The organism is Pedobacter sp., from assembly GCF_965249885.1.
Classification (GTDB): Bacteria; Bacteroidota; Bacteroidia; order Sphingobacteriales; family Sphingobacteriaceae; genus Pedobacter.
Genome location: NZ_OZ252254.1, coordinates 1,095,757 through 1,211,099, shown reverse-complemented (window position 1 = coordinate 1,211,099; position 115,343 = coordinate 1,095,757). Strand labels below are relative to the sequence as shown.

Below are 115,343 nucleotides of genomic sequence, written 5' to 3'. Positions count from 1 at the left end.
TTCCAATATCTTCGCCATTATGGGATTGCGTTCCATGTTCTTTTTGTTAGTGAATATCATCCATAAATTCCACTATCTAAAAACTGGATTAGCTGTATTGCTAACTTTCATCGGCGTGAAAATGTTAGCACATGGCTACCTTAAAGCCTGGGGATTCACTACGGAACATTCACTGATTGTAATTGTAGCTATTTTAGCTTTGAGCATCATCGCATCGTTAGTTTTTCCGAAGAAAGCTTTACATAAAAATTAAGCTACTTCACCCTTTTTTTATTGTCGCTTACAAAGGCTTCCCAACCTGTATATGTTTTGCTTCTGCCACCACTGGTTGGAATTTTTTGGAACGAATGGCAAACTGCTACGGCTAAACCATCAGTAGCATCCAAAAATTCGGGAGTTTCATTAAAGTTTAATAAACGTTGCAACATAGCTGCCACCTGTTCCTTACTTGCCGTTCCCTTGCCCGTAATCGATTGCTTTATTTTGCGGGGAGCATACTCAGTTACTGGGATATTGCGTGATAGTGCTGCGGCCATTGCAATGCCTTGGGCCCTACCTAACTTCAGCATCACCTGAATGTTTTTGCCATAAAAGGGAGCTTCAATAGCGAGGGCATCAGGTTTATAGCTATCAATTAGGCCAATCGTTTTTTCGAAAATTCGCTGTAGCTTAAGGAAGTGATCATCTAAATAATCCATGCGAACCACACCCATACTTAACAGTTCCATTTTGTTTCCCTTCTCTAAAATCACTCCATAGCCCATAATGGCAGTTCCAGGGTCAACGCCTAATATTATACGTTCCTTTTTTTCAGTCAGCATAACACAAAAGTAGAACTTATTTGCGCAATTGTTGTTAATGTAAATTTACACCGCGTTTTTTATGCCTAACTCAACTAGATTAACCATATTTGCACACACCAAAAGCAGCGTTGTGAGTCCAAATTATAAGAAGATACTTACCAATATTATTAAAATTGCCGTAGTTGCTTTTGCCTTTTGGTTCATTTATAAAAAATTAACACAGCGTGGCAATCTTCAGGATTTCATCAATCTGATTCATAACATTCCGGCCAAAGAAATTTTCCTCGTACTAGGAAGCGCCTTTTTACTAATGTTACTTAATTGGGGACTAGAAGCCGGCAAATGGCAAAAGTTAATTGAACGGGTTGAGAAAATTAGCCTGTGGAGAGCTGTTGAATCAGTTTTTTGTGGATTGACATGGGCTGTTTTTACACCGAATAGATTGGGAGAATTTGGAGGGCGTGTTTTTTTTCTTTCGCCTAAGCGGAGAGTTGTAGGTGTAGTAGCCATGGCCGTAGGTAATATCGGTCAGTTAGTGCTAACCAACGTATTTGGGGCCATAGCGGTATGTGTTTTTGTGTACCGTTTCATTCCTATTTCTATTTCGTTATTTGCGTTGCTATGTGTCGCTTCCGCGGCATTTGTCGTTTTCTTTGTCATATTTTATTTCAACATTAAGTGGCTAAATAATCTTTTACTCTCTTTCAAATTTACTCGCAAGTACCATAAATTTTATTCAGTTTTAGCAAGATACAGCAAAGAGGAATTGTCTTCAATTCTGTTGTTTTGTTTAGCCAGATACGCAGTATTTACATCGCAGTATGTTTTGATGTTTTTATGGCTTATTCCCAGTTTACAGGTGATGGACATCTTGTTGTTTGTGCCTATTTTGTTTTTTGTGCAATCAATTTTGCCGTCATTAGATTTGTTGGACTGGGGAGTTAGAAGTTTTACCGCCCTGTTTTTTTTCAATTACATCACCACTGAAAAAACTGCCGTTGTGGCCTGCATTACCAGCATTTGGCTACTCAATATCATAATTCCTGCTATCTTAGGCTCATATTTTGTATTTAAACTTAACTTCTTTGGAAATAATCAGCGCAATTAGCTACTTCTCTGTTTTCCTTACGTTCATCTACATTTTTGTGGTAATTACATTTATCGCTGGATGGGCCAAAATAAAGTATTATAGCGTCACGCCAAGCAAACTTAAAACCCGTGTTTCCATCATTATTGCTGCTCGTAATGAAGAAGATAAAATTGCTAAAACAATAGACGATGTATTAGCTCAAAATTATCCTAAAGAACTTTTCGAGTTGATTATCATTGATGATCATTCTATAGACCGCACTGCAGAGATAGTTAATAGTTATCCTGGCGTTAAGCTTATCCAGTTAAATGAACCTCAGGCGCTTAATTCGTATAAAAAAATGGCGATACAAAGGGCCATAGGCGAGGCTGTGGGGAGTTTAATTGTTACTACAGATGCAGATTGTAGGATGGGTCGTAACTGGTTGGAAACTGTAGTGGGGTACTATGAAGAGCATGGTTATAAGATGATTTCTTCGCCAGTGGCTTACGATGAAGAGAAGGATATTTTCGAAAGACTTCAGTCGTTGGAGTTTGCCTACCTCATTGGTTTAGGGGCTTCCACAATTGGTAATAAAAATCCGAGTACTTGCAACGGCGCTAATTTGGCCTATGAAAAGAAGGCTTTTTTTGATGTAGGAGGATTCACAGGTATAGATGATCTGGCTTCTGGAGATGATGAGCTGCTTCTTCATAAAATGGCTGCAGTTTATGGTGATAAGATAGGGTTTTTAAAAAGCAAAGATGCTGTTGTTTACACACACGCCAAGCCTACCTTAAAGGAATTTATACAACAGCGTAAGCGATGGGCATCAAAAAGTACGAGGTATAAAGATAAGTCAGTAATTATACTTGGTGTAAGCATTTGGCTATTTAACGTAAGTATCGTATCAAATGCTATTCTTTGTGTTTTTTTTGATGGATTTTTGCCATTCTTATTGTTTCAAATTATTTCTAAATTATTGGTAGAATTTGTTTTTCTTTACAAGATGATGGGCTTTTTCAAGCGTAAGTCGCTATTGTTATTGCTGCCATTATTAAATGTTCTGCATGTCATCTACTTTATTTATATTGGCATTGCAGGAAATTCAGGAAAATACAATTGGAAAGGCCGAATGGTAAAATAAAATGGCAAATCATACACAGTCTGCAAAAGTTTGGAAAAAATTTAAACGCAATACATTCGCATTAATAGGTTTAATTTTCATCGTTTTTTTAGTGGTTGTTGGCATATTAGGCTATTTAATTACGCCCGACCAAACACCCTATGCCAATACCATGAACCTGCAGTTAAGCAATAAAAAACCTGGTCGCACCTTTCAGTTCTTAATAATTAGCAGAAACGATAAGATTAGGCAAGTTAACTTTTTTGAAAAGATGCTTTACGGACAAGGGGCTAATTTCAAAAGCATTCCTATCACCTCTTATCGTATAGTGGGTAAGAAAGTTTTTGCTAAAGAATATATTGGCGACGACGAACAGTCGGAAGAGCAGGTTTATCCATTAATTGCTGGCGAAAATGTATACAAACAAACCTTTTGGCTAGGTACCGATATGTATGGTAGAGATATGTTGAGCAGACTTATCTTGGGAGTACGGGTATCGCTGTCGGTAGGTTTAATGGCTGTTATAATTTCGATGCTTATTGGCGTAGGGTTGGGAGCTGTTGCAGGTTATTTTGGAGGAAAAATTGATGCCGTTGTAAGTTGGTTTATGAATGTAATATGGTCTTTGCCTTCGTTGCTACTCGTAATAGCTATTTCATTTGCTTTGGGTAAAGGTTTTTGGCAGATATTTATTGCCGTTGGTTTATCCACATGGGTAGATGTTGCCCGTTTGGTACGTGGCCAAGTGATGGCATTAAAGCAGGTAGAATTTGTAGAAGCGGCTAAAGCATTGGGATTTTCTAACAGTAGAACGATTATCCGACACATTTTACCTAACATCGCCGGACCAATTCTGGTGGTTGCATCGGCTAATTTTGCCTCGGCTATTTTATTAGAAACTGGTCTAAGCTTCCTAGGATTTGGTGCCCAGCCGCCAATGCCTAGTTGGGGTACAATGATTAAAGAACACTACGGTTACATCATTATGGATGCTGCTTATTTAGCGGTATTGCCAGGCTTGGCCATTATGTTAACGGTGTATGCTTTCAACCTAATCGCTATTGGCTTACGCGATGCTTTCGATGTGAAAAACCAAAATGCCAGCGTTTAGTTCTAGTGCTCTCTTTGATCAGTCGCTAACTCTTCTTCTTCTTCTTCTTCCATTTCTCTTCTAGCTTTGGATGCCATCAAATTATTAACTAGCAGCAGGCCGATGCCGGTCATAATAGAAACATCAGCTAAGTTGAATATACCAGTCCTAAAAAGTATAAAATCCATGTGCATAAAATCAGTTACCGATCCATGTACAATTCTGTCGTAGATATTGCCAATACCTCCACCAATTAGAAAACAAATACCTACTTGCATCAGCCTCGGCAAGTTTCGGTGGCTATATATAAACCAAAAACCGTAGCCTAAAACCAATACAGGTAAAATGGTAAGTGTCAAGGTTCTGATGAAGTTAGGCAGGTTGCTTCCGGCACTTAAAAAAGCGCCAGTATTCTCCACTTTTGTTAAAATGAAATGATCTTTAATGACGGTAATTTGTTCGTATGGAACTAGATTTTTTCGAACTATAATTTTTGATACCTGGTCGCAGCCTAGGTTTAGCGCAACAATTACCAACAGGAAAAAGAAATTTAACGAACCTCTATTTTTAATCATCATTTTATTTTTTGTCTTTGAACCAACAAAAGTATCATTTTACTGCTCCAATTATTTTAAAATCCATTTTTTCAAGAGAAGAAATGCAGCCGCCAATAAAGCTAAACCTACACATATCTTTGCGATATAATCGCCGTTTTTAACGTAAAAGGTTATTTCATCATTGAGGTTGATATCTGCCTTTAGCGCAGTTCTAGTCCACCACTTAGATTGCTGAACTATATCACCACGCTGATTGATAAAACCAGAAATGCCAGTATTAGCAGATCGAACCACATATCTTCTCGTCTCGATAGAACGTAGCTTTGCGTATAAAAAGTGCTGGTCTTTTCCCGAGGTGTTTCCCCACCAGCCGTCATTTGTAATCACGGCGATGAATTGCGCACCTTGTTTTATCGAGCCAGCTACCCAATCGCCCCAGATGGACTCGTAGCAAATTACCGGTGCTACACCTATTCCGCTGTAAGCATAAAAAACCCCTGGTTCTTCTTGCCAGCCCCAACCAGAAACACTGCCGCCTAGTTTTGCAAAAACAGGCCCTAAAAATGAAAACACTTTAGGAAATGGCATCTTTTCAACTCCTGGAACCAATTTAGATTTATGATAAAATGCAACGTTAGCAGAGTTTTCAATTTGTACTGCCGCGTTGTAATTGTCGTAGTATCCACCATCAGGATTTACTTTAGCTGATAAAGTACGTTTGTCGTTATAATACCGTACGCTTTCGATCCCTGTAATTAAAGTTCCGTTTTTATATTTTGATAAGAACTGCTGAGCTGCAATAAAATCGCTGTTCCCTCTAATTCGTTCTTCATCTGCATAATTTGGAATAGCAGTTTCAGGCCAAATAAAATATTCTGTATTAGTTTGCCCAACAGAATCTGAGAGATGGGTAAGGATTTGTAACTGTTCGTAGGCAGAGGTAGATCCGTATTTTTCGTAAGGATCAATATTTGGCTGTACCGCTACCACATTTACGGGTACATTTTTCTCCGTATAATTTTGATAGCGATAAATGGAATAGCTAATTGGTAACGCTAACAAAAGCACCCAAATTCCAGTTAACAGATATTTTTTTTGTGTTTTGAGCTGCAGGTAAGCTTCAAAAGCAATGATGTTGCTCAGCAAAATCCATAAAGAGCCACCGTAAACTCCGGTAAACTCGTACCATTGAACGGCTTGATGAAGGCCTGCAAAACCATTTCCTAATGTCATCCATGGGAAAGCTAAATCCCAAGTTTGGTGCAAGTACTCCAAGCTAATGTAAAAAGCAATGAGTGCAACATAGGCAATAATTTTATTGTTGGTGTAGGTGCTAAATCGGTAATAAAGCCAAAAGGCTGATGTCATTAAAAAGGCACCCAATCCGTAGGGAATCAAAGAAACCAGCAAGGAAATGATTGCTCCAATAAAGCCACTGTTTACTGCATTTATGGAGTTAAAAACCCAGTAAATTGAGGCGGTATTCCATACTAAAAAAGTAAGACCTGCGGTAAGAAATACCTTCTTCCCAGTTTTTGTGTCGGAAGTGGTTATCACCTGCTTAAGTGCTATGAGTAACGGCACCAAACCAATAAATAGTAGTGGTGCCAACCAAGTATGTGGTGGCCAAGCCAACCACATTAGTAGTGCACTCGAAAGTGCTAAAAAAGTCGTTTTTTTTGTCATTATTAGTGTCTTTTCGACATCGTTATGCTGAATTTATTTCAGCATCCGTTAGCAAAACCGACCCTGACCTATAGCGAAGCGGAAAGCTACGCAGTAAAATAAATTCAGGGTGACGGATAAGCTGATTACATGCTATCTAAAATTGCGGCTTTTTTGTGTTCATACTCTTCTCTGGTAATCAACTGCTTGTCATATAAACCTTTAAGCTTAATTAGTTTCTGCTCAACTTCATCTTCCTTACTTATTTCAGGTTGAATTACTTCCGGAATTAAAACAGCTTCCTCAATTGGCAAGTCAATTACAGGTGCAGGAACAGTGAATGACGACGCAGAAGCACGATTTTCTTCTAACTTCTGTTGACGTAACATTTCTTTGTACTCTTCGAGCTGCTGGTTTGCCGCCTGATGTAATTTTCTTACTTGTACTTTCGGAATAAAATCGGTAACAATATTTTCTCCCGATTGTGGTACACAAATGAACTTTGATCCCAATAGACCTTCTTTAAAAGAAACCTCTTTAATGTTCTTCCAAGAGATGTCCTTAAAGTTCATGGTTAAGCCCAAATTGCTTGGTGAGCAGTAAAAAATTCTTTTATTGCTGATGGCAATGCAATCGGGCAATAAGTTTACCGCTGGTTTTTTTTGTACTGCTAAGTATAAAATCTCTTCGCCGCTGGTAAGTAGGTCATTTAATTTACCAGCTACTTTTTCTACGGCTTTCGGGTCTTGCTCGTCTGCCAAAAATCTATCGATGTTAATCATGGTTTAATATTATTCAGTATTGTCCTTATATATTTTGCTTAATTAGGAGTTTCGTCATGCTGAATTTATTTCAGCATCAGTTTTACAAGAGTTTAAATATAGCCGATGCTGAAATAAATTCAGCATGACGGGGTGTCTAGTTTTGTTCATCTAATTTGTAAAATAAATCTTCCCAATCGGGATTAAAATTATGGATTAGATTTATTTTCCATTGTCTTTTCCAGTTTTTGAGCTGTTTTTCCTTAATTATGGCTTCTTCAATACTAATGAAATGCTCATAATAAACCAATTTATAACAATTGTATTTTGATGTAAATGAGCTTGGATAATATTTCTCTTTATGCTCAACAATCCTTGCAAGTAAATCAGATGTTACGCCAATATAAAGTACCTCATTGTCATAGTTTGTTAAAATGTAAACGCTTCCACCACGTACCATTTTTATTTTTTTTTCTTCATGCTAAATTTATTTCAGCATCAGTTTATAATAACTATTGTCTTACTAGCGGATGCTGAAATAAATTCAGCATGACCACAGCTATCCCTAACTATCAACTTTTCCATACTTATCTTTATTCTTCATTCTTCTGTCCTTTTTCTCATTTCCACCAACACAAATTACGAATTCTCCTTTTAAAATATTGTTTTCAAAGTGTGATTTTACTTCCATAACTGTGCCACGAACATTTTCTTCGTACATTTTACTCAATTCTCTACTTACGCAAACTTGTCTATCTTCCCCAAAAAACTCCGCAAATTCGGCCAAGGTTTTCAGCAACCGGTGCGGACTTTCATAAAAAATCATGGTCCTTTCTTCCTCGGCAAGTATTTTTAATCGTGTTTGGCGACCTTTTTTTACAGGTAAAAATCCTTCAAAAATAAATTGATCATTAGGTAAGCCCGAGTTCACCAATGCTGGAACAAAAGCAGTAGCGCCAGGCAAGCAGCAAACTTCAAACTGCTCCTTTATCGCTTCGCGAACTAAGAAAAAGCCAGGATCGGAAATGGCAGGAGTGCCTGCATCAGAAATTAAAGCAATATTTTTTCCGTCCTTCAAAAACTTGATGATCTCTGCTGTAGCTTTATGTTCATTATGCTGGTGATGAGCAAAAACTCGCTTGTCAATGCCAAAGTGCTTCAACAAAGGAGCGCTCGTACGAGTATCTTCTGCCAAAATCAAATCCACCTCTTTCAAAATCCTGATGGCCCTAAAAGTCATATCTTCCAAGTTGCCGATAGGTGTAGGTACGATATAAAGCTTTCCCTGCATAGTATTGAGTATTGAGTATTGAGATAAGCCGATTTAAAACTGCCAACTGAAAACTGAAAACTCTTATTATCTTTGTCAAAAATTATAAATAATGCTGCAAGTTAACTATATCCGTGAAAATAGAGAGAAAGTTTTAGAGCGTTTGAGCGTTCGTAACTTTAAACAGGTAGAATTGGTAGATCAAATCATCGCTGTTGATGAAGAACGCCGATCTACACAGTCCTCTTTGGATAGTTTACAAGCTGAAGCAAATACTGCTGCCAAACAAATTGGTGAGCTAATGCGTAATGGCAAGAAAGATGAAGCCGAGGCTGTAAAAGCAAATACTGCATCTCATAAGGAGAAAATTAAGCAGTTGAACGAGCAGCTTACTGCTTTGGAAGAGCAACAGCAATCACTTATTGTGCAATTGCCTAACTTACCATATCATTTGGTAAAAGCTGGTAGCACAGCTGATGATAACGAAGTAGTTTATACCCACGGTGATCCATCGGCTTTGCCTGAAAATGCTTTGCCACACTGGGAGTTAGCTGCCAAATATGAAATCATCGATTTTGAATTAGGAACAAAAATTACTGGAGCCGGCTTTCCTGTTTACAAAGGTAAAGGGGCGAGATTGCAACGTGCTTTGATCAATTTCTTTTTAGATCATGCTACTGCTGCTGGATATAAAGAAATGCAAGTTCCTCATTTAGTTAATGCTGCTTCTGGTTTTGGTACAGGGCAATTGCCTGATAAAGAAGGACAGATGTACCACGTTGGTGTAGACGATCTTTATTTGATCCCAACTGCTGAGGTTCCTGTAACCAATTTGTACCGTGATGTAATTTTGAAGGAAGAAGATTTGCCAGTTAAAAATACCGGATATACACCTTGTTTCCGTAGGGAAGCAGGTTCTTATGGTGCGCATGTACGTGGTTTAAACCGTTTACATCAATTCGACAAGGTTGAAGTAGTTCAAATTACACATCCTGACAAGTCTTACGAAACTTTGGAAGACATGAGCCAGTACGTACAATCGTTGTTAAAAGAGCTTGGTTTGCATTACCGTGTACTACGCTTGTGCGGCGGTGATATGGGCTTCACTAGTGCTATGACTTATGATATGGAAGTGTGGAGTGCCGCTCAGCAGCGTTGGTTGGAAGTTTCGTCGGTGTCGAACTTTGAAACTTACCAGAGTAACCGCTTGAAATTAAGATTCAAGGGCAAAGAAGGCAAAACGCAATTGGCACATACGCTTAATGGCAGTGCTTTGGCGCTACCTCGTATTGTTGCCTCAATTTTAGAAAATTACCAAACTGAAAACGGAATTAAAATTCCGGAGGCTTTAGTGAAATATACCGGATTTGATATGATCGACTAAGGTCGATAAAAACAAAAAAACCCAGAATGTTCTGGGTTTTTTTGTTTCCTAAAGGATCAAAATCAATAATAAGATAATGATGATGATTGCGCCAACAGATAAATAAACGCCGCCACTCATTGAGTTCGCTTTTTTCTTCATCTCTTTAAGCTCTTTGCGAAGTTCCTTTTTCTCTTCTCTGCTTAGTTTTGATTTGTCCATGGCTTTAATTTCTTCAACCCTGGAAATAATTCTGTTTAACTCTGCACGTTGCTCGGTGGTAAGTTCTTTAGCTTTCGACTTATCATCATTTGCATAGGCGAAATTGAAATTAAACATTAGTGTACACACTAATAATAGCGGATAAATAATCTTTTTCATCAGTATAATTTTAAGTTTTACGTAGCTATAACAACCATTGTTAAAAAATTGTTCTGCGTACCACTATCTGATGAGAAAAAATTAAAGGATCAAGATCAACAACAATAGAATAATAATGATAGCACCAAGTGATAGCGTAACGTTTTGACTTAAGAAATCAGATCTCCTTTTAAGCTCTTTCACCTCTTTTTTAAGCGCTTTTCTTTCCGATTTACTCAAAGTTGATTTGTCCATCGACTTGATTTCTTCCACGCGTTTAGTAATATAGTCTAACTCGGCTTTTTGCTCGGCAGTTAACTCGGTCTTTGGTTTTTCTGCAGCCGTTGCGTAGCTAGTTGCACTTGTAGTGAGCGTAAAAAATAAAGCTAAACTGTAAAGTAATTTTTTCATGGTTTTAAATCATTAAGGTGAGTTCTTGGTAGCGGCTAGCGCTGCTTTTAAATAAAAAAACCTATCATCATGTACGATGATAGGTTCACAAAATTATCAAAAAAAATTATTTTATCTCAAAAACGGTGTTAACGGTAAAGCTTAATTTAATCTTTTTAAAGTCAATTTCAGGAGCTGATGCGGCATCCATGGCCGTTTCAGCTTTCATGGCGTAGTTTCTGTACTGAGGAACCATCATTCCGCCATTGTCGCCTACATCTTGTATATCAAGCACGCTACCTAATTTATCACCTAAGGCTTCCACCATATAGGCAGCTTTTTCTTTAGCGGCCAATAATGCTTTAATTTTCAGTTCTTTTTTTAAGGATTCAATTTTGCTGTAATCGTATCCATCAATGTTAGTACTTGCAATACCTTTAGCATCAATACTCTCTAAAATCAGATTGAATTTGTTTAAATCAGCAACCTTTAAGCGGTATTGTTTGCTTGCCAAAAAATCTGGATCCTTTTTCTTTTTATCGGTTACATAGTTCCAGCTGCTTAAGTTGTTGATGGTTAAGTTTTCTTTTGGAATACCTGCTTTTTGTACCGCATTAAATAGTTGGGTTTCCAAAGTAGTAATGTCCACTTTTTTCTTGCTGTTACCGTCCTTTAAATATTCCTTTAAAGAAATGTTGATATAAATAATATCTGGAGTAACTTCAGTTTCAGCAGTGCCGCTAACCGAAATTTTCTTTCTCAAATCAACTTGTTGAGCGTGTAAGCTAATAGTAGCTGTTGTTAGCGCTAAAAGCGCAATTGCAAATAAACGTTTCATAATATTTCAATTTTGTGTGTTTACAATTTAGATGTTGTGATTCATTTAAATCCATAAACAATTTTGTTGGTGTAAGCCAAAACTGAGCCAAATGCCATTAAATGAGCAGATTATTTTCGTTTTTTATGGATCACTATACGCTAATGTTGACAACCAACGGGTTAGTTACTTAGTTTCTTAATTGGTGTTAATTGCAACTTCCTAAATTCAACTTCGCTACCTTCAGCTTGCAGCGCAATTTGTCCCTTTTCCGCAGTACAATTGTAGCCATCGTTAACTAATATGCCATTAACCCAAACCCGCACTTTATCCTTTAAGCACTCAATTCGCATGGTATTCCATTCGCCCAAGGGTTTCTCTGAATCATCCGTTAGGTTTTTAATTCGCCTGCCTTTTTTTTGGTCAATGCTCCATTCCGTTTTTGGTCCCCGTCGCTCTTCCATATTCGGTACAGTAATATCTTCACCGATGCACCAAAAGTCACCAGCGTCAAGATGTTGCATTTGCACTTCTAATGATTTTGGGAACATTTTGTATAGCACACGTGGTGTAGAAACATGCACCAATACACCACAGTTTCCAGGTTTTCCCGCAAAGCGATACTCTACTTCTAAGCGGTAGTCACCATAGCTGGCGTCAGTGATTAAATGCCCACGAGGGTCACCCATGCTTACCAATTTCCCATCTCTTACAACAAAAGATGCAGCTGTATCTGGGTTTTTGTCTTTTCCGGGAACATCAGCATGCCAGCCAGTTAAATCTTTTCCGTTAAATAAGCTGATACTTTTTTGAGCGAAGTTTGAAAGGCTTAAAGTGACTAATACTAAAATAATGGGTGTGAATTTTTGCATGGCAAAGTTCCTAACTTTTAAGGTTATTCGTTGTAGCCTTAGAAGCTCATCTACAATGTTGTCTGCTATCCTAAAATCTGTTAACAATAATTTACTAACTAAGGGCTTTACTTTTTCAATAAGCTGCATTTGCTTTATGTATTATTCCAAGAGCTCCAGTAATTTTAAAGTTTAGTTGGGTAGCTAACTTGCGAGCTTTTAAGTCATCAAGTAATAATAAAACATCTTCAAATTCAGACGCTAATGCGATTGCGCTTGCCTCACCGCAGTCAATTTGCGTTTCCAGGAAAATCTGATATTTTTTGTCAGATACACTCTGGATTTTACTCCATTCAGGTAACTGTTCTCCGAATTCATTCGCAACTTCAGGTGTAGTGATTAATTCTCCGTATACATTCTGCAATAAATTAAACTCATCAATTTTGTGAAAGAGTATTAATGTACTAGTATCTGAGATAATAACCTTAGGCATTTTCTATATCTGAATGTAAATCAGAAATCTTTTCACCGAAGACTGAAACACCATATTTACCCAACATTTCAATAAAAGCTCTTTTTGATAAACCAACTATTTTAGCTGCTTGACCTGCTGAAAGTTTTGCGTCTTCATAAAGTTTAGCTGCTATTATCATTGAAAAATCGTAATCTTTCAAATCTAAGCCGTCAGGTATATTTAGTTGAATCGTTCTCATAATGTGGTGTTTCAATCAAAAATACAAATTCAAAATCATAAAAAGGCAATTAATCTATACGTCATTGCGAGGCAAGAAGCAATCTTAATAGAATAGTCGTAGGATTGTTTCTCCGAACTATCGGAGCAGGCGGGGCTTCGCAATGACGTGGCGCCAGAAACGTAGCGCAAACAAAAAACCTCACAACTAATGCTGTGAGGTTTGATATCAATCTACAATCTAATTAGTCTTCTACGCTTTCGTTATTGATGCCTATTTCATCCTTAACTTCTTCCTTAAAGTAAGTTTTTTGGAAGATGAAAATAGCGATAACGCCTACCGATATTGCAGCATCTGCTAAGTTGAAAACAGGCCTGAAAAATTCGAAAGGTTCGCCTGCCCAAATAGGAAACCATTTAGGGAAAGTTCCTTTTAAAATTGGAAAGTAAAACATGTCTACTACACGGCCATGGAACAATCCAGCATATTTGTAAATTATGCCGTAAAATACAGAATCAATGATATTACCTAATGCGCCGGCAAAAATTAACGCCACATTTAAAATTAAACCACGATGGTATTTGTGCTTAATTAGGTAATGTAAGCCGTAACCAATACCGCCAACTGCAATAATTCTAAATAATGATAAAGCCAGTTTTCCGAATTCTCCGCCAAATTCCAAGCCAAAGGCCATTCCATTATTTTCGGTGAAGTGGATGATAAACCATTCACCAATAATTTTATACTCTTGCCCTATGTACATATTGGTTTTGATCCAGGTTTTTAACACCTGATCCGCCAATAGCACTAAGAAAATTAAGAGTAAAGGTTTAGTATATCCCTTCATTAACCTTGTTTCAATTTAGCTTCCATACTTAAAGTGGCGTGAGGTACTGCACGTAAACGTTCTTTTTGGATTAGTTTACCAGTCTCCCTGCAAATACCGTAAGTTTTGTTTTCGATACGTACCAAGGCAGCTTCAAGGTTGTCGATAAATTTTTTCTGGCGTGCAGCTAATTGGTTAGTTTGCTCTTTTTCCAAAGTCGCTGAACCATCTTCCAATGTCTTGTAGGCTCCAGAGGTGTCTTCTGTACCGTTAGAATTTGGATTGCTCAACGATGCTGTAAGTGCTTGAAGTTCTTCCCTCGAGCTTTTCAACTTTTCTAAAATAAGCTCTTTGAATTCCTGTAATTCGCTGTCTGAGTAACGTGTTTTTTCAGTCTTTTCCATCTCTTTATTAATTTAGTGGTGATGGAGCCTAACGTCGCTTACTATTTAATTGAGCTTCGATAGGATCCCATATAGTTTATAATTTGGCAATCAAAATTTCCAATTCAACATCTTCAATCACTATTTTGTTTCCGTTTAGCACTTTTTCTGATAAAATAATATCATCCGCTAAAATTTCGGTGCAAATGTACAGTTTGTTGTTCAATACAGCAGGTGCTACGAGGTTATCCTCTTGTAAAGTTACCGTTATTCTATCAGTCACTTCAAAGCCAAGTTCCTTACGCAGGTTTTGCACTCTGTTCACCAACTCTCTCGATAAACCCTCTTTTTTCAACTCAGGCGTAATATTTATATCCAAAGCTACAGTTAAGCTGCCCATGTTGGTCACTTGCCATCCTGGGATATCTTCCGCAATAATCTCTACATCGCTCAGAAGTATTGAGTATTGCGTATTAAGTATTGAGAAAGTACCTTCTTTTTCAAATTGCGCTAGTTCTTCCTGTGTCATTTTATTGATCACTTCGGTAACTAACTTCATATCCTTGCCAACTTTTGCTCCTAAAGCTTTGAAGTTTGGTTTTACCTTTTTCTTGATAAAACCCGCGGTATCGGTAATGTAGGATATTTCTTTAATGTTGGTTTCCGAAAGGATCAAGTCCTTTACTAGCTCAACCTTATCTTTGAAGTTATCATCTAAGATAGGGATCAACACTTTTGCCAAAGGCTGGCGCACATTGATGCCCATTTTTTTACGAAGCGAAAGCACCATTGAAGAGATGTTTTGCGCTAGTTCCATTCGCTCATTCAATGCGTTATCTACCACGCTTAAATCAGCTTCTGGCCACATGGTTAAATGAACCGATTCCGCTTTTGCATCAGCTGGCAAAATCTCCGTTAGGTTTTGGTATAACCAATCTGAGAAAAACGGTGCTACTGGCGACATCAGCTGTGCGATATTCACCAAGCAAGTGTACAGTGTTTCGTAAGCTGCTTTTTTATCGGCAGTCATTTCACCTTTCCAAAAACGACGACGAGACAAGCGGATGTACCAGTTACTTAAATGCTCATCAACAAAGTTTTGGATTGCCCTTGCTGCTTTGGTTGGCTCGTAAGTATTATAAGCTTCATCAACTTCAGCAATTAAGTTTTGCAATAACGATAAAATCCAACGGTCTAATTCGCTGCGTTGCGCAATAGGGGTTTGATTGTTCAAGTCTATCTCAAACTTATCGATATTAGCATATAAAGCGAAGAAAGAATAAGTGTTGTACAGCGTTCCAAAGAATTTACGGCGTACTTCATCCAATCCTTCTAGGTTAAATTTCAAATTATCCCAAGGTGATGCGTTGGAAATCATGTACCAACGAGTAGCATCAGCACTGTAGGTGTCTATAGTTTTGAAAGGATCAACCGCGTTGCCTAAACGTTTAGACATTTTAGCACCGTTTTTATCCAAAACTAAACCGTTTGATACTACATTCTTAAAAGCAATGCCAGGATTGTTTACTCGTTCGTTGATCGCTTTGATTTCTTCGCTGCTTTCGCTTAACATTACCGCAATGGCATGTAAAGTAAAGAACCAACCACGAGTTTGGTCAACACCCTCTGCAATAAAATCTGCAGGATAAGCATTTTCAAATTCTTCCTTGTTTTCAAAAGGGAAATGCCATTGTGCGTAAGGCATGGCGCCGCTGTCAAACCACACATCAATTAAGTCGGTTTCGCGGGTCATTTTTTCGCCTTTGGATGATACTAAAAATACATCATCTACATAAGGGCGGTGCATATCTTTTAGTTCGAAACCAGCTGGCATCAAACCTGCTTCGATCGCTTTTGCAATTTCTGCATTCAACTCTGCAATCGATCCTATACATTTTTCTTCCAAACCATCGGCGGTACGCCAAATAGGCAATGGGGTACCCCAATAGCGAGAACGCGAAAGGTTCCAATCTACCAAGTTTTCTAACCAGTTACCAAAACGGCCAGTACCCGTTGCTTCAGGTTTCCAGTTGATAGTTTTGTTCAAATCAGCCATTTTTTCTTTAACGGCCGTAGTTTTGATGAACCAACTATCTAGTGGATAATAAAGTACTGGTTTATCAGTTCTCCAACAGTGCGGATAACTGTGTACATATTTCTCAACCTTAAAGGCTTTGTTTTCTTCTTTTAAACGGATTGCAAGCTCTACATCAACAGATTTTTCAGGAGCTGTGCCTTCTGCATAATATTCGTTCTTAACGTATTTGCCACCAAACTCACCTAGTGAAGCTACAAATTTACCTTGCAAATCAACCAAAGGAACAGCATTGCCTTTATCATCCAAAATTAGCATTGGCGGAATTTCAGGGCTAGCCAATTTAGCTACTCGAGCATCATCAGCACCAAAAGTAGGGGCAGTGTGAACAATACCAGTACCATCTTCAGTAGTTACAAAATCACCGCTAATTACACGGAAAGCATGCTCCGCATTTTGGTAAGGCGTAGCTAAAGGCAACAATTGTTCGTATCTGATGCCTACTAAATCTTCGCCTTTACATTCGGCTAAAATTTGGTAAGGAATTTTCTTGTCTTCCGCTTTGTAATTAGCAAAGGCTGCTTCATCTTCCGCTAGGAAAAACTTACCGCCGAACTGCTTACCTACTAAAGCTTTTGCCAAAACTACATTGATAGGCTCAAAGGTGTATTGGTTAAAAGTCTTCACTAAAACATAGTCGATTTTTGGACCAACTGTTAAAGCGGTATTACTTGGCAAAGTCCAAGGTGTAGTGGTCCAGGCTAAAATGTCAATAGCGCCAAAACCTTGCAAAAACGAAGGTAAAGTTTCTGCTTTTGCCTTGAACTGGGCTACAATAGTGGTGTCACTTACATCACGGTAAGTGCCTGGTTGGTTCAATTCGTGTGAGCTTAAACCTGTACCAGCAGCTGGTGAGTAAGGTTGAATGGTGTAACCTTTGTACAGTAAACCTTTATTGTACAATTGTTGTAAAATCCACCAAAGAGTTTCAATGTATTCGTTTTCGTAAGTTACGTAAGGATTTTTCAGATCAACCCAATAACCCATTTTCTCGGTAAGGTCGTTCCAAACATCGGTATAACGCATTACCTCTTCTTTACAAGCGGCGTTGTATTCATCTACCGAGATTTTCTTGCCGATATCTTCCTTAACGATACCTAACTTTTTCTCTACCGCCAATTCGATAGGTAAGCCATGAGTGTCCCATCCGCCTTTGCGTTTAACTTGATAGCCTTTTAGAGTTTTATAACGACAGAAAATATCTTTAATAGCACGAGCCATTACGTGATGAATACCAGGCATTCCATTAGCCGACGGTGGTCCCTCGTAAAAAGTAAAAGGTTTTGATTTCGGACGGCTATTAATACTTTTGTCAAAGATATTTTGCTCCTTCCAAAATGCTAGTATTTCTTCTCCTATTTTAGCTAGTTCTAGTTGTTTAAATTCCCTATACATCAATAAAGTATCTCAAAAATTAAAGGCTGCAAAGTTACGGTTTTAGAATTAAAAAATGCTAGTGTTAAGCGAGTGATATTAAAAAGTGATGAAATATTTTTTTGCACTTTTTATTACTGTTTATCGATTTTAGCGATGTGCGTTTGAGAAAGAAGTTGCTATACTTTGCTTTACAACTTATTGGTTTGATTTTAACATTATCTTTGGTGATAATACAATTGACAAACCTACCAAATGAAAAAGTCAACTAAAACCGCTTTTCAACCTCAATTAAAGTATAATACTGAAAAACTTACAAGTTCGTCCAGTGCCGATTCAAAGATCATATTGATCTTAATTGCTTATTTGTTGATAGATTTTTTGCCCTATTTTAAGAGTATCGAAATCATCTCGCCTCAATTTTTTTATTTGTCCGCATTAAATTTGCTGGTCATTAGCTATGTCTATTTAAATCCTACTTATTTTAGCGTCTCCGTACTTTCCTTTATAAAAAAAAGCTATGTTTTTTGGGCCTATCTCGTGTTTATGGCCTTGTGTTTCCTGTCTATATTTGGTGCTAAAAACGTTTCATTATTTGCAGTTAGTTTTGTGCAAATACTGGTTGTGTTTGGTGTTTTTATAAATCTTGCTGTATTACTTTATAATCGGGTACACCTATTCTATACTTTATTTTTTTTAGTTGGCGTAAGTGCTTTTTTTCAAACCCTGCAAGCATTAATCGGTTTAAAGGAGGCCGCAGAAACCCAGTCATTGGTAGCGGCGTTGGAATCTACTTATTTAAGGGGTAACACTGGAAACATCAATATATTTGCGGCCAGCGTGCTCATTAAAATTCCGTTCATTTTAGTAGGTATAGCTCATTTTTCTGGTTGGAAACGATCATTTTTAGCAGCTACATTAGCACTTGCAAGCATGCCTATTTTTTTAATTAGCGCTAGGGCTGCATTGCTTTCATTGTCGGTCATCTTTATTGGTTTTGTCATCTTTTATTTTAGAAATTACGGCTCAAACAAGGCTACCATTTTTCGTGTCATTTTATTTTTTTTGCTGCCAATGGCAACTGCCTTTTTTGCATCAAATTTAATTTTGAAGAGGAATAATAAAGGCGGACGTTACACCTCAACTGCTGAGCGTTTAAAACAAATAGATGTCAACAGCAATGATAGTTCGATTAAATTAAGGTTGTTGTTTTGGAAGAATGCTGTCAACTTTGCTAAGGAAAAACCAGTTTCGGGCATAGGGTTGGGGAATTGGAGGGTAGAGTCAATTCCTTATGAACCTAAAGGTGGTTTGGATATTTCCCTGCATGTGCATAATGATTTTTTGGAAATTGCTGCTGAAACTGGTGTTGTAAATGGGTTGGTTTATTTGTCCCTGTTTTTTGCTGTACTATTATTAAATATTAGAACACTTCTAAAATCAGCTGATCACCAAGCGAAGCTTTTTGCTTTTCTGGCCTTAACGCTGCTTGTCGTTTACGGTGCGGATTCGCTTTTTAATTTTCCCATGTACCGGCCAACAATGAAAATCGGTTTCTGTATAATGTTGATCATTACAGTTTTCAACAGACATGAGATCGAAAAACCAATTATCCATCATGGCAATAAGATTTTTTTAGGAATGGCATTACTTGCAATTGTGCCAATATATTTTACCTATCACGGGTTTAAAACGTCCCAACTTGAAAAATCGATCTTACTAGATAATGCAAACATTGAACAACACTTGCCTACCACATTAAGTGGCGACTCTGTTATCAAATTTCAGCCAAAATATCCGAATGTACTAGTTACGTCGGAATCGTTTGTAGAGCATGCTGCAGTGTATTATACTTATGAGAAGAGATATGAAATTGCAAAAAAATATTTAGATAGCGCCGATAAAATCAACCCTTATTTGGCCACTACAGATTTTTTAAGGTATTACATCGCCATAGAAAATGGTAAAGTGGATAGCGCCTATTCTTTCATGAAAAGGAGTTTCTATAAGCGTCCGAGTGTTGAACGGAATTTTAGGAAAGCTGTGGAAGTAGCTTCTTTTAAAAAAGACACTTTAGAATTGTTTAAAATCTATCATGCAATTGACATAGTAAACAGAAAAAATGCAAATTGGGATTTGATTTATAGTGGTTTGCAAAGTGCAGGTTTAAGCGGAAGCGGTCTTCAGAAATTTATATCTGCTGGATTAGTTCATTATTCTAACGATAGTTTAATTGTGCGAAGGCAGAGAGATTTCAAAATATTTAATTTTTTGGTAGAAGGGCAACGGTTGTTTGCGGTAGGTAAGCATGCGGAAGCATTACGAGAGTACAAGAAAGGACTGGGTTTAGACTCCGTAAATGTATTTGTAATGCAAAATATTGGCTATTATTATTATAATCTTGGCCAAACAGATCGTGCTATCGAGTATCTATTAAAATCTTTACGCTATCCCGGTTTGGTAGACGGGCAAACTGAATTTTACCTTGCGCAATGCTATCTTAAACAAAACAATCTTGATAAAGCTTGTCACTATATGCAAATCGCGAAAAGCATTGGCTTTTCTGGAGCTGCTGAGGCGTTTGGTAAGTTTTGTAAATAACCTTAAACATTTTTAGCTAATGAATGTATTATCATAGGATTTTTAAATGAAAAGCCATGGTAAGAAAATTAAAATTAAAAAAAGCGGTAATAGCCATAGTGTTGGGCGTACTAGCACTTGTTGCCGCTAAGATAATGGAGGCTTACAGGGTTACTGGCCATCATTTTGTACTCACGGTTTCCGGAGTGCTCTTAATTTTAGGTTCGTTGATACTCCTGTATCCAATTCTTTTTGCTAAAAAAGCTGATAAGGATGGTAAGCATGTGGAGCTACAACCGGCTGCAAAAGAACCTGTAGATCGCATTGAAGCTGAGGGTGTTGCTTAGTTAATAAGCGAAAATTAGTAGGCGAAATCGATTAAAATACTTTAAACTTATATTTAACTATAAGCCTCCAACTCTTAAAGGATCTTGGAGGCTTATAGTTTACAATTAATGATCATCCAAATTTTCTAGATTTTTAGCAACTTCAGCATCAGAGATATGTTTTCTTTTCTTGTTTTTATCTAGCCACAACATCAAAGCAGGTAGCAAGGTTAGGTTGAAAATCAATGCTACTATTAAAGTTATCGATAAAAGGAAACCTAAAATAACTGTTCCGCCAAATGTGGAAGCTGTAAAAATCCCAAATCCAAAAAACAAGATTAACGCAATGTGCGTCATACTCACTCCAGTTTCGGTAATAGTATCACTAATTACTTTACTCACGCTGTAGTTGGTTAAGTTCAGCTCTTGTTGATATCTCGTTAAGAAATAAATAGTTTGATCCGAGGCCAACCCAAATGCAATAGTGAAAATCAAAATGGTTGACGGTTTTAAGGCTATGCCGAAAAATCCCATCAGCCCTGCGGTGATGATTAAAGGCACAATATTTGGCAAAAGCGATATGAACATAATGCCTATGCTTCTGAACTGTGCTAACCGTAGCAATGAAATCAGCACGATAGCTAACCCAATACTTTCAAATAAATGTTTTAGCAGGTAATCGGTGCCTTTAGAGAAAATGATGCTCGACCCGGTTAAAGTGACATTAAATCTTTTTGGTGACAATATGGAATCAATTCTCGGCTTCAATTCTTCCAAGACTTGATCTAGTTTTTTAGAGCCAATATCTGCCATTTGAAAGCTAATGCGGGCTGTTTGTTTATCCTTATCTACGAAATTGGTAAGCATATTGCCATTGCCTTTGCCAGAATTTGCAGCATAAATTAAAATAAAGTTCTTCTCAAAATCAGTCGGCAGTCTGTAAAAGTTAGTGTCACTGTTATAGAATACCTGTGTGGCATATTTTAACCCCGTATTTAAAGAAATAGAACGAGAAAACTCAGGGTATGCTGAGATCATCTGTTCCATCTTATCTATTTTATTCAGTGTAGAAACGCTTAAAACACCATTCTTTCGCTTGGTGTCAACGCTGATTTCCAAAGGCAAAATTCCTTCAAAATTCTTCTCGAAAAACTTCAAGTCGGTTAAAATTTTAGAGCTTTTCGGAAGATCATCAACTACATAACCATTTACATTAATACGGTAAACGCCAACCAGTGAAATTATCGTTAATAATATGGTGATGATATAGATAGTAGCACTTTTTTGCTGTACTAGTGTATCTGTTTTAACTAAAATGCGATCCAGTAAATTTGCTTTATGAACGCCGCTAACTTTACTTTTTGGTGCAGGTAAATAACTGAAGATCGCAGGAATGAGACATAGGCTCATCAACCAAGTAAACATCACGTTGATTGCAGCAACACTGCCAAACTGCATTAACAACTCGCTGCCAGTGAAGTACAGCACCCCAAAACCAATAGCTGCGGTTATATTAGCTATTAAGGTGGTAACAGAAATCCGTTCTACGGTAATCTGCCAAGCTTTGTCTTTATCTCCGTGTTTTTTGAGTTCGTTGTGGTATTTGTTGAGCAATAAAATGCTATTTGGGATACCGATGATCACAATAAGTGGAGGAATTAAGCCAGTTAAAATCGTAATCTCGTAACCGAACAATACCAAGGTGCCAACACTCCAGATAACACCCATAATCACCACTAAAATAGGGAAGAAAACAGCGGAGAAGCTTCGGAAAAATATTACTAATATCAAAGCTGACACGAGGATTGATAATCCCAGAAACAACACAAACTCATTGGAAACCAGCTTGCTCGTCGCAGTTCTAATGTATGGTAGTCCAGAGAGATGAATTTCTATGCCTTCGCTTTTACTAAAAGCAATTGCTTTTTCTTCGATTTGCTTTAGAATGGGGTTTCTAGCAGCAGAGTTCAGTATTTTTTGATCGAAAGTAACGGCCATTAAAGTGGCATTGGTTTCGTTATTATAAAGCAAACCTTTGTAAAAAGGAAGCTGATTCAACTTGCTTTTAAGCGAATCCATTTCCGCTTGCGTAGTAAAAGTATTACCTGGCAGCGCCTGAACGGTGAATTTCTGATTAACTGTGTCTTTTTGCAGCTCAAAAAACTTTCCAATTGAAAGTACACCTTTAATGCCTTTGATTTGCTGTAGTTCGTTAGATAGTTGCGCCCATTTATTGTAGGTGTCTTTTTGAAATATTTTTTCGCTTTTTACTCCAATCACCACAATGCTACCATCTTCGCCAAACTGTTTTTTAAAAGCGTTATATTTTACAAATACCGAGTCTGTTAACGGTAATATTTTAGCGCCCGCATAAGAGAGTTTAATGTTTTTGGCCTGCCACCCCATAAATATGGTAGCAGCAACAAATAAAATGATAATGAGAACGCGGTTTTTTAATATTGCATTAGATAGTTTAGACCACATATAAATCTTTAAAAAAATGTAAAGAACGCATAAAAATGACGGAATCCAAAATAGCGTAAGTTAAATGAGTGTTAATTTAGCTTTATAAACAATGGTTTAGCTGAATTTGTTGTTGCTAATTTGTGGGTTGTTTAATTACACTATTTAGCGTTTTGGAAGGATGATTATATAAATTAGGTTTTGCGTATTTTTGTCGTGATTTTTTGAAATGCTACATAAAACTCGAGGGATTGTTTTAAGGACTACTACCTACAGCGAAAGCAGTGTGGTGGTTCAGGTATTCACCGAAAAATTCGGAATCCAATCTTACCTCATCAATGGGGTTAAAAAGCCGAAAGCTAAAATTCCGATGAATATGTTGCAGCCGCTGCATTTGTTAGAAATGGTGGTTTATCATAAACAGAACATTCAAATACAGCGTATTTCGGAAGCGAGATTGATGCCAATGTTTAAAACTATTCCTTACGATGTGATCAAGAATACCGTCATCCAGTTTTTGAACGAAGTGTTGTACAAAAGTATTAGACAGCAACATGTAGATGAGCATTTGTTCGAATATCTCTATAACGCTATTAGTTGGTTCGACGAAACAGAAGAGTTGAGCGTGAATTTTCATTTGTCTTTTTTAATGAAGTTGACGAGGTTTTTAGGTTTTGCTCCTAGGCCCCAACTGCGGCTGGATCAGAAATATTTTGATCTACAGGATGGTAATTTCACTTCGCTTGCGCCGGTGCACCCTTATTACACTAGCGACGAGGAAGGTAAATCCTTGATGTTGTTGCTCAGTACAGCTTTTCAAAAAAATAATGAAATTAAATTTTCAAATGCTTACCGCCGATTGCTTCTAGATAAAATATTGATTTACTATCAGTTGCATACAGCGTCTTTCGGACAAGTAAAGTCGCATCAAATATTAGAAGAGGTGCTTTCTTAAAAAAATGAAAAAAAGAATTGTAAAGAAATAATATAACGCTATATTTGCATTCCCAAACGAAATCGGACGATTCGTTTTAATTGAAAAAATAATGGAAGCTTAGCTCAGCTGGTTCAGAGCACCTCGTTTACACCGAGGGGGTCGGGGGTTCGAATCCCTCAGCTTCCACATAAAATTCACAGGATAGTGAATCGATAACAATAAAATAATGGAAGCTTAGCTCAGCTGGTTCAGAGCACCTCGTTTACACCGAGGGGGTCGGGGGTTCGAATCCCTCAGCTTCCACACAAGCCTTGTTAGTTCTACTAGCGAGGCTTTTTTGTTATATGGGCTTTCCGCAGAGCTTAGCCCGGCTGTTTCGGCGCATTCCGATTTGACATCGGAAGGGTCGGGGGTTCGAATCCCTCAGCTTCCACACAAGCCTTGATAGTTTTACTAGCGAGGCTTTTTTGTTTTATGGGCTTTCCGCAGAGCTTAGCCCGGCTGTTTCGGCGCATTCCGATTTGACATCGGAAGGGTCGGGGGTTCGAATCCCTCAGCTTCCACATTGAACTTAGGTGGCTAGCGAGGTATTTATTTTTCTAATAAAGTGGAACATTTAGTTATGTATTTTACCTATGTACTTTATTCTTCGGAAATCGATGCTTATTACGTTGGATATACATCTGATTTAGAAAAGCGTTTATCGAAGCATAACACCAACCACTTAGGCTTCACTGGGCGAGCCAAAGATTGGGGCATTGTTTATGTAGAGGAGTTTTCCGATAAAGAAAGTGCTATGGATAGAGAAAGAAAAATAAAAGGCTGGAAAAGTAGAAAGATGATCGAAAAGTTAATAAGCCCAAATGCTTAGGCGCATTCCGATTTGACATCAGAAGGGTCGGGGGTTCGAATTCCTCAGCTTCCACATAAGCCTTGTTGGTTTACTGGCAAGGTTATTTTATTTAACGCTATCACATTCTGGTTAATACGCTTGTAGGTTGGTCTTCGCTACGTGATTATACTTAGTTTAAATCCGTGTTAAACGGTATGTGGATACTCAGGTTCACTGTGCAATTTAGCTGAGGAAAATTGAAGCTTTCCGATTCTAAATCCTTTAAAATGAAGAAAATTTTATTAATGTCGTTGCTTGCAGCATTTGCAATCAATGCTAAAGCACAAACGCTGGGCGAATTTAAGCCCGATGAAACCAAATACGGCTTGGGAAAAGCCAAAGATGCCAAGCGAATTTATATCTCCAACTTCGCCATCAACTATCAAATTTACAATGAAAAGCAAAAGTTTAAGCAAGGCGGACGTATGTTGGGCGGGGGTTATAAAGGCGATGCAAAAGCTGAGGCATCTGTGGGTTTGGTTGGTTTAACTGAAGCAGACGTGCAACAAATCACCGATAGGCTTTACCAAGATTTTGTGTCGCAAATTAAAGCAAAAGGTTTGGAGATCGTGACTGCAGACGAAGCTGGTAGAGCAGGCACTTACAGCGATTATGTGAAAATGCAAGGCGGGAAGGTAAGCTTAGCACAATTCCCAGGCACCATGACTACCGCACCAACAGGCTACGAATGGTATGTAAAGAAGGTGAAAGACGATGGCAAAACTAAAAGCGGTGGGTTTTTAGGCAACGCATCTTTCTTATATCCAAAACTTTCAAAAGATTTAAATGATGCTATTATTGCAGATGTAAATATATATGTAATGTTTGTTGAAGATAAGAACGCTTTCCAAGGTGGTGGAGCTTCAATTAAAATCAAAACAAACTTGCGCATTGCAGATAATGAAGCGATCGTAATGTCCGATAATGATTCCTTTATACGACTTAAGGGGCAAAATAGCGTCACAGCAATAAATAGTACCGTCAACTTTGCCCACGGCAAAATGGGACTAGGCGCTACTACAAGTTATACTGGGAAGCTCTCGAAGCCTTTAGAAATTGAGGATGTAATTGAGGACACCAAGGTAACTAGCTTTGCTAGGGGCGGCACCGACTATGTTGGCGTTAGCAATATGTATGTAACTTATTTTAATCCGGAAGATAGAACTTCGGAAACCAACAAAGTCATAAAGGTCGACAATAAAAAATACATCGATGGCGTGTACGCAGGCGCTAAGAAATTCATCGACTATCACACCGAAGCATTTTTAAGTGCGCTGAAGTAGTCTGGGTTTTTTGTAAGCACTGGTCAAATGCCAGTGCTTTTTTATCAATTTTATTTGGCCTTCCTCGTAGTGCTGATATTTGGCAAAAATGCAGTGATTAATCCAATTAATGGTAGATAAGCGCAGACTTTAAAAACGTAGTTGATGCTAGTTTTATCTGCCAAGTTGCCAATAAGTGCGGATCCTAAACCGCCCATTCCGAACGCAAACCCAAAGAACAAGCCTGCTACTAAGCCTACTTTTCCTGGAATCAGCTCCTGTGCATAAACTAAGATTGCTGAAAAGGCAGAAGCCAAAATCATCCCGATGGGAACAATTAAAACGCCGGTCCAAAATAAATTGGCATGAGGCAACAATAGTGCAAAAGGAGCAGCACCCAATATCGAAACCCAAATCACATATTTACGGCCAATCTTATCCCCAATTGGTCCGCCAAGTAAGGTGCCAGCAGCTACCGAAAATAGAAATACAAATAAATAAATCTGTGAAGTTTGTACCGAGACATGAAATTTATCAATTAGGTAAAAGGTGAAATAGCTGGTTAAACTGGCCATGTAAAAGTATTTCGAAAAGATCAACACCAATAAAATAGCGATGGCTGTAATAACTCTAGCTCTTGAGAGCTGATGTTTTTCTGTGCCGGCAGCAGTTTTTTTCGAATCGCGATTCAGGATATAACCTTTGTACCATCTTCCGACATAACTTAACACCATAATGGCCAACAACGCTATCACCGAAAACCAAATAACACTAAACTGTCCTTTAGGTACAATAATCCAAGCGGCAAGCAACGGTCCAATTGAACTGCCAAAGTTGCCCCCAAGCTGAAACACAGATTGTGCTAATCCCCTTCTTCCGCCAGATGCGGCATGAGCCATTCTGGAAGCCTCTGGGTGGAATATGGAAGATCCCGTTCCGACTAAGGCTACCGAAAATAAGATCAAATAAAAGCTATTGGATAATGAAAGCGTGATGAGTCCTATCAAAGTAAAGCCCATGCCAATCGCTAAGGAAAAGGGCTGTGGCTTTTTATCAGTATATAAACCTACAAATGGCTGAAATAAAGACGCTGCCATTTGGAAAGTTAAGGTGATTAACCCAATTTGAGAAAAACTCAAATGGTAGGATGTTTTTACCAGCGGATAAATTGCCGGTATTAATGATTGTATCGTGTCATTAAGCAAATGCGAAAAACTTAAAGCGAACAAGATGGGGAATACGGTTGCGGTTTGCTTTGAAAAATCTGTAGTTTTTTGGTCCATTTTAATTAAAGAAGGTTAACACAAAAATAGTTATTTAATAATTGCTATCGCGATAAGTTGGTGATTGTTTCATCAATACACCTTCAATAATAAGATAGCTTTCAAGTCCAAATTGTAAATCATTCTAGTACATACGGAGTAAAATCGTAAATCATTTGTATTTTTGCCGCGAACAAAAAGATTATACGATGAGCATTAATAGAGGACCAATCTCAAAATTTATGGAGACTAACTATCTCCATTTTAACGCTGCTGCTATGATGGATGCAGCCAAAGGTTATGAAACACACTTAGAAGAGGGTGGTAAAATGATGATTACCTTGGCTGGCGCAATGAGTACAGCTGAATTGGGCATTTCTTTAGCTGAAATGATTAGGCAAGACAAAGTGGCTATCATATCTTGTACCGGAGCTAACTTAGAGGAGGATATCATGAACCTTGTTGCTCATTCACACTATAAAAGAGTACCTAACTACCGTGATTTGAGCCCGCAGGACGAATGGGATTTGTTAGAGAATCATTACAACCGTGTAACAGATACTTGTATTCCTGAAGAGGAAGCTTTCCGTAGGTTGCAAAAGCACATTCATGCCATTTGGAAAGATGCTGATGATAAAGGTGAGCGCTATTTCCCGCATGAGTACATGTACAAAATGTTATTAAGTGGCGTATTGGAGCAGTACTATGAAATTGATCCAAAAAACTCTTGGATGTTAGCTGCTGCGGAAAAGAACTTGCCGATTGTAGTACCAGGATGGGAAGATAGCACGATGGGCAATATCTTTGCTTCGTACGTAATTAAAAATGAATTCAAAGCTTCAACCATGAAAAGCGGTATTGAGTATATGGCGTGGTTGGCAGATTGGTACGTGAAAAATTCAGAAGGCAAAGGCGTAGGTTTCTTTCAAATTGGTGGCGGTATTGCCGGAGATTTTCCAATTTGTGTAGTGCCAATGCTTTATCAAGATATGGAGATGGAAAATATTCCGTTTTGGAGTTATTTCTGCCAAATTTCAGATTCCACTACGTCTTATGGATCTTACTCGGGAGCTGTTCCAAATGAGAAGATTACATGGGGAAAACTAGATATCCATACGCCAAAATTCATTGTTGAAAGCGATGCTACAATCGTAGCGCCTTTAATGTTTGCTTGGATATTAAAACAATAATTAATTTGCAAATATTATTCGTTTTTTAACTTAAACTACATCAGCGATTTTTAACCAAAATCGCTGATTTATTTAGCTAGAGTGCAGAAAATACAAATAGTTTAGAATGATTATAAATTGTATTTCACTGTCATTAACATGTCATTGGTATCTTAATAAAGATTACTTTTGTCCAATATTTCTGAGCGGTAAATGTTCATTCGTCACTCAGATTAAAAATTTAATTTCAATATAAAGCATAAAATACTCACTATGAGGGATATCTCATTCGGACTTAAAAAATTTAGAAAAGCAACGTTCATTTTAGCTGCACTATCTTTTTTAACTGTAACTGTATCGAAAGCGCAAGATGTTGTTGAGGGGAAAACTTTGTTCAAGTCAAAGTGTGCTTCTTGTCACGCCTTAGATCATGATGCTACCGGTCCTGCGCTAACGCCAAAAATGAACGAGTTGGAAGAGTCGTTCTTGATTCCATGGATCAGAAATAACGTTGAGCTAAGGGCTTCTGGTAACAAGCAGGCAATCGAGGCAGCTAAGTACTCACCTTCGGAAATGACTGCGTTTCCTAACTTAACCGATGATCAAATCAAAAATATCATCGCTTATGCTAAAGTTGGAGATCCTAAGCCTGCTGGTGGTCCAGCCGTTGAAGTAAAAGACGAAGGCGTTTCTGGTCTTTCAATTGCTGGTGTAATTGCCATCATTTTAGTAGCTATCGTTGTGTTGGTAGTTTTAGGTAGAGCCATCAAAATGTTGGAGCGCTTGATCCTAGAAAAACAAGGCATCGAAGTTAACGAAGATGAAAATGTATCTTTAGTTACTGGCGTTAAAGGCTTATTCAAAAACAAGAAATTTGTTTTCTTCACTGTGCTTTGCTTGGTAATTGTATTAGGTTCTTTCGGTTGGATGGGCATGTGGGAAACTGGTGTTCACACTGGTTATCAGCCAACACAGCCAATTAAGTTCTCTCACGAATTACATGCTGGTATTAACCAAATCGACTGTCAGTACTGTCACACAGGTGCGTTCAAATCTAAAAACTCAACCATTCCTTCTTTGAATGTTTGTATGAACTGCCACAAAAATGTACAGGCTAGAACAGAAGATGGTGCGATTTCTCCAGAGATCCAGAAAATATACAATGCTTTAGGTTACAACCCTGATACGCAGACTTACGATAAAACTAAAGAGAAGCCAATGGAGTGGGTTCGTGTACACAACTTGCCTGATTTCGCTTACTTTAACCACTCACAGCACGTAGTTGTTGGTGAAGAAGCTATTCGTAAACAAGCAGGTATCAACCCTAAAGATCCAGTTTGTTTTGCTTGTCACGGTCCAGTTAACACAATGGAAGAAGTTTATCAATACTCTCCATTAACCATGAAATGGTGTATCAACTGTCACCGCGAAGCGGATATCTCTAACAAGAAAAACGATGCGTTTTATGCTAACGTAATTGCTGCCCACGAGAAAATCAAAAAAGGCGAGAAAATTACACCAGCATTGTTAGGTGGTTTAGAGTGTGGTAAATGCCACTATTAATAATTAGAGTTTTTTTAAGAACGTTCGATAAACAGTAATATAGCTTAAATGGAAAGCAACAAAAAATACTGGAAAGGTTTAGAGGAGTTGAACAAAACTCCGGAATTCGTTGAGAATAATAAAAGCGAATTTGCTGAACCGCTTCCAATAGAAGATGTTTTAAGTGAAGCAGGTTTAAGTACCGTTACCCCACGCCGCGACTTTTTAAAGGCGTTAGGCTTTGGTTTGGGAGCAGTTACTTTGGCAGCTTGTCAAAAAGCACCAGTACACAAATCGATTCCTTATTTGGTTAGGCCAGAAGAGGTAGTTCCTGGTATTCCTAACTACTACGTTTCTACTTTTAAAGGAAACAGCGTATTGGTTAAAACAGTGGTAGGTCGTCCAATCAAAATTGAGGCTAACCCTAACGCTGGTATATTCAACCAAGGTACAGATGCGCAGGCGCAAGCTTCAGTATTGGATTTGTATGATGTTTCTAAACTAAAAAATCCTTTATTAAAGAAAGACGAAACTACTTGGGCTGATTTGGACAAATTCGTAAAAGGCGAATTGAACAAAGTACAGGCTTCTGGTAAAAAAATCCGCATCGTATCTAGCAGCTTAAATAGTCCGTCGGCTAAAGCTGTTGCTGCAGATTTTACTGCTAAATATCCTACAGCAAAATTAGTACAGTATGATCCAGTTTCTTACACTGGTATTTTAAAAGCTAACGAAAATAGCTTTGGTAAAGCTGTACTTCCAAAATACAACTTTGATAAGGCAGACTTAATTGTAAGTTTTGCAGCAGATTTCCTTGGTACATGGATCAGTGGCGAAGAGTTCACTGCTCAATATGTGACTAATAGAAATCACAAGTCATTGGAAAAAGGCAAAATGTCTCGCCACTTCCAGTTTGAGGCTGGTATGAGTTTAACAGGTACTAACGCTGATACTCGTATTGCACTTAAACTTTCAGAGGAAGGTCCAGCATTAATTGCTTTATACAACGCCATTACAGGTGCAAGCCTTGCAGGTGCTGGTTTACCAGATAACACTACTGCTGATAAAGCAATTAAGTTAGTAGCAAAAGAATTAGTACAAAATAAAGGTAAAGCTTTAGTTGTTGCAGGTTCTAACGATGTTTCAGTTCAAACATTAGTAAATGCTATTAACGTGGCTATCGGTAGCTACGGAACTACTATTGATTTAGACAACGCTTGCAAACGTTACGAAGGTAATGATGCAGAGTTTGCTTTATTAGTAGATGAAATGAACAAAGGTAAAGTTGGTGCAGTATTCTTTATGAATTCAAATCCAGCTTATGATGCTATTAATGCGAAGGCTTTCACTGATGGTTTAGCTAAAGTAGCATTGAAAGTTTCTTTCTCAGATAGAGAAGATGAGACTGCTGATCTTTGTGATGCTATCGCCATTACACCAAACTATTTAGAGGCTTGGGGTGATGCTAACACTTACGAAGGATATTATTCTATCGTTCAGCCAACAATTAATCCAGTATTTAACTCTCGTCAAGCAGAGCAAAGTTTATTGGTTTGGGCTGACGCACCGGTACAAGATTACTATCAATATGTACGTAACTACTGGGAAAAAAATATTCTTCCAGCAGCAGGTAAAACTTGGAAAGATGTATTACAAACTGGCGTAATAGCTTCGGCACCTAAAGCCGCTGGTACTTACGGATTCAGCTTGTCATTAGATGCAGTTGCAGCGGCTATCGTAGCTAGCAGCAAGGCATTGAAAAAAGATATCGAACTTCAAATTTTCGAAACTATCCCAATGCGTGATGGTAAACAGGCTAACAATGCATTTTTGCAAGAGTTACCTGATCCAGTAACCAAAGTAACTTGGGATAACTACGTGGCCTTAAATCCTAAACAAGCGGAAAAATTAGGTTACAAAGAGTTTGAAGTAGTGAGCATTAAAGGTGCCAACGGATACTCAATTGATTTACCAGTATTGTTCCAGCCAGGCCAAGCAATGGGTACTGCTTCAGTAGCCTTGGGTTATGGTCGTGTAAAAGCAGGTAAGGCAGGTAACAACGTAGGTAAAAATGCTTATCCTTTCTTAAGCTACACTAACGGTACGTTAAAATATGCTACTACAGCAACGTTAAGCTCAACTGGCTCAACTGAAGTTTTAGCACAAACTCAAACCCACTATTCTTTTGAGGGTAGAAATATTGTAAGAGAAGCTTCTTTCAAATCTTTCTTAAAAGATCCAATGGCGGGTTCGGGTAACCACCACAAACACAAAGTTTACGATTTGTGGACTACCGATAAACACGAGATGTTAGGTAATAACTGGGTAATGGCAATCGATTTGAATGCTTGTACAGGTTGTGGATCTTGTGTAGTTGCTTGTAACGTAGAAAATAATATCCCAGTAGTAGGTAAAGATGAGGTTCGCCGTCGTCGTGAAATGCACTGGTTACGTATCGATCGTTACTATAGCTTCAACGATGTTGAACATGGATCGGTAACTAAAGAGAAAGAAATTGCTCATTTAGATAACCTAGAAAATGTTTCGGTTGTTCACCAACCAATGTTGTGTCAGCACTGTGATCACGCACCTTGCGAAACAGTATGTCCGGTATTGGCAACAGTACACTCATCAGATGGTTTAAACCACATGGCTTACAACCGTTGCGTAGGTACTCGTTACTGTGCTAACAACTGTCCTTACAAAGTACGTCGTTTCAACTGGTTCAACTACTGGAATGATTCACGTTTCGATAACTACTTGAACAATGAATTCACGCAGTTAGTATTAAATCCAGATGTAACTACACGTTCACGTGGTGTTATGGAGAAATGCTCTATGTGTATCCAACGTATTCAAGCTGGTAAATTAACAGCTAAATTGGAAAAACGTCCATTGAAAGATGGCGATATCAAAATGGCTTGTCAGCAAGCTTGTTCAGCTAACGCAATTATCTTCGGTGATAAGAACGATCCAAACTCGGAAGTTTCTAAAGCACTACGTAGCGAGCGTACTTACTACGTACTAGAAGAAATCAACGTTGAGCCAGGCATTGGTTACATGACAAAAATTAGAAACATAGATTCAGAAACAAAAGAAGCACACGCATAAGCTGCTACTTACAGCAATATAGAATATGGCAGGACATAACGAATCAATTTTAAGAGAACCCTTAATTACCGGAAAGGACATCACGTATGCCCAAATTACGGAAGAGATCTTATCTCCGGTAGAAAATAAACCTAACAAGGCTTGGTGGATTGGATTTATCCTTGCACTTTGCGGCGCTACCCTATGGATTGTTTCTGTAGGCTACACGTTCTGGTTTGGTATCGGTTCTTGGGGTTTAAATAAAACAGTAGGTTGGGCTTGGGATATCACCGGTTTCGTATGGTGGGTAGGTATTGGTCACGCTGGAACACTAATTTCCGCAGTATTATTACTTTTCCGTCAAAACTGGCGTAACTCCATCAACCGTTCGGCAGAGGCGATGACTATTTTCGCCGTTATTTGTGCCGCTACGTACGTAGTATCACATATGGGTCGTCCTTGGTTAGCATATTGGGTACTTCCATTGCCAAACCAATTCGGTTCACTTTGGGTAAACTTTAACTCTCCACTAGTGTGGGATATGTTTGCGATCTCTACTTACTTCTCGGTATCATTATTATTCTGGTACACAGGTTTATTGCCAGATATCGCGACAATTAGAGATAGAGCAACAGGAATGCGTAAAAAGATTTACACTATTTTCTCATTCGGTTGGACAGGTAGCGTAAAAACTTGGCAACGTTTTGAGGCGGTGTCATTAATCTTAGCTGGTATCTCAACACCTCTTGTACTTTCGGTACACACCATTGTATCTATGGACTTTGCTACATCGGTAATTCCTGGATGGCATACTACAATCTTCCCTCCATACTTTGTGGCAGGTGCGATTTTCTCAGGTTTTGCGATGGTATTAACCTTATTATTGGTTGTACGTAAAGTATTAGGTTTAGAAAACTATATCACCATGTTCCACATTGAGTCGATGAATAAAATCATCATCTTAACTGGTTCAATTGTAGGTGTTGCTTATTTAACAGAGTTATTCATCGCTTGGTACTCAGGCTCTCAATATGAGCTTTACGCTTTCCAAAATCGTATCGCTGGTCCATTTGCTTGGGCATATTGGTTGATGATGACTTGTAACGTAATTTCTCCACAGTTGTTATGGTTCAAGAAAATCCGTACCAACATTGCAGCAACTTGGGTATTATCTATCGTAGTGAACATCGGTATGTGGTTTGAGCGTTTCGTAATCATTGTAACTTCATTACACCGTGATTACCTGCCATCAAGCTGGACTATGTTCTCTCCAACTTGGGTTGACGTGGGCGTGTTTGTAGGTTCAATAGGAGTGTTCTTTACTTTGTTCCTATTGTTCTTAAGAGTATTACCTTCAATCGCTATTGCTGAGGTTAAAATGATTTTGAAGAGCTCAAGTGAGCAATCTAAAATGAAATTGATCAAAGAAGGTAACTTAGATAAAGAGCAAGTACAAGAGTATGTTGCATCTTTAGAGAAATTTGATAGTGTTAAACAAGAAGAATACGCAAAAATATAACAATGAGTAATATCAAATATATTTTAGGCAGCTTTGGCGATCCTGATGAGATGCTAACCGGCATCAAGAAATTGCAGGAAAATAACATCTCTATTTACGATGTTTATACACCAATGCCTATACACGGTATCGAAGCGAAATTAGGCGTTAAAAGATCTAGATTAGATATTGCCGCTTTCTTTTTCGGAATTACAGGTACAATTACCATGCTTACTGGAGTTTATTTAGCTACAGTGGTTGATTGGCCAGTAAATATTGGAGGTAAAACGCACTTTGCATTTCCTGACTTTGTGCCAATTACTTTCGAGTTAACTATCCTGTTCTGTGCCTTTGGCTTGGTAGGTTCTTACTACGCATCAACCCACTTGTTTCCAGGTAGGGCGCCAAGAGTAATGGACCTACGTGCTACAGATGATCGTTTTGTAATTGCTATTGATGCAAAACAAAATGCTGAACATGATAAAATTGATGAACTTTTAAAAAGTGCTGGTGCTCTAGAAGTAAAGCATAATGAAAGGAAGTATGTTAGCTATGAATAAGAGTAAAATTGTTTTAGGAGCATTTGGCTTGCTAGCTTCTGTTGCAATGCTTTCTGCTTGTAGAGATAATAAAAGCACTGGCTTGGAGTATGCTAGGAACATGTATGATCCTATTGCTTATAACCAAGATCAGCCAAATAAAAACTTTGCGAACGGAGCTACTTCGCAAACGCCACCGCCAAATACTACACCAGTGGATTTTGTGAGATACGACTATCCTAATACGAAAGAAGGATATGAGGCATCTGCAGCATTGGTAAACCCTTTGGCCTTAACAGAAAAGAACTTACTGGAAGGTAAGCATTTTTATACCGTATTCTGTTCACCTTGCCACGGCGAGAAAGGTGATGGACAAGGTCATATCGTGAAGTTGGATAAAGGTATCTCTGGTGTACCTGCATACCATGGCGCTGATGCAATTTCATCACGCGGTGGACTGATGAAAGATATGCCTGCGGGAAAAATTTATCATACCATCATGTATGGTTTGAATGCAATGGGATCTCATGCTTCACAACTTAGCCCAACTGAAAGATGGAAAGTAGTGATGTATGTTCAACAATTACAAAAAATACAATAAGAAAAGCAGATATAAATGGGAACTCATCATTATAATTTAAGTGAACAATTTGAGTTTACTGGGAAAGTAAAAAGCCTGAGTATTGCTGGTATCGTTGTTGGTATTGCAGCAATTGCTTACGGACTTATGGGAGATCATGTTAGTCATGAGCGAACTTTTGCCAATCTATTGTTAATGGGCTACTACTTCGCATGTGTTTGTATGTCTGCTACTTTCTTTTTGGCAATACAATTTGTGGCACAAGCAGGATGGTCGGCATCTATTTTACGTGTACCTCAAGCAATGGCAAAAAACTTACCATTGGCAGCATTGCTGTTAATTGTGATTACTGGTTTAGGTTTATATACTCATAACCTTTATCACCACTGGCATGCAGAAGGTTTAACTGATAAAGGCAGTGAAAACTATGATGCCATTATTGCAGGTAAGTCGGCATTTTTGAACGTACCGTTCTTCATGATCAGACAGTTTGTGTTCATGGGATCGTACGCAATTTTTGCACATTTCGTAACCAAATGGTCGTATAACGAAGATTTAAGTGGAGGTTTAACTTCTTACAATAAGAGCTTTAAATACTCTTGTATCTTCTTAGTAATCTACGGATTTACTACACCAATTTTCGCTTTCGACAATATCATGTCGTTAGAAGCGCACTGGTTCTCTACTATGTTCGGTTGGTATAACTTTGCATCAATGTGGGTAAGTACTTTAGCAATTATCGCTATCATCATTATCCTATTGAGAAAAGCAGGTTACATGAGCTGGGTAAATAACAGCCACCTACATAACTTAGGTCAGTTTATCTTTGGTTTCTCTATCTTCTGGACTTACGTTTGGTTTGCACAATTCTTATTGATCTATTACGCAAACATGTCCGAAGAGACGGTATATTTCTACAAGAGATTTAACAGTTACGAGTTCTGGTTCTACTTAAATATTGTACTTAATTTCTTGTCTCCGCTATTATTGTTAATGGATCGTGATAACAAGAGAAGTGAAAACATCCTATTAACAGTAGCTATCATTGTAGTTTGTGGCCACTGGGTAGATTACTATCAAATGATTATGCCAGGAGTTTTTGAATACGGCACTAAAGATGGTAGCGGTTTTGGAATTTTGGAGATAGGTATTGCAGCGGGTTTTGTTGGCTTGTTCGTATTCACGGTGTTAAGTGCTTTGAGTAAGAAACCAATGGTAGCTAAAAACCATCCGTTTTTACAAGAGAGTTTAAATCATCACCTGTAGTTAAATACGAGGTTGCAATAACAAATAATATAAAACAGTACATCGTACTACTTTTAAAGAAATGAGTTTAAGAAAGTTAATAGTTAATAAAACAATGGCAGCGCTAGCGGTATTATTTACCGTGTTTTACAGCGGTACTGCTTTTGCTCAAGATGCAGCTGCTACTGCAACTACTAAGCCTGTAGATATGGGCAAGGTACATCAAAGTGCATTATTTTATGTGTTGTTGTTCTTGCTACTATGTTTATTCATTGCTATTGTAGGTAAGGCTTTACGTGTTTACGAATTAACTCGCGAAACACAGGGTAAGCCAGAGGGCATTAATTGGAATACTGTAAACGCCGTTATTTTTGCGCTGTTTTTAGTAGTAGGCTTATATGGTGTTTATTGGGAATATACAGTACACGGTACGATGATATCTCACATGCACGAATCAGCTTCAGAGCATGGTCACCGTATAGATGAGATGTTCAAGTTAACCTTGATCATTACTACGATTGTATTTGTGCTCACGCATATCATCTTATTTGCGTTTGCTTACGTATACAGAGCGTCAAATAAAAGAAAAGCATATTACTACCCACATAATAATACTATTGAGAAAATTTGGACTATCGTTCCAGCTTTAGTGTTGACTTTGTTGGTATTGAAAGGCTTCCTAACTTGGAGATCAATTTTCTACAAGGCTGAAGATCCTAAAAACAGACCAATTAGCATTGAGGTAACTTCTTCTCAGTTTGTTTGGGATATTCGTTATCCTGGACCTGATGCAGTGGTTGGTAAAAAGAATTACAAGTTGATTACTGCTATTAACGGTTTAGGTGTTGATTTCAACGACAAAAACTCATTAGACGATTTAATTGCAGACGAAATTGTACTTCCTGTTAATAAACCAGTACGTTTTATCTTAACCAGTAAAGATGTAATTCACAGTTTTTACATGCCTCATTTTAGAGTGCAGTTAAATACTGTTCCAGGTATGACTTCGTATTTCGAGTTTACCCCAACCATCACTACTGATGAGATGAGAACTAAACTTAATGATCCTAAGTTCAATTACCTTTTGTTGTGTGCTAAAATTTGTGGTGCTAACCACTATAACATGCAAAAAAATGTAAGGGTTGTTAGCGAGCAAGAGTATAAAGAATGGTTAACTAAACAAACACCATACTTAACAAACGATTTGAGAAAGGAATTCAAACTGCCAATTCCGGTTGAAGCAGCTCCTGCAGCTACAGAGGCTCCGGCTGATAGTACTGCAACAGCAGCAACGGCAGCGGTGAATACCAACAACCAATTAGCTTTAAAAAAATAATAATACTGGAAAAACCTTATTATGTCAACAATATCATTACACGATACACACCACGACGATCATGGACATGGCCATCACCATGAAACGTTCTTAACTAAATACGTATTTAGTCAAGATCATAAAATGATTGCCAAGCAGTTTTTGATAACTGGTATAGTTATGGCCGTTATTGCTATGGGCTTGTCTATCCTTTTCAGGATACAGTTAGCATGGCCAGATAAAACTTTTCCTCTATTAGAATCGTTATTAGGCAAATGGGCCGAAGGTGGTAGAATTAAGCCAGACTTTTTCTTGGCTTTAGTTACAATACACGGTACCATCATGGTATTCTTTGTGTTAACAGCTGGTTTAAGTGGTACTTTTAGTAACCTTTTAATCCCATTACAACTTGGTGCTAGAGATATGGCATCACCATTCCTTAACATGCTATCTTATTGGTTTTTCTTTATGGCATGTGTGGTAATGATGGGTTCTTTCTTTACACAAACCGGCCCAGCAAGTGGAGGTTGGACAGTATATCCTCCATTGTCAGCAGTGCCTAAAGCAATGCCAGGTTCTGGCATTGGTATGACGCTTTGGTTAATCAGTATGGTGCTTTTCGTTGCTTCCTCTTTAATGGGGGGTATCAACTACGTAAGTACCGTATTAAATATGCGTACTAAAGGTATGGACCTTTGGAAAATGCCTTTAACTATTTGGGCATTCTTCTTAACTGCTATTTTGGGTATCTTATCTTTCCCAGTGTTAGTAGCCGGTGTGGTTCTTTTAGTATTTGATAGAAGTTTTGGTACAAGTTTCTACTTGTCTGATATGGTATTCGGTACCGAAATTATGCCAAATGAAGGTGGTTCGCCAATTTTATGGCAGCACTTGTTCTGGTTCTTAGGTCACCCTGAGGTTTACATTGTAATTATGCCAGCTTTGGGTATCTCTTCTGAAATCATTTCAGTTAACTCAAGAAAACCAATTTTCGGTTACCATGCGATGGTTTATTCACTGATGGGTATCACGATCTTGTCATTCATCGTTTGGGGTCACCACATGTTTGTGACTGGTATGAACCCTTTACTAGGTGGTGTGTTTATGATCACTACGTTGATTATTGCGGTGCCATCAGCTGTAAAAACGTTTAACTATTTGGCTACGCTGTGGAGAGGTAATATCAGGTTTACACCAGCAATGCTTTTCGCTATCGGTTTGGTATCGTTCTTCATTTCGGGTGGTTTAACAGGTATCTTCTTAGGTAATGCATCTTTAGATATTAACTTACACGATACTTATTTTGTAGTAGCTCACTTCCACTTGGTAATGGGTTCTGCAGCAATTTTCGGTATGTTGGCTGGTGTTTATCACTGGTTCCCTAAAATGTTCGGAAGAATGATGAACGCCAAATTAGCTTATCTGCACTTCTGGGTAACTTTCATCTGTGCGTATTTGGTTTTCTTCCCTCTTCACTTCTTAGGTTTAGATGGCGTTCCACGTCGTTACTATGCATTCACTGAGTTTGAATTCATGAACAAATGGTTAACGGTTAACGTATTTGTTACTTGGTCGGCAATTATTGCTGCCTTGGCTCAAGTTGCATTTTTGTTCAACTTCTTCTATTCTATCTTTAGAGGCAAAAAAGCTCCTCAAAATCCTTGGGAGGCAAATACTTTAGAGTGGACTACCCCAGTTGAGCACTTACATGGTAACTGGCCAGGAGAAATCCCAACTGTATACCGTTGGCCTTATGATTATAGTAAGCCAGGAGCAGACGAGGATTTTATCCCTCAAACAGTTCCTTTCTCACAGACAATGAGCTCTAACTTGCCTCATGATTTTGAAGGGAATGAAGAAGCTGAGCGCATCCAATTAGAATGGGAAAAAGCAAATAAGCCAGCGCAAAATTAAGCACTGAGCAACTTTGCCGAATAATATGTAATAAGGTATCTGCTAAGTGTTTAAACTTTACAGGTACCTTATTTTTATAAATCTATCATTAATCAATGATTACCAAATCTGAAAATAGATTTATTAGAATTAACCTAATTACTATCATCGTTACTTTGATAGTGATTTTAGCTGGAGGTATTGTGCGCAGTACAGGTTCAGGTATGGGGTGCCCAGACTGGCCCAAGTGTTTCGATCAGTATGTACCTCCAACATCTGCCAGCCAATTACCTGCTAACTATGAGCAAAAGTACATTGAAAGTAGAAAGAAGAAAAATGAGCGATTTGCTAAATACTTGGAAAGTATGGGCAAACATGAACTGGCTGATAGCTTAAGGCACGATAAAACCATTTTAGTTCATGAAGAGTTTAACGCAGCAAAAACTTGGACAGAGTATGTCAATAGATTAGCTGGCGCTGTTCTCGGGATTTTTCTGTTGTTATTGGCCGTATTTTCATGGACTTACCGAAAATCTGCAACAAGAATTACCGTGTTAAGCTGGTTGAACATTTTAGTGGTTGGCTATCAAGCTTGGTTAGGTTCCATTGTAGTTTCAACTAATTTGACGCAGTGGGTAGTTACTGTCCACATGTTACTGGCTTTGGTGATTTTAGGTATAGCGATCTATACTTACAATTATGCGAAAGAGCTACATAAAGAGCCAAGTGTAATTATGTATCGTATTTTGTGGCTTAAAGGATTTTTGTTCTTTACCATATTGATATCAATAGTGCAAATTATTCTGGGAACCGAGGTGAGAGAAGCTGTTGATGTGGTTGCGAAAGCACTACAATACAATGGAAGGGCAACGTGGATCAGTAAGCTCGGATCAGTTTTTTCTTACCACAGGGATTTAGCTGTTATAGTAAGCGCATGTAATTTTATCGTTTACAAAATGGTAATAGATCGCTTCAGTGGTAAAGCTTGGCCTTTAATAACGGCCAATTATTTAATGGTGGTACTTGGCGTACAGTTGGTATCGGGCTTGTTGCTCTCCTACTTTGGCTTGCCACCGTATGCACAAGCTATACACATCACGTTTTCAACAATGATGTTTAGCTTGCAGTATTATTTGTATCTGTTGGTTTATAGGACTAAGACTTATAAATCGGCTTAAATATTTTAAATTGAAACAGTTTTTTTCAGATTTTTCTAAACTTATCAAATTCCGACTCACTTTTCTAGTGGTGTTTTCGGCGTCTGTTACTTTTTTAATGGCGCAAAAAATACAAATATCTAGAGATATGATTGATGGAATTAACTGGACAAACTGGTTGATACTAATTATTGGAGGTTTTTTGGTGACTGGGGCGGCCAACTGCTTTAACGAAATTATTGAAGTGGATTTGGATAAGCTGATGTCGAGAACTAAAGATAGGCCAATGCCAGCAGGTAGAATGACTACTGGTCAGGGTTTGGTTTCAGGTTTATTGATGGGCGTTATTGGTACTTGGTTGCTGGGCAAGTTAAACTTAGAAACAGGTTTGCTATCCGTGTTTTCAATCTTATTGTACGCCTTTGCTTATACGCCATTAAAAAGAAAATCTCCCATTGCGGTATTTGTTGGAGCTATCCCTGGGGCATTGCCACCATTGATTGGTTATTTTGCAGGCTTAGGAAACGATGGTATCGAGTTCATTTTACCGAAAGATAGTCCGCAGATTGACCTTCAAATAGCGTTGATTTTATTTTTGATCCAATTTGTATGGCAGTTTCCACACTTCTGGTCAATAGCCTGGGTATTGGATGAAGATTACAGCAAAGCTGGGTTTAGATTGCTGCCAACCAAAAAGAAAGATAAGACAAGTGCAGTTTTTACTTTCGTGAGTACTTTGATATTGATTCCAGTGAGTTTATTGCCGAATTTTTATGGGTTTGGCGGTTATTACATTGCTGGTGCTTCGGTAATTTTGGGGCTGATATTTAGCTGGTATGCCTACCAACTAGTGGTTAAAATGGACTTAGCGAGTGCTAGAAAGGTAATGTTCTGTTCGTTTTTTTATATTCCATTAGTGCAATTGATTTTATTGTTTGATTTAGTAGTATAAAGATGGTGAGTACAATACAACAAGAAAATACCTCAATTAATTTCAAACCTAAAAAGTTTGTGGTTTGGTTATTTGTGGTTTCATCGACCATTATGTTTGGTGGTTGGACAAGTTATTATTTAGTTTTTGCAGCATCTAAGGGCAAAGGCCATGGTTTAGTGTTGCCACAAGTTTTCACTTATAGTACCATAGTTTTGCTGGCGAGTAGTGTAGCTTTATTTTTAGCAGCTAGAGCATTAAAACGTGAAGAGCGTGGAGTTCAACAACTTTTTCTTTGGGTTACCTTAGCGCTTGGTATAACGTTTGGCGTGCTACAGTTTCAAGGTTGGTCAAGCATGATTTCAACAGGAGCTGTAATGGTGAATAATAATGCAGCAATCTCTTTAATTTACGTGGTTTCAGGCTTTCACTTGCTGCATATTTTAGCTGGTTTATGCTTGGTAATCAGTAGTTTAGTTGGTAGCTACAGAGAGGTGTCGCAAGACGTAGCGGTGTATCGTCAGGATATTACTTCAATATTTTGGCATTTTATAGATATATTATGGATATATCTGTATGTTTTTTTACTTTTGAACAGTTAATTTTTTAACAACTATACAATAAATTTATAAATGGATTCATTATCGAAATTAGACCAAGTTAAAACCACACCATGGGCTGGTGGCCGTGAACCATGGTCAGTAGAATACGGTAAAATAATGATGTGGTTTTTCTTGTTATCAGATGCCTTTACATTTTCATCATTATTGGTTTATTACGGAGCTCAAAGATTCAGTAAATTCGCATGGCCAGATCCGGATTTGGTTTTCCAATCTATCCCTGGTTTCGCAGATCACGGTTATCCTTTGGTTTTCGTTGGTATAATGACTTTTATATTAATCATGAGTTCGGTAACTATGGTACTAGCCGTAGAAGCAGGACACAGGAGAGCTAAAAAAGAAGTGATTGGCTGGATGATCGCTACCATTATTGGTGGTTTCATGTTCTTAGGCTGTCAGGCGATTGAGTGGACTCACTTGCACCACGAAGGTTTTTGGTGGGGAGCTAATCCTGCTTCAAAAGTTGTAGGCCAAGGCCAAGGTGCTATAAATGCGGCTTTGCAACCATTTTTCGATGGCGAGGTATCGTTCGTTTCAGCACAGCAATTTGCTAACTTGTTTTTCACCATTACTGGTTTCCACGGTTTCCACGTATTCAGTGGTGTGATCATCAATATCATCATTTTATGTATGGTAATTAATGGTACTTTCGAAAGACGTGGTAGCTATTTAATGGTTGAGAAAGTTGGTTTATACTGGCACTTTGTAGATTTAGTTTGGGTATTTGTATTTACCTTCTTCTATTTAGTTTAATTCGTAAAAAGATATTATTATGTCACAACATCATACACACACTGCAGATGAGCATGGCCACGAAGAGCATGCTTCAATGACAAAAGGAAAAATCTGGCAAGTATTCTTCATCCTATTAGCCATCACTGTAATTGAATTTATCATTGCATTATGGGCTATTCCAGGTGGTCACATGTCACAATCAGTTGGAAACTATGTTTATATTTTCCTAACCTTACTAAAAGCGTTTTACATTGTAGCTTACTTCATGCACCTTAAGTATGAAAAACTAGGGCTTCAACTTTCCCTAACAGTTACATTTGTTTTTATCATTTATTTTATCGTGCTGATGTTAATAGAAGGTGGTTACCTTCACCTGCACATGCCTAAAGTATAATGAAATACAACCCAATAAAAAAGGCATTAATCCTGGTCACCATTTTAGCGGTACCAGGATTTTTGTATTATTTGCTACAAGATCAGGGTAAAAATCGGTATAAGCCTTTGCCAATTTTTGGTCCAAAACAAGTAGCTGCAACGTTCCATAGCAAACGAGGTAAACAAATACCGGACACTATCTATCACGCCGTTGAGGATTTCAAACTCATCAACCAGAGCGGCGATACCATCTCTTTAAAAGATTGGAAAAATAAGGTTGTAGTAGTAAATTTAATGGATGGCAAAGCTGATGCAGGTAGCACTAACGCCATCTTCAACGAGTATAAAGATTTCAAAGCATATCAGAAAAACGATATGGTGCGTTTTGCCAGTATCAGCATTGATCCTACCGATATGCGTGATGCAATAAAGAACTTAGCAACTACGCTCAAGGCTAAACCACACAAGTGGGATATCCTTTTGGGAGACAGTATTTCGATTTTTAAATTAGTAAGGAAAGATTTATTGCTAGATGTGGTTGAAGTGAAGCAGCCAGAACGTAAAATGATTTACAGTAGGAAAATTGTTTTATTGGATAGCCAGCATCGAATTAGAGGGTTTTACGACGCTACACAGCAGGAAGCGTTATCGAAATTAGATGATGAAATTAAAGTGCTAATTGCAGAAGAGTTGAGAAATATCAAAGACGGAAGATAAGTTGATTATCAAAAAGTAAGTGGATTAAAATGGAAAACACAGTAGAAAAAAAATATAATAAGTGGATTGTGATCCTTTCAGTTGCTATTCCTTTAGTAGTAGCGATACTATTTGGTGTTAAGCTTAAGGATTTCGGTTTTGATGTGCAGCCTTTGAGCTTTTTACCACCAATATATGCTACAATTAATGGTATTACCGCAGTGGTTTTGGTGACAGCAGTTTGGGCAATTAAAAATGGCAAGCAAAGGCTCCACGAAAATTTGATGAAGTTTGCGATTCTTTTATCAGTGCTTTTCTTAGGAATGTACGTAGCCTATCACATGACGGCGGATTCCACTAAGTTTGGGGGCGAGGGTGCAATCAAGTTAATTTATTACTTCATTCTCATTACCCATATCCTACTTTCAATTATTATCATTCCAATTGTGCTAATTACTTATGTAAGGGCTTTGGCGAGCAGTTTTGATAGACACCGTAAAATTGCCAGGATCGCGTACCCTTTGTGGTTGTATGTAGCTGTTACGGGTGTGGTTGTTTATTTGATGATCTCTCCATATTATAATCATTGATTTAATACGGCTTTCTATCTTTTCCGCTGCATTAAGTTTTTGTAAAAATAGTGTGATTTAAGCGGGTATATCCTTAACTTAGGCTATACGAACACAACAAACGTTACTAGTGAAGGGAAAAGGGCAAGCAGAAAATATCGAAAAGATGTTAGGGGAAGGTCATGAGAAGGCTTTCACTAATTTTTATGCCCAATATTTTGCCAAATTACTCCTAGAGAGCGATAAGTATGTTAAAGACGTGGTTATAGCTGAGGAAATTGTGCAGAACGTATTTGTTAAAATTTGGGAGCGTGCTGTAGATTTCAATGAAATTAATTCGATTAAATCTTATCTCTATCGTTCCGTTATCAACGCTTCAATTAATCATCTGAATAGACAAAAAAATATCGACGAACATCATCAGAAGATATTACACAACTTCACTGAGGAAGAAGTGGCCGAGTTGGATGAAGAAAATGAGTTAATTGTGATGTTGTATGAGGAAATTGAAAAACTACCGCCTAAGTGTCGTGAAATTTTTAAGCTTAACCGCTTTGAGCGTTTAAAATACAAAGAAATTGCTGAAAAACTAGGCGTGGCCGAAAAGACGGTAGAAAACCACGTAGGGAATGCCTTAAAAATACTTCGTGAGGCTATGTTGGCAAAAAAAGATAAGCATTCTAAGTTTACTGCTTTCAAAATTTTACGTCTTTTGTCTTTTTTTTAAAAAAATAAATTACTACTAGGGGTTTTAGCACTTACGTTTGTCTTAGCAATATAACTAAACAAACAAGATGTCATCAACGCCCGAAGTACTTGAGTTAATCGCAAGGTATTTGGATGATCCAAATAATGCTTTGTACAAATCTCAAGTAGATAATTACAGATCTCAATCATCAAAAAACGAAGCGCTATTCAAGGAAATGGAGCGCATTTGGTTGTTATCTGGCAAAGCTGCTACATTAAGTTCGGTTGATCAACATGATGCCATTGCTAAATTTCAATTAAGGATAGCTCACAACAATCGTCAAATAGTTAGTAAGAAAAGGGGCTTCATTCGCTGGGCTGCTGCTGCAGTGGTGTTTTTGGCTGTTGCTACATCAATTTATCTTTTTACCAACAAGGGGATTTTAACGAATGTCGGTAAACGAGAATATGCTTCGGATGTACTTCCCGGTGGAAATAAAGCGATATTGGTACTTGCTAATGGTAAGCGCATTTCATTAACTGATGTGAACAATGGCGATGTAGTAGAGGAGGCTGGCTTATCCATTACTAAAACCTCGGACGGACAACTGGTATATACGGTTAAAAACTCATCTTCAGGTAGTAGTCAAGACCAAGCATTTAACACCATAGAGACACCGAAAGGAGGCATGTGGCAGGTTAAATTACCTGATGGTTCTGCCGTTTGGCTAAATGCAGCTTCTTCGTTAACATATCCTTTGGCGTTTTCTAACGGTAAAAACAGAACTGTGGAATTACGTGGCGAAGCCTATTTTGAAGTCGCAAAAGATTCTTCACATCCGTTTGTTGTGAAAACCGGCAAACAGGAAGTTACGGTGCTAGGTACACACTTCAATATCAATTCTTACTCGGACGAAACTACTGTTAAAACCACCTTGCTTGAGGGTAGCGTTTTAGTGAGTCCAAATCAACATGTCGGCGAATCGCTGGTATTGAAACCGGGTGAACAAGCGGTGCTAACAACCACCGGTATAGTTGTACGAGAGGTTGATGCCGACGAAGCAATAGACTGGAAAAATGGCTATTTCATGTTCAATAATGAAAAGCAAGAAAGTATCATGAGAAAGATAGCTAGATGGTATAATGTAAAAGTAACCTACGCTGACGCAGAAGCGAGAGCTGTGACTTATTATGGAAGCATCAGTCGTTTTGAAAATGTATCAAAAGTGCTTAGAAAATTTGAGCAAACCGGTGAGGTAAGATTCGAAATAAATAACGATCAGATTACCGTTTATAAAGAAGATAAAAACTAAGCTCTGACCAAGCTAGAAAGATAACAAACAACAAACTAACCCAAACAAATATAATTATGAAGAGAAACTTTCCCACTTAATCCCAGCTGATAACATACAAAAAAAGAGGTGCTCGCAACACCCCTTTTTAATGTATCTGTTTCCAAAATTCCTAACATAATAGCTTATCCTTAGGAATCAATTATCGAATTAACCGCGTGTAGCATCTAAATTTTTCGGATGCAAATCGCTTATTAAAAAACAGACTATCAAATGTATAGAAATTATACCAAAATTCTATGTAGGCATTTTGGCTACGTACCAAAACTATTACTTGTCATGAAATTAGTTACGGTGATATTACTTGTGTCCTTTCTTCAAGTGAGTGCTGCCTCTTTTGGCCAATCAGTAACTATCAAGGAAAAAAGAGTGACACTTGAAAAAGTAATCAAGGAAATCAAAAAACAGGCAGGTTACGATGTGCTATTATCTACCAATAAGATGAAAAGCAATACCGTTGTAAATGCAGGTTTTAACAGTGCTCCGGTTGAAACAGTGATGGATAAAATTCTTTCGGGTAAGGATTTAACCTACACCATCGAGGATAAGACCATCTTGATCAAACCAAAAGAAAAATCATTTATTGATAAGATTGTAGATTATTTTGCAACCGTTAAGGTTACTGGTATTGTACGCAGTAAGGTTGATGGTATGCCAATGCCAGGTGTAAGCGTAACCATTAAGGGAACCAATACCACCGTAATTACCAACGAAAAAGGGGAATATCAAATTACTACTGCGGAAGATGCGGTTTTACTATTTAGATTTATTGGATATAAAACGACTGAAATCGAAGTAAATGGCAGAAGCAGAATAGACATTTCTATTGAGGAGGATGCTTCTCAGCTAAGAGAGGTGAACGTGGTCTCTACCGGTTTTCAAAACATCAACAAAAAACTTTTTACAGGTTCAGCTACTAGCATAAAAGGTAGTGATGTAAAACAAGACGGAATTGTAGATGTAAGCCGTATGCTTGAAGGAAAAGTTGCAGGTGTATCAGTGCAAAACGTTTCAGGTACGTTCGGATCTGCACCTAAAATCAGGGTTAGGGGCGCTACCTCAATTTCGGGAGAAAATAAACCATTGTGGGTGGTTGATGGAGTTGTGCTTGAGGATATCGTTAACATTTCCAATGATCAGCTTTCCAGCGGTGACGCTTTGACATTGATTGGTTCATCGGTAGCGGGTATAAATGCGGATGACATCGAGAGCTTCAATATCTTGAAAGATGCTTCTGCAACAGCATTGTATGGTGCCAGAGCTATGAACGGTGTGGTGGTAATTAATACCAAAAAAGGTAGATCCGGTGTTAACGCTATCTCTTATAGCGGCAACTATTCTACTTTCCTTAAACCATCATACGACCAGTATAACATCATGAACTCAGCAGATCAAATGTCAGTTTATGCCGAGGTTTTAAGAAAAGGTGGATTGGATGCGAACATTGTAAACGGTAAAAATGGCGGTGTATTCGTTAAGTTGTACGATCAGATCAACATGTTTAATGCTACCAACGGTAACTTTGGGGTAGAGAATACTCCTGAAGGACGTGCTGCTTTCTTACAAAAATATGCACGTGCCAATACAGATTGGTTTGATTTGCTATTTAGAAACTCCTTCGTTCAAGAGCATTCCCTATCGTTCACTTCAGGTTCTGATAAATCGCAACACTATTTTTCATTAGGTTATTATGATGATAATGGTTGGAGTATTGCCGACAGGGTAAAACGTTATACCATGAATATTAGAGGTACTTATAATGTTTCGCAAAAAGTTACGGCAGGCATACTCGCCACGGGTGCATTTAGGCAACAACGAGCGCCTGGTACACTTGGGCGTACCAATAACGTAGTGGAAGGCAAGTACGAAAGGGACTTCGATATCAACCCGTTCAGTTATGCCTTAAACACATCACGTACCATGCGTATGTATGATGATAATGGTGACCTTGAGTTCTTTAAGTTGAACTATGCCCCTTTTAACATTAAAAGCGAAACCGATAACAACTATATCGATTTAGACATGTTGGATCTAAAGGTTCAGGGCGAGTTGAACTATAAGTTCTTGAAAGGATTTGAATTTAAATCTTTGGGTTCGATGCGTTATGTTAAAACTACCAGAGAACATAAAATTACCGAATATGCTAACATGGCATTGGCCTACCGTTACGCACCAAATTCAACTATCAGAGAAGGAAACATTTTCTTTTATAGAGATCCAGATAAACCTAATGAAGTAGAAAAGGTTTCCGTTTTGCCGCAGGGAGGTTTTTATAATAGAAATGATGACAACCTGCTAAACTTTAACGTAAGGAACCAAGTGCAGTTTGAAAAAGCGTTTGGCGATCATAATGTAAGTGCCTTTGTTGGTCAGGAAATAAAATACACCAACCGTCAAAGTAGTTTTAACAACGGTTACGGTTATCAATACGATAAAGGTGGTGTACCATTTACGGATTATCGTATCATCAAAATGCTACTGGAGGCTAATTATAACTACTATGGTATGGATAGGTATTTTGATAGGTTTGCGGCATTTTTTGCCAATGCAAGTTATGCTTACAAATCTAAATACGTAATTAACGGTACATTCAGGTACGATGGTAGTAACAGAATGGGACAATCTAAAACTGCTAGATGGTTACCAACATGGACAGTAAGTGGTGCGTGGAATGCTGATCAAGAAGACTTCATAAAAAACATTAGCGACATATCATATCTTAAAGTTAGGCTAGGATATGGATTAACGGCAAGTTTGGGCGATGCTAGGAACTCCTCCATTTTATTAACCAATAGTACTTCGCTTAGACCACGCTTGTCAGAAGTAGAATCTAGAATTGTATTGGCTGGTTTAGAGAACTCAGAATTAACTTGGGAGAAGCAGTACGAGTTTAATACTGGTTTAGACTTGGGATTATTTAAAGATAAGTTATCAGTAAACTTAGACTTTTACAACAGAAATGGCTTCGATCTTATAGGCCCTTTCAGAACCTCAGGTATTGGTGGCGAGTTTACAAAATCGGCCAACTATGCAGATATGAATTCGAAAGGTTTTGAGGTGACCTTAGGGGGCAGAATTGGAAATGCCAATGGTTTACAGTATACGCCAACATTCACTTTTGGTTACAACAAAAGTAAAATCGTTAACTTAAAAAATACCTCAAGAATTTACGATTTGGTAAGACCTGAAGGTGGTGCTTTAGAGGGTGGTCCGGTAAGAGGTCTTTATTCGATAGATTTTAAAGGATTAAACTATTTAGGCGTACCAACATTTGTGGATGAGAATGGAAATATCTCCAATAGTGTTTATGTACAAAGTCAAACCCCTGGTTATTTAGTTTACGAAGGTTCTGTTGATCCGTTGGTTACTGGCGGTTTAACCAATACACTTAAATATAAAAATTTCGTATTTACTGCATTTGTTTCATACCAAGCAGGGAACAAAATTAGGTTAAATAATGCATACTCGGTAAGCTACGACGATTCAGACGCCATGCCGAGAGAATTTTTGGACAGATGGACTTTGCCTTTGGATGAAACTGTTATAAATAGTCCTTCTATTGGCGACTATTTATTGAAGAAATCATTGTCTGGAACTTATCCTTACACAGCATTCAATTATTCAAGTGAGCGTGTGGCTGATGGTTCATTTGTGAGGTTAAAGCAAGTTTCTTTAAGTTATAACCTTCCACAAACGTTCATGAAACGCATTGGTTTAAATAGCGCTTCAATAAAACTACAAGGCAATAACATCTGGCTCATTTATGCCGACAAAAAGTTAAAAGGTCAAGATCCAGAGTTTTTTGCATCGGGCGGTGTGGCCATGCCAGTGCCTAGACAATATACATTATCGTTAAAAATTGGAATATAAAAGCTTTATCATGAAAAAGATCTTTAATTATATACTTGCTGTTAGCTTTATTATTTCAGCAACAGGTTGTGAAAAATTTTTGGACCAGGCTCCTGATCAAAGAACAGAGCTTAACAGTCCACAAAAAGTATCTGAATTATTAGTTACCGCTTACAGCGCCGGTAATTACGCACAGGTTGCAGAAGCTATGTCTGATAACGTATCCTTCGTAAATGCGACAGGAAATAATATTCCGGCCAATTACGATGCTTACTTTTGGAAAGATATCAGAGCTATCAATCAAGATTCGCCTACTTATTTTTGGACAAATACCTATAAGGCAATTGCTGTGGCAAACCAAGCACTTGATGCTATTGCTAAAGCCAAAGATCCAGAAAATTATAAAGCGCAAAAAGGCGAGGCGTTATTAGCAAGGGCTTACGCACATTTTATGTTAGCGGTGTTTTTTTCAAAGCCATATGATGAGGCAACTGCCAATACAGATATGGGTATTCCTTATGTAACCGAGCCAGAAAATGTGGTACTAAAGAACTACGATCGTAAAACTGTAGCTTATACCTATGCGCAGATACAAAAGGATATTGATGCCGGCCTGCCTTTGATCAATGATAATACCTATACCGTACCGGCGTATCACTTTACCAAACGAGCTGCTTATGCTTTTGCTTCAAGGTTTTACATGTTCAAAAAGGATTATAACAAAGTAATTGAATGCGCTAATTTGGCTTTTCCGGCAAACAACTATGCTGAAAATCTAAAACCTTGGCCTTCTTATGCAAGCATGCCAAGCAGTACAGAGATTGGCACCGCATTTACTACTGCTTCAACGCCTGGTAACCTTTTATTGATCCAAACTACTTCATGGTTAAATAGGTATTACAACAGAGCTGTATTTGCTTTTTCTCAAAATAGATTAAACAGCATCACGGCGCCAATGGGCATCAGCTTTACGGCTTTGAGGAAGTTTTCTTTTTCAAGTACCTATTATTTTGTGCCTAAATATCAGGAACACTTTGTTAGGACTAGCATTAATGCCAGTACAGGTACAGCTTATGTGATGCATCCATCGCTTACCGCTGAGGAGCTATTGTTAAACAGAGCAGAAGCTTATATCATGAAAGATCAGTTTGCAAATGCAATTACTGACATTAACATTTTATTAAGTAAACGTATTACCAACTATACCTCGGCGAATGGTGTAACGGATGCCAAAATTAAAGCCTACTATAGCAATATTACCGATGTGAAACAAATGTATATTAACGCGGTACTTGATTTTAGAAGGGCGGAATTTGTACACGAGGGGCTACGTTGGATGGATATCCTAAGACACAAGCTTCCCGTTGTTCATATCTTCGAAGATGGGTCCTCAAAAGAATTGAAAGCAGACGACTTAAGAAGACAGTGGCAACTGCCTGATGAAGTTGTTCTTTCTGGTGTACAGCAAAATCCGAGGTAATATTTAATCTAATTGAAAAATGAAAAAAATAGGAATTTTACTTACGGCTATTAGTTTAATCATATTTGGCTGTAAAAAAACAGAAAATTTAGATAGAGAAATTGTTGGTTTGGGAGGTGATACTTGGCCTAAAACCGCTCTCGATACCTGGCTTTACGACACTTTCACAAAACCTTATAATATTGCCGTAAAGTATAGATGGGATGGTACCGAGCAAGATCCCAATTTTACCTTGGTACCTCCGAAAACAGAAAATGTTAAGCCTTTAATGGAGATGGTGAACAACGCATGGATCAACCCCTATGTTGATTTAATGGGCGCAAATTTCATTAAAACTTATGCCCCGAAAAATTACGTACTGATAGGAAGTGTACGCTATAATTCAGGCGGTACAGTTACATTAGGTGAAGCGGGTGGTGGCGTTAAGATCACGCTTTTTAATGTTAACAACTATGATGCTACAAGTAGAGCAGTCTCTAAGCGCATTTTGAAAACTATTCATCATGAGTTTGCCCACATTCTTCACCAAACTACCATGTTTCAAAAGGAGTACCAGTATATTACACCAAGTGGCTACACTGCTGATTGGAATAATGCAACAGGTTTTTATAACAAAGGTTTTATTTCTCAATATGCTCAGGCAGCTCCGCAGGAAGATTTTGTGGAGATGATTGCTTTAATGGTTACTGAGGGTAGAAATGGTTACGAAGTGCTTACAAGAAACATTACCGATGCTACTGCACTTGCAGCTGTAAGGCAAAAACAAGGCATGGTAACAGCTTACCTTAAGCAAACTTGGAATGTAGAAATAGAGAGTATCCAATCAAAAGTACAGGCTGCAATTAACCAAAGAGCTCCAGAAAATGCTGGCGATTACTTTGCGTTTGGCGCAGATAAGCTGCCAATTTTAACAGTGAATCCAATAGCCGACCCTATTTCATCTACAACTTTCAATACCATTTACGATAATACCGTAACTGGCTTAGCTGGTGTTGGTGGTGCCGGAAGGATTCTAGATCAATTTGCACTGATCAGAACTTCTGCAACGCAAATGACCTTAAGGTTATATTACCGAAATACAGCTGGATCGGCATTTACGGCAGATTTTGTATACAACGTTACCAATAATGCAAACGGTACGTTCTCATTAACCTACGTTTCTAGAGATGCCAATGCCGATGTGATCGCAGCCGGAGTAACCAGCTTAACCAACTTCCTAGTGGGTGGCAGGCAGTTGGGCGTAAAGTATTATTACAACGCAAACAATACTAGGCAATACACTGGTATTTATGATTTCAATAATCAGGATACCTATATGTACGGATTTTTATCATATTAATTTTTGTCATGAAGAAACATGTTATTTATATTCTACTTGCAACCATAGGTTTTGTAGCAAGTTGTAAAAAGGATGAAGACCCTAAGCTTGATGATCCTGACAAAAGAATAGCCGCAGAACTTGCGAGTAAACAGGCCGATCTTTTAGCGGCTCCAAACGGATGGAGGGCAACAATTTATCCTAAAGGCGGAAAAGGGTTTATGTACTATTTTAAGTTTAATGCTGATGGATCTGTTAAAATGCTATCGGATTTTAATACTAGCACTGCAGTTACCGTTGCAGAAAGTACCTACCGCTTGAAAGCTTTGATGAGACCAACACTTATTTTTGACGGGTACAGCTATATCCACTTGCCAGCTGATCCTAATGGTTCGGTTAGTGGAGGAAGTAATGCTACTGGCTTGCGCTCTGATTTCGAATTCGCATTTACAAAAACCACGAAAGACAGTATTTATTTCGATGGGATATTCAATGAGAACAAGTTTATAATGACTAAGCTATCTGCAGCGGAAGAACAGCAGTTTTTAGCAGGCGCTTTAAAACCTTTTATGGACGATGCAACTACCGCTACTTCGGGAAAAATCTTATTCATTTTGTTGGATGGCAAACAAGTTCCTGTGTCGTTGTCAGTGGCTAACAAATCCATTAGTATTGCGGGTAAAACTAGCTCTGCGTTTTCGTTTACCTTAGATGGTTTGGAATTGAAATCACCACTAAAAATCAATGATTACACATTTACTAAAGTATTTTGGGACAACGTAAATAAGCAATTTTATTTAATGAATGGCAACACTAAGATAGTGATCCAAATTTCGCTATCTCCATTGCCTTTAGAAGAAACTCCAGAGCTTCATACACAGCTTGCCACGCGTTGGGCTTCTATGCTAGTAAATATGAGCACGATGCCGGATCAATCTTCAGCTTTTAAAACTGCTTATAATACTTCAAATACCAGTTTAGGAACTTTAGGTAATGCAGGGCGATACATTGAATATATCACCGTGTTTTTTAATGCCAATAGCACCATTAACTTCCAAATTAGGTATAGAAATCCATCTAGCCCAACTTCATTTTTTAATGCCGATTTTAATTACACCATGAATTTAAATAGCACTACTGGTGTAGCTACATTTACACCACTTGGCACACCAACAGGTAACGCTGCTACCATTGCAACGTACGTGGTGGCATTAAGAAACTACATTGCAAATAATTCGTTTAAAATCGCTTACATTTCAGCGGCCGCACCTGCAGGCGCTAAAGTTGGAGGCTTTTTAAGCCAAAATGATCCCGCTTCGTTTTTTTACGGAACGTTAAGTCAATAGAGGACAAAATACGTTAACAATCTCTCAATAGCAGCTTGGTTCTCAACCAAGCCAAGCTGCTTATTGCCTAAAAAATCAACTTTTAACCACCAAAACCTAAACATCATGAAAAAACTTTTACTCTTATTACTATTTTCCATTACCATTAGCACTGGTGCTATGGCACAAACAGCAGAGGTATTGGCCAGAACAAATACTTCAACTTCGCCTAGAGCACCTAAAGGAGATGCGGGTTCTATGCGATTAATTTATTATTTGTCTGCGTCGGAAATTATTGCTGCAGGAATCCCAATTAATTCATCACTATCATCTATAGGGTTTGTCTATTCAGCAGCACCAACTATTGCCACAACAGGGAATACCAGGATATTACTGCAAAATACTACAGATACTTATTTAAACAAATCAACAACATGGTCTACCGCAACAACAGGAATGACGGTAGTGAAAAATGAAACTGCAACTATTGGCACAACTTCTCCAATTAAATACGACTTTCAAAATTCGTTTGTTTGGACTGGTGGAGGCTTATATGTAGCTATGGAATTTGTTAATGCTGGAACGTCTATAGCCACGGCAAGCGCTGGAACAATAAGAACAAATTCAGGGACGTTCTCAGATCCCGCTGGTGATGCAACAGTTACAATTCGGTACAGCACAAGTACAACTACCACACTTCCGACTAGTACAACCACTACCAATTCTGCATCAAGGCCAGTTACACTTTTTGACTATACTGCGCCCACAACAAATATTACAGATTTGTCTGTAGATATGATCTATGTGTTAGATAAAAAGCCTTCTGGAACAAATGGGGCGGAATCAATTAAGGCAGTTGTTAGAAACGTGAATAACATTGCGGTAGCAAATAAAGATGTAACCCTCAACGTAAGTGGAGCAAATAATTTTACTAATGTAAAACAAGTAACGCTTAATCCTGGCGAGTCTACGGTAGTTACATTTGATTCATTTACCAGCGGTACAATTGGAACAAATACGATTGACGTTACAGTTGCTGATGATAATGTTTTGAATAACAAGAGCACCTCACAAACTGTTAACGATGGAATTTATGCCTATCCTCAAACAGTTAATACAGGTAGTTTAGGCGTGGGAAGTTCAGATGGTGGTATCTTACTAGTTAAATATGGAATTTCGGGCTCATCAAATATTAAAGCCGTAAACGTTACGCTAGGCACTAGTTCAACTTTAGACGTAGGCACGGTAAAAGTGTATGCAGTTGTGATGACACCAGCAGGAGTTACCCTTGGACGCTCAGATGACTACACGGTTTTGTCTACAGATAAGGGAACGAAAAAAACATTCTTATTACAGACACCTGTTTCGTTAGCAAATCAGGAATTCTTGGTTGGTTTAGCATACTATAATGTAACGGTTAATACGTTCCCAGTTTCATATTATGCTGAAAGCCCAATAAGAACAAATGTGCTTTATAGAAGAGTTGGGGGACTTACTGATGATATAGCAGTGACAGCATCTGCTGCGGGTTTGCCAGCAATCGAAGCAGTATTAGAAACCTCCTCAACACTGCCTGTAAACATCAAAACATTTAATGCCAAATTAAATAACGGTAAAGTTAATTTAAGCTGGACCGTTGGTACAGAAACAAATGTAAATCGTTATGAGGTAGAGCGCTCTGCTAATGGAAAAGACTTTGTAAAAGTAGCTACAGTAACAGCATTAGGAAATGCCAGTTATAGTGTTTCAGATGCAAACCCTTTAATTGGAATAAATTACTATCGTTTACAAGGTGTAGATAACGATGGTACCCTAAGTCCGTTTAACGAATTAAGAAGTGTGAAGTTAACCGCTCTTGAAAATCTTAATGCAGTGATTTATCCTAATCCATTGGTCGGTAATGCCATCAATGTCAGTTTGTCTAATTACGCTGGAGGCGACTATCAGTACAAGTTGGTAGATGCTTTAGGTAAAGTTGTACAACAAGGCAATATCAAGAATAATGGTTCTGAAACCAGTGCAATTGCAGTTTCAAACTCGTTAAATAAAGGCATTTATTTGTTACATTTGATTGCTGGAGAACAAGTAATACAATCAAAACTAGTAAAGCGCTAATATATAGTTAGTAGTACGTTAAGCCGTCGTATCACAGTGGTGATATGACGGTTTTTCAATAACAAACAAATTAAAAATAATCTTCAATGAGATCACATTTTGCTGTACCAATAATACTTGTTTTGCTATGCACGTGGTGCTTTCCGTCATCAGTTTTTGCACAAGAAGAAAAACAGGCAAAAACAAATGTTCAATATTTAAAGCAAAACAGTGTAGAACAGGCAAAAATTTATAAAAAGAAAAGGCAAAAAGCACTTGACGTAGCTAAACAAAAAGGATGGACTACCTATAAAATTACAAATCAAGGCAAGGTCATTAACCTGGTAGATATTGATGATGCAGGTTATCCAATTTATGATGCTACAGAAAATGAAGTTGCCGCAGGTACTACACGAGCCAATAAACTTTACAATGGCGGCGGTTTAGGCTTAAATCTAAGCGGAAGCACAATACCCAATAATAAAGTTGCAGTATGGGATGGTGGAGCTGTATTAGCTACGCATCAGGAGTTTGGAGGTGGCAAAATTGTGGTTGTAGATAACGTAGCTACTTCTTCACATGCCACACACGTGGCAGGAACTATTGCCGCTTCTGGCGTTTATGCACCAGCTAAAGGAATGGCTTTTGGTCTGCCTCAGCTCCTTTCTTATGACTTTAGCAACGATAATGCTGAAATTTCTGCGAGCGCTCCCAATCTGTTATTGTCCAATCACTCCTACGGGGTAGTAGCGGGTTGGTCGCAAAATAGTGATCAAGGCAACAGATGGGAATTTTACGGACGTTCAGGAGAAAATGAAGATTACAAGTTCGGCTATTACGACAGTAAATCACAGACTTGGGACAATATTGCCTTTAATGCACCTTATTACCTGCTTGTCAAATCTGGCGGAAACTATCGAAATAATAACGGTCCGGCAGTGGGGAGTACCTACTACAGATATAATTCTAGCAATGTAATGGTTAATGCAGGTGCTAGACCGGCTGGTATCAGTAGTAATGATGGATATGATATTATCGGTTCCTATGCTGGAGCAAAAAATATTCTTACAGTTGGTGCGGTAAATGGATTAAAATACGGCGCTGTGTCTCCTTCGGATATTGTTATATCTTCTTTTAGTGCATGGGGACCAACAGATGACGGAAGAATTAAACCAGACTTGGTAGCGGATGGGGTCAACTTAACTTCATCAACCAACTCAGGTAATAGTAGTTACGCTACTTCCTCGGGCACTTCCATGGCTGCTCCCAATGCAACAGGTACCTTGGTACTTTTACAGGAGTTGTATTTTCAGAGACATGGTAGCTATATGAAATCTGCCACGTTAAAAGGATTAGCAATTGGAACCGCAAGCGAAGCCGGTTCTGCTTTAGGCCCCGACTATATTTTCGGCTGGGGGCTATTGAACGCTGAGAAGGCAGCGAAAGCAATTTTAGACAAAGGAACAAAGACGATCATCAACGAGCAGACGCTATCTCAAGGGCAAACATATACTACAAATGTTGTAGCTTCTGGAGATGGACCCCTAATTGCAACAATTTCATGGACAGATCCAGCTGCAACACCAGTATCTACCGCTACAGCACTAAATAACCCAGCTTTAAGGTTAATCAACGATTTGGATATTAGAATAAGTGATGGAACTACCTATTTACCTTGGGTATTAGATCCTGCAAATCCATCAGCAGCTGCAACCACAGGCGATAATTTTCGTGATAACGTAGAACAAATTTTTATTGATGGCGCAGTTCCCGGCAAAAGCTACACCATTACGGTGACACATAAAAATTCACTCCAGAGCGGCAGTCAGGCGTTTTCGTTGATAGTTACGGGTATTGGGGGTAATCCTTATTGTACTTCTGAGCCTGCGTCTAACGCTGATTCCAAAATCACTAACTTTCAACTCTCTAATATTAACCACACACCAGTTTCCGGCTGCACTACTTACTCAGATCTTACCTCACAAACTATCCAGTTAGAGCGCTCAAAAAATTATAATTTAAGCCTAACAGCGGGAACATGTGGCACAGATCAGAACAAGATCGCAAAAGTATTTATTGACTGGAATTGCGATGGAGATTTTGACGATGTTGGTGAACTCGTTGCTACTTCTTCCGTTATTGCTGCTAATGGTACCTTTTCAACTAATATAGCGGTTCCTTCTGACGTCAAAGTTGACAACTTTGCACGTTTAAGAGTCGTATTGGCAGAAACTACTGTTGCTAACGATGTGTTGGCATGCGGAACTTATGGTAGAGGCGAAACTCAGGATTATCGGGTTAAATTTAATGAAGCAGCAATTAACGTAGGAGTTACTGAAATAATAGACCCATCAAATTCGGATGTTTCGGGAAGTAGAAAGTCGATCAGATTATCTATAAAAAATTATGGCTCCAATTCATTGACCTCAATACCGGTAAATGTTACTGTAAAAAGTGGTGCAACTACTGTAGCTACATTTAATGAAGTTTATAATGGAATAGTGCCCGCCGGCGGTGAAGTTACATTTTTGATGCAGGGAACTTTTAGTGCAGCACCAAATACGAATTACACTATTGAAGCTAAAACAGCTTTAAGCGGCGATTTGATCATTTCAGACGATCAGACGGTAAAGTCTGTTACTTTTGGAACAACTGCGACAATTAACAATGCAAACGCCTACTACACCGATGTTGCGGGTACGTATTATTTAAAAACATCATCAACTAACGGAACAATTTTCTGGCATTCGGCGGCGTCATCAACCTCGCCGATTGCAAATGGTAGTTCGGTGGTTACATCTACTGTACCAGCGTCGAATAATACTTTTTATATTTCTGCTAACGATTACTTAAGCAGCTTCACTCCGCCAACAAAAGCTGCTTTTGGGTCTTCTGGTAGCTATGGACAAGCTCCTTATCGATATTACTACAATGCAACAGCGGCAACACTCATTGAAAGTGCTCGGTTATATGTTGGATATCCAGGCGCCGTAATTTTCAGTGTCTACGATGTTAGTTCGGGTATAAAAGTTTCTAGTACAACAATTAGCGTAACCAATACTCGTAATCCTGCTGACCCTTCTACTTCAGCGGCCAATTTGACAAGTGATGCAGGACAAGTTTACAATGTTGATATTCGTTTTCCTTACGCAGGATCATTTTACTTAACTGCAGAGTTTAACAATGGGGCTACACTTTTTCGAAATAGTAGTACAAACAACACATATAGCTATCCAATGGCTGATAACAGTGGGATTCTATCTCTAGTATCACATACTGGTAGCACTAGTAGCATGAACAGTTTCTATTATCTTTTGTATGATATTAAAGCAAAACCGATTGGAGAAACTATTTCTAAAATTGCCGTGCCGCTCTCTAATTTAAATATCACTCCACAAGGCGATTTACTAACTTCCCCAATTTCAGATGGCAATCAATGGTATTTAAATGGCAATGCTATCAGTGGGGCTAATCAAGCTACATTCCAGCCCACTCAAACCGGAAATTATACCGTTAAAGTAACCTTGCCTAGTGCCTTAACAATTACTTCGCAGGTGTATCCATTAACCATTTTGCCCGTAGTGGTCAAAAGTTTTACGGCAAGTAAAACTAGTGGGGGTGTAGTTTTAAAATGGAGTACCGCTAGTGAAGCTAATAACAAAGAGTTTTTAGTGCAGCGCTCTGCTGACCAGTCATCTTTTCAAACTATTGGTAGAGTACTTCCTGTTCCATCTGGAAATTATTCCTTTACAGATAACAGTCCAATTGTAGGTGCCAATTACTACCAGCTTTTGCAGGTAGATAATGATGGTAGAAGTACGGAAATAGGACCGAGGGTAGTTAACTATGATTTGGAAAATGATGATATTTTGTTGTTTGAAAATCCTGTTAAGGATCATTTTAAGATAAAGGTAACGAAATCACTTGCACCTAACACTTATAAAATCAGAATCAACGACGTAAGTGGTAAAAAACTAAATGAATTTAACGTTACTGCAAATGAACTTTACAATGGATACAAAATTAATGTCATCAAGTTAGCCGCTGGCAATTATTTTGCCGAGTTATTAAATGTCGACAATAATGTAAGGGTTGGTGTTATAAAATTCAGTAAAAACTGATAACTTAACGCTAAATGAGTCTAAAAAGGGAGCTTGAATTGGCTCCCTTTTTTATGTCAAATAATCATCGTTTTGGAGCATTTCTTTTAAAACAATATAGTTTTACGCATATTTCGGCTATGATTTTTAGGGAAAAGTTTGTAGTTGTTTTCTAAAAATTAATACATTTAACCTGTCTTATCTATTGGGGTAAGTCAATACCTACGAAGAACATATGAAATCTACAACTACCAGCAAATTTGTTGGTATTGCCCTTATTTTCATGGGGGTTAATGCCATATCTACATCAGTTTTTTCTCAAGGAGAAGATAAAGCCAAAACAAATACCGAGTTTTTAAGAAAAAATGCTGATGAGCAATCTAAGCTGTTTAAAAGACGACGCCAAATAGCTTTTGATTTAGCTAAGCAAAAAGGTTGGCTAACTCAACAAATTACCAAGCAAGGCAAGGTGACGAAATTAATGGGGATTAATGAATCGGGATATCCGATTTATTACACTACTGATAACGAAGTTGCATCTGGTACAACACGTGCTAACAAGTTGTATGTTGGTGGTAGTTTAGGGCTCAGTTTAAATGGAAGTACCATACCAAACAATAAAGTAGCTATTTGGGATGGAGGTGCTGTTTTATCTACACATCAGGAATTTGCTGGTAGCAGAGTCGTTGTTGTAGACAATGTGGCCACTTCTTCCCATGGTACCCACGTTGCTGGAACCATTGCAGCTTCGGGAGTAAATTTGACAGCAAAGGGCATGGCTTTTGGTTTGCCTCAATTACTTTCGTATAATTTTGATAATGACGTTGCTGAAATGTCGGCGGTGGCCTCAAATTTAATACTCTCAAATCATTCTTACGGAGTTGTGGCAGGTTGGATACAGAATAGTGATCAAGGAAATAGATGGGAGTTTTTAGGCCGTTCTGGTGAAAATGAAGATTTTAATTTCGGTTATTACGATAGTACTTCTCAAGCTTGGGACAACATTGCATTTAGCGCCCCTTATTACCTCATGGTGAAATCTGCAGGTAATTATAGAATTTCTAATGGCCCTCCTGTGGGAAGTTTTTATTATAGATATAATGCGAGCAATGTGATGGTTAATGCTGGGTTTAGACCCGCTGGAATTAGTAGTAATGATGCTTATGATACCATGGGCGGCTACGCCTGTGCAAAAAATATTTTAACCGTAGGTGCGGTTAATGGGTTAAGAAATGGAGCAAATTCTACGTCAGATATTACCATGTCATCGTTTAGTGCTTGGGGGCCAACGGATGATGGCAGAATAAAGCCTGACTTAGTTGCAGATGGCGTTAATGTCTTTTCTACTGTAGACTCCGGCAACGATAAATATGCAAATTCTTCTGGTACTTCGATGGCCGCTCCAAATGCAACGGGAACCTTAGTTTTATTACAGGAGCTATACTTTCAAAGAAATAATGCCTACATGAAGGCGGCAACTTTAAAAGGACTTGCTATCGCAACGACAAGTGAGGCCGGAACAAGTTTAGGGCCTGATTATATGTTCGGGTGGGGATTGTTGAATGCTGAAAAAGCAGCAAAGGCAATATTGGAAAAGGGTAGTAAAGCTATAATTAGCGAGCAAACACTTAATAATGGTCAAACTTATACTACTAATGTAATAGCGTCCGGTGCAGGGCCGCTAATTGCAACTATAAGCTGGACAGATCCTGCGGCAGTTCCTATTGCCGAAGCAAATGCATTAGACAATTCTACACTTAGACTAGTCAATGATTTAGACATAAGAGTGAGCGACGGAAATACATATTCGCCTTGGGTTTTGGATCCAACGAATCCATCCGCGGCCGCTACTAACGGCGATAATTTCCGTGATAATGTTGAACAGATTTATATTGCTAATGCCATTCCTGGAAAAAGTTATACCATTACTGTTTCTCATAAAAATTCACTGCAGGGTGGTAGTCAACCCTTCTCCCTTATCGTTACAGGAGTAGGCGGGAATACGTATTGTGCTTCAGCCCCAACGTCTAATCTAGATGCTAAAGTAATCAACTTTCAATTGTCAAACATCGATAATAGTCCGTCAACAACTTGTACTTCTTATAGTGATTTCACTTCCCAAACAATTGAATTAGAGCGCACCAAAACTTATAATTTAAGCCTTTCACTTGGTACCTGCGGCACTAACCAAAATAAAATAGCAAAGGTTTTTGTGGACTGGAACAGCGACGGGGATTTTGACGACAGTGGAGAGTTGGTAGCTACCTCGCAAGTGATAGCCGCTGATGGCACTTTTACCAATTCCCTAGTAGTACCTGCTGATATTGTTCCTAATACTTTTTCTCGTTTGAGGATTGTACTTAATGAAACTTCATCTGCTGGCGATGTGCTTCCTTGCGGAACTTATGCCAAAGGTGAAACTCAGGATTATAGCGTTAAATTTAAAGACATTTCTATTAATGCTGGCGTAACAGAAATAGTAAATCCAGCTCAAGGGGATGCGGCAGGCACCGCAAGAACAATAAAACTTACCATCAAGAATTTCGGTACTAACACGCTGTCAGCAATCCCTTTTACCGTCACGATAAAAGATGGAAATACAGTAGTTAATACCATTAGCGAAGTATTTAACGGCGTTATAGCTAGTGGAGCAGAAACAACCTTTTTAGTACAAGGTACTTTTGATGCTCAGCCAAATGTGAATTACACGCTCGAAGCTGTAACAACGCTCGCAGGCGACTTTGTTACAATTGATGATAAAGCAACGAAGTCTGTTACCTTTACTGCTCCCCCTTCATTAGCAGACACGAAAGCTTATTTTACCGACGTTTCAGGCACATATTATTTAAAATCGAGTCAAAGTAATGTTTCTTGGTTTAGCTCCGAAAACGCCAGCTCTTCGTTTATGCAAACCAACTCGTCGACAACTAATACGGCGCCAGTTGCAAATAATACTTATTATGCGTCACTAAACGAGTATATCGGAGCATTCGGACCTGCTAGCAAAGCGGCTTTTGGCAATGCGGGAAACTATGTACAAACAGATTTAAGATTAAATTTTAACGCTAGCTCTGCTATGTTAATTGAAAGTGCCCGTTTATATGTGGGCTATCCTGGGGCAGTTACCTTCGATGTTTTTGATTCAAACTCAGGCACCAAGGTATCTACTTCAACCATTAGCGTTAGTAACACACGTAATCCAGCGGATGCATCCACTAATGCCGATAATGTTGCGGGTGACGCCGGGCAGATTTATAATGTCAATATTAGATTTCCGTACGCAGGGTCTTTCTACATCTCAACTCAGTTTAATAACGGTGCTACCTTGTTCAGAAACAATAGTACAAACTATTCTTTTGGCTATCCGATGATTAGTTCGGGTGGATTATCGTTAATCTCTCATAACGGAACTTCATTTTTTAATATGGGTAATTTTTATTATTTCCTCTATAACATCAAAGCAAAACCTTTAGGAGAAACTACTTCCAGGGTGGCCGTGCCGTTGTCTAATTTAATAATAACTGAGCAGTCAGGAGTATTAACCTCACCTATCGGAAATAATAACCAATGGTACTTAAACGGCAATCCAATTGATGGGGCAACACAAGATACCTATCAACCAACGCAAGCAGGTAATTACTATGTTAAGGTTACGGTAGCTACTGGCGTAACTATTACCTCGCAAACTTATTCCTTAACAGTTTTACCCCTTCGATTGAGTAAACCATTTGCCGCAGTAAAAATAAATAACGGAATACAGTTAAGGTGGTCCGCAATCGCAGAAACAAACCATAAAGAGTTTCAGTTACAGCGTTCACTCGATGGGATTTCGTACACTACTATTGCTCAAATCTTACCTAACGCTACAAAAAATTATACTTACTTTGATAGAAGCCCAATAATTGGTAATAATTATTATAAGCTTTTACAGGTTGATAATGACGGCAAAACCACCGATATAGGATCAGCACAAGTTAATTTTGATTTAGAGAGTTCGAAAGTAATTCTCTACGAAAATCCGGTAAAGGATAAATTTAAAATTAAATCTTCGGAGGCCAATAGTCAAGCAAACTATAGTATTCATATAATCGATTTACTTGGGAAGCGACTAAAAAGTGAAAAAGTTAAAGGAACTGCGCTTATTTCAGGTTACGAAATGGATGTGATTGGTATTTCCCCAGGAACTTATTTATTGGAAATTAAAAGTAGTGAAGCAAATGTCAAATCAAATTTTGTAAAGTTCATTAAGCTGTAATAATGATCGAAAGAGATCGTGCGATTTAAATTAGTTCGCAAAGAGGCTATCATTCGATGGCCTCTTTTTATTTTAATTACCTAAAGATGAACAAATTTTTGATGCATATGTGTTATTTTTACCATATGAAAAAGATGTTTGCTATACTTCTGCTCATATTTCTATGCGCATCATTTCGTCCTACTGCTTATGCGCAGTGTGCCATGTGTACGGCTAACGCCGAAATGGGGGTGAAAAATGGTAATACACAAACTAAGGGCTTAAACTCCGGTGTGATATATCTGTTAGCCATCCCTTTTCTTTTGGTAAGTACTGTAGGGGTGGTTTGGTATAGGAACTATCGAGCTAAATAATCCACTAACTTAAATTAACGCAAAAATGAAAAATCAAGCACTATCAAAGAACATATTTTTGGCCAGTATTGGTCTATTAATTTACTTTACTTTTGCATTTACAGGTCTAGTAGCGAAATTAGATTTTGCCATCATTGGAGCAATTTACGAGCTAATTACCATCCCTCTGATTTTGGTGGTAGTTGCCTTATTTGCCTTCGCTACGTTTCAACTTTTGGTTAAGAAAAAAGCTAACTTTTATAACGTTGCATCTAGCGTGATTACCATGTCAATTATCGTATTGATGTTTGTAATACAATAGTGGGCGTATAACAAAGGTAACTGACCGGTCGTAAGTCCTGATTATTATTGGAAAGCATTATCGTAAATGTCTTAAACCCGTTAAAAAACTTTAAATTTTCCTAAAGCACCTATTAAATTGCTACATTAGTGGCAATTCAATAGGTTTTTTGATATGCTAAAAAAAACAACTTTCGATTTTATAAGGGAACTAGTAGATAATAACAATAGAGATTGGTTTGCTCAAAATAAGCCTCGATACGAGGAAGCTAAGCTTGATATTTACGGGCTGATTCGCCCGCTCATTAAAGAACTAGCTTCAATTGATCCGCAATTTTCTGCTGATACAGATCCCAAAAAATGTTTGATGCGCATTTATAGGGATATTCGTTTCAGTCCGAATAAAGCACCTTACAAAAAGAACTACGGAATTGCATTTGATGTGAAGGGATACGGGCCAAATACTCCCGCTTACTATCTGCATTTAGAGCCGGACAATTGCTTTTTTGGCGTAGGTTTTTGGATGCCGGAAAGTGCCGTGTTGAAAAAAATACGGGAAGAAATAGATTACAGTGGCGATGAATTTGTTGAAATCATCAATGAAAAGTCGTTCAAAAATATATACGCATTAAGTACCGAAGACACCTTGAAAAAGGCGCCAAAGGGCTACGAAATAGATCATCCGATGATTAATTACCTGAAACTGAAAAGTTTTATTGCCGTTTATCCATTGAAGGAGGAAGAGTTCTATAAAGACAATATCGTGGATAAGTTGATAAATGCTTTCAAGGTTATTCAGCCTTTCGTTTTATTTTTGCGTAAAGCGGTTGAACAATAAATCATAGCGTACTCAACGTGAAATACTATCGTTTTACGATAGTTTATATAAGTAAAACAGATAATAAAAATGAAAAAACTAAACCTTTTAATGGCGCTCTTCTTGTTAACGGCTACCTTAAGCTCATGCGTGGTGCTGTCTACAAAAAAATATAAATCGCTTTTGGCTAAGCAAGATTCCCTAAATACTGGTTGGAACGATGCACAAACACAAAATGAAAGCTTGGAGCAACGTATTAAACGTTTACAAGCAGATACAGCGTTGCTCAACAAACAGCTAGCTGACCTGAAAGATCGTTATAGTGATTTGGACGCAAACTATGCCAGGTTAAGAAACAACAGCTCTTCGGAAATTAATAAGCTTACGGGAGATTTGGCAAAACGTGAGCAACGACTAAAAGAAGTAGAAGAAGTATTGCGCAAGCGAGACGAAGCGACCAACCAATTAAGAGCTAAGTTACAAGAGGCTTTGCTTGGCTTTACCAAAAGCGGTTTAACCGTTGAAGTTAAAAATGGAAAGGTTTATGTTTCCTTAACGGATAAACTTTTGTTTCCTTCGGGAAGTATTATTATTGATGAGAATGGCAAGAAAGCATTAACGCAGCTTGCAGAAGTGTTGAAACAACAGCCAGAGATCAACATTGCAGTTGAAGGACATACTGATTCACAGCGAATCAATAACTTAGGTCAAATTAAAGACAATTGGGATTTAAGTGTATTGCGTTCTACATCTGTTGTACGTTTTCTAACCGACGAACAAAAAGTGGAAAGCGTACGAATGACGGCAACTGGAAAAGGGCAATTTCAGCCTTTGGCAGATAATGCTACTGCCGAAGGAAGAAGCAAAAACAGAAGAATCGAGATTGTATTGTCGCCTAAGTTGGATGAGCTTTACAACCTAATTAAGCAGTAAAAATAAAAGAGTCTAGGCCACAGATACACAGATTTCATTTGTGCATCTGTGGCCATTTTTTTAACTAAAAAGGCGATTGAAAGGAGGCAAAATCGCCCAAAACTAAATCTTTTTCTGAAAGCAAGAATTCGCCAGCATCTAAATGTGCTGCCCAATCGATGTTAAGCGTTGGGTCATTCCATATTACACCAATTTCTGATGCTTTATCGTAATAATTAGTGACTTTATAAGTGAAAATGGTATGATCTTCCAGTGTTAAAAAACCATGTAGGAACCCAGGAGGAATCCAAAGTTGCTTGTGATTTTCACCACTTAGTTCAATGCCAAAGTGTTGCCCGTAAGTAGGCGAATTTTTTCTAATATCAACAGCAAAATCAATTACTTTTCCCTGCAATACCCTTACTAATTTTCCTTGTGCAAAAGGTGCAGATTGAGCATGTAATCCTCTAAGTGTTCCTTTTTGCGAAAGAGATTGATTGTCTTGAACAAATACCGCTTCGATACCCGCTTCATCAAAAGTTTTTTGACTAAAGCTTTCGTAAAAATAGCCCCTGCTGTCGTTCCAAACCTTTGGTTCAAAAATTAGCAAATCTTTTATGGGCGTTTCAATAATTGTCATATTCGGTGATAAGATTTTTAACTTATGTTTGTTTAGCCTACAAACTCCATCAGTGTACTGAAAGTAACTAATTTTTTTGGGTATTTGTTATACATTTCTGCTATGAAGTTCTGTTCATGCAAATCTAAAAAGCTTTGATGGGCGGCTTCATTCTCAGCTATAAACTGAACACAATAGCTTATGCCCTCATTCGGCGAATCTTTGATTTGCAGTAAACGATGGGAGACAAAGCAGTCGGTACCCATTAGTTTCGGAATATGGATCTCTTTCATCCACGACAAAAAATCTCGTGCTGAAGCCTCCTCTACGATAACAGTAACGTTAAATAATAACATGGCGCAAAGATACATTAAGTCCCCAAATTATCGCCACGTAAGTTACGGTATCTTTTTCTCGCTTCTGTATTTAAAATACTTCCAGGAAAATCTGTAATCAATTGCTGATACAGCTTTTTAGCCTCATCGATGTTGTTCAGTTTATTCTCGTAAATGTCAGCCAATGTGAATATGGCATCGTCAATCCAGATACTGGTAAAATGCTGTGAAATCAAATTTTTTAAATTTATTTCAGCTTTTTCGAAGTCGCTAATTTTGATAAATATTCTAGCTTTTGCCATTAAAATATCATCTGTTAAGCTATTTTTCGGATAAACGATGTCGATGCTGTCGAGCTTTTTCAGCGCTGCAGTACTATTGTTAGTAAATTGTAATAGTTCGGCATCAGCATACATCATTAAGGCTAAGCTGTCGTTTTTGCTTTGCAAGTTATCCGATATTAATAAACTCAAGTTGAGTGCATCATTAGCTATTAGTTGAGACGTTGAAGCCTTTAAGACATCTGCCTGTGATTTGGCGTACTTAAAGTTACCTTGATAGAATGACAGTCTTGCAGAGCGAAAACGGGCATCGCTAGCTACCGGCAAATTATCAAATTGTTTAGCCACCTGTTCATAAACTAATATGGCCTCCCAAGGTTCTTTGTTCAAAATGTATATATCGCCTAGCTCAATCTTTAGTTCTGCAATTTCCGCTGCGGGCAAATTGTTAAAGTTTAAGGCCTGTTCCAAGGTTTTTTCTGCTGCTGAAAAATCATTTAGATAGTAAGCCTGTAAATAGGAGAGTTTCTTTAAGGCAAAAATGGTTTGATTAGTGATGCCATATTGTTTTATAATTTGCAGAAATTCGTCTGCTAACAATTTAATTGCTTGCTGCTCAATTTTGCCTTGTATGGCAAGTTCATATTTAGCGTTGATAAGTTGAATCTTAGCTGGTAAATACAACTCGTTTTCGGGGCCTTTCGCTACAATATATTCGTAAGCTTTTATTGCGGTAGCAAATGCATTGTTGGCCACTAAGTTGTTGGCGGTATTAAAAAGTAAATTTCCCGAGTTTTTGGTGCGTTTATCTTGTGCTATTAGTTGTCTAAGCGCCATTTCATAGTCCTTCTGCTGAATGTACTGCCAAATTAACAACTCGGTAAATAGCTCAATGTCAGGCTGTTTTTGCAGCTTTCTTAGCAAAGCGGATTGTAATAGTAGATAATCGCTGTTATCTTCAAATAGGTTGGCTAGTACACTTTGAGCCTGTGGGAGTAACTGCGGATTAGCAGGTAAAGCGTTTAAATATTCGTTAATTAATGCGAGTTTGTCTTTTTTAAATCTGTAAATGCTTAAAAGTTCGAATGTAAATAGCAGCTCATCTCCCAAAGCTTTTCGACCTTGTAAAAAAGTGTTGGCAGCCATATCGTAAGCTTCAATCCGATAGAATGAATTGGCCAAATCGCGGTACTGAAACTCGTTTTTAGGCGAATTTTGTATGGCAGCATAGTATATTTTATTCGCTTCGGCAATTTTGCCATTCTCTTGATAAATGCGTCCTAGCGCTATTTGATAGTTTAGTTTTTGTGGGTATTGCTTGATAAGCTTTTTTACAAGAGTCTCTGCATCGTTATACTTCTTAATTTTCAATAGCGAAGTGAAATACAAATCGAAATAACTATCGTTTTTACTTCTGTTAAATAGCTTTTCCAACAAATTTGCCGCCTTCTCATATTCTGCTTGCTGAAAATATTGGTATGCCAAAGCCTCATCAATATTGTCCTGTGCTTTAACGGTGATAAAGCAAGAGCAAAAAAATAAGACAGATAAGAAGTACTTCATCTTCAAGAAAAATTAATTCACAAACATAAAAATAGCTTAACGCTTTACAACGTCAGCTGCAAAATGATAATGTTAAAAGTAAGTTTTTACCGTTATTATTCCGATTAAAACTTAAATTTAGGCATAAGCGAAACTGTATTTTAAATGTTACGCTGCGTTTTTTACATAAACGCCAATTTTTGTTTTATTTGATAAATTACAATTAAAGATGTTGCCTTAACTAGCGATACTAAAGTAACAATATTAGTGTTAATGAACTTAAGGGGCTTGGTGTTACGTAACTTTGTGCTATGACGGTTGCCGTGAAGAAATATGTATGGTTATTGGTGGTGGTAGCAATTTTTGCCTGCAATCAAACAAAAAAAGTAAGGGAAATTCCTGTGAATGATTTTTTCAAAACACAGGACAGGGCATTGTATAGGTTATCACCAAATGGTAAATATCTATCCTATCTTACACTAAAAGATAAGAAACAACATTTGATAGTGGAAGATTTAGAACAAGGTAAAATTACTGAGGTTTCTAAGTTGGAAGAACGTAACATCAACTTTTATGCTTGGGTAAGTAACGACGAAATTATTTATTACAAGGAAAAGGAAGGCAGTAGGTTTCAAACTGATTTGTACATTGTTAATAAAAATGGTACCGGCGAGCACTTGCTAAATGCAGATGAGAAAAGTAAAGTGCGATTGTTGGAGGATCAGCTAATTGATGACAAATTTCTGTTGGTATCAAGTAATAAAAGAGATTCTACTGTGTTTGACGTTTACAAACTGAATGTACGCAACGGACAGATGACCATAGCTGCCAAAAATCCGGGAAATTTTACTGATTGGTTAACTGATAGTAAAGGAAGTTTGCGTATGGCTATCTCGACTGATGGTGTTAACGAATCACTTTGGTGCCGGGAAAATGAAAGCATGCCTTTTAAAAAAATCATTACCAATAATTTCAAGACAACGTTGTGGCCCTTGGCTTTTTCTGAAACTCAAGCAAACACCATATATGCGATCTCTAATGTAAACAGGAATAAAAATGCTTTGGTGGAGATAGATTGCACGAATGGTAAAGAAAAAAATGTACTTTTTGCAGATGATACCTTAAATGTAACAGAAGCTCAATACTCTAAACGTAGAGGCAAAATGGACTTCGTTGTGTACGAAACCTGGAAAAAAGAGAAGCATTACCTCAACGAAGACGCAAAAGGAATATTTGAAAATCTGGAAAAGCTAATTCCGGATGCAGAGTCCAAGATCATTCATCACGACAAAAAAGAACAACATTTTATTGTGAGGACTTTTACTGATCGTAGTCCAGGGGCTTACTATCTTTATTATGCCGAAAGTAATTTTCTAAAGAAATTAAGTGATATCAATCCGTTGATTAACGAAGAAGAAATGTGCGAAATGAAGCCGATCAGTTATGTAACAAATGATGGACTTCGAATTAATGGCTATTTGACGCTTCCTTTGGGTATCGAGGCTAAAAATTTGCCGGTAGTGGTGATACCTCATAATGGTCCAGGGCAACGCAATAGTTGGGGGTTTAATGCTGACGTGCAGTTCTTGGCCAATAGGGGCTACGCTGTTTTGCAGGTAAATTATAGGGGCTCAACTGGATATGGTAAAGATTTTTACGCTGCGGGATTTAAGCAGTGGGGACAAAAGATACAGCAAGACGTAGATGCTGGCGTGCAGTGGTTAATTGATCAAAAAATTGCTGATCCACAACGTGTGGCTATTTATGGTTACGGCTTCGGGGGCTTAGTAGCAATAAATAGTGCTGTCGCTAATCCGAAAATGTACAAGTGTGCAGGCTCAAGTGCAGGTGTGCTTAACCTTTTCAGTTACCTGAAAACAATACCTCCATTCTTAACTGCTAATCTGCAAATGTTTTACGAAATTGTTGGAAACCCTGATAAAGATGCAGAATATATGCGACAAGCCTCTCCGGTTTTTCATGCCAGTAAAGTGAAAATTCCGATATTTATAACGCAGAACTCTAAAGATCCACGTATTAATGGAAACGATGCGGTTCAGTTTGTTAAAGAACTTAGAAAACTTAATTTGACAGTAACTTACTTAGAAAAGGAAGAAACCAGGACAGCTTTAAATAGAGAAGAAGCACGGAAAAAATCTTATGCCGCTCTTGAGCTATTTTTGCAAGATAATTTAAGAAAGCGCTAAAAAAGTAATTAATGGCATCGGCAAAAGAAAGTGGTTACCGTAAAAATTTCTCTCTGATAGTTACTTTCATTGGATTAATTTCCGTTTTGTTCATATTGTCGCTATTCTTAGCATTTAATTTTAGTACAAAGAAAATAGAGGGTGATTTTGTATCAGCAAAAACTAACGTACTCGAAGAGAGTATAAAGCCTTACAACGATTTCTTTCTTAATAAAATTCCGGAGATTTCTTACTATAACGGTTATCTCGATTCGGCAACGGCCTCCAAATTTGTGGATACTATTTTATTGAAATATCCTTTTGTAAAACGGGTTGTTTTTTTTGATGCCGAGGTTAGAAATGCTAGATACGAAGAAAATGGCCTGAACGTTGGTAATTTTTCAGTTGGTATGAAAAGCGTGTACCAATTTGGCACGTTCATTCCTGCTGATTCGGTAAAGATATTTGGGACAAATTCAATAGCTTCCAACACTACACTTGAAAACTTCAACGAGCTGGCATTGAAGTTATATACTTTTGTGAACAAACTTGATACTACCCGCACACCTTCGCAGGAAGATTTGTTCAGCAACTTTTCTAATATTAAGCCTAACCGAATTGACTATTTCAATATTCCTCGATTCGAAGATTTAAAAGTATACAAACAAATGATTAACGATAAATTGCCAACGGAGCCAATTTATCAGCAAGATATGCTTTCATTTGAGTTAGATCCGTTGAAAATTAAGATCAAGAACAACCGCCCTTTACTCTACCAGTCGGTTCGTATAGAGCCTGTAACTTATGATCCTTTAGAAACATCATCAGAATATGTAACGGGAGAAATTACACTTGGCGGCCCGTTCTCCGCGTATAAGCTCTATTTTATCTCCGCTAAATCTTTCATAAAAAAGGAAATATTTAATTACTTTCTTCCTATTGCGGCACTGATATTGATATTTTATGGATTGTTATTACTTGTGGCGTTTTTAATCTATCGAAATTTGAATATCAATCACAAGATGTTCAAATTGCAGTACGATTTCATCACCAATTTAACCCACGAATTTAAAACTCCTGTTAGCGTGATCAAAATTGCTGGTAATAATATTAAAAGTGCTGCTGTTATTTCCGAGCGAGAGCAGAAGCTTTATGGCAAAATACTAGATGAAGAAGCCGATAAACTCAATGGATTGATGAATAAATTATTGGCTTTTACCCAAATTGAAAACAAGGCCATTAAACTAAATGCAGATAGGGTAGATATTGTTGAGTTTATTGAAAGTACCATTGATGTGCACCAGTTAAAACATCCAGATTTTAAGTTGACGTATGAAGTAACAGATTTTACGCACTTCACAACCGACCCAGTACTGCTAGGAAGTTTGTTTGATAATTTAGTGGAAAATGCTTACAAATATTCGCCCGTCAATCAAAAGAAATTACACATTACCGCTCGCCTAATTAAGGATAAAATTGTTTTAAGGTTTAAAGATGCTGGCATTGGGATTCCTGCATCTGAAATGGATAACATATTTAAGAAATTTTATAGGGTACAAAACCAGTATAACCAATCAGGCAGTGTTGGACTAGGCTTGGCTTTTTGCAAGGAACTTGTTAACTTTATGAAGGGTGAAATTAGTGTCCGCAGCGTAGTAAATAAGGGTACGGAATTTAAAATTGTATTGCCATTTGTACCATAATTGAAATGAAAAAATGATTGAATGAATGAATTTTGTTGGCCGTAAATCTTTTAGCGGATCCTCCAAAATTAAAATTATCGCCGTGGCGTGAACATTCAAAATCAATCATGCAAAATTTAGAATAATAACCGAATTGGGAAGCTTTGTCTGAGTGTGATTTACTCATTCAAAATTGCTCAGTCAAAATTTAAAAAATATGTCAAAAGATATCAGGATATTAATAGTTGAAGATGATGAGAACCTACGCTTTTTAGTTGCGATGAGATTAAAAGCAGAGGGCTATGATGTTTTAGAGGAAAGTGATGGTGATAGCGCAATTAAAACAATAGCATCAGAGAAACCAGATATTGTACTGTTAGACTGGATGTTGCCAGGTAAAGAAGGCTCAGAAGTTTGCGAAGAAGCACGAAAACAAGGATTTGAGGGTTTGGTGATTATGATGACTGCCAAAGCGCAGGACGTTGATAAAATTGATGCCTATCAGTTTGGAGCATCAGATTATGTTACTAAACCATTCAATATGGATGTTTTGATGGCGATGTTGGATAGTAAAGTTAAGTTTTTGCTGAATGCTGAACGCTCTGAAATTCATCGCTTTGCGAATATGGAGCATCACCCCAATATCCATACGCTTTTTAGGGATGGTAAGAAAATTGAACTGACTATACTCGAAAATAGAATTTTGCTATACTTTTTAAGAAATCCAGGCCAGGTGATTAGTCGTGAAGACTTGATGCTGGAAGTTTGGGGGTATAATTCTGATGTCAACACTAGAACCTTAGACATGCACATTGTTAGATTGCGTAAAAAAATAGAAGCCAATCCGGATAATCCGCAGTTGCTACAAACTGTTAGAGGAATTGGCTATAAATTTAACGCCGTTTAATAGCGGGTTAACGCTTAATAGCACACTTCTGCCTCTATTCCAGGGAGTTTGGTGAAAATAATTTTTTATAAGTTTAAAAAAAGATTATTTTTACCAGACATAACCTACCTATGAAAATTGAATATCTACTTGACTTATTCGAGTCGGGCCAGTATGTGCAATGCCTTGCGCATATCAATGATTTTTTAAATCATCCGGTCAATAATACTGAGCTTACCTTATTGAGGGCAAAGTGTCTTTTTGAAATTTCTGATACGAAATATAACAGATTCGAAGAAGCTTATAGTAATTTTATAGAAGTGTTGGAAATTAATCCAACTCAGTACGAAGCGTTGCATTACGGTATCCATATTGCCGTTTTTATTATAAAAGATCATGCTGATAAAGTAATTGAGCTTTGTGATGGCTGGCTACAATGGGCAACTCCTACTCAGCAAATTGAAGCATTAAATTATAGGGCAAAAGCTTATTTAATGCTGAAGAATTTCTCTGCGGCCTTAAATGACTATGATAAACTTATTTCTACAGTCAAGTTAGTTCATGCAGCTGATCGGTCGCAGCTTGATTCGGCTTTATCAATAGTGTACCTGAAAAAGGCACATATTGCATTGAATGAAATGAATGAGCCAGAATTGGCACTTAATTTTTTCAAAAGAGGTTTCGACTATCATCATAATGACGCACTGAAGTATGCAGAGATATCAAAGTTGGCTTTTCTACATAAAGCATATGACTTTGGAGGAGCGGCTGCCATCCAATTTTTTTCAGCAAATCAAAATGTTCCCGTTAAAGAAGTCAGCGAGCTCTATGCACAAATTAAAAGTTTGATAGAGAGTGGTATTGTCAATAAAAACTTAGTCCACGCAAAGTTGGTTGCTTCCAAAGTGTTTGGTAGCATGGTTGAACAAAATCCTTTAGATAACCTCAACTTTATTCGAGAGCTTTTAAAGGTTTATCCAGACTGGGATGTGCTTTATCATTACTACGGTGCCGAATTGCATAATGCGGAAGGCTACGATGAAGCGCTGCCATACATTCAAAAAAGCATGTCGCTTGGCGGCTCCGCATTTGATGTTTGCTGGTATTTGGAATCAACGTATAGGGCAAGAAAACAGATGCATACGTTGCAGGAGCTACCAACTGATGATGCTAAAAACTACTATTATGCCGCATTAATTTTTCAAAATACAGAACTTAAATTGAAAAATCCGCATAATGCTGCTTGGTTTTTGGAAAATCGAGCCATGTTATATGCACAATCGTTTAATGTGTTTTGCTCGTATTTCTTTAAGCAGTTAGGCTCATCAAAAAATAACGATAAGCCGCTTTTTGCTACTTGTTGTAATAATTACGGTTTAGCATTGGCGGAATTAAAAAATTATGAGGAAGCCGAAAGAGTACATAGAATTGGCTATTCATTTCATCCATTTTGGAAACAGCTAAACAACTGGAGCAAAGTTTTGATGCATTTAAGACGATACTCAGAGGCAATTTCTAAAGTTCAGCAAGTACTAAAGGAAGAAAAAGGAAAGCTAACATTTGATGATTATTTAGAATTACGTTATAGGGAAGCTTTAGCTTTTTTTAATTTAGGTAATAAGGAACAAGCCGAAATTATATTAACTATTCTCGACCAAGAATATGATCAACGTTGTGCTAGTGGAAAAACTACAAATAAAGGCCAACAACAGGCTTTGAAAGAACAATATGTGCAATTGCAGCACCTTAGAGCTCATTTACTACAAAATAAAAGTATAGAACATGCCATTGAAATATGGCAGAAACAGCTGCAGAGGAACCCAGATGACCACTTTACCTGGTTAATGTTGATGCAGGGATATTTTGAATTAAATAATGACAAACAATGTATTGCTTGCGCTAATAATTATTTGGCATTAACGGGGGGAGCTTTACTTTCTGAAAATGCACAGCAGGTTTATTACAGACGAGGTATTGCATTAGCAAATACTGATCAGTACGAAAGAGCGATAAGCGATTTAAATTTTGTGTTTGAGCTACACTATAAACATAGATCGTTAAGTGATCTAGAGTTTGTAACGCTATGCAGTAAATTAGCTCATTGTCATCAGCAGCTTAAAAATTGGCGGAGTTGTTTAGGTTTTGTACAAGTAGCTATGGATATTTTTTCGATTTCGTGTTGGAGCTTTGATACCATTTACCTGGAAGTTATATTGCGCTACGCTGATGCCAATTATGCCTTAGGAAATATTCGGAAAGCGAAAAAAGCTTTGGCAAAAATTCAACTCTACCAGCCAGAAAATAGTGAAGTTTTGAAAAGACAATTAACTTGGAATAAATCTGGATTCTTTTCCTTTTTAAAGATCAGTAATTAACTGCTTTCAGATAAAAGTACTCAGATAAGTAAAACAGATGAGCATTATGTATTGTAAAAGCATAGTTCCATCTAGATATAAAAAGTAGAAGTATTCATTTTTTTTGATATTGGATTTGAAGATCAGCCACCCTGTTAAAACTACAGTTAAAGCCAATGCAATTACATCTATAGTTACACCCTGCGTAAATAAAATTAAAAGCAGTAAATACACCAGTAACAAAACTTGGCAAAAAATCCACGCTTTTTTTTCGCCTAAAATAACAGGGATTGTTTTTAACTCATAAAGCTTATCTTGGAATAGATCCCTAATGTCAAATGGAACTGTGATGGCGCAAATAAACAGAAATCGTTTAGCTACTAGCAAAACCGTTTCGCTTAATGGAATTTGAATGTGCACGGTACTTTCTAACTCAACAATAGGCAAAAGCACACAGCTGGTGGCCCAAACAAAGGCAATTAGAAAAAGCTTAATGCCAGGAATGTTTCTTAGTCCAATTTTTTTCCCTTGTAGGGTTAAAAACGGGATGTTGTAAGCAATAGCCAACAGCCCTACAAACGCCATTAATAATTTAGCCTCAAAACTTAAATACAGCAGGCCTAAAGGAATTAGACATAGTGCAGCAATTAATGTAGTAGAAATTGTTAACCTGTGGTGTGCAAATATCCATCTCACGCGTTTAAATGGAGAGTTTTGTGGGTTTTTCGGTTTAGCCAGTAGCACCGCTAAATTGTAGATCAGCAGTGTAGAGAAAAAAAGAAAGGCTAGCACATGCCCGCTAGGTTTTGCTTTTAGCAAATGATAGGTGACTAAGCCTTGTGCAACTGCGCAAATGGCAATAAATAAATTGCTGAATAGTAAAAAATCTAATATAGCACAACTTAATTTCTTGAACATTTTTGTAGCGAGTTACAGCTTATGGATTACAGTATAAAGGGATGACACATAATTGTTTAACGCCGCCTGTAATGTTAAGCTTTGCTTAAAGTAAATATCGTAATTTCTGGTAATATCCCAACACGTCCGGGATAACCTAAAAATCCATATCCAACATTTACATAAAGTTGCTGGTGCTGTTCGCGATACAAGCCTGCCCATTCTTTGTAGATATACTGAACTGGGCTCCATTGCATTTCTTTCAGGCGTACGCCAAATTGCATGCCGTGTGTATGTCCGGCAAAAGCCACATCAATATCCTTATACTTTTCTAGTACTTCGCCACGCCAGTGTGAAGGGTCGTGGGACAATAACAGTTTTACAGGTAAATCATCAATGTGTTGCATGGCTAGCTCCATTTTCCCGTACTTAGGAAAACGGCCCATTCCCCAATTTTCAATCCCAACGATACCGATTTCTTCCCCGCCAACTTTTAATCTCCGGTTTTGATTCATCAATAAATCGTATCCCATAATTTTATGAGTGGCTATCATGTCCTTTAGATTTTTAACTTTAGCAGGAGAGCTGCCCTTTCCGAAATAATAATCACCATAATCATGATTTCCCAAAACAGAATAGACCCCTAATGGCGCTTTAACTTTACTGAAAATATTTTGGTAATCCTTCACCTCGCTGGTAAGGTTATTGACTAAATCGCCGGTAAAAAATACAAAGTCTGGTTTTTCTGCCATAAGCATATCTACTCCGCCTTGCACAGCCGTTTTATTGTAAAAACTTCCTGAGTGGATATCAGAAATTTGAGCTAGCGTAATTCCATCAAATGCTGCTGGAAGATTTGGAAGTTTTAAGTTCACTCTACGAATTTGATAATCGTATGCTCCGGAAATAATTCCCCAGCTTAATGAACTTAAGGGCACAGCTCCAGCAATTAAGCCCGCCTTTACTAAAAATGACGAACGGCTAATAGGTTCACCTGGCAAAGTTTCATTGGTCGATTGAGTTGGTTTTTTCGCGGTTTTCCTAAAAATTTTAATGACTAACCTTCGCAAGTCATCAATTAATAAGAATGGTAACATCACTATTTTGCCGGCTGTAAGCAAGAAGAATGCAACCAATATAATTGCTCTAGCTGTTAAAAATAAATTAAGGTAGATAGCGCAAAACACACCTACAATTAATCCGATGTTGATGATCCACCAAGTCCTTTTAAAAATGGTTTTTGTAGTTGGTTTCCATTTTTTAAAAACAGCCGTTATGGCGTAGTAGCAATAAATGTCTAATAAAACAACGACGAAGCAAAGTATCGTTAAAAATATCGTTCTTCCCATTTGGGCAATTTTAATGGTTTTTATTTAGATGTATAGTAACGTTATTTGTTTCATCGGAAATATCCTATCCGAAATCTTCGTCCTCATCATCTAAATCAGCATTGAATAAACTATCAAACATATCAGAAAAGCCAAATCCACCGTTGAGGTAATTTTTATTTAACTGTGAAAATTCCGAAAGGCCATGTAAAACGAATTCCATTAGTAATAAGGTTTGGTTTTCACTCAGTTTAGGGTGAAACGTTTTTACCAATTCTTCTAATCCCGGAACTTTTTTAAGTTCTTTTTTATAATTCTCAAAGGTAAGGTTGTCATCAATGTCCACCGTGTTTCCATCGGTAAACCATTCCGTAATTTGAGCAAACGGGTTGGCTGTTTTGGTTTTCTTAGCCCTATTAGGATCAGGAAAATATTTGGCAAACATTTGTTTAATTGCCTTTCCAATAAGTGTATGGGCTACTTTTGCAGGGCCTTCCAATTCACCTTCGTATACTAATTCAATTTTTCCAGTTACCGCAGGAATAATTCCACTAAAATCGGAGATACGCACAAACGTTGATTTCTCCTTGTTCACCAACATTCGCCTTTCGGCATTGCTAATTAAGTTCTCAAACGCAGAGATAGTTAGTCGAGCCGATACCCCAGATTTTTGGTCGATGTATTCGCTTTTACGAGCTTCAAAAGCTACCTGTTCCACTAAATCTTTTACTAATCCATCAGCTTCAATTAGGCGCTGCTCATTAGTCAGCTTCGCCTCTTGGAAAGTGATTTTCCTAGAAATTTCGATAGTTTTTGGATAGTGCGTTAAAATTTGACTTTCAATCCTGTCTTTCAACGGAGTTACAATACTACCACGGTTGGTATAATCTTCTGGATTTGCTGTAAACACGAATTGAATATCCAAAGGTAAACGCAATTTAAAACCTCTAATCTGAATATCTTTTTCTTGTAGCATGTTGAACAATGCAACCTGAATACGAGCTTGTAAATCTGGTAATTCGTTAATTACAAATATGCTGCGGTGTGCCCTTGGAATTAAGCCAAAGTGAATTACCCTTTCATCGTTGTAAGTGAGTTTAAGGTTAGCTGCCTTAATAGGGTCAACGTCCCCAATCAAATCAGCAACGGTTACATCTGGAGTAGCCAATTTTTCGGTGTAGCGCTCGCTGCGGTGTAACCAGGCAATAGGCGTGTCATCACCTTTGGTGGCAATTTCATTTTTCCCGTACCACGATATTGGATTAAGCGGATCATCAAAAATTTCGCTTCCTTCAATGTAAGGTATATACTCGTCCAGTAAGTTTACCATTAAACGGGCAATACGTGTTTTTGCCTGGCCCCTTAAGCCAAGCAGCAGTACATTGTGCCTAGCTAAAATGGCAGTTTGTAACTCCGGTATCACGGTTTCATCATAGCCTAAAATTCCTTCGAAACCGGCTTCTTTATTTTGTAACTGAATAATTAAGTTTTGCCTAAGCTCGTCTTTAACACTTATGGATTGGTATGAGGTGGCTTTTAATTCGCCTAAAGTTTTTGCTTGCATTTAAGTTGTAAGTTATAAGTAGTACGTTATACGTCGGTCTTCGGACATCTGACTTCCGTCTACCGAACTGTTCTTCTTCTATTTTTAATGTAATCTTCAAAAATGTACTCGCCTAAGCCGTTTAGCGAGCTGTAAAATGCCCTGCCGCCATTAATTTCCGTAAATTGTCTTACGAACTGTTGTAGGTAGGGGTCTTTGGCAATCATAAAAGTTGTAATGGGGATATTTAATCGTTTGCATTGTGCCGCCATATTAAGCGTTTTGCTGATTACCTTTCTATCTAATCCGACACTATTTTTATAATATCGGCCGTTTTCTTTCAAGCAGGTCGGCTTGCCGTCGGTGATCATGAAAATCTGCTTATTGTGTGTTTTTCGTCGTCGCAACAAGTCGGTAGCTAGTTCTAGTCCTGCAAAAGTATTGGTATGGTACGGGCCAACTTGTAAGTAGGGTAGATCTTTTACGGTTATTGGCCAAGCATCGTTACCGAAAACGACAATGTCCAGCGTATCCTTAGGATATTTAGTTTTTATCAATTCGGCCAATGCCATAGCGGTTTTCTTCGCAGGTGTAATGCGGTCTTCGCCGTATAAGATCATAGAATGTGAAATGTCGATCATCAACACAGTAGAAGTAAGTGTCTTATAGTCTTTTTCTTCCACTTCCAAATCACGTTCTGTAAGGGTAAAGTTGCCAATGCCATGATTAATTTGCGCATTGTGAATAGAGGCTGTCATGTCAATTTGGTCTAAGCTGTCACCAAAATTAAATTCTCGCCTATCTGCGTTTTTTTCTTCCCCAATTCCCGATATGTTACTGTTATGATTTCCTTTTCCAGCTTTCTTCAGCTTGCCAAAAATTTCTTCCAAAGCCGATTTTCGAATGGTCTGTTCAGTTTTTGCAGTGATTTTGGTTTCTCCATTTTCTTCCTTCAAGTAACCTTTTTCTTTTAAATCTTCTATAAAATCACCCATGCCATAATCGTTATTGGTGAACTTATATTGTTTGTCTAACTCGTTCATCCAGGCCAATGCCTCTCCAGCATCACCAGCGGTGTAATTCAAAAGCTGCGTAAATAATTTTAGCATCTCATCAAACCCACCTTTAGGAAGTTCGTTAGGCAAAAACTTTGAAAATTGATAACCTTTCATTCTATAAATTAACGTAGGAACTAAGTTAAAGGTTTCAGAAGGTTATTTTTTTAAGCAGGATGTCATAATATTTAGAAATTGCCGAGATCGGCTTGGAGCACAATTTTAGGTTAATTGATCGCTTAGAATATTTCTTCTTTCTATAATTACAACAATGATGATTCCTATTGTATAAGCTAATAAATCTTCCCAAGCAAAATAATTTCCAATAACGATGTTGGCTAATTTATGATCACCTAAACCTATCAATTTCACAAACTGAAAATACTGCAACGTTTCTATTAGGTACGAAAACAGCAAGGTGCCAATTGCCAATGGCCAGGTAGAGATTTTAACAAATGCTTTTACAAAATAATAGATTAAAATAACAACCAATACGTCGCCAACGTAAGGGCGTACAAATTTATCACTGATGTACAGCGCAATTAAAACTTCAATCACAAATATAGCTAGAGCAATAAAAAAGCTCTTTTTCTCAAACCTAAATCGGTTTTCTTTTTTCTCCATTTGGCGAGCTAAAATTAAAAACCTAATTTAAACTAGATTTTGAATTAAATGAAAATGATCAGAAAAATAATATTTGTGTTGCTTATTGCTTGTACTAATGTTGTGTTTGCGCAAACAGCAAAAGATAAAACTGAAATTTTAAAGGTGCTTGAAAATCAGCGACAAGCGTGGAACAGAGGTGATATGAATGATTACATGGCGGGTTATTGGAAAAGCGACAGTTTGCTTTTTGTTGGTAAAAGCGGACCTACGTATGGTTGGCAAAAAACACTAGATAATTATAAAAAAGGTTATCCTGATAAGACTGCAATGGGCTTTTTAACTTTCGGAATTAAGAAGGTGGAATTTTTAGCAAAAGATAAAGCCTTTGTTTTGGGAAGTTGGAATTTAAAAAGGGATAAAGATGAGCCCAAAGGATATTTCACCTTGTTGTTGAGCAAGATTGACGGAGCGTGGAAAGTGGTGGTGGATCACAGTTCATAGTCTTTTTTACTATCCCGACTAAGGAGATTTTCTTATCAATTCTCCAATGTGTTTCGAATGAAAAAGCAGTTAAGATACATGATATCTTCCCTAGCGATGAGCTTTAAATTAGCTGACATAAGTCTTGTTTTTCTTGTGCTCTTTTTTACCGCGTGTACTAACCATTCGAAGGATCAAAAGGCTGCTTTGAGCGAGCGAGATAGGCAAAAGTTAACAAATGATCTCCATCAAATTTATATCGATGATCAAAAATCACGAGAAAAAGTATCCATTTACATCGAAAAATACGGCATTAAATCGGTTGAAGTAGCAAACTTAGGTAAGGAGATTGCTAGAAATGATTCGGCCAATTTGATTGTGATTAAGCGCATCATTAAAAAGTATGGCTGGCTAAGCGCAGACTTAGTTGGAGAACGAGGTAACATGGCGCTTTTTTTAGTGATACAGCATGCAACCAAAAGTGATCGTAAATATTTTCTTCCTTTAATGAGAGCGGCAGTGAAAAATCATGCGGCATCGGCCAAAGATTTAGCCTTTTTAGAAGATAGGGTGGCTGAAGAGGAGGGGAAGAAGCAAATTTATGGAACGCAGATTGGATTTGATGAGAAGACAAATAAGTACTATATTTTGCCAATTGATAATCCAAATCAAGTTGACCAAAGAAGAGCCAAAGTAGGTCTTTCTCCGTTATCGGTACAACGCAGCGAATGGCAAATTGAGCCAAACTAAATGCATTAAACCAACGCCTACGTTTAAGAGAGTTCGACTATTCCGTTAATAGTTTCCTCCATTGCGGTCCGATATCTCTAATTTAAACTCCGTATCGATGCTTAAACTCATAATGACGAATTTATGGCCATCTTTACAGTTGCGAGAGGTGAACATTCTATTGCATTATCTTCCTATATTTTCTCGAGAAGTAATACAGGGAGTAAAAAGTAAGCAGCACACCAACAACCGATAAGATCATTACGCTGCTTGAAAAGAAAGTAACCCAATTCAGTTTCACTTTAAAAATCTCTTTACTTAGCAAAACGCCAATGCTGCCTACGTAACCAAATGCATCGGCAATGTAAATGAGGAAACCCACATTGCTTGCGTATTTAAAAGTCGAAATTAGTCGGTCAAAAAAGATGGCGTTGAAAGGGATGTAAACCATGTATAAACCTAGTCCCACTAAAGTCATCCAAGCAATTGGACTAATATGATTGTATTTAAATATTAGGGTAGAAACGCCTGCAATTGCAAATCCAATAACAATAAACCAATGGGCGGTTTTTAAAGCTATAAAGTTTTTTTTAATAATTACCATGCTGCCAATCAGTACTAGCACAATTAAGGTAATTGGTGTCTCGGTTTTAGAGAATAGTGCGGGCTGATTGAAAAACCCCATCTCTTTCCACATTTCAGCACTAAAATTATCTCTAATGTCTCTAAAGATAGTGGCAAAACAGTAAATAAGCACACAGGCAATTATGCCGCCCAAAAAATCATTTATAAATTTTTTTCTGTCTTTAGCGGTCATAGCTACACGTTCAGCTCTAAAGGCAATATCTTCTTCACTAGGTTGAGGTATCCTTTCCATCAAATACACAAATAGCATCAAGGGAACACAAAATACTAAGCCAGTATAAAAAGGCATCCAAAATTCAGAGATGTTAAAGGCGCCCATTAACCAGGCACCTACAGATTTTACAAATCCGGAAGCAAAAATGAAGCTCACCGCCAATGCCGCTCCAATAAAATCTGTACTTCTTCGTCCCTCTACGTATGAAAATACCACGCCCCAAAGCATTCCCAATGGAAAGCCATTAACAAACAAAAAAATGATGTTGTAAGGCAAGGGAACAATAGCAAAGAATAGCCAACTTATCCAAGAAATTCCAGTAAGGAGGAGGATAATTTTACCTCGGCCAGTTCGCTTTAGTTCTGAAATATATTTAATGCCATAAAATTTAGCGAGTAAATAGCCAAGCATCTGGCTAATCACTAAGATAGTTTTATAGCTATAACCTGCAATATTTAATCCTTCAAAAGTAGCTACGGTAAATGTTTTACGGTAGCCGAAAATCATGGTGTAGGCAAAAAAAACTACCACTGCAGCGTAAAGCCCAGTTTTTAACGATTTGCTAGAACTAGCGGTTGTACTCATATAGGTTAATCTTAATTTGAAGATAACCTAAAATTTAGAAAAATCGTTATTTCAGTATGTAAATGAACTCAAAATCATTTTACAATCTGGTTTCAAGATTTGACTAGCAGCCGCCAAAAATTGAAATCGTTGGCAACTTTACTATATGTCAACATTCTTCGCAGCTAACCATTTTCAGTCAATAGCTACTGCTTGATGCTGTATGGCTTCTAAGGCCGCGTTCCATAAGTTAATGCGCTGTTTCAATGCTTCTTTAACGGTTGTTGAAGCTTCGAGCCATTTATTGTCATCTGTACCGCAAAGCTCACTTGTCATCTCCAAGGCTAAGTGGCTATGATGATCGCCATCTACCTCAATGTGCCTGTCCAAATAGTATTTAAAAATGGTTACTTGGTCTGGGTGTTTGCTATTCAAATCGTTTACCATATGATGGAACATGTTAGGAATCAAGTCTTCCCTGCCAAATGTAAACGCCGCTGCGGTAGCGTGGTGTCTATTGGCGTTGATTACGGCAAACGTACTATCCATAAATTGTTGAGCAGCTAATGGAACGCTGGCTTGTGCGTAAGCTTCCTTAAATGTTGCCCCTTTTTGCAACGAACTGATAAAGGTTAAAATTGGTTTAGTATTGGCTCCCACTTGTTGCATAGCGTCAAGATATAACTCAAAATGGCTTTTAATTTCCCCTTTTTCATCCAAGTCTGACTCTTCTCCAGCTACAATTTCGTTAATTAACTGCCTAGTTTTGGCATTGCCTACAGGAAACCATGGGAGGGTAGTACAAGTAAGGTTAATTTGTAAGGCTTTTAACAACGACATAAAGTCCCAAACAGCATAAATGTGATGTTCCATAAATATGCGAAGTTCGGGTAAGTCGCTGATTTGGGTGTATACGTTATGGTTTACAATTTGCGCTTTTAATTCAGCAGCTTCAACATTTATTTTCTCTATTTGTGAGTTCATGTGTGTGTTTTAAGTAATTACGAAGTTTAATTTTGAATGGATTTAGGCTGAGTATACTTCAGAAGCTTTCAGAACTTCATCCTGTCAATTTTATTCGTCCAGTTTAAAATTTTTATAGTAGAAGTCTTTATCTGCATCGGTAATTTCTCTAATTACTTTACAAGGATTGCCGGCGGCAAATACATTGTCGGGAATATTTTTAGTTACTACGCTTCCAGAACCTACCACCACATTGCTGCCAATAGTAACGCCAGGATTAATTACTACATTACCGCCAAGCCAAACATTATCTCCAATAACAATAGGCTGTGCCCATTCGTACTCTTGATTCCGCAAGTGCGAATGTAGCGGATGGCCAGCTGTGTAAATGGATACATTGGGACCAACGAAAACATGGCTGCCGATTGTTACTTTAGCGCAATCTAAGATCGTTAGGTTAAAGTTGCTGTAAAAATGGTCGCCAATTTCAATATTATAGCCATAATCGCATCTAAATGGCGGCTCTATGTAGAACATGGTTGCTGTTTTACCAAATAGGTTTTTGATAAGATTTTTACGCTGCTTGATCTGCTTCGGCGGCAAATTGTTGAACTCGAAAACAATTTCACGAGCTCTTAGTCTATCTTGCGATAGTTCTTTGTCTCCAGCTTGGTAAGCTTTTCCAGCTAGCATTTTTTCTTTTTCGGTCATTTCCGCTTGATATGATGCCGCAAAATTAGTGAAGCAGCGATTTGCTGTAGAAAGTTTTTGCTTTTATGATATTTCGGTGTTTTTTTAGAGGTTTGTTTTTGGAACAATTCTCAGCTTTCACGGTAACCTTAATCCTGCTTTTCGATGCGATCTTTTGGTTTGCCGCCAAAAAACTTAAAAAGCTTTAAATGCGGGGAAGCCTCAACTTCACTATTGTAACAAAAGACGGATAAAGGTTAAAATTCATAAGTGTAATCCAGCTGCCTCGAAAAGTATTTCAATTCAATGAGGTTTGTTAAAGTAAATACAGTACTACCAGCGCATCATTTTCGCTAACAATAACCTTAAAATAAATAGCGGGGCTATCGCAATGATGCCCCGCTATAGTTTTTATATCAAAATGAGGTTAAAGTCTGCCCTTAGCGTAAGCATTTTCAGCTCTTTTAACAGCAATTTTCTCTCTGTAACTGGCATATCGAGCTTTAAAAGCCATTTTAAGTAAGCTATCCACGGCGCCGTGTCTAAATAAGCTCCATAAGCTAGCCGCTTTTCCTGGAATGGACTGGTCCCAAGCACGCAAACTTAATGAGAAAGAACCATCTAGATATTTCATCCAGTGCCACATGCCTATCGGCATAAATAGTGTATCTCCATGCTCTAAAATTACTTCGTATCCCTCAACGCCATTTAACGAGGGGAATTTCTCAAAATCAGGATTGCCCACGTTGTAATCTTCTAGAGCGTAGGTAGCATTTGGTAAGCAGTAAAGTCGTTTTTTCCATTTGTAATCAAACAATATCACATGCTTTCTACCTCCAAAATGCGTATGTAATATATTCGGCAGGTCAATGTCGTAGTGCAAAAAAGTCTCAGAATTTGAACCTCCAAAAAACATTGCAGGTATACTTTCCATTACTCCACCCATTAAATCTTTTGGAATTTTTACATCGTTAATTAAACCAGGAACTTTTTTGAAAAGGTTGAATAGGAAAATCCTTAACTCTGTTGGTTCACGTTTGATCAGGTCAAGGTACTCGCCAAATTTCATGTGGGCCACTGCCGCATTAATAGGTTTGCTGGGATCTGCCTTCGAGTTATCGTATAGGGGCACTTCTACATCCCCAGCAATTGATTTAAGATAGTCAGTCGTCCACTTTTCTCTGGCAGGCCAATCTTTTGTTAAACCTTTAATCACTAAAGGTCGTTTAGGATCTAAATAATTCTTTTTAAAGTCTTCTTTGCTGATGTGTTCAACAGTGTCGACAGGTTTTAATATAAAGCTCATTTGTATGCTGCGATAAACCTTTAATTAAATTTAACAGAAAGTTAAAAGATGTAAATTTCGTATTAAAAACATTAAGCTGTATGCACATGCCAATAAAATGTGAATATTATGATGCAAATCAGCTTTTATGTGACCTTGGCTTTTTTAATTATTTTGGCAAAATAACCGGGAAATAATCGTTTTAGCAACACGCCTTTAGTTTCTTTCCCACCAATGTATACTTCATCTTTTCGTTGCTCAATAGCTTTAATTAGCTGTTTCGCACATTCTTGGGCCGTCATGCCGTTGGCTTGGGCTTCGTCCATAGTGCCTTGCTTGCTGCCATCTGCCGTTAATGCGTTTAAGGTTACGTTGGTTTTAATAAAGCCCGGACAAGCTAACATAATATGGATGTTGGGATTGTCCAGTTCAATTCTTAACGATTCAAAGTAGCCATGTAACGCATGCTTTGAGGCGGCGTAGGCCGAACGCAAACGCGTACCAAATTTCCCCACTAAACTACTTACGCAAACAATTGTGCCGGTATTTCTCTTCATCATTTGTGGCAAAACTGCCTTGCTTAAAATTACAGTTCCCCAAAAGTTGACGTCCATCAAGCGTTGCTCGGTTGTTAAATCTGTTTCAAGCGCCAAGGCACGTTGGCTAATTCCTCCACTGTTAATCAGCATATCAATATGCCCGTAAATTCGTAGTGCCTGCGTTGCGCTGTCCGGGAGCGTATTCTTGCTTTCTAAATCCAGCGAAAGTACATGAACATCTATTTGGTTACGGCATTTTTGTTTTACGCGAAAAAGTTCATCTCGGTTACGGGACGATATAATCAATTTAGCGCCTGCGCCATTTAGCTCGTAAACCAAGGCTTCGCCAATACCTGATGATGCGCCTGTAATCCAAATTACCTTATCTTTCATACTATTAAATTAATAATCGTCTTCAGCAAATAGTGCTGCAGCAATACCATCCGCAAATAGCTTACCTGTATGGGTTAATTTGATTGAACCATTGTCATGAATTAACTGACCCTTTGCCATAAACGGCTCAATCTGTTTTTTAGTTTGATCGGCAAAATTACTTCCAAACTTTGAAGTTATCTCTTGAAGATTAATACCCCACATTGTTCTTAAGGAGGTCATTATGTATTCATTAAATCTATCTTCTGGCGTTAAAAATTCCACCTCTTCTGGTAGGGATCCCGCAAACAAAGATTCCATGTACTTCGCATTATTGGCAATATTGATGAATCTATTATCTCCATCAAAGCCGTGTGCAGACGGGCCGATACCTAAGTAAGGGACTCCTTTCCAATAATTGGTGTTGTGTACCGCATGATGTCCAGGTAAGCTATAATTTGATATTTCGTAATGTTCAAAACCTTTGGTAGAAAGGTGGTCAATCAGCATTAAAAACTGGGCAGCACTTTGTTCGTCATCTATTCTTTTTTGTTTGCCTTTTTCAATGGCATTCGCCAATGCCGTACGGGGTTCTACTGTTAGGGAATAGGCCGATAAATGCGGAATCTGTAGTTCCACGGCGGTATTGATGTTCGATTTCCACTTCTCATCGTTTAGTAGAGGATAACCATAAATCAAATCGATGGTCAAGTTTTCAAATCCTGCATCCTGACTTCGCTTTATGCTGTCTACTGCTTCATTAGCATTGTGTGCACGGTTCATCCAAAGCAAGTCGTCATCAAAAAAAGATTGTGTGCCGATGCTGAAACGGTTGACGGGTAAAGTTCTAAAGTCGGCTATTTTTTTTGCAGTTAAATCATCGGGGTTGGTTTCAATAGTGATTTCGGCATTACTTGCTATAGAAAAGTGTTTTTCTAAGGTGCTGAAAATTTGTTGCAAGGCGGTTGTCGGTAATACTGAAGGGGTGCCGCCACCGAAGTAAATGCTTCCGATTTTTTGTCCTGCTAGCCTATGTTGCTTCAAGATAATTTCCTTGCAAATTGCATCCACCATTTCCGCCATATATTTAGTAGAAGTGGTGAAGTGGAAATCGCAATAAGTGCAAGCTTTTTTGCAAAATGGAATATGGATATAGATGCCGGCCATATTGCAAAGTTATACTTAAAATTTAAGATAGTGGCTTCAAAAATGCTGTAAGCGTAGCCTGGAAATCTAATAATAATGGGGGTTTTGTAGTTTGATGTTCATATATTAGCTTCATGATAGCTTTAAACGAATATTTTGATGGTGCGGTGAAATCGCTTGGTTACAATAATAACGGAAAATCTACGGTAGGTGTTATTGCTCCGGGCGAATACGAATTTGGAACTTCTACGCATGAAGTGATGTATATTGTTGAAGGTGAAATGCAGGTATGGCTGCCAGGTGAAGATGTTTGGAAAACTTATGAAACTGGAGCGCAGTTTGAAGTAGAAGCTGATTCCTCGTTCAAGGTAAAAGTAACCGTTCACGTAGCTTATCATTGTAAATACGGATTGTAATTTTCTGATGTCGTTTGATGATTTGTAAAAGTGTATGAGATGCATAGTCCTTTTTGTCGCTTGTTGCTTTGCGATCAATTGCATGGCGCAAACTGGCTATAAAATCGATATGCTTTGGCCTACTACTTCAGGTAATGCATTTAAAAATATAAATTATGCGAAGCAGGTAAAAGATAGCACGTCCGTTTATAAAGAAGCTGAGAAAGTTTTAGCTCAGATGCAATTTAAGGGGTATTTGCTGGCAGAAATATCATCAATTCATTTTTCAGGAAATTCAGCGTCCATCGTTATACAGCCTCATCAGCAATTTCGGTGGATAAAACTTTCTTCAGGAAATTTGTCCTCAATTGTAAAGCAAGAAATAGGATTTAAAGACACCAATTACCAGTATACGGTATTTAACTTGGAAAATTTAAAGTTGTTATTTGAGCGGCTCTTAAATTATTACGAAAATTCGGGTTATCCATTCGCTAGTTTGAGCTTACAACAAATTGTGTTAGATAGTAATAGCGTAGAAGCTAGCTTACAAGTAAAGCCTAACCAGAAAATTTTATTTGATACAATTCAGGTAATTGGTTCAGCACAGTTGTCGCAGAAATATATTCAATCCTACCTCAATACCAAAAGTGGTTTCAATTATAACGAAAAATCGATCAAACAAATTGAAAGTCGTTTAAGGGAGTTGCCTTTTTTGCAAATGCTAAAACCTACAGAAATCGATTTTTCCAATGAGAGAGCGATCATTAGAATTTTTGCTGATAAGAAGGATGCTAGTCAATTTGACGGTATTGTAGGTCTGCAGCAAAATGCCCTAACTGGAAAGAACCAACTTGTCGGCAACTTAAAGTTGAATTTGCAAAATGCGTTTAAACGTGGTGAACAGCTTAATTTCAACTATCAAGGGCTTGCGCAACAAAGTCAGCTGTTAGATGTTAAAGCGGTAGTTCCTCATCTATTTAGTACCGATTTCGGAATCGCACCAAGTTTATATTTATACAAACAAGATACTTCTTTCTTGAACTTAGATACCAAATTAGGATTTAATTATTTGCTTAAAGGCAACAACTCCTTCCAGTTTTTTGTTGAGAGTAGGTCAACTCGTCTGTCTAGCGTTCAAGCTTATCAAAACGCTACATCGCTGCCGCCCATCCTTGATGCTAATACGACTTTTTACGGCTTAGGTTTGAATTTGGAATATTTGGATTATAGGTTTAATCCGCAAAAAGGTTACAGCATTGAAGCAAACGTTGCAGTGGGCAACAAAAAGATCAAACAAAATGCAGCTATTCCGCAGGCGCTGTATCAAAGTATCCCAGCAAGTAGCACCAGTTATCGATGGTTTAGTCACGTAAATTATTATTCGCTCTTGTCAAAACAATTGGTAGCCGCATTTTCTAACCAAACTGGGATTTTGAGTAGTAAAAACGTTTTAGCGAATGAAGTTTTTAGACTAGGAGGGCAAAAAAGTTTGAGAGGGTTTAATGAGCTTTCCTTATTGGCAACTGCCTACACGTATGCGAATGTAGAGTTGCGCTATCTTTTAGAGCAAAATTCTTTTTTGTTCTTGTTTTACAATCATGGTTATTTAAGATACGAGACATCTCAGCTCAAATCAACTGATTTTCCTTTAGGCTTTGGTGCCGGAATTAACTTTGAAACCAACTTAGGAATACTATCCATTAGTTATGCTTTAGGTAAACAACAAAATAATCCTTTAAATTTGCGCCAAGGTAAAATCCATATTGGAATTACTGCATTGTTTTAATATGCTAAAGAACTTTTTGCTTATCCTTTTTGCGTTCGGAATATCTATAGGTGCTCATGCGCAATTCATGAACGTTGATACTGCTCAAACCATGAGGTTAACGGATAGCCTTCAACTGGATAGTTCTACTGTAGTTAAAATAGATACTTTAACGCCACAAATATTAAAAATTCGAGATTCGCTTACTCAGGCTTATTGGTTAGATAGCTTGAGTAAAGGTTATGGTTTTGGAGTTTTCTCACTTAACGATATGCTTAGCCTGGCGAACAGTAAGGAGAATATCGTTTATCAACAAGGCGATGCATTACCAAAGGGCAACATTTGGATTTTAGCAATTATTGCATTTCTCTTGGTCCTGTTTGCAGTGTTAAAAAATGCTTTTGGTAAACAGCTTTCCGCAGTGGTGCAGTCTTTCTACAGTAACAGGGCTTTAAGTAATTTAAATAAGGAAGACAACTTGGTTACTTCGTGGTCGTTTTTGTTGCTGTTTATTCAATTTGGATTTACCATTGGCATGTTTTTTTATCTGGCAGCGCAGCACCAGGGCCTGCCTAAAGCAACACAAGGAGGATTCAGTTTTTTTATCAGCATTTCGGTTGGCGTGATTTCCCTATATCTGCTAAAAATAGTTTTCCTAAGGGTAATTGGCTTTGTGTTTGATTTGCAAAAACCTCTTCATCAATACATATCTATATTATATTTAAGTTATTTTAATGCCTCATTATTATTTATTCCTATCATTATTGCATTTGCGCTTTCTGCCAAAAAATATGAGTTAGCGTACATCGTATTAGGCATTTCGGCATTGGTCTTGATTTTCGTTTTTCAGTTCTTAAGGGCAGGTGTAAATATTTTATCGCAGTATAGGTTTCCAAAATTGTATTTAATTTTGTATTTTTGCACCCTCGAAATTTGCCCTATATTGATATTAATCAAGGCAATAGGTTTTTAAGTGCTATTTAGGAAATGCAAGAAAATAAAGAAGACAGATTACGTAAGGTTAAAAGTATACTGGTAACGCTACCTAAGCCAGAAACTGAGAAGTCACCCTATTTTGATTTAGCAAAGAAGTATAATCTAAAAATCGATTTCCGTTCATTTATACATGTAGAAGGTGTTCCGGCAAAAGATTTTAGAAAAGAGAAAGTCAATTTAGCAGATTATACCGCAGTTGTATTTACAAGTAGGAATGCCGTTGACCACTTCTTTAGAATTTGTGAGGAGATGAGATTTGAGGTGTCAGTTAACCTTAAATATTTCTGTATTTCGGAGTCTACAGCGCTTTATTTGCAAAAATATATACAATATAGAAAGCGTAAAATATTTTTCGGTAAACAAACTGCCGCTGATTTAGCTGAGGTTCTGAAAAAACATGCTGGCGAAAAGTTTTTATACCCTTGTTCAGATGTTGCTACTGAAGATACAATGAATTTTCTTCAAAAAAATGGCTATGATGTAACTCCTGCTGTACTGTTTAGAACCGTAGTAAGTGATTTGTCAGATCTGGCAGATGTGTTTTATGACGTGTTAGCTTTCTTCAGTCCGTCGAGCATTCAGTCGTTGTATATAAATTTCCCCAATTTTCTACAAAACAATACTAGAATTGCAACTTTCGGCTTAAATACGCAGAAAGCTGTAGCTGATAAGGGATTAATTGTGGATATTGCTGCCCCTAATCCTGAAGCACCGTCTATGATTATGGCGTTAGAGAACTACATCAAAAAATCAAACAAGTAATTTGCGTAATACCTATTTTTAGGTATTGAGAAGCAATTGGTTATCATTTTTTTTTACAAAAACATTTCTGTTTTTAATCGTTGAAGCAATAAATCTAAAACGCCGGCGTTAACATGTACTGGCAAATCAAAATTGGACAAAAAAAATGCTTTTCAACGTTAATTTAAAGGTATTTAGCGATTTTTTGATTGCGCAAGTGCAAACTATTTTTACTTTAAAACTTGTAGTTTTAGCAAAAACGAAATGTTAATAAATTATTTTGTCGCAAAAAGTGTGGATTTTTTTGTGCTAATAGTTGTTAATCTCAATGTTAATTGATAAAATTGCTATAAAATTGCTTAGACAACATATGAAGAAATTTTACTTTCTTGCAATTTCCCTGGTAGTTTTGCTGCTTTCTAGCTGCGGAAAAGGTGGTCAGGGGGAATTGGTGGGAGCCTATAACAGAAAATTTAAAAATAACGCAATCCCTTTAGGAATGGTCTACGTTCCTGGCGGGAGGAACCTTTTGGGTATGACTGATGAAGATATTACCTTCTATCAGGGTAAACAAAGTAAAATGGTTTCTATGAGTCCTTTTTTCATGGACCAAACCGAAATTACGAATGCCGAATACAGGCAGTTTGTAAACTGGGTTAGAGATTCAATTGCCATTACAAAAGGAAATATTGACGATTATTTTATTAAGCCTAAAGGAAATGCCGCGGCTGGAGCTCAGAAATTCAAAGTAATTGACTGGAGGAAAGTAGGTAATGGCTCTAATCTTTGGAGTAATAAAAAGCCCGATATTCAAACCAAGCTTAAGGCAATGTATATCAATGATAACTTGTCGAATTTTACTCATGGTAGAAACGATAAGGATATTGATATCAAACTTTTGCGTTACGCTTATGTAGAGAAAAATACCGATATGGCTTTGGAAAACTCTGCATCTCCTAACAGACAGCGTATAGATGACTACGACATTTATACTGACAGTCCAACACCTGGCCGAATTAATGAACACCCATCGGTAATGGTATATCCTGATACATTGGTTTGGAGGAAAGATTACACTTATGAGTATAATGATCCAATGGTGGAAGCTTATTTTAACCATCCATCTTATGATAAATATCCTGTAGTAGGCGTTACATGGGATCAGGCCAGAGCTTTCAGTAATTGGCGTACTCAGTTCTACGAAAACGTAGCTCGCCAAAGAAAATTTCCGCTTAATTCTAGGTTAAAATATGATTTGCCTACCGAGGCGCAGTTTGAATACGCCGCACGTGGTGGCAGAACCCAGACTAAGTACCCTTGGGGTGGTCCGTACATTATGAATGCTAAAGGTTGTTTACAAGCCAACTTTAAAGTGGGTAGAGGTAATTATGCGGATGATGGTGCATTATACACTGTTGAAGCTAGAGCTTATCTGCCAAATGATTATGGGTTGTACAATATGGCTGGTAACGTGGCTGAATGGACTTTAAATTCTTACAATACTTCACTTCCAGAAGATAAAAACCCAATTTTTAGAAGGGGCAGACGTAAGGTTGTAAAGGGTGGATCTTGGAAAGATATCGGATTCTTTCTTCAGAACTCCGTAGCACAACATGAATATCAGGATATTCCAAGATCTTACATCGGATTTAGATGTGTGTCTGCTTATCCAGGAAATAACATTTTGAATTAAAACAAACGTAAATAAACTAATAAACCAAGAAATTAACTATTAAGAACTATGGCTGGAAAATATGCTACAAATGAAGCGAAACTGCATCTTGCAACCTCTGTTGGTGCGGCAATTGTAATTGTAGGTGCATTATTTAAAATCCTTCACTTGGGGGGTGTTTGGGGAAGTATCATGATTGGTGTTGGACTTGGAGTGGAAGCCTTTTTGTTTTTAATCGGCGGTTTGTTTCCTCCACACCCAGATGTGGAATGGGATAAAGTTTATCCTCAATTACGCAAAGATGGTAAACCAACCCCAATAGATGCTATACCACAAGCGGCTATAGGCGGAGGTGGCGCTACAAGTGCTTTGGATAAATTAGTTAACGAAAAAATTGGACCGGAATTAATCGAAAGCTTAGGAAACGGTTTACGCACTTTTGGCGATAAAGTTGCAGGTATATCAAATGTAGCTGATGCTTCAATGGCAACAAACGAATTTACTGCAAAAGTAAAAGGAGCTAGCGATAGTCTTGGAAATATGAATACTGCTTTTGATAAAGCTACGGCGCAATTGGCTGAGCTAGGTGCTAGCAATGCTGATTCTAAAGCTTATCATGAGCAAGTGAACAATTTAGCGAAAAACTTATCTGCATTAAACGCAGTTTATGAGTTAGAGTTACAAGACTCAAGTGCTCATTTAAAGTCAATGAATAAATTTTATCAAAATCTAGCTTTAACAATGGATAACTTCAACGATTCGATGGAGGATTCTAAACAGTTTAAAGAAGAAGTTGGTAAGCTTGCAAAAAATCTTTCGTCGTTAAATGCTATTTATGGCAATATGTTAACGGCTATGAACCAACCACGTGCTTAATTAGTCATATTATTTAACATATAAAATATTAAGATAATATGGCAGGAGGTAAGGAAACGGCAAGGCAGAAGATGATTGGTATCATGTATTTGGTACTATTAGCTATGCTTGCCCTTAACGTTTCGGATTTGGTATTAAAAGCTTTCAGAAATATTAATGATAGCTTAAATACATCCAAAGAAAACGTTGGAAATAACATTACTCAACTTTTAAGAAATTACGAAAGCACCAAAGCCAAAGAAAGCGGCGATAATCTGTTGAAGCTTAATAGAGCAAAAGAAGCGCAAAAAATTGGAGAAGATCTGATTAAATATATCGATGATCTTCAAAAGAAAATTGCTGCAGACGGATTTGACGAAAATGGCGATTTGGTGCAGAAGAACAACCTAGATATTGGGCAAAACATCATGGGAAGTGATGCAGAGAACAAAGCGGGTAAGAAGTTGCAGGCTAAGATAAATGAAACAGGTAAGAAATTAGCTGCACTATTGCAAGCTGATGAAGGAAAACCAACGTTTATGTTGCAAGCCTTAGATCCAGCAAAACCTAAAGCAGGCGAGCCTAAAACTTGGACTGGAAATAACTTTGGTGAAGGTGTGCCATTGGCTGCATTTAGAACTATTTTGACAATGATTCAGAACGATGCTAAAAACATGGAAGCTGATATCATCAATAAAATTTTAGCTGATAAACCAATTGTTGTGCTTGACCAATTTGAAGCCGTGGCAGTAGCACCTACTTCTTACGTTATTCAAGGTCAGCCTTATAAAGCGGAGATTTATTTAACCGCAAGTGATTCGAAATCTACACCTGACATTAGTGTGAATGGTAGTAAAGTGCCGACAGATAAAGGTAAGGGTGTATACACCGGGGGTACTGGCAGTGTTGGAACTTTCACGTGGAAGGGTACAATTAGGGTGAAAGAGAGAAACGGAAATATCAAAACTTACGAAACTAAACCTCAAACCTATCAAGTAGCTGCGCCTTCGGCAACAGTTTCTTCTGATAAGCTGAATGTTATTTACGCAGGTATTCCAAATCCGTTTACTATCTCGGCACCTGGTTTTCCAAGTGTGAATGCTACAATTAGTGGTGGCTCATTAAGTGGTAGTGGCGGTAAGTATATGATTAACGTTCCTGGCTCATTGGTAGGAAAAGAAGTATCCATAAACGTTAGTGGTACTAATGATGGTAAGACGGTTAATCTAGGAGCACCTAAATTCAGAGTAAAAGCGATACCAGCACCAGTTGCGAAAGTTGGCGGTTACGGCGGTGGCGATATTGCTTCGGTACAATTGAAGAGCGAATCGGAAATTGAAGCTGATTTAGATGATTTCCCATTTGACGTTAAATTTAAAATTTTAAGATTTGAACTAACGGTAATTAAACCACGTTCTGATGCGATTACCATATCTGGACAAGGAGGCAACTTCACAGGTGCCGTTAGAAGCGCTATCAACGCAGTGTCACCTGGAACAAGAGTAATTTTCGATCAGATTGTTTCTCAAGGTCCTGATGGAAGACAAAAAGTATTGCCAGCATTGGTATTTACTGTAAAATAATTATGATAGAGTCAATTTAATGATTGAATTTCGACATTAAATTGGCTCATCAAAAAACAAAAAAATAATAGAGATGAAAAAGACTACGTTGTCACTGCTTTTTTTAATGGCTCTCGCAATTGCTGGCTTTGCTCAAAAGAAAAAGTCGACTACTCCAGCTAAGAAGCCTGCTGCAACCAATTCGGTTACAACGCCGGCGCCTGTACAGGCTGCTCCGCAAACTGCAGTTACAGAAAAGCCAAAAAAAGCACCAAAAGCAAGACCGAGGGATGGCTATGCCGTAGACCTAGCAGCGGTGAGTGATTCGATGGCGACTGAGAAAGCTTTTTTGCCTGTAATTAAGATGGAAGATATCGTATACAGGAAACGTGTTTGGAGAGATATTGACTTACGTGATACCATTAATGGTGTACTTAATTATCCAAAAGCGAGGTTAATTGAGGTGCTGTTAAATCATATCAAAAACGAAGAGTTAACAGCGTATAATCCGAAAAACCCAACTACTTTAGAAGATGATGATGCCTTTGGTTTTCCTTTGGATACTACTGAAGCAATTAGATTGGCAAACGGTACAGTAAACGTTACTAATAATAAAACAGGTACCGTTACTCAAGTAGCTGGAGAATTTAACCCTGCGTTATTTTTGAAATTTAGAATTAAGGAAGATTGGGTTTTTGATGGTAAAAGAGGCGTATTCGAACCACGCATCGTAGCTCTTGCTCCTTTGAAGTTAAATGATCAAACTAAAGACTGGCAGCCAGTATTTTGGATTGCTTATGAAGACGCTAGAGACGTGTTGGCGGCTAAGAAGTTGTTCAATCCATTGAATGATTCTTCTCCATTAACAATGGATGATTTTTTTGTACATCGTTTGTTCTATAGTCATATCGTTAAAGAGTCAAATGTAGGAGATTATAAAGTAAAAGATTTAATTGGCGATCCTCGTCAACGTTTGATGGAGAGCGAGCGCATCAAGAAAAAAATGGCTGATATGGAGCAGGGCCTTTGGGAATATTAGCAGCGCTATAAGCCTGTAGGTTATGTAAGCTTAGATAAAAAAAATATGAAATAAAAAAGAGCAAATCGTTAATGATTTGCTCTTTTTGCTTATAAAAACCAATGGCTTATCTTTTAATGACTTAAACTAATCTTTAGATTTCGTCAGTTTGATTGAAGTACCTTAGTAAGGTTAACACTTGTTTTTTATTCAAGATTGTGGAAAGCTCTTCTGCACTGGCTTCCTTAATTTTCTTGACTGATTTAAACTGCTTAAGTAACTTATCAGCGGTATTTTTCCCAATGCCTTCTATCTCTTCCAATTCAGTTTTTAAAGTTCCCTGATCTCTTTTCTTACGGTGAAAAGTAATACCAAAACGGTGTGCCTCGTCTCTTAGCTGCTGTATAATTTTCAGTGTTTCCGATTTTTTGTCGAGATACATAGGCAGGCTATCGCCTGGATAGAAAAGTTCTTCCAACCTTTTAGCGATACCAAGAACAGTTACTTTTTTATCAATACCTAACTTTTTCAAGCTGCTCACCGCCGATGAAAGCTGTCCTTTACCACCATCAATGATGATCAACTGAGGCAAAGGTTGGTTTTCATCTAACATACGTTTATAACGTCTGTAAACGGCTTCTTGCATGGTTGCGAAATCATTGGGGCCCTCTACAGTTTTTACGTTAAAGTGGCGATAATCTTTTTTGCTTGGTTTGGCATCCTTAAATACTACAATAGCTGAAACTGGATATTTCCCCTGAAAATTGGAGTTATCAAAACACTCAATATGATGCGGCAACTGAGTCAGTCGCAAATCGTTTTTCATTTGTGTTAAGAGGCGTTCAGTTCTTAACTCTGGATTTAGTTTTTCATATTGGTTGAGCTTCTCCTTTTTAAAGAAAAGCACATTTTTTTCCGAAAGTTCAAGTAGATTTTTCTTTTCACCAAGTTTAGGAACAGTTAACTTAATATTTTGGTCGTCTAAAGGAATTTCAAAAGGGACAATGATTTCTCGTGATGTGCTTTTGAACTTTGTCCTAAATTCAGCGATAGCTATAGAAAGCAGTTCCTCATCACTTTCGTCCAAGCGCTTTTTAATTTCTATAGTTTGCGTTTGTATGATACTGCCATTCATTACTTTCAGGTAGTTTACGAAAGCGTAGCGCTCATCGCTAGCTATGCTCACTACATCTACATTTGTAATGGCACTGCTTACAACGGTAGATTTGCTTTGGTATTTTTCTAGCACGTTGAGCTTTTGCTGGTAATTGTGAGCCAATTCAAAATTTAAATCTTCAACAGCGGTTTTTACTACTTGTTTTACCTCTTTAATTACACTGCTAATTTTACCGTTTAAAATATCTTTAATTTCTGAGATGTTTTGCTCGTAATCGGCTTTGCTTTGATAGTTTTGGCATGGACCCTTACAATTGCCAATCTGATATTCCAAGCAGACTTTGAATTTACCTGCATTGATATTTTCTTCTGTTAAAGGTAGGTTACAGGTTCTTAAGGTGTAGGTTTCTTTAATTAAGCCTAAGATGGTATGCATCATCCCTACAGAGGCATATGGGCCAAGGTAGGTAGATCCATCTTTAATCATCTTTCTGGTGGAAAAAACTCGTGGAAACGGTTCTTTTTTGATGACAATCCATGGATAGGTTTTGTCATCCTTCAGCATGATATTGTAGCGAGGCTGGTGCTTTTTAATTAAGCTATTCTCTAACAGCCAAGCATCTATCTCTGTATCAACAATGGTAAAGTGAATACGCCTGATTTTGGAGACCAACACCCTGGTTTTTCCGTTGAGCTGTTTATCCTGTACAAAATAGGAGCTTACCCTGTTGCGCAAATCCTTCGCTTTTCCAATGTAAATCAACTGATCATCAGCATCAAAATATTGATAAACTCCGGGTTTGTGTGGGATATCCTTTATTGCTTTTTTATAATCAAAACTGCTCATTACGGTTACAAATTTAAACTAAAAAAACGATTTAAATTTTCATTCTTAGCTATCAGACGAGGAAATGAATTGGTTGCGTATAAAAAAATAAGACCCCGCAGGTTTATGAAGCCTACGAGGTCTTATTGGATATTAATTTACTAGAAACCTAGTTTTTTGTCTAATTCAGTAGGAGTTTGTTCCTGTTGTTGGTATTGATTACAATCATACACGATGCTCACCCCACCGGTTGGTGGTTCGAAGTCATTTTTTCCTACTTTTAAATTAGGGTTGCCATATACACGTCGCATAAAACCTGCGTAAATTGGCAGTGCAGAGTTAGCGCCCTCACCATAACTTGTACTGGTAAAGTGGATAGCTCGGTCTTCACAACCTGTCCACACGCCGGCTACCAAATCAGGTGTAATAGCCATAAACCAACCATCGGAGTTGTTCTGGGTCGTTCCTGTTTTACCACCTATTGGAGCGTTGACTTTATACTTATAGCTTAGTCGGGAACCGGTTCCTCCAGTTACTACACCACGCAACATACGCGTCATCACGTAAGCCACTTCTTCGTTCATTGCCACTTTGATGATTGGCTTGCTTTCGTAAAGTACAACTCCGTTTTTGTCCTCAATTTTAGTAATGAAATTCGGTTGAGTCCAGACACCTTTATTGGCAAATACACCGTAAGCACCAACCATATCATAAATGGAGGCATCGAAAGTACCTAGACAAATAGAAGGAACGGCAGGCACATCGCTAGTAATTCCCATTTTTTTGATTTCGTTAACTACTGCAGTAGGACCAACTTGTTTCATAAGGTAGGCTGCAATATAGTTTTGCGAATAAGCTAAGGCTTTCTGCAAGGTGATTGAGCCCGGAAGTGGCGTTCCAGAGTTTCCAGGAGTGTAAGGCTTGCCATAACCTTCAATGGTCACTGGTTCGTTTGGTACACTTAAACATGGCGAATAGCCATTTTCAATAGCAACGGCATACGTAAATGGCTTAGCAGTTGAGCCCACCTGGCGGGTACCTACTTTTACTTGGTCGTATTTAAAATGCTCGAAGTTGATACCGCCAATCCAAGCTTTGATATTTCCCGTTTTTGGATCCATCGCCATCATCGCATTACGAAGCAATAGCTTGTAATACTTTACAGAGTCGATGGGTTTCATTACCGTATCGATATTTCCCTTCCAAGTAAATATGGTTAATTTGGTAGGGGTGTTAAAATCAGTATTAATTTCATCATCTGATTTATCTTCCAATTTCAATGCCTTGTATCTGTCAGATCTTTTTATGCCCTGATCAATCAATTTTTCCATTCCTCTAAAAGGATTTCTCCCTTTCCAACTTTTGCTGAACTGATCTTGCAGCGTTTTCATGTATTCTTTTTGCGCTTCTTCAGCGTACACTTGCATGTCGTAGTTGATTGTAGTATACACTTTTAGTCCATCTCTGTCCAAATCGTACGGCGTACCATCAGCTTTGTTAATTGATCTTTCCTCGAGAATTTTCTTAATCTCACTTTTTAATACCGATCTGAAATAAGGTGCAATGCCATCATTATTACTTGCTGCATTAAAATGTAGGTTCAAAGGCTTTTCTTTTTCACCAGCAAATTCATCCTGACTGATATATCCTTCCTTCACCATTAGCGCCATAACGGTATTCCTACGCTCTAAAGATCTTTCTGGATTTTTAGTAGGGGAGTAACGGGTGATACCCTTTTGCAATCCAATCAAAACAGCTGCCTGCGGAATCGTTAACTTATCAGGAGTAGTGTTAAAGTACACTCTTGCTGCTGATTTGATGCCAAAAGCATTATTGCCAAAATCAACCGTGTTTAAATACATCGTGATGATTTCCTCTTTGGTATAATTACGTTCCAGCTTAATAGCGATGATCCATTCTTGAAACTTTTGAATGATACGTTTGGAGAAATTTTTTGCTCGACCCTCTTCAGAGAAAAGATTCAATGCTAGCTGTTGGGTAATGGTACTACCACCTTGCTTTTTTCCAGTTAATGCATAAAGGAAAATGGTGAATGTACGTTTAAAATCGATACCGGAATGTGAACGAAAACGGATATCTTCAGTTGCAATAAGTGCATTAATCACATTTGGCGAAATCTCGCTATAGTTAACATTCGATCGGTTTTTAACAAAATAGGTGCCTAATACCTTTCCATCTTCAGAAATTACCTCGGTAGCTTCGTTGCTTTTTGGGTGTTCGATAGCTCTAAATGAAGGAATATCTCCAAAAACGCCAAAGCCTATCATTAAAATAAAGATGGCAAATGCTACCACACCAAAAATTAGTGCTTTCCAAATTCGCCAATTGTATTTCTTTATTAATTCTGGTGTTAAAGTGCTGTTTCTTCTATTGTTACTATAGTTCATTGTTACTGATGTATCTAATGTACCTTTCTAAAGTGTCGCGGTTAATGATTTTTTCTAGGTTTTCCTTACTAATAGCAAAGGTAGTATAATTAGCGGCAGGTACTTTCATAATTCTGCCTAATTGTGGTTTTATATTCTGATAATATTGTTGTACTTCAGTTATGCTATTGAAGTCGCCAACAATGATTAATTGGTCTTGATCAAGCTCTTTGAGCTGATGTCGTAAATTATTGCCAGCATAGTTTCCTCTATTAAACTGACCAATGCCGAAACGTGAACTGCTTACATTTACGCTTGTTGTATTAACGGCTACCACTACGTAATAATTTTTTGATGAAGCTGGATTAAACAGCGTTTCTTTTACAGGCTCTGTTTTTGTTGCAGGGATAGCAACAGTGTCTTTTTTAGGTACGGTAGCAATGATAACGCTGTCTTTTTTAACTTCAGGTACTTTCACAATCACCGAATCTTTCTTCTTCTCAATAGGTGTAACCACGGGCTCTTTTTTCACCTCTTTTATTGGTTCCTTTGGCTCTGGTTTAGGTTCTGCCTTAGCAACCACCGGTTCTTTTACCTGTGGCTTTTCAATTAGTTTCTCTAGTGGCGGTGCTACGTAAATTTTCTTATTGCCACTAGGGTCAAGTACATTAGCAATAATAGGCTCATTTATCCTGATGCCAGTTTTATTTTCTGCAAAAGGTAGTTCATTAGGGTCATAGCTCAACAAAGCGATTTTTCTTTTTTTGAATTCCGACAAATGAGCATTGATGTAAATAATGTGCTGGTCAACTAATGGTTTTATCAATTTATCCGTCTTATACTTCTCCGCTATTTCAGCAAATGCAGCTAATAATCGATCTACATTTTCGGTTCTGCCAATAGCGATGGACTTTAAATAAGCGTACTGCGCTTCCATAACATTGCCCGGAAAACGTTGATTAATGGCATTTACCCCTGTAATCACATTATTAAATTCTTTCTCTTGTAGTTTTCCAAACAAGGCTTCGTATTCTCTATTCAAGGTAGCTTCCAGCTGGTTTTGCTTTGCCGAAAAGTTCGGGTCTAATATTGTTTTTGCATAAACTGAGTTAGGATACTTACTTAAAACTAGGTTTTTATACTCCTCTGTTTTTCTACTATCGGTACCTTGGTTAGCCAAATACAAACTATAATAGATCATGTCTAACTTATTGTTGTTTGGAAACCTTTTTAATAAAACCTGATAGGTCTTAATTGCCTCGGGTTTGTCGTTAAGTACTTGTTGATAAAAGCTTCCCATCTCCAAGTAGGCGTTAATTAATTTCTGATTTGAAATTTCGAGCTGATATGGAGTTAGTGGTAAGGAATCTAGGTATAAAGTAGATTTGTTAGTGCTTGGAGTTGATTGTGCGTTATCTGGATTTTGAGGTAAAGCACCAATGCCATCGTTAACGGCTATGGCTGCTTCCGTTTGTTCTTGACTTGATTTGTTGCTTTGTCTCCAGTTCGGTGTTAATTTTCTGTTACCCCAACGCTTCTTAAACTCATTAAAGCCTCTGCTAATTGCATTAGCGTTTGCAAAATAAAAAGAACTATTTCCGGAAGAAAATGATGTTCCGCCGGTTCTTGTACTTTGCTGCCCCACAGTTGAGCTTCCATTGTTTACGGATAACTTGGGTTGCTCCAAAGCAGTAAAATAGTTAGATAAAGCTAACGGACGTTCTCCAGCGGGTAATAATGCGATACGTTGTAAGGTGTCTTGTAGAGCGATCGCTTCATAACGTTGTTGTAAGTACGCTAAATTTTGCGCTTTGTTAGCTATCGAATTGTAAAGTGGATGGGTTTTGGGCAAAGTCAATGCAGTGCTATCATAATATTGTTTCGCAGCTACGTAATCGTTATAGTTTTTGAAATTTAAGTCAGCAATTTTTAGATAAGAAAGCGCCTTTTGGACATTGTTGGTAGTGCTATTTCTTATGGATAAATTATAATATTCTTCAGCTTTTCCAAATTCATTGTTCGCGTAGTAATCGTCGGCAATTTCATAATATATCTGATCTTTGAAGTCAGTGTTCTTGTCATCTTTCAGCATTTTCAATAATGCCGAATTCCGATCAAAATCTTTGCCATTTATCTGCTCCGAAACTCTAATACGGCTTAATTTCGCATTAAAATACATATCAAAAGCGGCATTGCTCTTTTCTACTTTTCTATAACTTGCCAAGCTTTTGTCATAAAGCTTTTGATTTTCATATAGCTGCGCAAGCGTGTAAGTCCAATGTATTTTATTCAGGGTATTTGTGCCAACTTTAAGAGCTTTTTCCAGATAATTGATAGCTTGTGGCTCATCGCCTTTTATCATGTTAAATTGTGCAATAGTAGCCAAAGCTTCGGCTTTTCCCCTCTTTACAGAATCAAGTTCTATTTTTACAGTATCGATTATTTTTGCAGCTCCATCCACATCATCCAATTGTAGCAAGCTTCTGGCTTTCCAAGTTAAAGCGTTCAAATAAATCTTGTGATTTTTTTGGTAAGTTTTAGCTACGTAATCAAAGTAAGCATTAGCGTTGTAATATTTTCCTTGATAGAAATTAGTTTTACCTAATAAGATATAAGCGTCGTCAATATAATTACTAAAGTTTTTTTCGGCAATTATCGTACGTGCTTTCTGGTCGATCTCATCAAGTTGTTTCACTTTAATACCAGCTGTTGCAACTTCCGCCATTGGAGGTGCGTAGTATATAGGTAAAAAGCTGTCGAAATTTTCTTTGTTGCTTTGATTAATTCCCTCTAAATAATCATCCATTAAAACATTGGAATTATAAATAAGGTTATATCTTGCCGATAGATTTTGGAGTTTTCTATTGGCCATAGTATCTTTTTGAGAAGAACATCCGTAAAAGAAGATCAGCAGGATGCTACAAATTAAGATACAGTAATTGTTTTTGCTGTAGGTATTCAAAAGGTTTTAAGTTATTTTGTATATAACAATATATCTGCAAAAATATTTTATTCGGCAATATAAACTTAATAATTTGAAGTATAATTTACTAAATCATAAATGTTTTAAATGAACAATCAACCCAAACCAGCTTCTAATTTTGTAAAATATACGGCCGTTGGCTTTCAAATGCTAATCACGATAGGGCTATTTGCTTTTGTAGGATATAAAATTGATCAACATCAGCAAAATGACAACTATATTTTTACGGCCATATTGGGGTTGCTTGGCACCGCTGCATCGCTTTATCAGGTAGTTAAATCATTGAATAAAGAAAAATAGAAAAAGCTTACCTACTTTTGTAAGAAAAAAATAGTGACTTTATTGCAATTCATTCTCTACTATCTTTTCTATCTGCTAGTACTGGCGGGTGCTGCGCTAGGTATAAATCAATTTTGGCCCCAAGCCATTACTCCCCATTTTTGGCTTATTTACGGCTTTTTGGCAATTCTCACCTTTTTAGCCTATTTATTAGCTGATTTTGGAATGAAAAGAAATCCCCAAACTGGCGTATTTGCAATTTTAGGTGCTGTAATCATAAAAATGTTGTTCGCCATGTCTTTCGTGCTGATTTACAGTTTAAAACGGACTGACGCCAACCTTGTTTTCGGGCTCAATTTTTTTTCTTTATATTTATTGTTTACCCTCTTTGAAATATTAGGTTTGTTACGTAACTTGCGCCACCAAAATAAATAGTAAAAATCTGCGAGTAAATGGATTATAACCGAGTTTTTGTGTCGAAAGTTAGAAGGCTAATTGTTGTTTTTACGCTTTTTTCTGCGTTTTTAGGATTTGGAGCTACTGCTTTTGCGCAAACTGATAGCGTAGCTCATCATGGTCAGGAAGTAGCTGCTTCTGCTGCCCATGGCGAAGAGCATAAACAAGAAGAAAAAGGTTTCAATATTACCTCTTTTATTTTTCATCACATCAGTGATAGTCACTTTTTTACTATTTGGGGTCATGGCGAGCATGGTTTGCACTTGCATTTGCCAATTATCCTTTGGACTAACAACGGTTTAGTTACGTTTAGTTCGTCTGCTTTTAATTTTGATGATGCGGGTAAAGTAGTTGTTGAAAAGAACGGACAACGTTTTGCTATTGCTCATAACAAGATTTACTACGCTAATGCGGAGGCGGATGCGCATGGTTCTTATGTTTCGCATATCGCTGATGAAAAAGGAGAGGAGGTTGTAACTAATGTTAGGCCGCTAGATTTCTCTATCACTAAAAACGTGTTTAGTATGTTGCTGTCGGTAGTAGTGCTTTTAGTAGTATTTATTTCGGTAGCTTCAGCATATAAAAAGAGAGCTGGCAAAGCGCCAAAAGGGATGCAGTCTTTCTTGGAGCCTATCATTATGTTTGTTCGTGATGATATTGCTAGACCAAACCTTGGACATAAGTATGCGGCGTTCATGCCTTACTTATTGTCGGTGTTTTTCTTTATCTGGTTAAATAACATGTTGGGTTTGGTGCCTTTCTTCCCGGGTGGTGCTAACGTAACAGGTAATATTGCTATGACTGCTGTTTTAGCGGTTTGTACTTATTTGATTACAACATTTAAAGGTAATAAGGATTACTGGAAGCACATCTTCTGGATGCCGGGTGTTCCTGTGCCGATGAAAATTTTCTTAGCTCCATTGGAGTTAATTGGTACGCTAACTAAGCCTATTGCATTGGCAATTCGTTTGTTTGCTAACATTACTGCGGGCCACATTTTGGTGATGTCGTTATTGTGTTTGATCTTCATTTTTAACTCGATAGCGGTGGCTCCTGCATCTATTTTCTTTGCTGTATTTATTGGGTTGATTGAGTTTTTAGTAGCATTCATTCAAGCTTTCATTTTTACAACATTATCAGCCTTATTTATTGGTATGGCGGTAGAAGAGCATCATTAATTAGAACATAATTGTTAAACAATATAAATAAATCAGAAAAATGACTGGAACATTAGCTGCAATCGGCGCAGGCTTAGCTGCAATTGGCGCTGGATTAGGTATCGGTAAAATTGGTGGTTCTGCGATGGAATCAATCGCTCGTCAACCAGAAGCCGCTTCAAAAATTCAAACTGCTATGCTTATCGCTGCTGCCTTTATCGAGGCTGTTGCGTTATTCGCAGTAGTAGTTTCTTTGATCGCAAATTAATCAAAGAAGAAAAAAGATAAGCACCTTTTCGGGGTTGCCGTTAAGGTGCTTGTTTAAAAGTTTAACATAAAAAAATATAATCATACAAAATGGATTTATTAGTTCCTGAAATTGGATTGTTGGTTTGGAATAGTATCGCATTCCTTTTATTGATTTTCTTATTGGCGAAGTTTGCTTGGAAGCCAATCATGAAAGGAATTCACGATCGTGAGAAAAGTATCGATGATGCATTGAACAAAGCTGAATTGGCTAGACAAGAAATGAGTCGTTTGAGTTCTCAAAACGAGGAGTTGATGAAACAAGCTCGTGAAGAACGTGACCAAATTTTGAAAGAAGCTAAAGCTTTAAAAGATAATATCGTTAACGAAGCTAAGAATCAAGCGCAAGTAGAAGGTGCGAAGTTAATAGAGAAAGCTCGTATCGAAATTGAAAACCAAAAGAAAGCTGCTTTGGCAGAGTTAAAAGGTCAGGTTTCGGCTTTATCTTTAGATATTGCTGAGCGTGTTTTGCGTACACAATTAGATGATAAAGCAAAACAACAAGAGCTAGTTAACAATTTGTTGAAGGACGTTGAATTAAATTAAGTTTAAAGTACAAGGTTTAAAGTTTAAAGTATCGCTAGTCGTTTAACTTTTCACTTTCAACTTTTAACTAAAAAATATGTCAAGTAAAGCAGGAGCTAGGTACGCAAAATCATTATTGGATCTTTCAAAAGAGCAAAATGCTATTGAAGAAGTGAACAATGACATGGTGTTTTTTGAACAAACGGTTGATAACAGTCCAGAGTTAGAAGCCATATTGAAAAACCCAATAGTGCCTTTAGATAAAAAACAGGGTATTTTACACGGTGTTTTTGGTGGTAAAGTACATGCCATTACCGAAAGTTTCTTGAAACTGGTAGTTAACAAAGGCCGTAGTGCAATTTTATTTGACACTGCAAAGCAGTTTGTTGCTCAATACAATGCAATTAAAGGAGTGGTAACAGCAGAGGTAACTTCGGCAACTGCGTTAACTGAGGCTAATAAAACTGAAGTAATTGCTTTGGTTAAAAAGGAACTTGGCGCTAGTGAAGTGGTGATTAAAGAGAAAATAAATCCGGCTTTAATTGGTGGCTTTATTTTAAAAGTTGACGATAAACAGTTTGATGCTAGTATTGCTAGCGGACTAGCTAAACTTAAAAAGGAATTTGCTAGTTAGTAGAGAGATTTGGGTATCGAGTATTGAAATTTGAAGATACAGCGATAACAAAAGAACTACAGCAATAGCAATTATAATCCCGATGTGAAATCGGGACTGAAATAACAAAAGAGTAAGAAATTACATTTAGAAAAAGATATCAAAATAACATAAAATTATGGTAGAGGTAAGACCAGACGAAGTTTCGGCAATTATCAGACAGCAATTGGCCGGCTTCAAATCAGAAGCTGAACTTGAAGAAGTTGGTACGGTATTGCAAGTGGGCGATGGTATTGCTCGTGTTTACGGCTTAACCAAAGTTCAAAGTGGTGAGCTTGTAGAGTTTGCTAACGGCTTGCAAGGAATTGTATTGAACCTTGAGGAAGATAACGTAGGTGTGGTATTATTAGGCCCATCAGACGAGATCAAAGAAGGTGATACCATTAAACGTACTAAAAAAATTGCTTCGATTAAAGTTGGTGAAGGCATGCTTGGTCGTGTTGTGAACACCTTAGGTGAAGCTATTGATGGTAAAGGTCCAATTTTAGGCGAAACTTATGAAATGCCTTTAGAGCGTAAAGCTCCCGGGGTAATTTATCGTCAGCCAGTAAATGAGCCTCTACAAACTGGTATCAAAGCTATTGATGCAATGATTCCAATTGGTCGTGGTCAGCGTGAGTTGGTTATTGGTGACCGTCAAATTGGTAAAACTGCGGTTTGTATCGATACCATTATCAACCAAAAAGAATTTTATGAGGCTGGTCAGCCAGTTTTCTGTATCTATGTAGCTTGCGGTCAAAAAGCAAGTACAGTGGCAAACATTGTACGTACTTTAGAAGAGAACGGTGCTATGCCATATACAGTGGTAGTTTCTGCTAGTGCTGCTGAGCCTGCTCCATTGCAGTTCTATGCTCCATTTGCTGGCGCTGCTATTGGTGAGTTCTTCCGTGATACTGGACGTCCAGCATTAATTGTTTATGATGATTTATCTAAACAAGCTGTGGCTTACCGTGAGGTATCTTTATTATTGAAACGTCCTCCAGGTCGTGAGGCTTACCCAGGTGACGTTTTCTACTTACACTCACGTTTGTTAGAAAGAGCAGCGAAAATCAACGCTAACGATGATATCGCTAAAAACATGAACGATTTGCCAGAGTCGATTAAACATTTGGTAAAAGGTGGTGGTTCATTAACCGCATTGCCAATTATCGAAACTCAAGCTGGTGACGTTTCTGCATATATCCCTACTAACGTAATTTCAATTACTGATGGTCAGATTTTCTTAGAGTCGAACTTGTTCAACGCTGGTATCCGTCCTGCAATTAACGTAGGTATTTCGGTATCACGTGTAGGTGGTAACGCACAAATCAAATCAATGAAAAAAGTGGCTGGTACATTAAAGTTAGACCAAGCACAATACCGTGAGCTAGAGGCTTTCTCTAAGTTCGGTTCTGATTTGGATGCTGCAACTAAATCTGTATTGGATAAAGGTGCTCGTAACGTAGAGTTCTTAAAACAAGCACAGTTTACGCCATTTAAGGTAGAAAATCAGGTAGCTATGGTTTACGCAGGTACTAAAAACTTAATGCGTAGCGTACCTGTAAACAAGGTTAGAGAATTTGAAGCTGACTATTTACAAGCATTAGAAATGCGTCATCCAGAAACCTTAGCAGCATTAAAAGCTGGTAAATTTGATGATACCATTACCGGTGTATTGGAAACTGTAGCAAAAGAAATTTCAAGTAAATATTAATTAGATTATAAGTATTTGGTATTTAGTAGTTAGATTTTGGTCTAATTACTAAATACTGGCTACTAAATACTAACAAATGGCCAATTTAAAAGAAGTAAGAAATCGTATTGCCTCGGTGCAGTCAACTCAGCAAATTACCAAAGCAATGAAAATGGTATCAGCTGCTAAGTTGAAGCGTGCTACTAATGCAATTGTTCAATTACGTCCTTACGCAACCAAGTTGAAAGAAATTTTAGGAAATCTTTCGGCTAGCTTGGAAGGTTCAACATCTCCGTTTATCGAAGAGAGAGAGCCAAACAAAGTATTAATTGTTGCTGTGTCGTCAAATAGAGGTTTAGCTGGTGCGTTTAACATGAACGTAATTAAAACTGCTAATAATTTAATTGCTGAAAAGTATAGCGAGCAATTTAAGAAAGGGAATGTGAGCATTGTTGCAATCGGTAAAAAAACACAGGATTTTTACGAGAAAAGAGGTTATAACGTAATTGGTAACAACAATGAGGTATATTCCGATCTGTCTTTTGAAAATGTAACTAAGATTACTGACGCGATCATGGCCGGTTTCGTAGATGGTAAGTACGATAGAGTAGAAGTAGTTTACAACAGATTTAAAAATGCTGCCGTTCAAATCTTAACTTCAGAACAACTATTACCTCTTCCAAAATCTGAAGAAGCGGTTAGCACCAAAGAAACTAATGTAGACTATATTTTAGAGCCTAGCAAAGAAGAAATCGTAACCCAATTGATTCCAAAGTCTATCAAAATTCAGTTATACAAAGCTGTTTTAGATTCTCATGCTTCTGAACATGGTGCACGTATGACATCAATGGATAAAGCAACTGAAAATGCTGGTGATTTGTTGAAATCATTGAAATTGGCTTATAACCAAGCTCGTCAGGCTGCAATTACAACAGAGTTAACGGAGATTGTAAGTGGCGCAGCAGCGTTGAATGGCTAAAATAAGTTCATTTGCTCAATGGTTCATTAGGCAAATCACTCAAAAATATAAACCCTTATCGTTTTTCGATGAGGGTTTTTTTATTGAAATTATCACCTGCCTTCGTCTCTTCATCATTGCGAGGTACGAAGCAATCCTAAGGATTAAGATGCCATAGATTAACAGTAGTAGTCATATTACTTCGTTCCCCCACGGTGAACAATGGGCTTTAACTTTCTAATCTAAAATGATTGTGATTTCCGGATTGCAATCCAAAACGATTATGTTTTTTATCTTTGCATCATACTATTCAAATATGAAATTAAAACTTTTTATAATCGCTTTGCTTACGTCGCCAATAATGGTAGTCGCTCAGAAAGCTGGCCCAGAGAGAGATTGGACAAATGCCGTGTTATGGCAGCAATATAGTGGCGAGTACAGGGCTTTGGCCTTTCAGGCCTATAACTTTGCTAGATTGTCTTTAAAAGAGGCTCTATGGGAAAACCAGAATGGCAAACCTAATTGCGTAATTGTAGATGCTGATGAGACGATTATTGATAATTCGCGTTTTCAGGGTTACGAAATTAAAAATGGTGTGAGCTATGTTCCCGCTCATTGGACTGCTTGGACATCGAAGGTGATGGCAGATACCGTACCTGGAGCACTATCTTTTTTGAATTTCGCAGCCAGTAAAAATGTGGAAACCTTTTATGTGACTAACCGCGATGCGGCAGATAGAGCTGCCACAATGGAAAACTTGAAAAAATTAGGATTTCCGTATGTAGATGAAGCGCATTTGCTAACTAAAACTACTACTTCAGATAAACAGGAAAGAAGAAACAAGATATTGGAAAAATACAATGTACTGTTGCTTTGTGGCGATAACTTAAGCGATTTTTCCAATGTATTTTATCGTGAAGGAAAAGACACTAAGGAGCAAGTGGATGCAAATCAACATTTATTTGGAACTAAGTTTATTGTGCTACCTAATCCAATGTACGGCGATTGGGAGAAGCTACTTTACAAAGAAGGCAAATTTAACGAGCAGGAAAAAGCTAAACAGCGTTTGGATAAGTTGAAAAGTTATTAAAGAATACTGGTTTTTAGTAAAGAAATATTATTTTTGCCCTAACAAAATAAAATCGAATTCACATGGATGCTCAACAAAGAGAAAACAGCATGAAAACAGCCAACGATTCGGCTATCTATTCTTCACTTGCTTTATGGACAGTAGTTACTGTAATTGGCGTATTCTTACGTTTCGCTTTTGATTCGCTAACGCTATCTTTAGTGTCGTGGGCTATTTTAGCGCTTGGTTTCGTAATGTGCTGCGTAACGGCTTTCAAAATTTTGAACGCAAAATAATTAGCAATTATTTTTCAATATAAAGGAATCCTTTTGTTAATAGCAAAAGGATTTTTTTTGCACCTTTTCCTAAGATTTTGATTGAATTACAGACTGTTACCTTCAACAGGTAACTAGCAATCGTCTGCTGCCAGCTGGGCAATGGGTTACCTTATTCCGTTTCAGGCATTAAGCTTAAAACAACTCTTTACAAATTGTCTTCCTTAAGGAATTAGCATGCTTAAGACAGTTTTGTGAAAGGAATTTAAACACTTAAAACCTTAAACAAAATGAAAAGACATTTTGCCTTAGTGGCTTTGGCCGCAATGATTTTCTTTGGCTGTAACTCCGAAAAAAAAGCTGAAATGGCTGATTATGCTGCAGCTGATACCGTTAGCGCTGATCTAAGTTCAACTGATACTGCAACGGAAAAGATGACTAAAACCGCTGATATGCGTTTTAGGGTTAACAATGTACAACAGACCAAGCAAAAGCTAAGTGAAACGTTAAAAAAACAAGGTGGCTTGGTGATGGAATTTTCTATCAGCAGTGCCGTAAAGGATACCGAAAAGGTTAAATTCAGTGCAGATTCACTAAAAGAAATTACCTCTTATACCACTGAAGGTTATTTAACCGCCCGTGTACCTTCCGAACACTTAGACGATTTTACGAATGCAATTGCCGCTATGGCAGTTTTTGTCGACAATCAGTCCTTAAAAATAGAAGA

98 protein-coding genes and 4 tRNA genes (2 of these 102 only partly in view) are annotated in these 115,343 nt (G+C 37.7%); 68 read left to right on the top strand and 34 right to left on the bottom strand.

Annotated features, from left to right (window positions below; all coding sequences use genetic code 11):
* On the top strand, nt 1-253 hold the 3' end of the coding sequence (locus ACY2A0_RS05160) for a TerC family protein (RefSeq protein ID WP_461788486.1). Its footprint begins 800 nt before the window's first position; 253 of the gene's 1,053 nt are visible here — the last part of the coding sequence; the start codon falls outside the window, past its left edge; it ends in the stop codon at nt 251-253.
* 1 nt (nt 254) lies between these two features.
* On the opposite strand, the gene ruvC is transcribed toward ACY2A0_RS05160, so the two are convergent.
* Nucleotides 255-821: a crossover junction endodeoxyribonuclease RuvC gene (gene ruvC, locus ACY2A0_RS05155; protein WP_461788485.1), complete on the bottom strand. Its 567-nt coding sequence runs from the start codon at nt 819-821 to the stop codon at nt 255-257.
* Nucleotides 822-933: 112 nt separating this feature from the next.
* Between ruvC and ACY2A0_RS05150 the strand changes: the two genes are divergently transcribed.
* From ACY2A0_RS05150 to ACY2A0_RS05140, 3 genes are read left to right on the top strand one after another with little or no spacing between them, the layout of a single operon-like run.
* Nucleotides 934-1,911 (top strand): hypothetical protein, encoded by a 978-nt coding sequence (locus tag ACY2A0_RS05150; RefSeq protein WP_461791035.1) that lies wholly within the window; start codon nt 934-936, stop codon nt 1,909-1,911.
* Nucleotides 1,889-3,019, top strand: a complete 1,131-nt coding sequence (locus ACY2A0_RS05145; protein WP_461788484.1) for a glycosyltransferase family 2 protein — start codon at nt 1,889-1,891, stop codon at nt 3,017-3,019. Before ACY2A0_RS05150 ends, ACY2A0_RS05145 begins: the two co-directional genes overlap by 23 nt.
* A 1-nt stretch (nt 3,020) precedes the next feature.
* The gene (locus ACY2A0_RS05140) at nt 3,021-4,109 is read left to right on the top strand and encodes an ABC transporter permease (protein ID WP_461791282.1); all 1,089 of its coding nucleotides are present in this window, start codon (nt 3,021-3,023) and stop codon (nt 4,107-4,109) included.
* 2 nt (nt 4,110-4,111) lie between these two features.
* Here the strand turns inward: ACY2A0_RS05140 and lspA are convergent, their stop codons facing one another.
* The 5 genes from lspA to rsmI form a co-directional block, all read right to left on the bottom strand.
* Nucleotides 4,112-4,666: a signal peptidase II gene (gene lspA, locus ACY2A0_RS05135; RefSeq protein ID WP_461788482.1), complete on the bottom strand. Its 555-nt coding sequence runs from the start codon at nt 4,664-4,666 to the stop codon at nt 4,112-4,114.
* 48 nt (nt 4,667-4,714) lie between these two features.
* Nucleotides 4,715-6,331, bottom strand: coding sequence for an apolipoprotein N-acyltransferase (gene lnt, locus ACY2A0_RS05130; RefSeq protein WP_461788481.1), 1,617 nt, complete (start codon nt 6,329-6,331; stop codon nt 4,715-4,717).
* A 125-nt stretch (nt 6,332-6,456) separates the two neighbouring features.
* The gene (locus ACY2A0_RS05125; protein WP_461788480.1) at nt 6,457-7,092 is read right to left on the bottom strand and encodes a PH domain-containing protein; all 636 of its coding nucleotides are present in this window, start codon (nt 7,090-7,092) and stop codon (nt 6,457-6,459) included.
* A 136-nt stretch (nt 7,093-7,228) separates the two neighbouring features.
* A complete protein-coding gene (locus ACY2A0_RS05120) occupies nt 7,229-7,531 on the bottom strand; it encodes a GIY-YIG nuclease family protein (protein WP_461788479.1) in 303 nt (100 codons plus the stop codon).
* A 105-nt stretch (nt 7,532-7,636) separates the two neighbouring features.
* Nucleotides 7,637-8,362, bottom strand: coding sequence for a 16S rRNA (cytidine(1402)-2'-O)-methyltransferase (rsmI, locus tag ACY2A0_RS05115; RefSeq protein WP_461788478.1), 726 nt, complete (start codon nt 8,360-8,362; stop codon nt 7,637-7,639).
* A 91-nt stretch (nt 8,363-8,453) separates the two neighbouring features.
* Between rsmI and serS the strand changes: the two genes are divergently transcribed.
* Nucleotides 8,454-9,725 carry a serine--tRNA ligase gene (gene serS, locus ACY2A0_RS05110; RefSeq protein WP_461791281.1) on the top strand — a complete coding sequence of 424 codons (1,272 nt, stop codon included), beginning with the start codon at nt 8,454-8,456 and terminating at the stop codon, nt 9,723-9,725.
* A gap of 48 nt (nt 9,726-9,773) precedes the next feature.
* On the opposite strand, the gene ACY2A0_RS05105 is transcribed toward serS, so the two are convergent.
* The 9 genes from ACY2A0_RS05105 to ileS form a co-directional block, all read right to left on the bottom strand.
* Nucleotides 9,774-10,085, bottom strand: a complete 312-nt coding sequence (locus ACY2A0_RS05105) for a hypothetical protein (RefSeq protein ID WP_461791280.1) — start codon at nt 10,083-10,085, stop codon at nt 9,774-9,776.
* An 81-nt stretch (nt 10,086-10,166) separates the two neighbouring features.
* Entirely contained in the window at nt 10,167-10,475 is a 309-nt protein-coding gene (locus ACY2A0_RS05100) for an OmpH/Skp family outer membrane protein (protein WP_461788475.1), read from the bottom strand.
* A gap of 106 nt (nt 10,476-10,581) precedes the next feature.
* On the bottom strand, nt 10,582-11,292 hold the full coding sequence (locus ACY2A0_RS05095; protein ID WP_461788474.1) for an SIMPL domain-containing protein: 711 nt from the start codon (nt 11,290-11,292) through the stop codon (nt 10,582-10,584).
* A gap of 161 nt (nt 11,293-11,453) precedes the next feature.
* Nucleotides 11,454-12,272: a family 16 glycoside hydrolase gene (locus ACY2A0_RS05090; protein WP_461788473.1), complete on the bottom strand. Its 819-nt coding sequence runs from the start codon at nt 12,270-12,272 to the stop codon at nt 11,454-11,456.
* Entirely contained in the window at nt 12,259-12,615 is a 357-nt protein-coding gene (locus ACY2A0_RS05085; RefSeq protein ID WP_461788472.1) for a DUF3368 domain-containing protein, read from the bottom strand. The genes ACY2A0_RS05090 and ACY2A0_RS05085 overlap by 14 nt, the downstream gene beginning before the upstream one ends.
* On the bottom strand, nt 12,608-12,835 hold the full coding sequence (locus tag ACY2A0_RS05080) for a UPF0175 family protein (protein ID WP_461788471.1): 228 nt from the start codon (nt 12,833-12,835) through the stop codon (nt 12,608-12,610). The genes ACY2A0_RS05085 and ACY2A0_RS05080 overlap by 8 nt, the downstream gene beginning before the upstream one ends.
* A gap of 223 nt (nt 12,836-13,058) precedes the next feature.
* On the bottom strand, nt 13,059-13,661 hold the full coding sequence (locus ACY2A0_RS05075) for a lipoprotein signal peptidase (protein ID WP_461788470.1): 603 nt from the start codon (nt 13,659-13,661) through the stop codon (nt 13,059-13,061).
* Entirely contained in the window at nt 13,661-14,044 is a 384-nt protein-coding gene (locus ACY2A0_RS05070) for a TraR/DksA family transcriptional regulator (RefSeq protein ID WP_113636658.1), read from the bottom strand. The genes ACY2A0_RS05075 and ACY2A0_RS05070 overlap by 1 nt, the downstream gene beginning before the upstream one ends.
* A 76-nt stretch (nt 14,045-14,120) precedes the next feature.
* Nucleotides 14,121-17,513, bottom strand: coding sequence for an isoleucine--tRNA ligase (ileS, locus tag ACY2A0_RS05065; protein ID WP_461788469.1), 3,393 nt, complete (start codon nt 17,511-17,513; stop codon nt 14,121-14,123).
* 234 nt (nt 17,514-17,747) lie between these two features.
* Between ileS and ACY2A0_RS05060 the strand changes: the two genes are divergently transcribed.
* Complete coding sequence (locus tag ACY2A0_RS05060) at nt 17,748-20,093, top strand: O-antigen ligase family protein (protein WP_461788468.1); 2,346 nt, start codon at nt 17,748-17,750, stop codon at nt 20,091-20,093.
* Nucleotides 20,094-20,149: 56 nt separating this feature from the next.
* Nucleotides 20,150-20,419, top strand: a complete 270-nt coding sequence (locus tag ACY2A0_RS05055) for an isoleucyl-tRNA synthetase (RefSeq protein WP_461788467.1) — start codon at nt 20,150-20,152, stop codon at nt 20,417-20,419.
* 105 nt (nt 20,420-20,524) lie between these two features.
* Here the strand turns inward: ACY2A0_RS05055 and ACY2A0_RS05050 are convergent, their stop codons facing one another.
* Nucleotides 20,525-22,882: an efflux RND transporter permease subunit gene (locus tag ACY2A0_RS05050; protein WP_461788466.1), complete on the bottom strand. Its 2,358-nt coding sequence runs from the start codon at nt 22,880-22,882 to the stop codon at nt 20,525-20,527.
* 208 nt (nt 22,883-23,090) lie between these two features.
* On the opposite strand from ACY2A0_RS05050, the gene recO reads away from it, so the two are divergent.
* The 7 genes from recO (at nt 23,091) to ACY2A0_RS05015 (ending at nt 25,973) form a co-directional block, all read left to right on the top strand.
* Nucleotides 23,091-23,816: a DNA repair protein RecO gene (gene recO, locus ACY2A0_RS05045; RefSeq protein WP_461788465.1), complete on the top strand. Its 726-nt coding sequence runs from the start codon at nt 23,091-23,093 to the stop codon at nt 23,814-23,816.
* Nucleotides 23,817-23,909: 93 nt separating this feature from the next.
* A tRNA-Val gene (locus tag ACY2A0_RS05040) sits at nt 23,910-23,984 on the top strand.
* A gap of 42 nt (nt 23,985-24,026) precedes the next feature.
* Nucleotides 24,027-24,101: transfer RNA gene (locus ACY2A0_RS05035), tRNA-Val, on the top strand.
* Nucleotides 24,102-24,157: 56 nt separating this feature from the next.
* Nucleotides 24,158-24,231 (top strand) — tRNA-Ser (locus ACY2A0_RS05030).
* 56 nt (nt 24,232-24,287) lie between these two features.
* A tRNA-Ser gene (locus tag ACY2A0_RS05025) sits at nt 24,288-24,361 on the top strand.
* Nucleotides 24,362-24,405: 44 nt separating this feature from the next.
* Complete coding sequence (locus tag ACY2A0_RS05020) at nt 24,406-24,669, top strand: GIY-YIG nuclease family protein (RefSeq protein ID WP_461788464.1); 264 nt, start codon at nt 24,406-24,408, stop codon at nt 24,667-24,669.
* Between the two features lie 248 nt (nt 24,670-24,917).
* Nucleotides 24,918-25,973 (top strand): hypothetical protein, encoded by a 1,056-nt coding sequence (locus tag ACY2A0_RS05015; protein ID WP_461788463.1) that lies wholly within the window; start codon nt 24,918-24,920, stop codon nt 25,971-25,973.
* 50 nt (nt 25,974-26,023) lie between these two features.
* Here ACY2A0_RS05015 and ACY2A0_RS05010 read toward each other — a convergent pair whose 3' ends face one another.
* Nucleotides 26,024-27,235, bottom strand: coding sequence for an MFS transporter (locus tag ACY2A0_RS05010; RefSeq protein WP_461788462.1), 1,212 nt, complete (start codon nt 27,233-27,235; stop codon nt 26,024-26,026).
* Nucleotides 27,236-27,423: 188 nt separating this feature from the next.
* Here ACY2A0_RS05010 and ACY2A0_RS05005 point away from each other — a divergent pair, with 188 nt between their 5' ends.
* From ACY2A0_RS05005 to ACY2A0_RS04865, 29 genes are all read left to right on the top strand, one after another.
* A complete protein-coding gene (locus tag ACY2A0_RS05005) occupies nt 27,424-28,404 on the top strand; it encodes a deoxyhypusine synthase family protein (RefSeq protein WP_113636641.1) in 981 nt (326 codons plus the stop codon).
* A 252-nt stretch (nt 28,405-28,656) separates the two neighbouring features.
* Entirely contained in the window at nt 28,657-29,946 is a 1,290-nt protein-coding gene (locus tag ACY2A0_RS05000; protein ID WP_461788461.1) for a c-type cytochrome, read from the top strand.
* Between the two features lie 48 nt (nt 29,947-29,994).
* Nucleotides 29,995-33,036 carry a TAT-variant-translocated molybdopterin oxidoreductase gene (locus ACY2A0_RS04995; protein ID WP_461791279.1) on the top strand — a complete coding sequence of 1,014 codons (3,042 nt, stop codon included), beginning with the start codon at nt 29,995-29,997 and terminating at the stop codon, nt 33,034-33,036.
* Nucleotides 33,037-33,061: 25 nt separating this feature from the next.
* Entirely contained in the window at nt 33,062-34,534 is a 1,473-nt protein-coding gene (nrfD, locus tag ACY2A0_RS04990) for an NrfD/PsrC family molybdoenzyme membrane anchor subunit (protein WP_113636635.1), read from the top strand.
* Between the two features lie 2 nt (nt 34,535-34,536).
* The gene (locus ACY2A0_RS04985) at nt 34,537-35,073 is read left to right on the top strand and encodes a DUF3341 domain-containing protein (RefSeq protein WP_113636633.1); all 537 of its coding nucleotides are present in this window, start codon (nt 34,537-34,539) and stop codon (nt 35,071-35,073) included.
* Complete coding sequence (locus ACY2A0_RS04980; protein ID WP_461788459.1) at nt 35,066-35,653, top strand: c-type cytochrome; 588 nt, start codon at nt 35,066-35,068, stop codon at nt 35,651-35,653. The genes ACY2A0_RS04985 and ACY2A0_RS04980 overlap by 8 nt, the downstream gene beginning before the upstream one ends.
* A 15-nt stretch (nt 35,654-35,668) precedes the next feature.
* Nucleotides 35,669-36,898: a quinol:cytochrome C oxidoreductase gene (locus tag ACY2A0_RS04975; RefSeq protein WP_461788458.1), complete on the top strand. Its 1,230-nt coding sequence runs from the start codon at nt 35,669-35,671 to the stop codon at nt 36,896-36,898.
* A gap of 61 nt (nt 36,899-36,959) precedes the next feature.
* Nucleotides 36,960-38,213 carry a cytochrome c oxidase subunit II gene (locus ACY2A0_RS04970; RefSeq protein ID WP_461788457.1) on the top strand — a complete coding sequence of 418 codons (1,254 nt, stop codon included), beginning with the start codon at nt 36,960-36,962 and terminating at the stop codon, nt 38,211-38,213.
* A gap of 21 nt (nt 38,214-38,234) precedes the next feature.
* Complete coding sequence (locus ACY2A0_RS04965; RefSeq protein WP_461788456.1) at nt 38,235-40,106, top strand: cytochrome c oxidase subunit I; 1,872 nt, start codon at nt 38,235-38,237, stop codon at nt 40,104-40,106.
* Nucleotides 40,107-40,201: 95 nt separating this feature from the next.
* Nucleotides 40,202-41,263 (top strand): COX15/CtaA family protein, encoded by a 1,062-nt coding sequence (locus tag ACY2A0_RS04960; protein WP_461788455.1) that lies wholly within the window; start codon nt 40,202-40,204, stop codon nt 41,261-41,263.
* Between the two features lie 10 nt (nt 41,264-41,273).
* Entirely contained in the window at nt 41,274-42,194 is a 921-nt protein-coding gene (cyoE, locus tag ACY2A0_RS04955) for a heme o synthase (protein WP_461788454.1), read from the top strand.
* Nucleotides 42,195-42,196: 2 nt separating this feature from the next.
* Entirely contained in the window at nt 42,197-42,775 is a 579-nt protein-coding gene (locus ACY2A0_RS04950) for a cytochrome c oxidase subunit 3 (protein WP_461788453.1), read from the top strand.
* A gap of 30 nt (nt 42,776-42,805) precedes the next feature.
* Complete coding sequence (locus ACY2A0_RS04945) at nt 42,806-43,546, top strand: cytochrome c oxidase subunit 3 (protein ID WP_461788452.1); 741 nt, start codon at nt 42,806-42,808, stop codon at nt 43,544-43,546.
* Between the two features lie 19 nt (nt 43,547-43,565).
* Nucleotides 43,566-43,922, top strand: a complete 357-nt coding sequence (locus ACY2A0_RS04940; RefSeq protein ID WP_113636616.1) for a cytochrome C oxidase subunit IV family protein — start codon at nt 43,566-43,568, stop codon at nt 43,920-43,922.
* Nucleotides 43,922-44,620: an SCO family protein gene (locus tag ACY2A0_RS04935; protein WP_461788451.1), complete on the top strand. Its 699-nt coding sequence runs from the start codon at nt 43,922-43,924 to the stop codon at nt 44,618-44,620. Before ACY2A0_RS04940 ends, ACY2A0_RS04935 begins: the two co-directional genes overlap by 1 nt.
* 29 nt (nt 44,621-44,649) lie before the next feature.
* Nucleotides 44,650-45,189, top strand: a complete 540-nt coding sequence (locus ACY2A0_RS04930) for a DUF420 domain-containing protein (protein ID WP_461788450.1) — start codon at nt 44,650-44,652, stop codon at nt 45,187-45,189.
* Nucleotides 45,190-45,298: 109 nt separating this feature from the next.
* Nucleotides 45,299-45,895: an RNA polymerase sigma-70 factor gene (locus ACY2A0_RS04925; protein WP_461788449.1), complete on the top strand. Its 597-nt coding sequence runs from the start codon at nt 45,299-45,301 to the stop codon at nt 45,893-45,895.
* Nucleotides 45,896-45,962: 67 nt separating this feature from the next.
* A complete protein-coding gene (locus ACY2A0_RS04920; RefSeq protein ID WP_461788448.1) occupies nt 45,963-47,168 on the top strand; it encodes a FecR family protein in 1,206 nt (401 codons plus the stop codon).
* 318 nt (nt 47,169-47,486) lie between these two features.
* Entirely contained in the window at nt 47,487-51,077 is a 3,591-nt protein-coding gene (locus tag ACY2A0_RS04915) for a SusC/RagA family TonB-linked outer membrane protein (RefSeq protein WP_461788447.1), read from the top strand.
* Between the two features lie 10 nt (nt 51,078-51,087).
* Entirely contained in the window at nt 51,088-52,536 is a 1,449-nt protein-coding gene (locus ACY2A0_RS04910; RefSeq protein ID WP_461788446.1) for a RagB/SusD family nutrient uptake outer membrane protein, read from the top strand.
* A gap of 19 nt (nt 52,537-52,555) precedes the next feature.
* Entirely contained in the window at nt 52,556-53,875 is a 1,320-nt protein-coding gene (locus ACY2A0_RS04905) for a zinc-binding metallopeptidase (RefSeq protein WP_461788445.1), read from the top strand.
* Between the two features lie 8 nt (nt 53,876-53,883).
* Entirely contained in the window at nt 53,884-55,200 is a 1,317-nt protein-coding gene (locus ACY2A0_RS04900) for a DUF4302 domain-containing protein (RefSeq protein ID WP_461788444.1), read from the top strand.
* 105 nt (nt 55,201-55,305) lie between these two features.
* Nucleotides 55,306-57,294, top strand: coding sequence for a T9SS type A sorting domain-containing protein (locus ACY2A0_RS04895; RefSeq protein ID WP_461788443.1), 1,989 nt, complete (start codon nt 55,306-55,308; stop codon nt 57,292-57,294).
* 86 nt (nt 57,295-57,380) lie between these two features.
* Nucleotides 57,381-61,394 (top strand): S8 family serine peptidase, encoded by a 4,014-nt coding sequence (locus ACY2A0_RS04890; RefSeq protein WP_461791278.1) that lies wholly within the window; start codon nt 57,381-57,383, stop codon nt 61,392-61,394.
* A gap of 214 nt (nt 61,395-61,608) precedes the next feature.
* Nucleotides 61,609-65,628 carry a S8 family serine peptidase gene (locus ACY2A0_RS04885; protein ID WP_461788441.1) on the top strand — a complete coding sequence of 1,340 codons (4,020 nt, stop codon included), beginning with the start codon at nt 61,609-61,611 and terminating at the stop codon, nt 65,626-65,628.
* 125 nt (nt 65,629-65,753) lie between these two features.
* The gene (locus tag ACY2A0_RS04880; protein WP_461788440.1) at nt 65,754-65,981 is read left to right on the top strand and encodes a hypothetical protein; all 228 of its coding nucleotides are present in this window, start codon (nt 65,754-65,756) and stop codon (nt 65,979-65,981) included.
* 25 nt (nt 65,982-66,006) lie between these two features.
* On the top strand, nt 66,007-66,282 hold the full coding sequence (locus ACY2A0_RS04875; protein ID WP_461788439.1) for a hypothetical protein: 276 nt from the start codon (nt 66,007-66,009) through the stop codon (nt 66,280-66,282).
* Between the two features lie 153 nt (nt 66,283-66,435).
* Nucleotides 66,436-67,098, top strand: a complete 663-nt coding sequence (locus ACY2A0_RS04870; protein ID WP_461788438.1) for a DUF2461 domain-containing protein — start codon at nt 66,436-66,438, stop codon at nt 67,096-67,098.
* Nucleotides 67,099-67,167: 69 nt separating this feature from the next.
* Nucleotides 67,168-68,010, top strand: a complete 843-nt coding sequence (locus ACY2A0_RS04865; protein ID WP_461788437.1) for an OmpA/MotB family protein — start codon at nt 67,168-67,170, stop codon at nt 68,008-68,010.
* Nucleotides 68,011-68,074: 64 nt separating this feature from the next.
* Here ACY2A0_RS04865 and rfbC read toward each other — a convergent pair whose 3' ends face one another.
* Genes rfbC through ACY2A0_RS04850 form a run of 3 tightly spaced genes read right to left on the bottom strand, consistent with a single transcriptional unit; the run spans nt 68,075 to nt 70,787 of the window.
* On the bottom strand, nt 68,075-68,629 hold the full coding sequence (gene rfbC, locus ACY2A0_RS04860) for a dTDP-4-dehydrorhamnose 3,5-epimerase (protein ID WP_461788436.1): 555 nt from the start codon (nt 68,627-68,629) through the stop codon (nt 68,075-68,077).
* 32 nt (nt 68,630-68,661) lie between these two features.
* Nucleotides 68,662-68,964, bottom strand: a complete 303-nt coding sequence (locus ACY2A0_RS04855; RefSeq protein ID WP_461788435.1) for a DUF4286 family protein — start codon at nt 68,962-68,964, stop codon at nt 68,662-68,664.
* A gap of 14 nt (nt 68,965-68,978) precedes the next feature.
* On the bottom strand, nt 68,979-70,787 hold the full coding sequence (locus ACY2A0_RS04850) for a tetratricopeptide repeat protein (protein ID WP_461788434.1): 1,809 nt from the start codon (nt 70,785-70,787) through the stop codon (nt 68,979-68,981).
* Between the two features lie 290 nt (nt 70,788-71,077).
* On the opposite strand from ACY2A0_RS04850, the gene ACY2A0_RS04845 reads away from it, so the two are divergent.
* The 4 genes from ACY2A0_RS04845 (at nt 71,078) to ACY2A0_RS04830 (ending at nt 77,895) form a co-directional block, all read left to right on the top strand.
* Nucleotides 71,078-72,973: an alpha/beta hydrolase family protein gene (locus ACY2A0_RS04845; RefSeq protein WP_461788433.1), complete on the top strand. Its 1,896-nt coding sequence runs from the start codon at nt 71,078-71,080 to the stop codon at nt 72,971-72,973.
* Between the two features lie 11 nt (nt 72,974-72,984).
* Nucleotides 72,985-74,655: a sensor histidine kinase gene (locus ACY2A0_RS04840; RefSeq protein ID WP_461788432.1), complete on the top strand. Its 1,671-nt coding sequence runs from the start codon at nt 72,985-72,987 to the stop codon at nt 74,653-74,655.
* Between the two features lie 196 nt (nt 74,656-74,851).
* Complete coding sequence (locus ACY2A0_RS04835; protein ID WP_461788431.1) at nt 74,852-75,541, top strand: response regulator transcription factor; 690 nt, start codon at nt 74,852-74,854, stop codon at nt 75,539-75,541.
* Nucleotides 75,542-75,651: 110 nt separating this feature from the next.
* Entirely contained in the window at nt 75,652-77,895 is a 2,244-nt protein-coding gene (locus ACY2A0_RS04830; RefSeq protein ID WP_461788430.1) for a hypothetical protein, read from the top strand.
* A 6-nt stretch (nt 77,896-77,901) separates the two neighbouring features.
* Here ACY2A0_RS04830 and ACY2A0_RS04825 read toward each other — a convergent pair whose 3' ends face one another.
* From ACY2A0_RS04825 to ACY2A0_RS04805, 5 genes are all read right to left on the bottom strand, one after another.
* Nucleotides 77,902-78,792 carry a UbiA family prenyltransferase gene (locus ACY2A0_RS04825; protein WP_461788429.1) on the bottom strand — a complete coding sequence of 297 codons (891 nt, stop codon included), beginning with the start codon at nt 78,790-78,792 and terminating at the stop codon, nt 77,902-77,904.
* Between the two features lie 74 nt (nt 78,793-78,866).
* A complete protein-coding gene (locus ACY2A0_RS04820) occupies nt 78,867-80,120 on the bottom strand; it encodes a metallophosphoesterase (RefSeq protein ID WP_461788428.1) in 1,254 nt (417 codons plus the stop codon).
* A gap of 64 nt (nt 80,121-80,184) precedes the next feature.
* Nucleotides 80,185-81,663: a P-loop NTPase family protein gene (locus ACY2A0_RS04815; RefSeq protein WP_461788427.1), complete on the bottom strand. Its 1,479-nt coding sequence runs from the start codon at nt 81,661-81,663 to the stop codon at nt 80,185-80,187.
* 59 nt (nt 81,664-81,722) lie between these two features.
* Nucleotides 81,723-82,814 (bottom strand): vWA domain-containing protein, encoded by a 1,092-nt coding sequence (locus ACY2A0_RS04810; protein ID WP_461788426.1) that lies wholly within the window; start codon nt 82,812-82,814, stop codon nt 81,723-81,725.
* Between the two features lie 105 nt (nt 82,815-82,919).
* Complete coding sequence (locus tag ACY2A0_RS04805; RefSeq protein WP_461788425.1) at nt 82,920-83,321, bottom strand: ribosomal maturation YjgA family protein; 402 nt, start codon at nt 83,319-83,321, stop codon at nt 82,920-82,922.
* A 54-nt stretch (nt 83,322-83,375) separates the two neighbouring features.
* On the opposite strand from ACY2A0_RS04805, the gene ACY2A0_RS04800 reads away from it, so the two are divergent.
* Nucleotides 83,376-83,804, top strand: a complete 429-nt coding sequence (locus ACY2A0_RS04800) for a YybH family protein (protein ID WP_461791277.1) — start codon at nt 83,376-83,378, stop codon at nt 83,802-83,804.
* 57 nt (nt 83,805-83,861) lie between these two features.
* Nucleotides 83,862-84,533, top strand: a complete 672-nt coding sequence (locus ACY2A0_RS04795; protein WP_461788423.1) for a DUF6624 domain-containing protein — start codon at nt 83,862-83,864, stop codon at nt 84,531-84,533.
* A 157-nt stretch (nt 84,534-84,690) separates the two neighbouring features.
* Here ACY2A0_RS04795 and ACY2A0_RS04790 read toward each other — a convergent pair whose 3' ends face one another.
* The 6 genes from ACY2A0_RS04790 to hemW form a co-directional block, all read right to left on the bottom strand.
* Nucleotides 84,691-85,956 (bottom strand): DUF5690 family protein, encoded by a 1,266-nt coding sequence (locus ACY2A0_RS04790; RefSeq protein WP_461788422.1) that lies wholly within the window; start codon nt 85,954-85,956, stop codon nt 84,691-84,693.
* 174 nt (nt 85,957-86,130) lie between these two features.
* Nucleotides 86,131-86,919, bottom strand: coding sequence for a DUF3050 domain-containing protein (locus tag ACY2A0_RS04785; protein ID WP_461791276.1), 789 nt, complete (start codon nt 86,917-86,919; stop codon nt 86,131-86,133).
* 90 nt (nt 86,920-87,009) lie between these two features.
* Entirely contained in the window at nt 87,010-87,609 is a 600-nt protein-coding gene (locus ACY2A0_RS04780) for a sugar O-acetyltransferase (protein ID WP_461788420.1), read from the bottom strand.
* Nucleotides 87,610-88,015: 406 nt separating this feature from the next.
* The gene (locus tag ACY2A0_RS04775; RefSeq protein WP_461788419.1) at nt 88,016-88,894 is read right to left on the bottom strand and encodes a cupin-like domain-containing protein; all 879 of its coding nucleotides are present in this window, start codon (nt 88,892-88,894) and stop codon (nt 88,016-88,018) included.
* Nucleotides 88,895-89,019: 125 nt separating this feature from the next.
* Nucleotides 89,020-89,805, bottom strand: coding sequence for an SDR family oxidoreductase (locus tag ACY2A0_RS04770; protein ID WP_461788418.1), 786 nt, complete (start codon nt 89,803-89,805; stop codon nt 89,020-89,022).
* Nucleotides 89,806-89,814: 9 nt separating this feature from the next.
* Nucleotides 89,815-90,951, bottom strand: coding sequence for a radical SAM family heme chaperone HemW (hemW, locus tag ACY2A0_RS04765; protein ID WP_461788417.1), 1,137 nt, complete (start codon nt 90,949-90,951; stop codon nt 89,815-89,817).
* A gap of 113 nt (nt 90,952-91,064) precedes the next feature.
* Here hemW and ppnP point away from each other — a divergent pair, with 113 nt between their 5' ends.
* The 8 genes from ppnP (at nt 91,065) to porN (ending at nt 99,955) form a co-directional block, all read left to right on the top strand.
* On the top strand, nt 91,065-91,346 hold the full coding sequence (gene ppnP / locus ACY2A0_RS04760) for a pyrimidine/purine nucleoside phosphorylase (protein WP_461788416.1): 282 nt from the start codon (nt 91,065-91,067) through the stop codon (nt 91,344-91,346).
* Between the two features lie 34 nt (nt 91,347-91,380).
* Nucleotides 91,381-93,111, top strand: a complete 1,731-nt coding sequence (locus tag ACY2A0_RS04755) for a BamA/TamA family outer membrane protein (protein ID WP_461788415.1) — start codon at nt 91,381-91,383, stop codon at nt 93,109-93,111.
* A 1-nt stretch (nt 93,112) separates the two neighbouring features.
* Nucleotides 93,113-94,063 (top strand): DUF4271 domain-containing protein, encoded by a 951-nt coding sequence (locus ACY2A0_RS04750; RefSeq protein ID WP_461788414.1) that lies wholly within the window; start codon nt 93,113-93,115, stop codon nt 94,061-94,063.
* Nucleotides 94,064-94,077: 14 nt separating this feature from the next.
* Entirely contained in the window at nt 94,078-94,848 is a 771-nt protein-coding gene (locus ACY2A0_RS04745; RefSeq protein WP_461788413.1) for a uroporphyrinogen-III synthase, read from the top strand.
* 349 nt (nt 94,849-95,197) lie between these two features.
* Nucleotides 95,198-96,520 carry a T9SS ring complex lipoprotein PorK/GldK gene (gene porK, locus ACY2A0_RS04740; protein ID WP_461788412.1) on the top strand — a complete coding sequence of 441 codons (1,323 nt, stop codon included), beginning with the start codon at nt 95,198-95,200 and terminating at the stop codon, nt 96,518-96,520.
* Between the two features lie 48 nt (nt 96,521-96,568).
* Nucleotides 96,569-97,375, top strand: coding sequence for a type IX secretion system motor protein PorL/GldL (porL, locus tag ACY2A0_RS04735; protein WP_461788411.1), 807 nt, complete (start codon nt 96,569-96,571; stop codon nt 97,373-97,375).
* A gap of 38 nt (nt 97,376-97,413) precedes the next feature.
* Nucleotides 97,414-98,937, top strand: coding sequence for a type IX secretion system motor protein PorM/GldM (gene porM / locus ACY2A0_RS04730; protein ID WP_461788410.1), 1,524 nt, complete (start codon nt 97,414-97,416; stop codon nt 98,935-98,937).
* A 73-nt stretch (nt 98,938-99,010) separates the two neighbouring features.
* Nucleotides 99,011-99,955: a type IX secretion system ring subunit PorN/GldN gene (gene porN / locus ACY2A0_RS04725; protein ID WP_461788409.1), complete on the top strand. Its 945-nt coding sequence runs from the start codon at nt 99,011-99,013 to the stop codon at nt 99,953-99,955.
* 133 nt (nt 99,956-100,088) lie between these two features.
* On the opposite strand, the gene uvrC is transcribed toward porN, so the two are convergent.
* The 3 genes from uvrC to porW form a co-directional block, all read right to left on the bottom strand.
* On the bottom strand, nt 100,089-101,897 hold the full coding sequence (gene uvrC, locus ACY2A0_RS04720; RefSeq protein ID WP_461788408.1) for an excinuclease ABC subunit UvrC: 1,809 nt from the start codon (nt 101,895-101,897) through the stop codon (nt 100,089-100,091).
* 140 nt (nt 101,898-102,037) lie between these two features.
* Nucleotides 102,038-104,284 carry a transglycosylase domain-containing protein gene (locus ACY2A0_RS04715; RefSeq protein ID WP_461788407.1) on the bottom strand — a complete coding sequence of 749 codons (2,247 nt, stop codon included), beginning with the start codon at nt 104,282-104,284 and terminating at the stop codon, nt 102,038-102,040.
* Nucleotides 104,274-107,225 (bottom strand): type IX secretion system periplasmic lipoprotein PorW/SprE, encoded by a 2,952-nt coding sequence (gene porW / locus ACY2A0_RS04710; RefSeq protein ID WP_461788406.1) that lies wholly within the window; start codon nt 107,223-107,225, stop codon nt 104,274-104,276. The genes ACY2A0_RS04715 and porW overlap by 11 nt, the downstream gene beginning before the upstream one ends.
* A gap of 108 nt (nt 107,226-107,333) precedes the next feature.
* Between porW and ACY2A0_RS04705 the strand changes: the two genes are divergently transcribed.
* From ACY2A0_RS04705 to ACY2A0_RS04655, 11 genes are all read left to right on the top strand, one after another.
* Nucleotides 107,334-107,546, top strand: a complete 213-nt coding sequence (locus ACY2A0_RS04705) for an AtpZ/AtpI family protein (RefSeq protein ID WP_461788405.1) — start codon at nt 107,334-107,336, stop codon at nt 107,544-107,546.
* A gap of 33 nt (nt 107,547-107,579) precedes the next feature.
* Nucleotides 107,580-107,960 carry a hypothetical protein gene (locus tag ACY2A0_RS04700; RefSeq protein WP_461788404.1) on the top strand — a complete coding sequence of 127 codons (381 nt, stop codon included), beginning with the start codon at nt 107,580-107,582 and terminating at the stop codon, nt 107,958-107,960.
* A gap of 17 nt (nt 107,961-107,977) precedes the next feature.
* The gene (gene atpB / locus ACY2A0_RS04695; RefSeq protein WP_461788403.1) at nt 107,978-109,159 is read left to right on the top strand and encodes a F0F1 ATP synthase subunit A; all 1,182 of its coding nucleotides are present in this window, start codon (nt 107,978-107,980) and stop codon (nt 109,157-109,159) included.
* A gap of 40 nt (nt 109,160-109,199) precedes the next feature.
* Nucleotides 109,200-109,406: an ATP synthase F0 subunit C gene (gene atpE / locus ACY2A0_RS04690; protein WP_113636474.1), complete on the top strand. Its 207-nt coding sequence runs from the start codon at nt 109,200-109,202 to the stop codon at nt 109,404-109,406.
* A gap of 89 nt (nt 109,407-109,495) precedes the next feature.
* Entirely contained in the window at nt 109,496-109,990 is a 495-nt protein-coding gene (locus tag ACY2A0_RS04685; protein WP_461788402.1) for a F0F1 ATP synthase subunit B, read from the top strand.
* A gap of 76 nt (nt 109,991-110,066) precedes the next feature.
* Nucleotides 110,067-110,603 (top strand): ATP synthase F1 subunit delta, encoded by a 537-nt coding sequence (gene atpH / locus ACY2A0_RS04680; protein WP_461788401.1) that lies wholly within the window; start codon nt 110,067-110,069, stop codon nt 110,601-110,603.
* A gap of 157 nt (nt 110,604-110,760) precedes the next feature.
* Nucleotides 110,761-112,335 carry a F0F1 ATP synthase subunit alpha gene (atpA, locus tag ACY2A0_RS04675; protein ID WP_461788400.1) on the top strand — a complete coding sequence of 525 codons (1,575 nt, stop codon included), beginning with the start codon at nt 110,761-110,763 and terminating at the stop codon, nt 112,333-112,335.
* 76 nt (nt 112,336-112,411) lie between these two features.
* Nucleotides 112,412-113,293 carry an ATP synthase F1 subunit gamma gene (gene atpG, locus ACY2A0_RS04670; protein WP_461788399.1) on the top strand — a complete coding sequence of 294 codons (882 nt, stop codon included), beginning with the start codon at nt 112,412-112,414 and terminating at the stop codon, nt 113,291-113,293.
* Nucleotides 113,294-113,588: 295 nt separating this feature from the next.
* A complete protein-coding gene (locus ACY2A0_RS04665; protein WP_461788398.1) occupies nt 113,589-114,362 on the top strand; it encodes a 5'-nucleotidase, lipoprotein e(P4) family in 774 nt (257 codons plus the stop codon).
* Between the two features lie 62 nt (nt 114,363-114,424).
* Nucleotides 114,425-114,637: a hypothetical protein gene (locus tag ACY2A0_RS04660; RefSeq protein WP_113636464.1), complete on the top strand. Its 213-nt coding sequence runs from the start codon at nt 114,425-114,427 to the stop codon at nt 114,635-114,637.
* A 269-nt stretch (nt 114,638-114,906) separates the two neighbouring features.
* Nucleotides 114,907-115,343: the 5' end (the start) of a DUF4349 domain-containing protein gene (locus ACY2A0_RS04655; protein ID WP_461788397.1), read on the top strand. Its footprint extends 442 nt past the window's final position; 437 of the gene's 879 nt are visible here — the first part of the coding sequence; the start codon lies at nt 114,907-114,909; its stop codon lies off the right edge, out of view.

Excerpts from the sequence above, each read along its gene's own strand:
- ruvC (WP_461788485.1), bottom strand. The coding sequence starts at position 821 with ATGCTGACTGAAAAAAAGGAACGTATAATATTAGGCGTTGACCCTGGA.
- ACY2A0_RS05140 (WP_461791282.1), top strand. The coding sequence starts at position 3,021 with ATGGCAAATCATACACAGTCTGCAAAAGTTTGGAAAAAATTTAAACGC.
- lspA (WP_461788482.1), bottom strand. The coding sequence starts at position 4,666 with ATGATGATTAAAAATAGAGGTTCGTTAAATTTCTTTTTCCTGTTGGTA.
- lnt (WP_461788481.1), bottom strand. The coding sequence starts at position 6,331 with ATGACAAAAAAAACGACTTTTTTAGCACTTTCGAGTGCACTACTAATG.
- ACY2A0_RS05125 (WP_461788480.1), bottom strand. The coding sequence starts at position 7,092 with ATGATTAACATCGATAGATTTTTGGCAGACGAGCAAGACCCGAAAGCC.
- ACY2A0_RS05120 (WP_461788479.1), bottom strand. The coding sequence starts at position 7,531 with ATGGTACGTGGTGGAAGCGTTTACATTTTAACAAACTATGACAATGAG.
- rsmI (WP_461788478.1), bottom strand. The coding sequence starts at position 8,362 with ATGCAGGGAAAGCTTTATATCGTACCTACACCTATCGGCAACTTGGAA.
- serS (WP_461791281.1), top strand. The coding sequence starts at position 8,454 with ATGCTGCAAGTTAACTATATCCGTGAAAATAGAGAGAAAGTTTTAGAG.
- ACY2A0_RS05105 (WP_461791280.1), bottom strand. The coding sequence starts at position 10,085 with ATGAAAAAGATTATTTATCCGCTATTATTAGTGTGTACACTAATGTTT.
- ACY2A0_RS05100 (WP_461788475.1), bottom strand. The coding sequence starts at position 10,475 with ATGAAAAAATTACTTTACAGTTTAGCTTTATTTTTTACGCTCACTACA.
- ACY2A0_RS05095 (WP_461788474.1), bottom strand. The coding sequence starts at position 11,292 with ATGAAACGTTTATTTGCAATTGCGCTTTTAGCGCTAACAACAGCTACT.
- ACY2A0_RS05090 (WP_461788473.1), bottom strand. The coding sequence starts at position 12,272 with ATGCAGCTTATTGAAAAAGTAAAGCCCTTAGTTAGTAAATTATTGTTA.
- ACY2A0_RS05085 (WP_461788472.1), bottom strand. The coding sequence starts at position 12,615 with ATGCCTAAGGTTATTATCTCAGATACTAGTACATTAATACTCTTTCAC.
- ACY2A0_RS05080 (WP_461788471.1), bottom strand. The coding sequence starts at position 12,835 with ATGAGAACGATTCAACTAAATATACCTGACGGCTTAGATTTGAAAGAT.
- ACY2A0_RS05075 (WP_461788470.1), bottom strand. The coding sequence starts at position 13,661 with ATGAAGGGATATACTAAACCTTTACTCTTAATTTTCTTAGTGCTATTG.
- ACY2A0_RS05070 (WP_113636658.1), bottom strand. The coding sequence starts at position 14,044 with ATGGAAAAGACTGAAAAAACACGTTACTCAGACAGCGAATTACAGGAA.
- ileS (WP_461788469.1), bottom strand. The coding sequence starts at position 17,513 with ATGTATAGGGAATTTAAACAACTAGAACTAGCTAAAATAGGAGAAGAA.
- ACY2A0_RS05060 (WP_461788468.1), top strand. The coding sequence starts at position 17,748 with ATGAAAAAGTCAACTAAAACCGCTTTTCAACCTCAATTAAAGTATAAT.
- ACY2A0_RS05055 (WP_461788467.1), top strand. The coding sequence starts at position 20,150 with ATGGTAAGAAAATTAAAATTAAAAAAAGCGGTAATAGCCATAGTGTTG.
- ACY2A0_RS05050 (WP_461788466.1), bottom strand. The coding sequence starts at position 22,882 with ATGTGGTCTAAACTATCTAATGCAATATTAAAAAACCGCGTTCTCATT.
- recO (WP_461788465.1), top strand. The coding sequence starts at position 23,091 with ATGCTACATAAAACTCGAGGGATTGTTTTAAGGACTACTACCTACAGC.
- ACY2A0_RS05015 (WP_461788463.1), top strand. The coding sequence starts at position 24,918 with ATGAAGAAAATTTTATTAATGTCGTTGCTTGCAGCATTTGCAATCAAT.
- ACY2A0_RS05010 (WP_461788462.1), bottom strand. The coding sequence starts at position 27,235 with ATGGACCAAAAAACTACAGATTTTTCAAAGCAAACCGCAACCGTATTC.
- ACY2A0_RS05005 (WP_113636641.1), top strand. The coding sequence starts at position 27,424 with ATGAGCATTAATAGAGGACCAATCTCAAAATTTATGGAGACTAACTAT.
- ACY2A0_RS05000 (WP_461788461.1), top strand. The coding sequence starts at position 28,657 with ATGAGGGATATCTCATTCGGACTTAAAAAATTTAGAAAAGCAACGTTC.
- ACY2A0_RS04995 (WP_461791279.1), top strand. The coding sequence starts at position 29,995 with ATGGAAAGCAACAAAAAATACTGGAAAGGTTTAGAGGAGTTGAACAAA.
- nrfD (WP_113636635.1), top strand. The coding sequence starts at position 33,062 with ATGGCAGGACATAACGAATCAATTTTAAGAGAACCCTTAATTACCGGA.
- ACY2A0_RS04985 (WP_113636633.1), top strand. The coding sequence starts at position 34,537 with ATGAGTAATATCAAATATATTTTAGGCAGCTTTGGCGATCCTGATGAG.
- ACY2A0_RS04980 (WP_461788459.1), top strand. The coding sequence starts at position 35,066 with ATGAATAAGAGTAAAATTGTTTTAGGAGCATTTGGCTTGCTAGCTTCT.
- ACY2A0_RS04975 (WP_461788458.1), top strand. The coding sequence starts at position 35,669 with ATGGGAACTCATCATTATAATTTAAGTGAACAATTTGAGTTTACTGGG.
- ACY2A0_RS04970 (WP_461788457.1), top strand. The coding sequence starts at position 36,960 with ATGAGTTTAAGAAAGTTAATAGTTAATAAAACAATGGCAGCGCTAGCG.
- ACY2A0_RS04965 (WP_461788456.1), top strand. The coding sequence starts at position 38,235 with ATGTCAACAATATCATTACACGATACACACCACGACGATCATGGACAT.
- ACY2A0_RS04960 (WP_461788455.1), top strand. The coding sequence starts at position 40,202 with ATGATTACCAAATCTGAAAATAGATTTATTAGAATTAACCTAATTACT.
- ACY2A0_RS04950 (WP_461788453.1), top strand. The coding sequence starts at position 42,197 with ATGGTGAGTACAATACAACAAGAAAATACCTCAATTAATTTCAAACCT.
- ACY2A0_RS04945 (WP_461788452.1), top strand. The coding sequence starts at position 42,806 with ATGGATTCATTATCGAAATTAGACCAAGTTAAAACCACACCATGGGCT.
- ACY2A0_RS04940 (WP_113636616.1), top strand. The coding sequence starts at position 43,566 with ATGTCACAACATCATACACACACTGCAGATGAGCATGGCCACGAAGAG.
- ACY2A0_RS04935 (WP_461788451.1), top strand. The coding sequence starts at position 43,922 with ATGAAATACAACCCAATAAAAAAGGCATTAATCCTGGTCACCATTTTA.
- ACY2A0_RS04930 (WP_461788450.1), top strand. The coding sequence starts at position 44,650 with ATGGAAAACACAGTAGAAAAAAAATATAATAAGTGGATTGTGATCCTT.
- ACY2A0_RS04920 (WP_461788448.1), top strand. The coding sequence starts at position 45,963 with ATGTCATCAACGCCCGAAGTACTTGAGTTAATCGCAAGGTATTTGGAT.
- ACY2A0_RS04915 (WP_461788447.1), top strand. The coding sequence starts at position 47,487 with ATGAAATTAGTTACGGTGATATTACTTGTGTCCTTTCTTCAAGTGAGT.
- ACY2A0_RS04910 (WP_461788446.1), top strand. The coding sequence starts at position 51,088 with ATGAAAAAGATCTTTAATTATATACTTGCTGTTAGCTTTATTATTTCA.
- ACY2A0_RS04905 (WP_461788445.1), top strand. The coding sequence starts at position 52,556 with ATGAAAAAAATAGGAATTTTACTTACGGCTATTAGTTTAATCATATTT.
- ACY2A0_RS04900 (WP_461788444.1), top strand. The coding sequence starts at position 53,884 with ATGAAGAAACATGTTATTTATATTCTACTTGCAACCATAGGTTTTGTA.
- ACY2A0_RS04895 (WP_461788443.1), top strand. The coding sequence starts at position 55,306 with ATGAAAAAACTTTTACTCTTATTACTATTTTCCATTACCATTAGCACT.
- ACY2A0_RS04890 (WP_461791278.1), top strand. The coding sequence starts at position 57,381 with ATGAGATCACATTTTGCTGTACCAATAATACTTGTTTTGCTATGCACG.
- ACY2A0_RS04885 (WP_461788441.1), top strand. The coding sequence starts at position 61,609 with ATGAAATCTACAACTACCAGCAAATTTGTTGGTATTGCCCTTATTTTC.
- ACY2A0_RS04880 (WP_461788440.1), top strand. The coding sequence starts at position 65,754 with ATGAAAAAGATGTTTGCTATACTTCTGCTCATATTTCTATGCGCATCA.
- ACY2A0_RS04875 (WP_461788439.1), top strand. The coding sequence starts at position 66,007 with ATGAAAAATCAAGCACTATCAAAGAACATATTTTTGGCCAGTATTGGT.
- ACY2A0_RS04870 (WP_461788438.1), top strand. The coding sequence starts at position 66,436 with ATGCTAAAAAAAACAACTTTCGATTTTATAAGGGAACTAGTAGATAAT.
- ACY2A0_RS04865 (WP_461788437.1), top strand. The coding sequence starts at position 67,168 with ATGAAAAAACTAAACCTTTTAATGGCGCTCTTCTTGTTAACGGCTACC.
- rfbC (WP_461788436.1), bottom strand. The coding sequence starts at position 68,629 with ATGACAATTATTGAAACGCCCATAAAAGATTTGCTAATTTTTGAACCA.
- ACY2A0_RS04855 (WP_461788435.1), bottom strand. The coding sequence starts at position 68,964 with ATGTTATTATTTAACGTTACTGTTATCGTAGAGGAGGCTTCAGCACGA.
- ACY2A0_RS04850 (WP_461788434.1), bottom strand. The coding sequence starts at position 70,787 with ATGAAGTACTTCTTATCTGTCTTATTTTTTTGCTCTTGCTTTATCACC.
- ACY2A0_RS04845 (WP_461788433.1), top strand. The coding sequence starts at position 71,078 with ATGACGGTTGCCGTGAAGAAATATGTATGGTTATTGGTGGTGGTAGCA.
- ACY2A0_RS04840 (WP_461788432.1), top strand. The coding sequence starts at position 72,985 with ATGGCATCGGCAAAAGAAAGTGGTTACCGTAAAAATTTCTCTCTGATA.
- ACY2A0_RS04835 (WP_461788431.1), top strand. The coding sequence starts at position 74,852 with ATGTCAAAAGATATCAGGATATTAATAGTTGAAGATGATGAGAACCTA.
- ACY2A0_RS04830 (WP_461788430.1), top strand. The coding sequence starts at position 75,652 with ATGAAAATTGAATATCTACTTGACTTATTCGAGTCGGGCCAGTATGTG.
- ACY2A0_RS04825 (WP_461788429.1), bottom strand. The coding sequence starts at position 78,792 with ATGTTCAAGAAATTAAGTTGTGCTATATTAGATTTTTTACTATTCAGC.
- ACY2A0_RS04820 (WP_461788428.1), bottom strand. The coding sequence starts at position 80,120 with ATGGGAAGAACGATATTTTTAACGATACTTTGCTTCGTCGTTGTTTTA.
- ACY2A0_RS04815 (WP_461788427.1), bottom strand. The coding sequence starts at position 81,663 with ATGCAAGCAAAAACTTTAGGCGAATTAAAAGCCACCTCATACCAATCC.
- ACY2A0_RS04810 (WP_461788426.1), bottom strand. The coding sequence starts at position 82,814 with ATGAAAGGTTATCAATTTTCAAAGTTTTTGCCTAACGAACTTCCTAAA.
- ACY2A0_RS04805 (WP_461788425.1), bottom strand. The coding sequence starts at position 83,321 with ATGGAGAAAAAAGAAAACCGATTTAGGTTTGAGAAAAAGAGCTTTTTT.
- ACY2A0_RS04800 (WP_461791277.1), top strand. The coding sequence starts at position 83,376 with ATGATCAGAAAAATAATATTTGTGTTGCTTATTGCTTGTACTAATGTT.
- ACY2A0_RS04795 (WP_461788423.1), top strand. The coding sequence starts at position 83,862 with ATGAAAAAGCAGTTAAGATACATGATATCTTCCCTAGCGATGAGCTTT.
- ACY2A0_RS04790 (WP_461788422.1), bottom strand. The coding sequence starts at position 85,956 with ATGAGTACAACCGCTAGTTCTAGCAAATCGTTAAAAACTGGGCTTTAC.
- ACY2A0_RS04785 (WP_461791276.1), bottom strand. The coding sequence starts at position 86,919 with ATGAACTCACAAATAGAGAAAATAAATGTTGAAGCTGCTGAATTAAAA.
- ACY2A0_RS04780 (WP_461788420.1), bottom strand. The coding sequence starts at position 87,609 with ATGACCGAAAAAGAAAAAATGCTAGCTGGAAAAGCTTACCAAGCTGGA.
- ACY2A0_RS04775 (WP_461788419.1), bottom strand. The coding sequence starts at position 88,894 with ATGAGCTTTATATTAAAACCTGTCGACACTGTTGAACACATCAGCAAA.
- ACY2A0_RS04770 (WP_461788418.1), bottom strand. The coding sequence starts at position 89,805 with ATGAAAGATAAGGTAATTTGGATTACAGGCGCATCATCAGGTATTGGC.
- hemW (WP_461788417.1), bottom strand. The coding sequence starts at position 90,951 with ATGGCCGGCATCTATATCCATATTCCATTTTGCAAAAAAGCTTGCACT.
- ppnP (WP_461788416.1), top strand. The coding sequence starts at position 91,065 with ATGATAGCTTTAAACGAATATTTTGATGGTGCGGTGAAATCGCTTGGT.
- ACY2A0_RS04755 (WP_461788415.1), top strand. The coding sequence starts at position 91,381 with ATGAGATGCATAGTCCTTTTTGTCGCTTGTTGCTTTGCGATCAATTGC.
- ACY2A0_RS04750 (WP_461788414.1), top strand. The coding sequence starts at position 93,113 with ATGCTAAAGAACTTTTTGCTTATCCTTTTTGCGTTCGGAATATCTATA.
- ACY2A0_RS04745 (WP_461788413.1), top strand. The coding sequence starts at position 94,078 with ATGCAAGAAAATAAAGAAGACAGATTACGTAAGGTTAAAAGTATACTG.
- porK (WP_461788412.1), top strand. The coding sequence starts at position 95,198 with ATGAAGAAATTTTACTTTCTTGCAATTTCCCTGGTAGTTTTGCTGCTT.
- porL (WP_461788411.1), top strand. The coding sequence starts at position 96,569 with ATGGCTGGAAAATATGCTACAAATGAAGCGAAACTGCATCTTGCAACC.
- porM (WP_461788410.1), top strand. The coding sequence starts at position 97,414 with ATGGCAGGAGGTAAGGAAACGGCAAGGCAGAAGATGATTGGTATCATG.
- porN (WP_461788409.1), top strand. The coding sequence starts at position 99,011 with ATGAAAAAGACTACGTTGTCACTGCTTTTTTTAATGGCTCTCGCAATT.
- uvrC (WP_461788408.1), bottom strand. The coding sequence starts at position 101,897 with ATGAGCAGTTTTGATTATAAAAAAGCAATAAAGGATATCCCACACAAA.
- ACY2A0_RS04715 (WP_461788407.1), bottom strand. The coding sequence starts at position 104,284 with ATGAACTATAGTAACAATAGAAGAAACAGCACTTTAACACCAGAATTA.
- ACY2A0_RS04705 (WP_461788405.1), top strand. The coding sequence starts at position 107,334 with ATGAACAATCAACCCAAACCAGCTTCTAATTTTGTAAAATATACGGCC.
- atpB (WP_461788403.1), top strand. The coding sequence starts at position 107,978 with ATGGATTATAACCGAGTTTTTGTGTCGAAAGTTAGAAGGCTAATTGTT.
- atpE (WP_113636474.1), top strand. The coding sequence starts at position 109,200 with ATGACTGGAACATTAGCTGCAATCGGCGCAGGCTTAGCTGCAATTGGC.
- ACY2A0_RS04685 (WP_461788402.1), top strand. The coding sequence starts at position 109,496 with ATGGATTTATTAGTTCCTGAAATTGGATTGTTGGTTTGGAATAGTATC.
- atpH (WP_461788401.1), top strand. The coding sequence starts at position 110,067 with ATGTCAAGTAAAGCAGGAGCTAGGTACGCAAAATCATTATTGGATCTT.
- atpA (WP_461788400.1), top strand. The coding sequence starts at position 110,761 with ATGGTAGAGGTAAGACCAGACGAAGTTTCGGCAATTATCAGACAGCAA.
- atpG (WP_461788399.1), top strand. The coding sequence starts at position 112,412 with ATGGCCAATTTAAAAGAAGTAAGAAATCGTATTGCCTCGGTGCAGTCA.
- ACY2A0_RS04665 (WP_461788398.1), top strand. The coding sequence starts at position 113,589 with ATGAAATTAAAACTTTTTATAATCGCTTTGCTTACGTCGCCAATAATG.
- ACY2A0_RS04660 (WP_113636464.1), top strand. The coding sequence starts at position 114,425 with ATGGATGCTCAACAAAGAGAAAACAGCATGAAAACAGCCAACGATTCG.